Annotated in this window: 107 protein-coding genes, 1 tRNA gene and 2 pseudogenes (1 of these 110 running past the window's edge); 58 read left to right on the top strand and 52 right to left on the bottom strand. The window is 73.1% G+C overall.

Annotated elements, in window-relative coordinates:
* Together WHI96_RS21595 and WHI96_RS21590 are read left to right on the top strand one after the other, a co-directional pair.
* Positions 1-2,738: the 3' portion of a vitamin B12-dependent ribonucleotide reductase gene (locus tag WHI96_RS21595; RefSeq protein ID WP_345651454.1), read on the top strand. 124 nt of this gene lie to the left of the window's left edge; only the last 2,738 of its 2,862 coding nucleotides appear in the window; the start codon falls outside the window, past its left edge; it ends in the stop codon at positions 2,736-2,738.
* A gap of 91 nt (positions 2,739-2,829) precedes the next feature.
* Positions 2,830-3,471 (top strand): hypothetical protein, encoded by a 642-nt coding sequence (locus WHI96_RS21590; protein ID WP_345651451.1) that lies wholly within the window; start codon positions 2,830-2,832, stop codon positions 3,469-3,471.
* Positions 3,472-3,485: 14 nt separating this feature from the next.
* Here WHI96_RS21590 and WHI96_RS21585 read toward each other — a convergent pair whose 3' ends face one another.
* Positions 3,486-4,493: an alpha/beta fold hydrolase gene (locus WHI96_RS21585; protein ID WP_345651448.1), complete on the bottom strand. Its 1,008-nt coding sequence runs from the start codon at positions 4,491-4,493 to the stop codon at positions 3,486-3,488.
* 77 nt (positions 4,494-4,570) lie between these two features.
* Here WHI96_RS21585 and WHI96_RS21580 point away from each other — a divergent pair, with 77 nt between their 5' ends.
* Entirely contained in the window at positions 4,571-5,041 is a 471-nt protein-coding gene (locus tag WHI96_RS21580) for an NUDIX domain-containing protein (protein WP_345651445.1), read from the top strand.
* A gap of 4 nt (positions 5,042-5,045) precedes the next feature.
* Here the strand turns inward: WHI96_RS21580 and WHI96_RS21575 are convergent, their stop codons facing one another.
* From WHI96_RS21575 to WHI96_RS21565, 3 genes are read right to left on the bottom strand one after another with little or no spacing between them, the layout of a single operon-like run.
* Positions 5,046-5,282, bottom strand: a complete 237-nt coding sequence (locus WHI96_RS21575; RefSeq protein ID WP_062396644.1) for a hypothetical protein — start codon at positions 5,280-5,282, stop codon at positions 5,046-5,048.
* A 47-nt stretch (positions 5,283-5,329) separates the two neighbouring features.
* Positions 5,330-6,082 carry a methyltransferase domain-containing protein gene (locus WHI96_RS21570; protein ID WP_345651442.1) on the bottom strand — a complete coding sequence of 251 codons (753 nt, stop codon included), beginning with the start codon at positions 6,080-6,082 and terminating at the stop codon, positions 5,330-5,332.
* Between the two features lie 14 nt (positions 6,083-6,096).
* The gene (locus WHI96_RS21565) at positions 6,097-6,309 is read right to left on the bottom strand and encodes a helix-turn-helix domain-containing protein (RefSeq protein WP_020623051.1); all 213 of its coding nucleotides are present in this window, start codon (positions 6,307-6,309) and stop codon (positions 6,097-6,099) included.
* A gap of 230 nt (positions 6,310-6,539) precedes the next feature.
* On the opposite strand from WHI96_RS21565, the gene WHI96_RS21560 reads away from it, so the two are divergent.
* The 3 genes from WHI96_RS21560 (at position 6,540) to WHI96_RS21550 (ending at position 8,923) form a co-directional block, all read left to right on the top strand.
* Positions 6,540-7,616, top strand: a complete 1,077-nt coding sequence (locus WHI96_RS21560) for an MBL fold metallo-hydrolase (protein ID WP_345651438.1) — start codon at positions 6,540-6,542, stop codon at positions 7,614-7,616.
* A gap of 225 nt (positions 7,617-7,841) precedes the next feature.
* Positions 7,842-8,333, top strand: a complete 492-nt coding sequence (locus WHI96_RS21555; protein ID WP_345651435.1) for a DUF3145 domain-containing protein — start codon at positions 7,842-7,844, stop codon at positions 8,331-8,333.
* Positions 8,334-8,377: 44 nt separating this feature from the next.
* On the top strand, positions 8,378-8,923 hold the full coding sequence (locus tag WHI96_RS21550) for a hypothetical protein (RefSeq protein WP_345651432.1): 546 nt from the start codon (positions 8,378-8,380) through the stop codon (positions 8,921-8,923).
* 42 nt (positions 8,924-8,965) lie between these two features.
* Here WHI96_RS21550 and WHI96_RS21545 read toward each other — a convergent pair whose 3' ends face one another.
* The 5 genes from WHI96_RS21545 to WHI96_RS21525 form a co-directional block, all read right to left on the bottom strand.
* Positions 8,966-10,213, bottom strand: coding sequence for a beta-ketoacyl-[acyl-carrier-protein] synthase family protein (locus WHI96_RS21545; RefSeq protein WP_345651429.1), 1,248 nt, complete (start codon positions 10,211-10,213; stop codon positions 8,966-8,968).
* A gap of 49 nt (positions 10,214-10,262) precedes the next feature.
* Positions 10,263-10,505, bottom strand: coding sequence for an acyl carrier protein (locus WHI96_RS21540; protein WP_020623056.1), 243 nt, complete (start codon positions 10,503-10,505; stop codon positions 10,263-10,265).
* A gap of 54 nt (positions 10,506-10,559) precedes the next feature.
* Positions 10,560-11,540, bottom strand: a complete 981-nt coding sequence (locus WHI96_RS21535; protein ID WP_345651425.1) for a beta-ketoacyl-ACP synthase III — start codon at positions 11,538-11,540, stop codon at positions 10,560-10,562.
* Between the two features lie 5 nt (positions 11,541-11,545).
* Positions 11,546-12,469 carry an ACP S-malonyltransferase gene (locus WHI96_RS21530; protein WP_345651422.1) on the bottom strand — a complete coding sequence of 308 codons (924 nt, stop codon included), beginning with the start codon at positions 12,467-12,469 and terminating at the stop codon, positions 11,546-11,548.
* A gap of 141 nt (positions 12,470-12,610) precedes the next feature.
* Positions 12,611-14,002 (bottom strand): PucR family transcriptional regulator, encoded by a 1,392-nt coding sequence (locus WHI96_RS21525; RefSeq protein ID WP_345651419.1) that lies wholly within the window; start codon positions 14,000-14,002, stop codon positions 12,611-12,613.
* 9 nt (positions 14,003-14,011) lie between these two features.
* On the opposite strand from WHI96_RS21525, the gene WHI96_RS21520 reads away from it, so the two are divergent.
* Entirely contained in the window at positions 14,012-14,758 is a 747-nt protein-coding gene (locus WHI96_RS21520; protein ID WP_345651417.1) for a pirin family protein, read from the top strand.
* A gap of 93 nt (positions 14,759-14,851) precedes the next feature.
* Here WHI96_RS21520 and WHI96_RS21515 read toward each other — a convergent pair whose 3' ends face one another.
* Positions 14,852-15,055 (bottom strand): cold-shock protein, encoded by a 204-nt coding sequence (locus tag WHI96_RS21515; protein WP_073577448.1) that lies wholly within the window; start codon positions 15,053-15,055, stop codon positions 14,852-14,854.
* A gap of 227 nt (positions 15,056-15,282) precedes the next feature.
* The gene (gene aceE, locus WHI96_RS21510) at positions 15,283-18,063 is read right to left on the bottom strand and encodes a pyruvate dehydrogenase (acetyl-transferring), homodimeric type (RefSeq protein WP_345651414.1); all 2,781 of its coding nucleotides are present in this window, start codon (positions 18,061-18,063) and stop codon (positions 15,283-15,285) included.
* 370 nt (positions 18,064-18,433) lie between these two features.
* On the opposite strand from aceE, the gene WHI96_RS21505 reads away from it, so the two are divergent.
* The 6 genes from WHI96_RS21505 (at position 18,434) to WHI96_RS21480 (ending at position 22,497) form a co-directional block, all read left to right on the top strand.
* Entirely contained in the window at positions 18,434-18,865 is a 432-nt protein-coding gene (locus tag WHI96_RS21505) for a DUF3052 domain-containing protein (protein ID WP_020624178.1), read from the top strand.
* Positions 18,862-19,326, top strand: coding sequence for a peroxiredoxin (locus tag WHI96_RS21500; RefSeq protein WP_345651563.1), 465 nt, complete (start codon positions 18,862-18,864; stop codon positions 19,324-19,326). The genes WHI96_RS21505 and WHI96_RS21500 overlap by 4 nt, the downstream gene beginning before the upstream one ends.
* A 13-nt stretch (positions 19,327-19,339) precedes the next feature.
* Positions 19,340-19,411 (top strand) — tRNA-Val (locus tag WHI96_RS21495).
* A gap of 668 nt (positions 19,412-20,079) precedes the next feature.
* Complete coding sequence (locus WHI96_RS21490; protein ID WP_345651411.1) at positions 20,080-21,315, top strand: tyrosine-type recombinase/integrase; 1,236 nt, start codon at positions 20,080-20,082, stop codon at positions 21,313-21,315.
* A 65-nt stretch (positions 21,316-21,380) separates the two neighbouring features.
* Positions 21,381-21,902, top strand: coding sequence for a GntR family transcriptional regulator (locus tag WHI96_RS21485; protein WP_345651408.1), 522 nt, complete (start codon positions 21,381-21,383; stop codon positions 21,900-21,902).
* 22 nt (positions 21,903-21,924) lie between these two features.
* Positions 21,925-22,497, top strand: coding sequence for an NUDIX hydrolase (locus WHI96_RS21480; protein ID WP_345651405.1), 573 nt, complete (start codon positions 21,925-21,927; stop codon positions 22,495-22,497).
* Between the two features lie 75 nt (positions 22,498-22,572).
* On the opposite strand, the gene WHI96_RS21475 is transcribed toward WHI96_RS21480, so the two are convergent.
* Positions 22,573-22,983: a DUF3592 domain-containing protein gene (locus WHI96_RS21475; RefSeq protein WP_345651403.1), complete on the bottom strand. Its 411-nt coding sequence runs from the start codon at positions 22,981-22,983 to the stop codon at positions 22,573-22,575.
* A gap of 98 nt (positions 22,984-23,081) precedes the next feature.
* A complete protein-coding gene (locus WHI96_RS21470) occupies positions 23,082-24,218 on the bottom strand; it encodes an NsdA family TPR-like regulatory protein (RefSeq protein WP_345651400.1) in 1,137 nt (378 codons plus the stop codon).
* Between the two features lie 275 nt (positions 24,219-24,493).
* Here WHI96_RS21470 and WHI96_RS21465 point away from each other — a divergent pair, with 275 nt between their 5' ends.
* The 12 genes and pseudogenes from WHI96_RS21465 to mobF all read left to right on the top strand — a co-directional run bounded on the left by WHI96_RS21465 (position 24,494) and on the right by mobF (position 37,078).
* Positions 24,494-24,700: a helix-turn-helix domain-containing protein gene (locus WHI96_RS21465; RefSeq protein WP_308010375.1), complete on the top strand. Its 207-nt coding sequence runs from the start codon at positions 24,494-24,496 to the stop codon at positions 24,698-24,700.
* Complete coding sequence (locus tag WHI96_RS21460) at positions 24,700-24,933, top strand: hypothetical protein (RefSeq protein WP_208819075.1); 234 nt, start codon at positions 24,700-24,702, stop codon at positions 24,931-24,933. The genes WHI96_RS21465 and WHI96_RS21460 overlap by 1 nt, the downstream gene beginning before the upstream one ends.
* Positions 24,934-25,214: 281 nt before the next feature.
* Entirely contained in the window at positions 25,215-25,517 is a 303-nt protein-coding gene (locus WHI96_RS21455) for a hypothetical protein (protein WP_345651390.1), read from the top strand.
* On the top strand, positions 25,514-25,897 hold the full coding sequence (locus WHI96_RS21450) for a hypothetical protein (protein WP_345651387.1): 384 nt from the start codon (positions 25,514-25,516) through the stop codon (positions 25,895-25,897). The genes WHI96_RS21455 and WHI96_RS21450 overlap by 4 nt, the downstream gene beginning before the upstream one ends.
* 143 nt (positions 25,898-26,040) lie before the next feature.
* A pseudogene (locus WHI96_RS21445) lies at positions 26,041-26,259 on the top strand (WhiB family transcriptional regulator); the annotation flags it as partial.
* 212 nt (positions 26,260-26,471) lie between these two features.
* Entirely contained in the window at positions 26,472-27,011 is a 540-nt protein-coding gene (locus tag WHI96_RS21440; protein WP_345651384.1) for a hypothetical protein, read from the top strand.
* Complete coding sequence (locus WHI96_RS21435) at positions 26,999-28,960, top strand: type IV secretory system conjugative DNA transfer family protein (protein ID WP_345651381.1); 1,962 nt, start codon at positions 26,999-27,001, stop codon at positions 28,958-28,960. The genes WHI96_RS21440 and WHI96_RS21435 overlap by 13 nt, the downstream gene beginning before the upstream one ends.
* The gene (locus WHI96_RS21430) at positions 28,957-29,973 is read left to right on the top strand and encodes a hypothetical protein (RefSeq protein WP_345651379.1); all 1,017 of its coding nucleotides are present in this window, start codon (positions 28,957-28,959) and stop codon (positions 29,971-29,973) included. The genes WHI96_RS21435 and WHI96_RS21430 overlap by 4 nt, the downstream gene beginning before the upstream one ends.
* Complete coding sequence (locus tag WHI96_RS21425) at positions 29,970-30,629, top strand: hypothetical protein (RefSeq protein ID WP_345651376.1); 660 nt, start codon at positions 29,970-29,972, stop codon at positions 30,627-30,629. Before WHI96_RS21430 ends, WHI96_RS21425 begins: the two co-directional genes overlap by 4 nt.
* Positions 30,630-30,673: 44 nt before the next feature.
* Positions 30,674-31,624 carry a hypothetical protein gene (locus tag WHI96_RS21420; RefSeq protein WP_345651373.1) on the top strand — a complete coding sequence of 317 codons (951 nt, stop codon included), beginning with the start codon at positions 30,674-30,676 and terminating at the stop codon, positions 31,622-31,624.
* Positions 31,621-32,490: a GntR family transcriptional regulator gene (locus WHI96_RS21415; RefSeq protein ID WP_345651370.1), complete on the top strand. Its 870-nt coding sequence runs from the start codon at positions 31,621-31,623 to the stop codon at positions 32,488-32,490. Before WHI96_RS21420 ends, WHI96_RS21415 begins: the two co-directional genes overlap by 4 nt.
* A gap of 211 nt (positions 32,491-32,701) precedes the next feature.
* Positions 32,702-37,078, top strand: a complete 4,377-nt coding sequence (gene mobF, locus WHI96_RS21410; RefSeq protein WP_345651367.1) for a MobF family relaxase — start codon at positions 32,702-32,704, stop codon at positions 37,076-37,078.
* Here the strand turns inward: mobF and WHI96_RS21405 are convergent.
* The 7 genes from WHI96_RS21405 to WHI96_RS21375 all read right to left on the bottom strand — a co-directional run bounded on the left by WHI96_RS21405 (position 37,057) and on the right by WHI96_RS21375 (position 47,832).
* Positions 37,057-37,731 (bottom strand): hypothetical protein, encoded by a 675-nt coding sequence (locus tag WHI96_RS21405; protein WP_345651365.1) that lies wholly within the window; start codon positions 37,729-37,731, stop codon positions 37,057-37,059. The genes mobF and WHI96_RS21405 overlap by 22 nt on opposite strands.
* Positions 37,732-37,886: 155 nt before the next feature.
* The gene (locus WHI96_RS21400) at positions 37,887-38,897 is read right to left on the bottom strand and encodes an abortive infection family protein (protein WP_345651362.1); all 1,011 of its coding nucleotides are present in this window, start codon (positions 38,895-38,897) and stop codon (positions 37,887-37,889) included.
* 73 nt (positions 38,898-38,970) lie between these two features.
* The gene (locus WHI96_RS21395; protein ID WP_345651560.1) at positions 38,971-42,138 is read right to left on the bottom strand and encodes a type I restriction endonuclease subunit R; all 3,168 of its coding nucleotides are present in this window, start codon (positions 42,136-42,138) and stop codon (positions 38,971-38,973) included.
* A complete protein-coding gene (locus WHI96_RS21390) occupies positions 42,138-43,142 on the bottom strand; it encodes a 5'-nucleotidase (RefSeq protein WP_345651359.1) in 1,005 nt (334 codons plus the stop codon). Before WHI96_RS21390 ends, WHI96_RS21395 begins: the two co-directional genes overlap by 1 nt.
* A complete protein-coding gene (locus WHI96_RS21385; protein WP_345651356.1) occupies positions 43,132-44,355 on the bottom strand; it encodes a restriction endonuclease subunit S in 1,224 nt (407 codons plus the stop codon). Before WHI96_RS21385 ends, WHI96_RS21390 begins: the two co-directional genes overlap by 11 nt.
* A complete protein-coding gene (locus tag WHI96_RS21380; RefSeq protein ID WP_432422463.1) occupies positions 44,327-45,910 on the bottom strand; it encodes a class I SAM-dependent DNA methyltransferase in 1,584 nt (527 codons plus the stop codon). The genes WHI96_RS21385 and WHI96_RS21380 overlap by 29 nt, the downstream gene beginning before the upstream one ends.
* A gap of 41 nt (positions 45,911-45,951) precedes the next feature.
* Entirely contained in the window at positions 45,952-47,832 is a 1,881-nt protein-coding gene (locus WHI96_RS21375) for a hypothetical protein (protein ID WP_345651350.1), read from the bottom strand.
* 171 nt (positions 47,833-48,003) lie between these two features.
* Here WHI96_RS21375 and WHI96_RS21370 point away from each other — a divergent pair, with 171 nt between their 5' ends.
* The 4 genes from WHI96_RS21370 (at position 48,004) to WHI96_RS21355 (ending at position 52,220) form a co-directional block, all read left to right on the top strand.
* Entirely contained in the window at positions 48,004-49,407 is a 1,404-nt protein-coding gene (locus WHI96_RS21370; protein WP_345651348.1) for a Fis family transcriptional regulator, read from the top strand.
* Positions 49,408-50,513: 1,106 nt separating this feature from the next.
* Positions 50,514-50,810, top strand: a complete 297-nt coding sequence (locus WHI96_RS21365) for a ribbon-helix-helix domain-containing protein (protein WP_345651346.1) — start codon at positions 50,514-50,516, stop codon at positions 50,808-50,810.
* Positions 50,811-50,998: 188 nt separating this feature from the next.
* A complete protein-coding gene (locus tag WHI96_RS21360; protein ID WP_345651345.1) occupies positions 50,999-51,613 on the top strand; it encodes a uracil-DNA glycosylase in 615 nt (204 codons plus the stop codon).
* The gene (locus WHI96_RS21355; RefSeq protein WP_345651343.1) at positions 51,606-52,220 is read left to right on the top strand and encodes a hypothetical protein; all 615 of its coding nucleotides are present in this window, start codon (positions 51,606-51,608) and stop codon (positions 52,218-52,220) included. The genes WHI96_RS21360 and WHI96_RS21355 overlap by 8 nt, the downstream gene beginning before the upstream one ends.
* Positions 52,221-52,617: 397 nt before the next feature.
* Here the strand turns inward: WHI96_RS21355 and WHI96_RS21350 are convergent, their stop codons facing one another.
* Positions 52,618-53,973 carry an NAD-dependent epimerase/dehydratase family protein gene (locus WHI96_RS21350; protein WP_345651341.1) on the bottom strand — a complete coding sequence of 452 codons (1,356 nt, stop codon included), beginning with the start codon at positions 53,971-53,973 and terminating at the stop codon, positions 52,618-52,620.
* Between the two features lie 89 nt (positions 53,974-54,062).
* Here WHI96_RS21350 and WHI96_RS21345 point away from each other — a divergent pair, with 89 nt between their 5' ends.
* Positions 54,063-54,623: a TetR/AcrR family transcriptional regulator gene (locus WHI96_RS21345; RefSeq protein ID WP_345651338.1), complete on the top strand. Its 561-nt coding sequence runs from the start codon at positions 54,063-54,065 to the stop codon at positions 54,621-54,623.
* Here WHI96_RS21345 and WHI96_RS21340 read toward each other — a convergent pair.
* Both WHI96_RS21340 and WHI96_RS21335 read right to left on the bottom strand, forming a co-directional pair.
* On the bottom strand, positions 54,523-55,506 hold the full coding sequence (locus WHI96_RS21340; RefSeq protein ID WP_345651335.1) for an LLM class flavin-dependent oxidoreductase: 984 nt from the start codon (positions 55,504-55,506) through the stop codon (positions 54,523-54,525). The two genes, WHI96_RS21345 and WHI96_RS21340, sit on opposite strands and share 101 nt — an antisense overlap.
* Complete coding sequence (locus WHI96_RS21335; protein ID WP_345651332.1) at positions 55,507-56,103, bottom strand: TetR/AcrR family transcriptional regulator; 597 nt, start codon at positions 56,101-56,103, stop codon at positions 55,507-55,509.
* Between the two features lie 314 nt (positions 56,104-56,417).
* Here WHI96_RS21335 and WHI96_RS21330 point away from each other — a divergent pair, with 314 nt between their 5' ends.
* The 4 genes from WHI96_RS21330 to WHI96_RS21315 all read left to right on the top strand — a co-directional run bounded on the left by WHI96_RS21330 (position 56,418) and on the right by WHI96_RS21315 (position 59,113).
* Positions 56,418-57,104: a DUF1345 domain-containing protein gene (locus WHI96_RS21330; RefSeq protein ID WP_345651330.1), complete on the top strand. Its 687-nt coding sequence runs from the start codon at positions 56,418-56,420 to the stop codon at positions 57,102-57,104.
* A 54-nt stretch (positions 57,105-57,158) separates the two neighbouring features.
* On the top strand, positions 57,159-57,512 hold the full coding sequence (locus tag WHI96_RS21325; RefSeq protein ID WP_345651327.1) for a Rossmann-fold NAD(P)-binding domain-containing protein: 354 nt from the start codon (positions 57,159-57,161) through the stop codon (positions 57,510-57,512).
* On the top strand, positions 57,509-58,438 hold the full coding sequence (locus WHI96_RS21320) for a CPBP family intramembrane glutamic endopeptidase (protein ID WP_345651325.1): 930 nt from the start codon (positions 57,509-57,511) through the stop codon (positions 58,436-58,438). Before WHI96_RS21325 ends, WHI96_RS21320 begins: the two co-directional genes overlap by 4 nt.
* 147 nt (positions 58,439-58,585) lie before the next feature.
* A complete protein-coding gene (locus tag WHI96_RS21315) occupies positions 58,586-59,113 on the top strand; it encodes a Rossmann-fold NAD(P)-binding domain-containing protein (RefSeq protein ID WP_345651323.1) in 528 nt (175 codons plus the stop codon).
* Between the two features lie 233 nt (positions 59,114-59,346).
* On the opposite strand, the gene WHI96_RS21310 is transcribed toward WHI96_RS21315, so the two are convergent.
* The 6 genes and pseudogenes from WHI96_RS21310 to WHI96_RS21285 form a co-directional block, all read right to left on the bottom strand.
* The gene (locus WHI96_RS21310; RefSeq protein WP_345651320.1) at positions 59,347-60,039 is read right to left on the bottom strand and encodes a class I SAM-dependent DNA methyltransferase; all 693 of its coding nucleotides are present in this window, start codon (positions 60,037-60,039) and stop codon (positions 59,347-59,349) included.
* Between the two features lie 383 nt (positions 60,040-60,422).
* Positions 60,423-60,923, bottom strand: coding sequence for a DUF3592 domain-containing protein (locus WHI96_RS21305; RefSeq protein WP_345651314.1), 501 nt, complete (start codon positions 60,921-60,923; stop codon positions 60,423-60,425).
* A gap of 259 nt (positions 60,924-61,182) precedes the next feature.
* Positions 61,183-62,946: a hypothetical protein gene (locus WHI96_RS21300; protein ID WP_345651312.1), complete on the bottom strand. Its 1,764-nt coding sequence runs from the start codon at positions 62,944-62,946 to the stop codon at positions 61,183-61,185.
* A 247-nt stretch (positions 62,947-63,193) separates the two neighbouring features.
* Complete coding sequence (locus tag WHI96_RS21295; protein ID WP_345651309.1) at positions 63,194-64,279, bottom strand: class F sortase; 1,086 nt, start codon at positions 64,277-64,279, stop codon at positions 63,194-63,196.
* A gap of 206 nt (positions 64,280-64,485) precedes the next feature.
* A pseudogene (locus tag WHI96_RS21290) lies at positions 64,486-65,406 on the bottom strand (ferritin-like domain-containing protein); the annotation flags it as partial.
* Between the two features lie 194 nt (positions 65,407-65,600).
* Positions 65,601-66,560 (bottom strand): SDR family NAD(P)-dependent oxidoreductase, encoded by a 960-nt coding sequence (locus WHI96_RS21285; RefSeq protein ID WP_345651306.1) that lies wholly within the window; start codon positions 66,558-66,560, stop codon positions 65,601-65,603.
* Between the two features lie 47 nt (positions 66,561-66,607).
* On the opposite strand from WHI96_RS21285, the gene WHI96_RS21280 reads away from it, so the two are divergent.
* The gene (locus WHI96_RS21280; protein WP_345651303.1) at positions 66,608-67,294 is read left to right on the top strand and encodes a TetR/AcrR family transcriptional regulator; all 687 of its coding nucleotides are present in this window, start codon (positions 66,608-66,610) and stop codon (positions 67,292-67,294) included.
* Here the strand turns inward: WHI96_RS21280 and WHI96_RS21275 are convergent.
* Positions 67,218-67,505 (bottom strand): hypothetical protein, encoded by a 288-nt coding sequence (locus tag WHI96_RS21275; protein WP_345651300.1) that lies wholly within the window; start codon positions 67,503-67,505, stop codon positions 67,218-67,220. The genes WHI96_RS21280 and WHI96_RS21275 overlap by 77 nt on opposite strands.
* Positions 67,506-68,391: 886 nt before the next feature.
* Here WHI96_RS21275 and WHI96_RS21270 point away from each other — a divergent pair.
* Positions 68,392-69,045 carry an MmpS family transport accessory protein gene (locus WHI96_RS21270; protein WP_345651297.1) on the top strand — a complete coding sequence of 218 codons (654 nt, stop codon included), beginning with the start codon at positions 68,392-68,394 and terminating at the stop codon, positions 69,043-69,045.
* 33 nt (positions 69,046-69,078) lie between these two features.
* On the opposite strand, the gene WHI96_RS21265 is transcribed toward WHI96_RS21270, so the two are convergent.
* Entirely contained in the window at positions 69,079-69,570 is a 492-nt protein-coding gene (locus WHI96_RS21265) for an inorganic diphosphatase (protein ID WP_345651294.1), read from the bottom strand.
* 411 nt (positions 69,571-69,981) lie between these two features.
* On the opposite strand from WHI96_RS21265, the gene WHI96_RS21260 reads away from it, so the two are divergent.
* The gene (locus tag WHI96_RS21260; RefSeq protein WP_345651292.1) at positions 69,982-70,578 is read left to right on the top strand and encodes a hypothetical protein; all 597 of its coding nucleotides are present in this window, start codon (positions 69,982-69,984) and stop codon (positions 70,576-70,578) included.
* 67 nt (positions 70,579-70,645) lie between these two features.
* Here WHI96_RS21260 and WHI96_RS21255 read toward each other — a convergent pair whose 3' ends face one another.
* The 3 genes from WHI96_RS21255 to WHI96_RS21245 all read right to left on the bottom strand — a co-directional run bounded on the left by WHI96_RS21255 (position 70,646) and on the right by WHI96_RS21245 (position 74,745).
* Positions 70,646-73,717 (bottom strand): DEAD/DEAH box helicase, encoded by a 3,072-nt coding sequence (locus WHI96_RS21255; protein ID WP_345651289.1) that lies wholly within the window; start codon positions 73,715-73,717, stop codon positions 70,646-70,648.
* An 86-nt stretch (positions 73,718-73,803) separates the two neighbouring features.
* On the bottom strand, positions 73,804-73,986 hold the full coding sequence (locus WHI96_RS21250) for a DUF4177 domain-containing protein (protein ID WP_345651287.1): 183 nt from the start codon (positions 73,984-73,986) through the stop codon (positions 73,804-73,806).
* Positions 73,987-74,019: 33 nt separating this feature from the next.
* Positions 74,020-74,745, bottom strand: a complete 726-nt coding sequence (locus tag WHI96_RS21245; protein ID WP_345651284.1) for a MerR family transcriptional regulator — start codon at positions 74,743-74,745, stop codon at positions 74,020-74,022.
* A gap of 138 nt (positions 74,746-74,883) precedes the next feature.
* Here WHI96_RS21245 and WHI96_RS21240 point away from each other — a divergent pair, with 138 nt between their 5' ends.
* From WHI96_RS21240 to WHI96_RS21205, 8 genes are read left to right on the top strand one after another with little or no spacing between them, the layout of a single operon-like run.
* The gene (locus WHI96_RS21240) at positions 74,884-75,519 is read left to right on the top strand and encodes a DUF3159 domain-containing protein (RefSeq protein WP_345651281.1); all 636 of its coding nucleotides are present in this window, start codon (positions 74,884-74,886) and stop codon (positions 75,517-75,519) included.
* A complete protein-coding gene (locus WHI96_RS21235) occupies positions 75,516-76,796 on the top strand; it encodes an MFS transporter (RefSeq protein ID WP_345651278.1) in 1,281 nt (426 codons plus the stop codon). The genes WHI96_RS21240 and WHI96_RS21235 overlap by 4 nt, the downstream gene beginning before the upstream one ends.
* Positions 76,793-77,392, top strand: coding sequence for a hypothetical protein (locus WHI96_RS21230; RefSeq protein WP_345651276.1), 600 nt, complete (start codon positions 76,793-76,795; stop codon positions 77,390-77,392). Before WHI96_RS21235 ends, WHI96_RS21230 begins: the two co-directional genes overlap by 4 nt.
* Positions 77,389-79,272: a S9 family peptidase gene (locus WHI96_RS21225; RefSeq protein ID WP_345651273.1), complete on the top strand. Its 1,884-nt coding sequence runs from the start codon at positions 77,389-77,391 to the stop codon at positions 79,270-79,272. The genes WHI96_RS21230 and WHI96_RS21225 overlap by 4 nt, the downstream gene beginning before the upstream one ends.
* A gap of 56 nt (positions 79,273-79,328) precedes the next feature.
* A complete protein-coding gene (locus tag WHI96_RS21220; RefSeq protein ID WP_345651558.1) occupies positions 79,329-79,979 on the top strand; it encodes a HemK2/MTQ2 family protein methyltransferase in 651 nt (216 codons plus the stop codon).
* Positions 79,969-80,172, top strand: a complete 204-nt coding sequence (locus tag WHI96_RS21215; protein ID WP_345651271.1) for a CDGSH iron-sulfur domain-containing protein — start codon at positions 79,969-79,971, stop codon at positions 80,170-80,172. The genes WHI96_RS21220 and WHI96_RS21215 overlap by 11 nt, the downstream gene beginning before the upstream one ends.
* Positions 80,169-81,197, top strand: coding sequence for an iron-containing redox enzyme family protein (locus tag WHI96_RS21210; protein WP_345651268.1), 1,029 nt, complete (start codon positions 80,169-80,171; stop codon positions 81,195-81,197). The genes WHI96_RS21215 and WHI96_RS21210 overlap by 4 nt, the downstream gene beginning before the upstream one ends.
* Complete coding sequence (locus WHI96_RS21205) at positions 81,194-82,162, top strand: L-histidine N(alpha)-methyltransferase (RefSeq protein ID WP_345651265.1); 969 nt, start codon at positions 81,194-81,196, stop codon at positions 82,160-82,162. The genes WHI96_RS21210 and WHI96_RS21205 overlap by 4 nt, the downstream gene beginning before the upstream one ends.
* Here WHI96_RS21205 and WHI96_RS21200 read toward each other — a convergent pair.
* Positions 82,159-83,058 (bottom strand): NADP-dependent oxidoreductase, encoded by a 900-nt coding sequence (locus tag WHI96_RS21200; protein WP_345651262.1) that lies wholly within the window; start codon positions 83,056-83,058, stop codon positions 82,159-82,161. The genes WHI96_RS21205 and WHI96_RS21200 overlap by 4 nt on opposite strands.
* A gap of 90 nt (positions 83,059-83,148) precedes the next feature.
* Between WHI96_RS21200 and WHI96_RS21195 the strand changes: the two genes are divergently transcribed.
* Positions 83,149-85,629 (top strand): FUSC family protein, encoded by a 2,481-nt coding sequence (locus WHI96_RS21195; RefSeq protein ID WP_345651259.1) that lies wholly within the window; start codon positions 83,149-83,151, stop codon positions 85,627-85,629.
* 19 nt (positions 85,630-85,648) lie between these two features.
* Here WHI96_RS21195 and WHI96_RS21190 read toward each other — a convergent pair whose 3' ends face one another.
* The 3 genes from WHI96_RS21190 to WHI96_RS21180 form a co-directional block, all read right to left on the bottom strand.
* Positions 85,649-86,758, bottom strand: a complete 1,110-nt coding sequence (locus tag WHI96_RS21190; protein ID WP_345651256.1) for a thermonuclease family protein — start codon at positions 86,756-86,758, stop codon at positions 85,649-85,651.
* 299 nt (positions 86,759-87,057) lie between these two features.
* Positions 87,058-87,792 (bottom strand): helix-turn-helix domain-containing protein, encoded by a 735-nt coding sequence (locus WHI96_RS21185; protein ID WP_345651253.1) that lies wholly within the window; start codon positions 87,790-87,792, stop codon positions 87,058-87,060.
* Positions 87,773-87,973, bottom strand: a complete 201-nt coding sequence (locus WHI96_RS21180; RefSeq protein ID WP_345651250.1) for a hypothetical protein — start codon at positions 87,971-87,973, stop codon at positions 87,773-87,775. The genes WHI96_RS21185 and WHI96_RS21180 overlap by 20 nt, the downstream gene beginning before the upstream one ends.
* 80 nt (positions 87,974-88,053) lie before the next feature.
* Here WHI96_RS21180 and WHI96_RS21175 point away from each other — a divergent pair, with 80 nt between their 5' ends.
* Complete coding sequence (locus WHI96_RS21175) at positions 88,054-88,989, top strand: ketopantoate reductase family protein (protein WP_345651247.1); 936 nt, start codon at positions 88,054-88,056, stop codon at positions 88,987-88,989.
* Positions 88,980-90,314: an aspartate aminotransferase family protein gene (locus tag WHI96_RS21170; RefSeq protein ID WP_345651555.1), complete on the top strand. Its 1,335-nt coding sequence runs from the start codon at positions 88,980-88,982 to the stop codon at positions 90,312-90,314. The genes WHI96_RS21175 and WHI96_RS21170 overlap by 10 nt, the downstream gene beginning before the upstream one ends.
* On the opposite strand, the gene WHI96_RS21165 is transcribed toward WHI96_RS21170, so the two are convergent.
* From WHI96_RS21165 to WHI96_RS21155, 3 genes are read right to left on the bottom strand one after another with little or no spacing between them, the layout of a single operon-like run.
* Positions 90,242-90,691 (bottom strand): SRPBCC family protein, encoded by a 450-nt coding sequence (locus tag WHI96_RS21165; protein ID WP_345651245.1) that lies wholly within the window; start codon positions 90,689-90,691, stop codon positions 90,242-90,244. The genes WHI96_RS21170 and WHI96_RS21165 overlap by 73 nt on opposite strands.
* A gap of 16 nt (positions 90,692-90,707) precedes the next feature.
* Positions 90,708-92,243 carry an acetyl-CoA acetyltransferase gene (locus WHI96_RS21160; protein ID WP_345651242.1) on the bottom strand — a complete coding sequence of 512 codons (1,536 nt, stop codon included), beginning with the start codon at positions 92,241-92,243 and terminating at the stop codon, positions 90,708-90,710.
* The gene (locus WHI96_RS21155) at positions 92,240-93,367 is read right to left on the bottom strand and encodes an NAD(P)H-dependent flavin oxidoreductase (RefSeq protein ID WP_345651239.1); all 1,128 of its coding nucleotides are present in this window, start codon (positions 93,365-93,367) and stop codon (positions 92,240-92,242) included. Before WHI96_RS21155 ends, WHI96_RS21160 begins: the two co-directional genes overlap by 4 nt.
* A 77-nt stretch (positions 93,368-93,444) precedes the next feature.
* Between WHI96_RS21155 and WHI96_RS21150 the strand changes: the two genes are divergently transcribed.
* Positions 93,445-94,059, top strand: a complete 615-nt coding sequence (locus WHI96_RS21150) for a TetR/AcrR family transcriptional regulator (RefSeq protein ID WP_345651236.1) — start codon at positions 93,445-93,447, stop codon at positions 94,057-94,059.
* On the opposite strand, the gene WHI96_RS21145 is transcribed toward WHI96_RS21150, so the two are convergent.
* Positions 94,044-94,736: a DUF899 domain-containing protein gene (locus tag WHI96_RS21145; RefSeq protein ID WP_345651233.1), complete on the bottom strand. Its 693-nt coding sequence runs from the start codon at positions 94,734-94,736 to the stop codon at positions 94,044-94,046. The genes WHI96_RS21150 and WHI96_RS21145 overlap by 16 nt on opposite strands.
* 127 nt (positions 94,737-94,863) lie before the next feature.
* Between WHI96_RS21145 and WHI96_RS21140 the strand changes: the two genes are divergently transcribed.
* Positions 94,864-96,921, top strand: a complete 2,058-nt coding sequence (locus tag WHI96_RS21140) for a glycosyltransferase family 39 protein (RefSeq protein ID WP_345651231.1) — start codon at positions 94,864-94,866, stop codon at positions 96,919-96,921.
* A 23-nt stretch (positions 96,922-96,944) separates the two neighbouring features.
* Here WHI96_RS21140 and WHI96_RS21135 read toward each other — a convergent pair whose 3' ends face one another.
* The 7 genes from WHI96_RS21135 to WHI96_RS21105 all read right to left on the bottom strand — a co-directional run bounded on the left by WHI96_RS21135 (position 96,945) and on the right by WHI96_RS21105 (position 103,027).
* Positions 96,945-98,255 carry an HNH endonuclease gene (locus WHI96_RS21135; protein ID WP_345651228.1) on the bottom strand — a complete coding sequence of 437 codons (1,311 nt, stop codon included), beginning with the start codon at positions 98,253-98,255 and terminating at the stop codon, positions 96,945-96,947.
* A gap of 371 nt (positions 98,256-98,626) precedes the next feature.
* Positions 98,627-99,076: a VOC family protein gene (locus WHI96_RS21130; RefSeq protein ID WP_345651225.1), complete on the bottom strand. Its 450-nt coding sequence runs from the start codon at positions 99,074-99,076 to the stop codon at positions 98,627-98,629.
* A 9-nt stretch (positions 99,077-99,085) separates the two neighbouring features.
* Positions 99,086-100,291, bottom strand: a complete 1,206-nt coding sequence (locus WHI96_RS21125) for a CoA transferase (RefSeq protein WP_345651222.1) — start codon at positions 100,289-100,291, stop codon at positions 99,086-99,088.
* A 35-nt stretch (positions 100,292-100,326) separates the two neighbouring features.
* A complete protein-coding gene (locus WHI96_RS21120) occupies positions 100,327-100,536 on the bottom strand; it encodes a hypothetical protein (protein ID WP_345651220.1) in 210 nt (69 codons plus the stop codon).
* Positions 100,537-100,762: 226 nt separating this feature from the next.
* On the bottom strand, positions 100,763-100,993 hold the full coding sequence (locus WHI96_RS21115) for a hypothetical protein (protein WP_345651217.1): 231 nt from the start codon (positions 100,991-100,993) through the stop codon (positions 100,763-100,765).
* Positions 100,990-102,255 (bottom strand): S8 family serine peptidase, encoded by a 1,266-nt coding sequence (locus WHI96_RS21110; RefSeq protein WP_345651214.1) that lies wholly within the window; start codon positions 102,253-102,255, stop codon positions 100,990-100,992. The genes WHI96_RS21115 and WHI96_RS21110 overlap by 4 nt, the downstream gene beginning before the upstream one ends.
* An 88-nt stretch (positions 102,256-102,343) precedes the next feature.
* Positions 102,344-103,027, bottom strand: coding sequence for an ANTAR domain-containing protein (locus WHI96_RS21105; RefSeq protein ID WP_345651211.1), 684 nt, complete (start codon positions 103,025-103,027; stop codon positions 102,344-102,346).
* A gap of 449 nt (positions 103,028-103,476) precedes the next feature.
* Between WHI96_RS21105 and WHI96_RS21100 the strand changes: the two genes are divergently transcribed.
* The gene (locus tag WHI96_RS21100) at positions 103,477-105,003 is read left to right on the top strand and encodes a long-chain fatty acid--CoA ligase (RefSeq protein ID WP_345651208.1); all 1,527 of its coding nucleotides are present in this window, start codon (positions 103,477-103,479) and stop codon (positions 105,001-105,003) included.
* On the opposite strand, the gene WHI96_RS21095 is transcribed toward WHI96_RS21100, so the two are convergent.
* Entirely contained in the window at positions 104,988-107,150 is a 2,163-nt protein-coding gene (locus WHI96_RS21095) for a WD40 repeat domain-containing protein (protein ID WP_345651206.1), read from the bottom strand. The genes WHI96_RS21100 and WHI96_RS21095 overlap by 16 nt on opposite strands.
* 168 nt (positions 107,151-107,318) lie before the next feature.
* Here WHI96_RS21095 and WHI96_RS21090 point away from each other — a divergent pair, with 168 nt between their 5' ends.
* From WHI96_RS21090 to WHI96_RS21075, 4 genes are all read left to right on the top strand, one after another.
* On the top strand, positions 107,319-107,594 hold the full coding sequence (locus tag WHI96_RS21090) for a hypothetical protein (protein WP_345651203.1): 276 nt from the start codon (positions 107,319-107,321) through the stop codon (positions 107,592-107,594).
* Between the two features lie 66 nt (positions 107,595-107,660).
* Entirely contained in the window at positions 107,661-108,290 is a 630-nt protein-coding gene (locus WHI96_RS21085) for a TetR/AcrR family transcriptional regulator (RefSeq protein WP_345651201.1), read from the top strand.
* 132 nt (positions 108,291-108,422) lie between these two features.
* Entirely contained in the window at positions 108,423-109,067 is a 645-nt protein-coding gene (locus tag WHI96_RS21080; protein WP_345651199.1) for a TetR/AcrR family transcriptional regulator, read from the top strand.
* On the top strand, positions 109,064-110,491 hold the full coding sequence (locus WHI96_RS21075) for a DHA2 family efflux MFS transporter permease subunit (protein WP_345651196.1): 1,428 nt from the start codon (positions 109,064-109,066) through the stop codon (positions 110,489-110,491). The genes WHI96_RS21080 and WHI96_RS21075 overlap by 4 nt, the downstream gene beginning before the upstream one ends.
* Positions 110,492-110,575: 84 nt before the next feature.
* On the opposite strand, the gene glmS is transcribed toward WHI96_RS21075, so the two are convergent.
* Both glmS and WHI96_RS21065 read right to left on the bottom strand, forming a co-directional pair.
* Positions 110,576-112,396 carry a glutamine--fructose-6-phosphate transaminase (isomerizing) gene (gene glmS / locus WHI96_RS21070; RefSeq protein WP_345651194.1) on the bottom strand — a complete coding sequence of 607 codons (1,821 nt, stop codon included), beginning with the start codon at positions 112,394-112,396 and terminating at the stop codon, positions 110,576-110,578.
* Between the two features lie 21 nt (positions 112,397-112,417).
* The gene (locus tag WHI96_RS21065; protein ID WP_349302433.1) at positions 112,418-112,651 is read right to left on the bottom strand and encodes a hypothetical protein; all 234 of its coding nucleotides are present in this window, start codon (positions 112,649-112,651) and stop codon (positions 112,418-112,420) included.
* A 93-nt stretch (positions 112,652-112,744) separates the two neighbouring features.
* On the opposite strand from WHI96_RS21065, the gene WHI96_RS21060 reads away from it, so the two are divergent.
* From WHI96_RS21060 to WHI96_RS21050, 3 genes are all read left to right on the top strand, one after another.
* Positions 112,745-112,987 carry a 2Fe-2S iron-sulfur cluster-binding protein gene (locus tag WHI96_RS21060; RefSeq protein WP_345651190.1) on the top strand — a complete coding sequence of 81 codons (243 nt, stop codon included), beginning with the start codon at positions 112,745-112,747 and terminating at the stop codon, positions 112,985-112,987.
* Positions 112,988-113,026: 39 nt separating this feature from the next.
* Positions 113,027-113,377, top strand: coding sequence for a hypothetical protein (locus tag WHI96_RS21055; protein WP_345651187.1), 351 nt, complete (start codon positions 113,027-113,029; stop codon positions 113,375-113,377).
* 114 nt (positions 113,378-113,491) lie between these two features.
* Positions 113,492-113,998, top strand: coding sequence for a fatty acid desaturase family protein (locus WHI96_RS21050; RefSeq protein ID WP_345651184.1), 507 nt, complete (start codon positions 113,492-113,494; stop codon positions 113,996-113,998).
* The last annotated feature ends 367 nt before the right edge of the window (positions 113,999-114,365 follow it).

The raw sequence follows: 114,365 nt of genomic DNA, 5'->3' as shown, positions 1-114,365 counted from the left end.
CCACCGAAGGGGTCCACCCCTACGAGGAGGTGGAGTGGGAGCGCCGCGACGTCGTCATGACCAACTGGCGCGACGGCACCGTCAACTTCGAGCAGCGCGGCGTCGAGTTCCCGCGCAGCTGGTCGGTCAACGCCACCAACATCGTCACCAGCAAGTACTTCCGCGGCGCGGTGGGCTCGGAGACCCGTGAGTCCAGCCTCAAGCAGCTCGTCGAGCGGGTCGTCGGCACCTACAGGCGGGCCGGCGTCGAGCACGGCTACTTCGCCACCGACGCGGACGCCGAGATCTTCGACCACGAGCTCACCTGGATGCTGATCCACCAGGTGTTCAGCTTCAACTCGCCGGTCTGGTTCAACGTCGGGACGCCGAGCCCGCAGCAGGTCAGCGCCTGCTTCATCCTCTCGGTCGACGACACGATGGAGTCGATCCTGAACTGGTACCGCGAGGAGGGGCTGATCTTCAAGGGCGGCTCCGGTGCCGGCCTGAACCTCTCGCGCATCCGCTCGTCGAAGGAGCTGCTGTCCTCGGGCGGCACCGCCTCGGGCCCGGTCTCGTTCATGCGCGGTGCCGACGCCTCCGCGGGCACCATCAAGTCCGGCGGCGCCACCCGGCGCGCGGCGAAGATGGTCGTCCTCGACGTCGACCACCCCGACATCGAGGAGTTCGTCGAGACCAAGGCGAAGGAGGAGGCCAAGGTCCGCGTCCTGCGCGACGCCGGATTCGACATGGACCTGGGCGGCTCCGACATCACCTCGGTGCAGTACCAGAACGCCAACAACTCCGTCCGCGTCACCGACGAGTTCATGCGCGCCGTCGAGGGGGGCACCGACTTCGGTCTGCGTGCCCGGATGACCGGTGAGGTCATCGAGCGCGTCGACGCCCGCACGCTCTTCCGCGGCATCGCCGAGGCGGCCTGGAACTGCGCCGACCCGGGCATCCAGTACGACGGCACGATCAACGACTGGCACACCACCCCGGAGTCGGGGCGCATCAGCGCGTCGAACCCGTGCTCGGAGTACATGCACCTGGACAACTCCAGCTGCAACCTGGCGTCGCTGAACCTGCTGAAGTTCCTCGACTCCGACGACCGGTTCGACGCCGAGACCTTCGCCAAGGCCGTCGAGCTGATCATCACCGCGATGGACATCTCGATCTGCTTCGCGGACTTCCCGACCGAGCCGATCGCCGACACCACGCGCAGGTTCCGGCAGCTGGGCATCGGCTACGCCAACCTCGGCGCGCTGCTCATGGCGACCGGCCACGCCTACGACTCCGAGGGCGGCCGCGCGCTCGCCGGGTCCATCACCTCGCTGATGACCGGCGCCGCGTACAAGCGCTCCGCCGAGCTCGCCGGCGTCGTCGGCTCGTACGAGGGCTACGCCCGCAACGCCGAGGCCCACCAGCGCGTCGTCCGCAAGCACGCCGCCGAGAACGACCGCATCCGCACCTTCGCCTCCAGCTTCCCGGTGCAGAAGCTCGCCACCGAGGTCTGGAAGCAGTGCCAGGACGTCGGGCAGGTCAACGGCTGGCGCAACGCGCAGGCGTCGGTGCTGGCCCCGACCGGCACGATCGGCCTGATGATGGACTGCGACACGACCGGCATCGAGCCGGACCTGGCGCTGGTCAAGTTCAAGAAGCTGGTCGGCGGCGGTTCCATGCAGATCGTCAACCAGTCGGTGCGCCGCGCCCTGGACAACCTCGGCTACCAGGCCGAGCAGGCCGAGGCGATCGTCGAGTACGTCGCCGAGCACGGCCACGTGGTCGACGCCCCGGGCATGAAGCCCGAGCACTACGAGGTGTTCGACTGCGCCATGGGCGACCGGACGATCGCCCCGATGGGCCACGTCCGCATGATGGCCGCCGCGCAGCCGTTCCTGTCCGGCGCCATCTCCAAGACGGTCAACATGCCGGAGCGGGCGAGCGTCGAGGACGTCGAGCGGATCTACCTGGAGGGATGGCGCCTCGGCCTCAAGGCCCTCGCGATCTACCGCGACAACTGCAAGGTCGGCCAGCCGCTGTCCGCAGGCAAGGGCGGGGACAAGAAGGCCGGCGCGGAGCCGGAGAAGCACGTCGTCGTCGAGCAGCGGCCGGTCCGCAAGCGGCTGCCGAAGAAGCGGCCCAGCGAGACCGTGTCGTTCACCGTCGGCGGCGCCGAGGGCTACCTCACCGCGGGCAGCTACCCCGACGACGGCCTCGGCGAGATCTTCGTCAAGCTCGGCAAGCAGGGCTCGACCCTGGCCGGCGTGATGGACGCCTTCTCGATGTCGATCTCGGTGGGTCTGCAGTACGGCATCCCGCTGGAGTTCTACGTCTCGAAGTTCTCCAACCTGCGCTTCGAGCCGGCCGGGATGACCGACGACCCGGACGTCCGGATCGCGACCTCGGTGCTGGACTACCTGTTCCGCCGCCTGGCGCTGGACCACCTGCCGTACGAGAAGCGCGCCCAGCTGGGCATCTTCTCCTCCGACGAGCGGTCCGCCCAGGTCGAGAACGACTACGGCACCGGCGAGAAGCTCGACATCGAGGAGTTCCGTTCCTCGGTGCCGACGATCGAGGAGCGCAAGGAGACCGGTGTCGAGCCGGCCCCGGTCGAGGTCGGCAGCTCCACCGAGCTGCTCGAGCTGCGTCTGGGCAAGGCCGCCGACGCCCCGCTGTGCATGACCTGCGGGACGAAGATGCGCCCCGCCGGGTCCTGCTACCTCTGCGAGGGCTGCGGCTCCACCAGCGGCTGCAGCTGAGCGACACCGCACCACACCGGGGCGGCTCCGACACCGGAGCCGCCCCGGCGCGCGTCCGGAGCCGCGGACGGACCGCCTGATCGGAGACCACGTGACCGAGGACCGCACCGCGGAGGTCGCGCAGCGCCTCGGCGTCGACCCGCGGGTGCTCGCCGTGCTCGTCGCCGCTCCGTGGCGCGCCGCGGACGGCCACCACACCGGGCCCGTCGCGCAGCCGGTGGGGGAGCGCGGCACCGTCTACGTCGGGGTCCCGTCCCCGGCGGAGCTGCGCGAGCTCGACCTGCCCGCCGACGGGCTGCGGCACTTCGGGCTCACCCCGGCCGACCTGCGTCGCGGCGGCTGGACCGACGCGGACCTGCGCTCGGCGGGGCTCCTCCCGCCCGGCGCGACGGCCGACCCGGTGGCCTGGTTCGTCGCCGGGGAGCCGCCGCAGCTGATGCTCGGGTTCGACCCGGCGGGTCCGGTGCTGCTGGCCCGCCCGGAGCCGCGCCGGGACGGCCACCTCCCGGTGCTGGACCCGGCGGACGCGGTGGAGGTGCCCGTCCTGCCCGGCTGCGACGACCCGGACGGCGACGCCGGGCTCGCCGTCCGCCAGGTGCGCGACGGTCTGCTGCGCCGGGCACGGCGCCGGCTCACCCACTGCGTGATCTGCCTGCGCCCGGTGCACCGGGCCGCGACGACGCACGGCGCCTGCCACGGCTGCGCCGGCACCTGGCTGGGGTTCGTGTTCTGACCCCGGGCCCGAGGTCAGGTCGCCGACACCGGTCCCGGCCGCACCCCGGCGACACCGGTGGGCGGGGGAGCGGGGCAGCGCAGCAGCTGACGCCACTGCTCCGGGCTCCACCGCGCCGGGTCGGTGGACCCCAGGAACTCCTCCAGCACCCCGACGAACCGGGCCGGGTCGCTGTGGTGCGGGAAGTGCCCGGCGTCGTCGAAGACCTCCAGCCTGCTGCCCGGCATCGCGGCGTGCGCGGTGCGGGCGTGCGCCAGCGGTACGACGGCGTCCTGCGCGCCCCACACGAGCATCGTCGGCATCCCGCGGGTCAGGTAGCAGCGGTCGAGCATGGTCACGACCTGCCCGCGCCAGTCGACGACGGCGCGCAACGTCCGGATGAACGCCGTCCGCGACGTCGCGTCGGGCAGCGCGTCGACCAGCCGGAGCAGGTCGGCGGCGTCGCGGCCGAGGTGGGCCCCGACCAGGCGTAGCGCGTCGACGGCCCACCCGAGCTGCCACCGCAGCAGCGGCAGCTGCGAGGCCGCCAGCACCGCGTGCGCGCCGGGCAGGCTCACCGCGCGCAGCAGCGGCGTCACGTCGGGACCCGCCCCACCGGTCCCGACCAGCACGAGACGCTCGGTGCGCTCGGGGTACTGGTAGGCGAACTGCATGGCGACGCCGCCGCCGAGCGAGTGCCCCACCAGCGTCGCGCGGGGCACCCCGAGGACGCCGAGCAGGTCGCGGATCCCGTTCGCGTAGGCGGCGACGGAGTAGTCCGCGCGCGGCTTGTCCGAGTGCCCGTGGCCGAGCAGGTCCGGGGCGATCACCAGGTGCCGCCGGGCCAGCGCGGGGAACACCGCCTCCCACGTCGCCGAGCTGTCCCCGATGCCGTGCACGAGCACGACCGCGGGCCCGGAGCCGGCCACCCGGAACGCGCGACGGTAGCCGTGCACGGTGCGGAACCGCAGCTCCGAGTCCCGCGGCGGTACGACGCCGAGCCGGTCACCGACCGGTGCCGGGCGCGAGGTGGGGGCCGCCATCCGCCCGACGGTAGGACCGTCGCGTTACCCCGGTGTTGCCGTCGGCGAACGGCGGTACGGCACCTAGGGTCGACGGCGTGAGCGAGCGCTACCGGGTCGTCCCGGCGTCCTACGTCCTGCTGCTGCGTGGCACCGGTGAGCGCACCGAGGTGCTGCTCCAGCTGCGCGCCGGGACCGGCTTCATGGACGGCCACTGGGCCGCCGCCGCGGCCGGGCACGTCGAGGCGGGCGAGGACGCGGCCGCCGCCGCGGTGCGCGAGGCCCACGAGGAGCTCGGCGTCACCGTCGACCCCGCCGACCTCGTCCCGCTGACCGCGGTGCACCGCACCCAGCGCAACGGGAACCCGGTCGACGAGCGCGTCGACTTCTTCTTCACCTGCCGCCGCTGGACCGGCGAGCCGCGCCGCGCCGAGGACGGGAAGACCGCGGGCCTGGACTGGTTCGCCCTCACCGACCTGCCCGCCGACACGGTCCCGCACGAACGCGCGGTGCTCGAGGCCCTGCGCGACGGCGGCGTCGCCGCGGTCCGCAGCCACGGCTTCGACTAGCGGACTACTCCGGGTCGACGAGCTGGATCTCGACGGTGACGTCCGGGCTGTCGGTGTCGTCGGGGTCGATCGCCCAGTGCAGCACCCAGTCGACCTCGTAGTCGTCGCGCCGCCGGCCCGGCGGGGCGAAGTTGACCCACTCGCCGGCCCGGGGCAGCGTCTGGAACAGGCGGACGAAGTCGGGCTGCTGCCCGATCCTCACCCGCGCGGTGATCGGTGTCTGCGACGACGGGGAGCCCACGGCCGCGATGCTGCCCGACCGGCGCCCCGCGCGCCACGCCCGCCGGTTCAGGGCCGGACGGCGCCCAGGAACCAGCGGTCCACCGAGAACGGTTCGTCGCCGCAGAACGCGACGCCCGACGCCCACACGTCGACGTCGGCCCGGGTGAGCCCGCACCGGCCCGGCGCGGCGTCGGCGACCATCTCCCGCAGTGCGGCGCCGTAGCCGGTGGAGGCCGGACCGCGCATCGGCATCCGGCGCGTCCACTCCCCTCCGAACCCGGCGCGCTGCAGCAGCGGGCCCAGCTCGTAGGGCAGCCGCGACCGCGGCACCGTGGTGCACCACGCGTCGCGGATGCGGCGGTGCCGGTCCTGCCCGGGCCCGGGCCAGTGCAGCGAGGTCCAGTCCGTGTCCAGGACCAGCAGCCGACCGCCCGGGCGCAGGACCCGGTACAGCTCGGCGACGGCCGCCGGCAGGTCGTCGAGGAACTCGAGCACCTGCAGGCAGGCCACCGCGTCGTACGGCCCGCCGGGCAGCGAGCCCGGACCGGCCAGCGCGCGCTGCGTGACGACGGCCCGGGTGCCGCACCGGCGTCGCGCCAGCGTCACCATCACCGGGTCCGGGTCGACACCCGTGGCGCCCGGACCGACGGCCCGGGCGACCTCGTCGAGCAGATGTCCCGGCCCGGTCCCGACGACCAGGATCTGCTCACCGGCCCGCGGATCCAGCAGCTCCAGGGTCCGCTCCCGTTCGGTGCGGGCCTCGGCGGTGTCGTAGGTGTCCGCGACCCGCCGCGCGCTCGCGGAGTCGATCGGCATCATTCCGGCTCCGTGTCTCACCCGCCGGTGTAGCGCGCCGACTCGATCAACGCCTCCACCGACTCGGGTGGCACGCGGAACGAGCGCCCGAAGCGCACCGCGGGCAGCTCCCCGGAGTGCACCAGCCGGTACACCGTCATCCGGGAGACCCGCATCCGGTCCGCCACCTCGGCCACGGTGAGGAACGGCGCGTCCTGCCCGGACCGTTGCTCCGGGATCCCTGCCGCCATGCTGCGCCCCTCCTTCGCCGACCCGCCCCCAGGCCGACCTCTGATCACCGAACGCAGGGACGGTAGCGCGGATCGGGCCACCCTCCCGGTGCGAACATGTCCCACCCTAGGGTGGACTGTCCGGAAACCGTCGGCTCTCGGTGTCCGCCCGGACACGCGGCGTGATGACGTGACCCCGTGGGGGGTGCCGCGAGCCCGGACGCGCGTGGGCGGCCGTCTATCGTCGGGAGGTGACCGCCGCTCCCACCGTGACCGACGACGACCCGGACGGCGACTGGACCACGCCGGGCGTGTTCCGCAGCGCCCCCGGCGTCTACCGGATCCCGCTGCCGCTGCCCCAGGACGGGCTGCGCGCCGTGAACGTCTACGCACTCGCCGACGACACCGGCTGGACCCTGATCGACTCCGGCTGGGCGATCGACGAGGCCCGCGACCTGCTCGGGAAGGCGATGGCCGCGCTGGGCTCCGGTTTCGGCGACGTCCGCCGGTTCCTGGTCACCCACGCCCACCGCGACCACTACACCCTGGCCGCGGTGCTGCGCCGCGAGTACGGCACCCGGGTGCTGCTCGGCGCGGGGGAGCGGCCCAACCTGGAGGTCATCACCGATCCCGACCGCCCGCGGGACGAGCCCGACCGGACCCGGCTGCTGCGTGCCGGTGCCGCCGGCCTCGTCGACGAGCTCGGCCGGGCCGGACCGTGGCCGCGTCCGCTCCCCGAGGAGTGGGAGGCCCCCGACGAGTGGATCGCCGACCGCGCCACCATCGCCGTCGCCGACCCGGCGGGCACCCGCACCCTGACCGCCGTGGAGACCCCGGGGCACACCCGCGGGCACCTCGTCTTCGCCGACGAGGCCCACGAGCTGCTGTTCGCGGGGGACCACGTACTGCCCCGGATCACCCCGTCGATCGGCCTGCAGCCGTCGCCGGTGGCGAGCCCGCTCGGGCAGTTCCTCGACTCGCTGCGCCTGGTCCGGTCCCGGCCGGACGCGACCCTGCTGCCCGCGCACGGCCCGGTCGGCGGCAGCGCGCACGCCCGCACCGACGAGCTGCTGGCCCACCACGACGTCCGGCTCGCCCAGTGCCGCGACACCGTCGCCGCGGGTCACCCGACCGCCGACGCCGTCGCCCGGGTCCTGCGGTGGACCCGGCGGGAACGTCGGCTGGAGGACATGGACCTGTTCAACCGGACCCTCGCGGTGCTGGAGACCGGGGCGCACCTCGACGTGCTCGCCGACCTCGGTGAGCTGCGCCGGACCGAGGTTCCCGACGCCGCCACCGGGGTCGCCGTCGCCACCTACACCGCCTGACCCGCGCGCCGGGCCGCGACACGCCGGACGCCGATCACACGGTCGTCGTGTCGGGGTGGCTCCCCGGAGCGGAATCGGGCAGAGTGAGGTCACCGGAGTCCACTCACGCCACGGAGGTCACCACACCCACATCCAGCACATCAGTACCGCGGGTCCGAGCACCGGCCGCGCTGCGCCGAGGACGTAGGGGAAGACGATCCTCGTCGACGACAGCGGAGGTTAGCAGTGAGCACACGCGGAGTGGTGTTTGTCCACTCGTCGCCGACTGCGGTCTGTCCGCACGTCGAGTGGGCGCTCTCGGGCGTTCTCGGAACGCGGGTCTCCCTCGAGTGGTCCGCGCAGCCGGTGGCGTCCGGTCAGATGCGGGCCGAGTGCACCTGGAGCGGTCCCGCCGGGAGTGGCGGGGCTCTCGCGGGGGCGCTGAGGGCCTGGTCGATGCTGCGGTTCGAGGTGACCGAGGAACCGAGCGCCGGCGTGGACGGGGAACGGTTCATGCACGTCCCCGGCCTCGGCATGTGGCGCGGACGCACCAGCGCCAACGGTGACGTCGTGCTGCCCGAGGACCAGCTGCGCACGGTCATGGCCGAGCACGGCGGCGCCGGGCTGTCCCGGCGTCTCGACCAGCTGCTGGGCACCGCCTGGGACGACGAGCTGGAGTCCTTCCGCTTCGCCGGCGACGGCGCGGCGGTGACGCTGCTGACCCACCGGGTCGGCTGAGTCGGGCCGGGCCGGGCAGACTGTCGTCCCATGGGGGGCGAGAGGTGAACGGCCGGGCCGCGATCACGGTCGGCGTCCTGCTGGTGGCGCTCGTGGCCGTCGGCGGTGTCGCGTGGACGGTGTCCGGGACGACCCGTTCCGGCGTCGCCCCCGCGTCCGCGCCACAGACGGTGCCCGACAGCGGCGCGGGCAGCAGCGAGGTGACCATCAGCGCGGGCGCGGCCGAGCACCCGGCCGCCCAGCTGGTGATGCAGCAGGTGCAGCTCTACTTCAACGCGGTCAACGGCCGCGACCACGCGACCTGGACCCGCGTGGTGAACCCCGACACCGCCGACCGGCAGCCCCGCGACACGTGGCTGGAGGGGATCGGTTCCACCACCGACGGCACCATCCGCATCGACCGGATCGACTCCGCGAGCGGCGGCGGTGTGCTCGCCCTGGTGCGCTTCATCAGCGTCCAGGACCCGAACGACGGCCCGCCCGGTCTGCACGTCGGCCGGATCTGCTGGCAGGTCGCCTTCCCGATGGCGGGCTCACCGCCCAGGATGGACATCGGCAACCCCGACGGGATCCTGCGCGCCCCCTGCTGAGCGGGCCGTGCGGGTCCCCGGCCGAGGACCCGCACGGAACCGTCAGGCCTTGGTGAACACCAGCGAGGCGTTGTGCCCGCCGAAGCCGAACGAGTTGTTGACGGCGGCGTCCACGGTCATCTTCCGCGGCTCGCCGGCGACGACGTCCAGCTCCACCTTCGGGTCCTTGTCGGTCAGGTTGAGCGTCGCGGGGACGACGTCGTCGCGCACGCTCAGCAGCGCGATGATCCCCTCGACGGCCCCGGCCCCGCCCACGAGGTGCCCGAGCGCCGACTTCGGCGCGGTCAGCACCGGGTGGTCGCCGAACGCCCGCTTCACCGCGGTCGCCTCGCCCACGTCGCCGACCACCGTGGAGGTGGCGTGGCAGTTGACGTGGACGATGTCGGAGGCGGACAGGCCGGCCCCGGCCACCGCCTTCTGCATCGCCCGGATCTGGCCCTCGCCCTCGGGGTCGGGACCGGTGATGTGGTACGCGTCGGACGTCAGACCGACCCCGGCGAGGCGGCCGTGCACGGTGGCGCCGCGGGCCTTCGCGAACTCCTCGCGCTCGAGCACGAGCACGCCCGAACCCTCACCGAGGACGAAGCCGTCCCGCCCGGTGTCGAACGGCCGGGAGGCGCGCTCCGGGTCGTCGTTGCGGGTGGACAGGGTCCGCGACTGCACGAACCCGGCCACGGTGATCGGCACGATGCAGGATTCGGCGCCGCCCGCGAGGACGACGTCGACCTCCCCGTCGCGCAGCAGCTTGTAGGCCCAGGCCAGTGCCTCGGCGCCGGTGGCGCACGCCGAGGCGGGGGAGTGCACCCCGCCCTTGGCCTTGTACTCCAGGCTCACCAGCGCGGCCGGCCCGTTGGGCATGAGCATCGGCACGGTCAGCGGCGAGACCTTGCGCAGCCCGTGCTCCTCGAGCAGGTCGTCCTGCGCGAGCAGCGTCGGCGCGCCGCCGATGCCCGCACCGATGACGACGGCGAGCCGCTCGGCCTCGACCGCGGCCCCGTCCTCGCCGGGGATCGCGCCGAGACCGGCGTGCGCCCACGCCTCCTTGGCCGCGACCATCGCGACCTGCTCGCACCGGTCCATCCGGCGGGCCTGCACGCGCGGCAGGACCTCGGTGGGCTCCACGGCGAGCTGGGCCGAGATGGACACCGGCAGGTCGAACCGCTCGGTCCAGTCGGCCCGGGTGGTTCCCACCCCGGACTTCCCGGCGAGCAGCGCCTCCCAGGTGGAGGCGGCGTCCCCGCCGAGCGGGGTGGTGGCCCCGAAACCGGTGACGACCACTCCGTCGGTCATGACGTCTCCTTCTCCCCGGCGAGCACGGGCAGCCGCCCGCCGGAACGGGTCACTGGTGCTTGGCGATGAAGTCGACGGCGTCGCCGACGGTCTTCAGCTCGGCGAGCTGGTCGTCCGGGATCTTGGCGCCGAACTTGTCCTCGGCCTGCACGGCGATCTCCACCATGGACAGCGAGTCGATGTCGAGGTCGTCCACGAAGGACTTCTCCGGGGTCACCTCGGCGGTGTCGATGCCGGCGACCTCCTCGACGATCTCGGCCAGCCCGGTCAGGATCTCGGCGTTGTCAGCCACGATGGTTCTCCTTGCGCGGTGGTTGGGTGCGGGTGCCAGGTCGCCGGTGCCCCGTCAGGGGCAGACGACGACCTGTCCGGCGTAGGACAGTCCTGCGCCGAAGCCTACGAGGAGCAGCACGTCGCCGGACCGTACCCGGCCGGCCGTGCGCATGTGGTCCAGCGCCATCGGGATGGACGCGGACGAGGTGTTGCCGGAGTACACGATGTCGTCGGCGACGACCATGTCCTCCCGCGCGCCGTGGCGGCGCAGCTTCTTCGCGATCGCCTCGACGATGCGCAGGTTGGCCTGGTGCGGGATGAGCACGTCGATGTCGGCGGGGGTGAGCCCGGCCCGCTCGACGGCGTCCAGCGCGACGGGGGAGATCGCCGTCGTCGCCCACCGGAAGACCGCCTGGCCCTCCTGGTGCAGCTTGTTCGTGGTCTCGTCGAGGATCCGGATGGTCGACGCGTGGTCGCCCGCACTGCCCCAGCTGACCGGGCCGATGCCGACCTCGTCCTCGCCGTCCGCCGGTCCGAGCAGGGCGGCACCCGCGCCGTCGGCGAAGATGATGCAGGTCGAGCGGTCGTCCCAGTCGACCCAGTCCGAGAGCTTCTCGGCGCCGACGACCAGCACGTGCCGGGCCGAACCGGCGCGGATCATGTCCGAGGCGACGGCCGTGGCGTAGCTGAAGCCGGCACACGCCGCGTTGAGGTCGAACGCGGCGATGCCGTTCGCGCCCAGCGCGGTCGCCACCTGGGCGGCGGCGTTGGGGATCGTGTTGGGCATGGTGCACGTCGCGACGATCACCGCGTCGAGCACGGCCGGGTCGGCGCCCGCGTCCTCCAGCGCCGCCCGCCCCGCCGCGACGGCCATGTCCGGCAGCCGGGTGTCGGCGTCGGCGATCCGGCGCTCGGCGATCCCGACGCGGCTGCGGATCCACGCGTCGTCGGTCTCGACCCGTTTCTCCAGGTCGGCGTTGGTGACCACGTGCTCGGGCTGCCAGCTGCCGATGCCCAGGAAACGGGCCCCGGCGACGGTCGGGGTCGCTCGCATGGGGCTCACTTCCCGTGCTCGGAGATCAGGTCGACGGCGGCTTCGAGCTGCTCGGGGGTCTTGAGCGCCAGCGTCGGGGTGCCCTTGACCGCGCGCTTGACCAGCCCGGTCAGCGTCGCTCCCGGCGGCAGCTCGAGGGTCGCGCCGGTCCCGCGGTCGGCGAGGGTCCGCATGCAGGCGTCCCAGCGGACCGGCCGGGTGACCTGCGCGACGAGCCGGCTCAGCGCCTCGGCGCCGGTGTCGACGGTCCCGCCGTCGCCGTTGGAGAGCAGGGTGAGCGTCGGGTCCGACACCGGCACCGACGATGCGTGGCTCTCCAGTGCGGCACGCGCGGGCTCCATGTGCGCGGTGTGGAACGCCCCGGCGACCGGGAGCGCCTTCACCCGCGCCTTCTCCGGCGGCGACGCGACGAGCTCGGTGATCGCCTCCTTCGCCCCGGCGGCGACGATCTGGCCCGCCCCGTTGCGGTTGGCCGGGTCGAGGCCCAGTTCGGCGAGGCGGGCCAGCACGACCTCCTCCTCGCCGCCGAGCACGGCGGCCATCGAGGTCGGCGCGACGGCGCAGGCGGCGGCCATCTCGCGGCCGCGGACCCCGGCGAGGGCGACGGCGGCGTCCTCGGTCAGCACGCCCGCGATCGCGCAGGCGGTGATCTCGCCGATCGAGTGCCCGGCGACGACGGTCCCGGACGGCAGCTCGACCCGCTCGCGCAGGCGACGCGCGGCCAGCAGGCCCAGGGTGACGATCAACGGCTGGGTGACCGCGGTGTCGGTGATCTCCTCGGCGTCCGCGGTGGTGCCGAGACGTGCCAGGTCGAGCCCGACGGCGTCGGACCAGCCGGCCACGGCCTCCGCCGCGGCCGGGTCCTCCAGCCACGGAGCGAGCATGCCGGGGGTCTGGGCCCCCTGGCCGGGTGCGAGCAGGGCGATCACGGGGACATCACACACCTCTCGGGGTCGGCGCCGGGATACCGGTTACGACGAAGTCGGACCACCGAAGTTGTAGGAAACCTACGAAACTCAGGTGTGACCGGGGCCTCGTTACCGATCCGTAGGGGCCGGTGTTTGTAGGGTTCACGACAAGACACCGCCGGTCGCCGCGGCGACACCGACCGCGTCGGCAGCGCCGTGATCATGCTCCCCGGTCGGGTCCAGGGGCGTCAGCGGGGTGTGCGCGGCGACGGCCGGGCCGTCGGACGCGCGGGCGGTGCGGTCCGCGACGAGCGCGGCGCGCAACACGAACGCCTCCCGCGGGTCGGTGGGCGAGCGCCCGACGAGCTCACCGATGCGGCGCAGGCGGTAGCGCACCGTGTTGGGGTGGACGTAGAGCGCGCGGGCGCAGCCCTCCAGGCTGGCCCCGCCCTCCAGGTACGCGGCCAGGGTCCGCAGGAGCTCGCCGCCGGTGTCGTGCAGCGGGGCGAGGACGTCCTCGGCGAGCCGGCGCCGCGCCGCCGGGTCGCCGTGCAGGGCGCGCTCGGGCAGCAGGTCGGCGGCGTCGACCGGGCGCGGGGCGTCGGGGTGGCCGGGGGCCGCGGCCAGTCCGGCCAGCGCCTCGGCGACGGCGGCACCCGCGGTGGCCAGGTCGGTGCTGGGCGGGCCGGAGACGACCGGCCCGGGCCCGAAGTGCACCGCCACCTCGGCGAGCACCCGTGCGGTGACCGCGCTCGTCCCCGGCGCCGGCCCGGGCCCGGCCGGCGCCGGGCGCGCGGAGGCGGTCTCGGCGAGCCGGTCGGCGACCCGGCGCGCGGGGCGCCCGGTCAGGTGCAGCAGGACCACCAGGCGTCGCCCCTGGACGCCGACGAGCACGTCGTGGCCGAGCCGCGCGGCGACCCGGCGCAGCTCCACGATCAGCTGCGGGGACTCGGGGCCGGAGCCGGGGGCGGAGCCGACCAGGCAGTGCACCGGGGCGGCGGGGTCCCAGCCGAGCGCGGCGGCCCGGGACACGAGCGCGCCGTCGGTGTCACCGCGCAGCACGGCGTCGACGACGAGCGCCTCCAGCCGGGCGTCCCAGGCACCGCGGGACTCGGCGGCGCCGGCGTACACGGTGGCGGCGGCGAACGCGATCTCCCGGCCGAAGCGCAGCACGGCCTCGGTGAGCTCGTGGCGCTCGGTGCCGTCGTCGGCGAGCGGGGGCAGGTGCTCCTCGAACACGTCCGCGGCGATGCGCACCAGCTCGACGGTCTGGCGCAGGCTGATCCGCCGGGCCAGGTCGCGCGGCGCGATGCGGAACGCCTCGGCGGTCAGCGGGGTGGTGCGGTCCGGCTCGCGTAGCCAGGACACGAAGTTCGCGACGCCGGTCTGGGTCACCAGGGCCACGCCCGCGCGCTGGTCGGCGGGCAGCCCCGCGAACCAGGGGCAGCGCCGCTCCATCTCGGCCAGGCAGGCCGCGGCCAGCCGGGACGAGGCGAGCTCGAGGCGGCGCAACGTCGCGTCCGCGACCGGGTGGCGGTGCACGTCGGGCAGCATGACACGACGATGGGCGCACCCACAGGACACGTCACGCTGTACCGCGCGGGCTCGCGGGCGCGCACGGAGACCGGCTGGCTCGACTCGCGGCACAGCTTCTCCGCCGGCGCGCACTACGACCCGGCCAACACCCACTTCGGGTTGCTGCTGCTGCACAACGAGGACCGGCTCGTGCCGGGGCGCGGCTACGACGAGCACCCGCACCGCGACACCGAGATCCTCACCTGGGTCCTCGACGGCGAGCTGGAACACCGAGACAGCGCCACCGGGCGGACCGCGCGGGTCGGGCCGGGCGGGGTGCAGTACCTCGGTGCGGGGTCGGGGGTGCGGCACTCCGAGCACGCGACGCCGGCCGGGGGCGTGCGGTTCGTGCAGATGTGGGTGGTGCCCGATGAGCCGGGCGGCGACCCGCGCCACCTGGTGTGTGCGGCGGGCGCGTGGGCGCGCGGGGACACGGTCGTCCTGGCCTCGGGCCTGGGACGGCACCGGGAGGAGACCCTGCTGCCGCTGCGTCAGCGCGCGGCGGCCCTGTCGGTCGCACGGCTCGCGCCGGGGTCGGCGACGGTGCTGCCGACCGCCCCGTTCGTGCACGCGTTCGTGGCACGCGGGGTCGCGACGCTGGAGGACCTGACCGGTGACGAGCTCGGTACGGGCGACGCGGCCAGGCTCGTCGACGACGGCGGCCGGCGGGTGACCGCCGGACCGGAGGGGGCCGAGATCCTGGTGTGGGAGATGCACGCGGCGCTGGGGTGGTGACACCCGGACACCGCGGAACCCGGCCGGGGCGCGCGGGGCCTCGGCCGTGACGGGCTGCTGCCGGTCACCGCGACGGACGGGTGACCGGACGGCTCAGAGCGGCGTGACCCCGCTGGCCTGCGGCCCCTTCTGCCCCTGCTCGATGTCGAACGACACGCGCTGCCCCTCGTCGAGGCTCTTGTAGCCGTTCGTCTGGATCGCCGAGTAGTGCACGAACACGTCCGCACCACCACCGTCGGGGGCGAGGAAGCCGTAGCCCTTCTCGCTGTTGAACCACTTGACGGTGCCTTCTGCCATTCCTGCTCCCTGGAGATCATCGGCCCGGAGCACCTCGCCCCGGGACCGCGGGCCAGCGACGCACACGGTCGACGCCCTGGTCAGGACGGCGAGTCGCGAGGACGAGTGATCACCGCCACCGCCGTCGCGCGGAGCCTATCGTGATCTGCGCCGCCCTGGGAGGGGCGAAAAATCGGCGACGGCCCGCCTCCCCGTACGGGGCGGCGGGCCGTCGTGTGCGGGTGGGGTCAGGCGGCCCCGCCGTCGCCGATCTGCGGGCCGGCGGCCCGCGGGTCGTCGATCTTGTAGCCGGCCGCGGCCTCGGCCGCGGTCTCGGTCTTCACCAGGCCCTGCTTCGCCAGCACCGACAGCGCGCCGACGACGATCGACTCGGCGTCGACCGCGAAGTGGCGGCGCACGGCCGGACGGGTGTCGGACAGGCCGAACCCGTCGGTGCCCAGCGACAGGAACGGCGCCGGGGACCACTGGCGGATCTGGTCGGGGACCGCACGCATCCAGTCCGAGACCGCCACGACCGGGGCCTCGCCGTGCTCGCCGTCGCCCAGCTTCTGGGTCACGTACGGCACGACCGGCTCGTCACCGGGCTTGAGCAGGTTGGCGTGCTCGGCCTCGACGCCGTCGCGGCGCAGCTCGCCCCAGGACGTCACCGACCAGACCTCGGCGCGGACGTCCCAGTCGTCGGCCAGCATCGTCTGCGCGGTCAGCGCCCACGGCAGCGAGACGCCGGAGGCGAGCAGCCGCACCACGGGGCCGTTGCCCTCGGGCGCCGCGGCGAAGCGGTGCATCCCGCGCAGGATGCCCTCGCGGTCCACGTCCTCCGGCTCGGCCGGCTGGCGGTAGGGCTCGTTGTAGACCGTCAGGTAGTAGATGACGTTCTCGGGCTTCTCGCCGACCATCCGGCGCAGCCCGTCCTGCACGATGTGCGCGACCTCGAAGGAGAACGCCGGGTCGTAGGCGACGACGGCCGGGTTGGTCGCCGCGAGCAGCAGCGAGTGACCGTCGTTGTGCTGGAGACCCTCACCGGTCAGCGTGGTGCGACCGGCGGTGGCCCCGACGAGGAAGCCGCGGGCCATCTGGTCCGAGGCGGCCCAGATCGAGTCGCCGGTCCGCTGGAACCCGAACATCGAGTAGAAGATGTAGATCGGGATCATCGGCTCGTCGTGCGTGGCGTAGGACGTGCCCGCCGCGGTGAACGACCCGACCGATCCGGCCTCGTTGATGCCCTCGTGCAGGATCTGGCCCTGCTCGGACTCCTTGTAGGCGAGCATCAGGTCGGCGTCGACCGAGGTGTAGTTCTGGCCGTTCGGGTTGTAGATCTTCTGGCTCGGGAACATCGAGTCCATACCGAAGGTACGAGCCTCGTCCGGGATGATCGGCACGAAGCGCGCGCCGATCTCCTTGTCCTTGATGAGCTCGCGCAGCAGCCGGACGAACGCCATCGTCGTGGCGACCTCCTGCTTGCCGGAGCCCTTCTTGACGAAGTCGTAGACCTTGTCGCCGGGGAGCACCAGCGGCTTGCCGGCGGTCCGGCGCGACGGCAGCGGCCCGCCCAGCTGGCGACGGCGCTCCCGCAGGTACTGGATCGCCTCGTCCTTCTCCCCGGGGTGGTAGTACGGCGGCAGGTACGGGTCGGCCTCGAGCTGGGAGTCCGAGATCGGGATGCGCTGCTCGTCGCGGAACTGCTTGAGGTCGTCGAGGGTGAGCTTCTTCATCTGGTGGGTGGCGTTGCGGCCCGCGAAGTGCGTGCCCAGGCCGTAGCCCTTGATGGTCTTGGCCAGGATGACGGTCGGCTGGCCGTGGTGCGCGGTCGCCGCGGCGTAGGCCGCGTGCACCTTGCGGTAGTCGTGCCCGCCGCGCTTGAGCTTCCAGATCTCGGCGTCGCTCATCGGCTCGACGAGGGACTTGGTCCGCGGGTCGCGGCCGAAGAAGTGGTCGCGGACGTAGGCGCCGTCGTTGGCCTTGTAGGTCTGGAAGTCGCCGTCGGGCGTGGTGTTCATCAGGTTGATCAGGGCGCCGTCGCGGTCGCCGTGCAGCAGCGAGTCCCACTCGCGGCCCCAGATGACCTTGATGACGTTCCAGCCGGCGCCCCGGAAGAACGCCTCCAGCTCCTGGATGATCTTCCCGTTGCCGCGGACCGGGCCGTCGAGGCGCTGCAGGTTGCAGTTGACGACGAAGTTCAGGTTGTCCAGGCCCTCGTTGGCCGCGACGTGGATCAGGCCGCGCGACTCGGGCTCGTCCATCTCGCCGTCGCCGAGGAAGGCCCACACCTGCTGCTGGGAGGTGTCCTTGAACCCGCGGTCGCCCAGGTAGCGGTTGAACCGCGCCTGCATGATCGCGTTCATCGGGCCGATGCCCATCGAGACCGTGGGGAACTCCCAGAAGTCCGGCATCAGGCGCGGGTGCGGGTAGGACGGCAGGCCGCCGCCCGGACCGGCGTGGCTGAGCTCCTGGCGGAAGCCGTCGAGGCGGTCCTCGGACAGGCGGCCCTCGAGGAAGGCGCGGGCGTAGATGCCGGGGGAGGCGTGGCCCTGGATGTAGATCTGGTCGCCGCCGCCGGGGTGCTCTTTGCCGCGGAAGAAGTGGTTGAAGCCGACCTCGTACAGGGTCGCCGACGACGCGTAGGACGAGATGTGCCCGCCGACGCCGATGCCGGGCCGCTGCGCACGGTGCACGGTCATCGCGGCGTTCCAGCGCAGCCAGCGGCGGTAGGTGCGCTCGACCTCCTCGTCGCCGGGGAACCACGGCTCGCGGTCGGTCGGGATGGTGTTCACGTAGTCCGTCGCGGTCAGCGACGGGACGCCCACGTGCTTCTCACGGGCGCGCTGCAGCATCGTCAGCATGAGGTAGCGGGCGCGCTGCTGCCCGGCGTTGTCCAGGACCGCGTCCAGGGAGTCCAGCCACTCGGCCGTCTCCTCGGGGTCGATGTCCGGCAGGTGGGCGGCCAGCCCGTCCCGGATGACGTTGACGCGGCGCTTGTCGTCGCCGGGCGTGCTGCTCTGCGCGGTCAAGGGTTCTCCCTGCCTGATTCCGTCGGTGGCCGGGATCGCCCGGCCCTGTCTTTCCGCCGCCGGCTGTGGGGCGACGTCGCCGGCCGGACTCGACGGTCGTGGCCGTGGCTCGGTCCATCGTGCCTGTTCCGGCGTGGTCCCGAAACTCGTCGTTCACGAAGTCGGGCTCCGGCCGCGAGGATAGGTACTACTCGTACGTAACTGAACGGAGGGCGGGGTGACCTGCGTGTCACCGGGCCGCGAACCCCGAGCCGGTTGCATCCGGTCGGGCCCCCGTGATCGGATGCCCCATCCGATTTCGCGCGAAGGGTGGCGCCGGCACGCGGAACCGAAGACGATGGACTGCGTGAGCAGCGTGAAAGGGGAACGAGTGGTGACCGCGGCAGATGCCGGTGCGTCCGACATCGCGGCAAAGCTCGGCATCGAGCCGGGCATGATCGTCCAGGAACTCGGGTACGACACCGATATCGACGACCAGGTCAGAGAGGCCGTCGAGGACACGACCGGTGAGGAACTCCTCGACGAGGACGCCCAGGAGGTCATCGACGTCGTCCTCCTGTGGTTCCGCGACGGGGACGGCGACCTGATCGACACCCTGGTCGACGCCCGAACGCCCCTCTCGGACGAGGGCTTCGTGTGGGTCCTGACACCCAAGACCGGCCGTGACGGCCACATCCAGCCCTCCGAGATCGCCGAGGCGGCCCCGACCGCCGGGCTGTCGCAGACGTCCAACGCGACGCTCGGGGACGACTGGGTGGGGTCGAAGCTCGTGCCGCCGAAGCAGGGGAAGGGCAAGCGCTGAGCCCAGTCGTCGAGGGCACGGCCGCCCCGGACTTCGAGCTCCCCGACCAGAACCGACAGCCGGTCTCGCTGGCCTCGGTGCTCGGGTCGGGGCGCTCGGCTCTGCTGGTCTTCTACCCGTTCGCGTTCTCCGGGATCTGCGGCGGGGAACTGGTGGCCGTCCAGGCGTCGCTCCCGGAGTTCCAGAACGACGCCACCCAGGTGCTGGCGATCTCCTGCGACCCGACCTTCGCGCTCGGGGCCTGGGCCTCGTCCGCGGGGTTCGGGTTCCCGCTGCTGTCGGACTTCTGGCCGCACGGGGCCGTGGCGTCGGCCTACGGGGTGTTCGACACCGCGAAGGGGATGGCGCTGCGGGGGACGTTCCTGGTCCGCCCCGACGGCACCGTGTCGTTCGCCGAGGTGAACGGGCCGGGGGAGCCACGGGACCAGGACGGGTGGCGTCGGGCCCTCGGGGCCGTGTGAAGATGTCCGTCCCGGGCGCGTAGCTCAGCGGGAGAGCACTCGGTTTACACCCGAGCGGTCGCAGGTTCGAACCCTGCCGCGCCCACGCATCTGACCAGGGGTTCCATCCCCGGCAAGATCACTCACCAGGCCGCGTGACACGTTTCGTGACACGAAGGTCTCGTATCCTCGGCCCATGACACGGGCGAAGGCCGGTCGCCGGAGGCAGCGCGGGACGATCGACAGCCTCCCGAGCGGTGCCCTGCGTGTCCGCGTGTACGGCGGCCAGGACCCGGTCTCGGGGAAGCGGAACACCCTCGTCGAGGTGATCGAGCCCGGCCGCGGCAGGAGGCCCGCGCTGAGGCCGCGCGGACGCGGCTCCTCAACGCCGTCGACGAGCAGCGCAGCCCGCGGACGAGCGCGACGCTGGACCAGCTGCTCGACCGGTACCTGGAGACCCTCGACGTCGGCGCGACCACGCACCGCGCCTACACCCGGTACCTGGAGCTGCACGTCCGCCCGTTCCTCGGTCGGACGAAGGCCGGCGCCGTCGGCGCGGAGGCCCTCGACTCGCTCTACGCCGAGCTGCGTCGCTGCCGGGACCACTGCTCGGGATCGGCGAAGCGCGTCGACCACCGGACACCGCGCGAGCACGAGTGCGACGACCGGTGCCGTCCGCACCGCTGTCGCCCGCTCGCGCCGGCCACCATCCGGCACATCCACTTCGTGCTCAACGGCGCGTACTCGCGGGGTGTGCGGTGGCGGTGGGTGTCGGTGAACCCGGTCGAGTTCGTCTCGCCTCCCGCGAAGCCGCCGCCGGACCCGCAGCCGCCGTCCGCGGCGGAGGCGGCGCGGCTGCTGAACGAAGCGTGGCGGGACCTGGACTGGGGCGCCCTGGTCTGGCTGTTCATGACCACCGGCGCCCGCCGTGGCGAGCTGTGCGCGCTGCGCTGGTCGAACGTCGACCTGGAATCCGGGACGTTGACGATCCGTCGGGCGATCGCCCAGGACGGGCGGGCGTTGCAGGAGAAGGACACCAAGACCCACCAGCAACGGCGCCTCGCGCTGGACGCCGAGACGGTCGAGGTGCTGCGCGACCACCGGGAGCGGTGCGAGGAGCGGGCCCGGGCGCTCGGGGTCGAGCTGAGGCCGGAGGCGTTCGTGTTCTCGCTGGCCCCGGATGGCTTGGCGAGTCTGGTGCCGGGGTCGGTGACGCAGCGGTACTCGCGGATGGCGGCGCGGCTCGGGCTGGACACGCACCTGCACAACCTGCGGCACTACTCGGCGACCGAGCTGATCGCGGCGGGGGTGGACGTGCGGACGGTCGCGGGGCGGCTGGGACATTCCGGGGGTGGGGTGACGACGCTGCGGGTGTACGCGGCGTGGGTGACGGAGGCGGACCAGCGGGCGGCGACCGGGCTCGGGTCGCGGATGCCGGAGCGGCCGGCGGGGTCGGAGATGGAGCGGGTGCGGCGGGATCCGCGGTCGGCTCGGGAGCGGCTGGCGGTCGAGCTGTTGGAGCGGATCGAGTCCGGGGTCGTGCCGGTAGGTGGACATCTGCCGGGGGTCAAGGTGCTGGCTGCCGAGCAGGGGCTCGCGCCGAGCACGGTGCACCGGGCGTTCGAGCTGTTGCGGGAGTGGGGTGTGCTCGTCGGGGCGGCGGGGGAGCGGCCAACGGTATTCGCGCCGTCGGCCGTCGTGGATCGCCCGGTCGAGACGGCCTCGATGGAGCCCGTGGAGCGGGAGCCTGCACGTCCGGCGTCCGCGGCCGAGCAGGCCGCGAGCTACTTCACCGTCGTCGTCCGGGGGCCGGGCGGGCGTCGGTACCCGGCCCGGGTCGTGACGGGCAGTCTCACCGACCCAGAGACCTTCCGGGCCCATCTGCTCGGTATCGCGCGGATGGAGGACCCGGAGATCGCGGGTGACGGAGACGCGTGGATCGGGGACTACGAGATCGAGGTCGTTCCCCTCGCGTCCCCGAACCAGGCTCCGATGGTCTTCCGCTGGTAGACCATCTCGCCTGAACCTCTGATCGGGAACAGTAGCCCGGGGCCCGGGTCAAGTCCGCTGGCGCGGTGTCCTCCACGGCTCTGGGGCCCGCGGCCGATACCCTCGGCGGAACTGTCGCCGAGCTGTGGAGAGTCGTTGCCGTGGCCCCTCGTGGGACCTCCCACCGCATCGCGGAGGATCTCCGCCATCGCATTCGCGACGGCGCCTTGGTGCCCGGCTCGCTCCTGCCCTCCGAGGCGCAGCTCTGCGAGCAGTACGACGTAGCTCGCGGGACAGCGCGCGCCGCCCTCGCGGTTCTCGTGGATGAAGGCGTGGTCGAGGTCGTCCCGGGCGTCGGCCGCCGGGTCGCCGGAGGCGACGGAGCGGACCGGACCACGGCCTACGGCCGCATCGCCGCAGACCTCACCGAGCAGATCCGCGCCGGAACGCTGGCGCCTGACGCGCCGCTGCCGAGCGAGGCGACGGTGATGGAGCAGTACGGCGTCTCCCGGAACACAGCGCGGCGGGCGTTCAAGGTGCTCGCGGACTCCGGGGTCGTCGTCGTGCGGCACGGAGTCGGTGCCTTCGTGCGATCGGCTGAGTCCTGATTCGGAGCGCTACGGTCGCTCTATGACGAGCCCGGAGGGCGTCTCGCCGGACATCTGGCATGTGCACGGCGAGCGCGTGATCTACGACAACGAGTGGGTCACCGTCGGCCTGGCCGACATCTCCCAGCCGTCGGGCGAGCGTTTTGAGCACCACACGGTCACGCTCCCCGCGGCCGCCATGACCGTGGTCTTGGACGATGACGGCCGCAACGTCCTGCTGTCCTGGCGCCACCGCTTCGTGCCGAACCTGTGGAACTGGGAACTCCCCGGTGGTCTGCTCGACGACGGCGAGTCGCCTGCCGAGACCGCGGCCCGGGAAGTCGAGGAGGAGACCGGTTACCGGCCCCGGACGGTTGAGCACCTGGTGACCTTCGAGCCGATGGCCGGGACCGTCCGCAGTGCGCATCACGTGTTCCTCGCGCGCGGTGCCGAGCGGGTCGCCGATCCGACCGAGCTCAACGAGGGCACGTTCCGGTGGGTGCCTCTTGCCGACGTCCCGAACCTGATCGCGACCGGGAAGGTCGGGAACTCCGGAGCCTTGGTCGGGCTGCTGCATGTCTTGGCGCTGTCCGGCCCGGCGGCATCGTCCCGGTAACGACCGCTTGTTCGCCGCGACCTCACGCGGAGATCCTGCGAACGATGAACGTCGATGTGTGGGTCGGCGTCGGGCTCATCCGAGAAGTTGCACGATGGCGACGACAACGCCCACAACGATCGCGACGACTCCGATCGCGATCGGGGCCAACAGGGTTGTCGCTGGATTCGTGCTGCGGGTTTGGACCATGCGGGTGCGGCTAGGGTTCTTCGGGTCGTAGGTGAGCCGGACCTCGTCACCGACGATCGGGAGCCTGTCCTCGGGTAAGACGTCGAAGTGGGTGAGGCAGTCACGACCGTCGAAGGTGGTGAACCGAACCTGCATCTCGGATGGCTCCGAGGGTGTTCGGAGCAGGTCAGCCCGCGTGACCATCCCGGCCACTCTCACACCGGACCGTTCGAGCCGCGCGACTTTCCGCCATGTCAGTGCTGGAAAAAGAGCGAACAGTGCTCCGCCGAGAATCAACACGAGTGCGGAGACGTTCATGGATGAAAGTTCCTGCACGACACTGACCCTTCTGCTGTAGTCGGCCGCGTTCTGCGACCTTCAACCCCATGAGTGACCGAAACTCCCGCGGGACGGAATCATGCACCGACGACGCGCGTACCGAGTAGCTCGCGGATCCGGCGGCGCTGTCGTTCGGATCCGGTCCGGCCGGCCAGGCGACCGGCGCGTTCCGCCTGAGCTCGTGACTCGGCGACCTCCCCGCGCGCCCGCAGCGCCAGCGCGAGGTCGACGCGCAGGCTGACCTCCGCGCGGCCGTACTGGCCGTCCGGCATCGCGGCCAGGGCGGTGCTCAGGTCGTCGATCGCGGACGTCTCGCCGAGGCGGGCGAGGCAGTGTCCGCGCCACCGGGCGAGGTGCCCGGCGTCGAGCATCAGGTAGGGCAGGGCGTGCTCCGGCTGCGTCGGAAGGGCCGCCGCCGCGGCATCGAGCGCCCGGAGGGCGGCGTCCCGGTCGCCGAGGGCGGCGAGCGCTTCGCCCTGGGCTGCGTGCAGCCAGGCCAGTAGCTCGCGCGGGACCGGGCCGCTGGCGATGGCGTGGGCCGAGGCGATCAGGTCGAGGGCGTCCGCGGCCCGTCCGGCGTCGAGCAGGATGAACGCCTGCTGCGCCCGCGCGTACCCGAGTCCGGCCGGCTGCCCGCTCTCGCGTGCCGCTGCGGTGGCGACCTCGTGCAGCCGCCACGCCTCCGGAAGTCGGCCCATGTCGAGGGCCTGCCATCCGGCGAGCGCCGCGGCCTGGCCGAGTTCGTCGGCGGCTTGCTCGCGCGCCGTCCCTGGCAGGGCGTTGCGGACGAGGCTCTCCACGGTCTCGACGTGCGCGACGGCCTGGCCGTGCACCGTCACCCCGCCGAGCCGGCGGTCCAAGAGCCGGATGGTCTGCGTCTGTGATCGCAGGAGGTCGACCAGGCCGGGGTCGAGGCGGGTGAACTCCGGAAGCTCCAGCGGCTCGGTGACCGGCGCCGCGGCGGTCTGCTCCGGGGACGGTGGCTCGGCGAGGCCCAGCTCGACGTCGGAGCACCGGTACACCTCGCACAGCAGCTCGCGGTAGAAGTCGCCCACGACGCCGCCCTGGTTCTCCCAGACGGCGATGCGACGCGCGAGGCTCTCGTCCTTCGGGAGCTGCTCGCCCCGCCTGGCAGCCGCGGCCCGCAGCTCGTGCAGCAGCCGAGCCTTCTTCCAGCCGCGCTCCTCGCGGACCCGCGCGAGCCGGTTGCCCATCGACGCCCCCTCGTCCCGAGATCAACGGTGACCCGCTGAGCTGGGGAAATCAACCCTGACGCGGATGGTCGCATCACCTCACGTCACCCCACGTCATCTCCCGACAACACCGTTCACGACTGCAATCTCAGATCACGGAAGGCCACGGCGATTGACTCCGATCGCCACTCGTGCCTTACTTGTTCAGTACATGTGCCTAACATGTACAGATTGGGGTCGTGATGGGTGATCTCCGAGGGACGGAGACGGTGCCGGTGGCGCCGAGGTTCTACAGCGTGGCGAAGGTCGCGGAGCTGCTCGGGATGTCGCCGATGACGGTGTACCGGGCGATCGCGGCGGGCGAGTTCCCGGCGGTCCGGATCCGCGGACGGCTGATCGTCCCGGCGAAGGCGATCGAGGCGATCGCGGATCTCGCGATCGCCGAGCAGACCGTTGTCGACGCCTCTGGATGGGTGCCGGTGCAGCACGGGAGCGCGGGCTGATGGGCAGCGTCGGGGTGCTGATCCTGTTCATGGTGCTCGGCGCGGTGATCTGCGCGAAGGCACGGGTCGCGATGGGTGCGGTCGTCTTCTCCCTGATCGCGTTGGTGCTGTTCATCGCCACACCGGTCGGGGCCGGGCTGCCGGACGCGATCTCGACGTTCGTCTCGGCGTTCGACCAGGCCGCCACGCCCGCTCTGAACGGTGCTGGTGCGTCGAGTGGGAGCGGGCAGTGAGCCCGGCCGCCGGTTCCGGCGGGGGAGACCTCGCCCTCACGGCCGGGCAGGCCGAGACCCGGGAGGACCCGCCTGCGGCGGGGCGGAGGGCCGTCCGGCCCGAGTGTGGCCCGGCCTCCCTCCCCATCAAGGGCACTGCGCGTCGCTACGCGACCGGACTCCGTCCGGCCCTTGACGGCGAGCCTCCGAGGCCGTGCGCGCTGCGCGCAAGGCGGCGGGGCGAGCGCCCGCCACCGGTGGGCCGGACCGACCGACCCTCCTCACCCCTTCCGGAGGCCAGCATGACCGCGATCTTCCTGCCCGGCCCGCCCGTCGTGGACCTGGACGACGACCCCGTCGACCTGGTCGACGTGACCGAGCTGGTGTGCCCGGGCTGCACCGGCCCGGTGACCGACGCCCCGCCCTCGGGGTGGCCCGCCCGCGCCGGCCGCTGCCCGGACTTCTCCCACCCGGACGGGTCGGTGCTGTGCCCGGACTCGCTGGGGCGGGTCCCGGAGCCGGTCGAGGCGGCGTCGCTGCGCTATGGGCTCACCGACGCCGGGGCCGCCGCGGCCGTGGACGAGGCGTGCGGGTGGTCGGCGTGAGCGCCCGTCCGTCGCCGGAGTGGACGGTCCCGGAGCGGGCCGCCGCGCCGGAGGACCTGGATCCGCGTCTGCTGCGTCCGACCGGGCGGACGGACCGGTTGCAGGTGGTGGTCGAGCACTACGTGCCGGGTGCGGGTCGGTGCCCGGGGTGCGGGTGGCCGGTGGGGTGCCGCCTGGAGTGCCCGTCGCGTCAGGTCGCGGTGTGCCTGCTCGACGGTCGGCCGCTGCCGGTCCGGCTGGCGCATCTGGCCGACGTCGTGCCCGGCGCCCGCACCGGGCGCGACAGCGCGGCGGATCGGGACGAGCAGCGGCGGGTCGAGGGCGGGTTGCCGGGGCTGTTCGAGGCCCCAGTCCGGGCTCCGGAGCGGGGGCAGCCGTGAACCACCAGCAGCAGCAGACACGCGAGATGGGACGGCCCGGCGACGGGTTCTTGGCGGAAGCACACCGCCGGGCCGCTCTCACCAACCACATGGAGGTAGGAGAGATGTTCACCGTAGACCCGGACCCCGTACGGGGCGAGGAGCTGGACTGGCGGGCCCGCGCGGCGTGCCGCGTCGTCGACCCGGAGCTGTTCTTCCCGACCGCCGTCAACGGCGCCGCCCTGGCCGCGGCGGAGCGGCGGGCCCTCGCGGTGTGCCGGGAGTGTCCGGTCGTGGCCGACTGCCGGAGCTGGGCGGTTGTCGAGCAGCCGCACGGCATCGCCGGTGGGCTGACCGAGGACGAGCGCCGCCGCGCCCGCCGGGCGATGCCCCGCCGGGCCGGTCGCGCCGAGGTCCCGGCCGTGGTGCCCGGACCGTCGCTGCGCACCGACCGGGCCCCGGTCATCGCCGCGGGCCGCACGGCGCTCACCGCCGGAGCTGACCGTGGGGACATCGCCCGCGTCCTGGGCGTGACCCGCCGGACGGTGGACCGCTGGGCCGCCGCCCTCGCGGTCCCCGCCGGGGGTGGTCGGTGATGAGTGAGATGTTCAGGGTGTCCGAGTCCGGGCAGGCTGCCGGTCGGATCCGGGAGCTGGTCCGCCGGATCGCGGTCGAGGTGTTCGGCACGACCGAGACCGAGGTCCCGATCCCCGGGTTCACGGTGTTCACCGACCGGAAGCTGGATGACCCGCTGGCCGGGGTCCGGGCCGCGCTGCTGATGCGCAGCGTCGCCGAAGGCCAGCTCTACGACTACGCCCGCTCCGCCCGCGCGGCCGGGAAGTCGTGGGACGAGATCGGCGCGGTCCTCGGGCTGCCGACCGGCGGGGTGCCGGTCGGTGAGGCGGCGTTCGACTGGCTCGTGTGCGGCCGGGTCCCCGACCCGGAGCGGGAGGGGATCCGGTCGTTCCGGACGCCGTCGGCGTTCTGGCGCTGCTCGACCTGCGGTGAGCAGGTCACCGACGACGGGCCGTTCGAGTCTCACCCGACCGACAACGAGACCGGTCATGCCGACTCCTGTGCCCGTCACCGGGCCGATCTCGCGGCGTGGGCCGAGCTGACGGGATGGGACGAGTGATGGGCGTCCTGTTCAGCTCCACCAGCCTCGTCCTCGCCGTGTTCGCCGGGGGAGCTCTGTTCGCGTGGTCGCGCGGTGCCCGGGGTCTGGCCGCCGGGCTCGCCGCGGTCGCGCTGCTCCCGGCGGCGACGATCGTCACGGTCCTCTCGTGGCCCGCCCTGGTCGCGGTGGCCGGACTGACCGTGGTGATCGTGTGGCACCGCTGGACCCGCTCGTCGGCGACGGTGTCGCGGTGGGCGTCCCGGTCTCGCCGCAAGGTTGGGGTCGCGTCCAGCCTGGACATCGTCCGGCACGCCGGGACGCTCGCGGTCCGGCGACGCACCGGCACTGTCCGCCCCTCGCTGGCCGGGCTGCCCCAGCTCCAGCGGTGGCGGCTCGCCACGACCGAGGCGGCGGTCGAGCTGTGCCGTACCGGCGCGTTGCGGGTGTGGGCGCTGGTCGAGGACGTCGTGATCGTCGTCGGCGGCCCCCGCACCGGGAAGACCGGCTGGCTGGCCGGGCGCGTCCTCGACGCCCCCGGCGCGGCCCTGGTGACCTCGACCCGCACCGACCTTCTGGACCTGTGCGCGCCGATCCGGCGCCAGTCCCGGGGTGAGGTGTTCGTGTTCAACCCCGCCGGGCTCGGCGACCGGACCTCGACGATCACGTTCGACCCGCTGACCGGCTGCACGGATCCGGTGACGGCGACGGAGCGGGCGACCGACATGTTGGCCGCGGTCGCGTCGGGTTCGGGTGGGGATCGGGAGTTCTGGGACGGTCAGGCCCGCCGCGTCCTGGCCGCGCTGCTGCACGCCGCCGCGCTCGGCGACCGTCGGATGGCCGACGTGCTCGGGTGGGTTGCCGATCCCGACGCTGCCGGCCGCGAGGTCCCGGCCCTGCTGCGCCGCTCGGGGGTGACCGCGTTCGAGCAGGACGCCATGCAGTTCATCACCACCAACGAACGCACCCGCTCCTCGATCACCTCCTCGGTGATGCCCGCGCTCGGGTGGCTCACGCACCCGGCCGCGGCCGCGGCGGCCGAGCCGGGCGCAGGGTTTGACGTCGCCCGCCTGCTGGACGGGCGGGCGACGGTGTTCCTGCTCGGCGCCGAGGAGGCCCAGACCGCGCCGCTGGTGTGTGCGCTGACCGGGCACATCGCCCGGGAGGCCCGTCGTCTCGCTGCCGGGCAACCGGCGGGGCGGCTGGACCCGCCGCTCGGGCTGTTCCTCGACGAGGCCGCGCTCATCTCCCCGGTCCCGCTGGAGTCGTGGACAGCGGACATGGGTGGTCGTGGGGTGACGATCGTGTGCGCGTTCCAGTCCCGCGCCCAGCTCCTCGCCCGGTGGGGTGAGCACAAGGCCGCGACGATCCTGAACAACACCGCCGCGGTGATGATCTTCGGTGGCACGAGGGATAAGGCGGACCTGGAGTTCTGGTCCACCCTCGCCGGGGAGCGCGACGAGAAGGTCGCCACCACCGACGAGCACGGCCGCGTCGCCTCCCGGTCGGTGCGCAAGGTGCCGGTGCTCGCTCCGGCCCAGATCGCGAACCTGCCTGCCGGGCGAGTCGTGGTCATCCGGCGCGGGATCGCCCCGGTGATCGGCCGGGCTCGCATGGCTTGGAAGCGGCCCGACGTCCGCCGCCGCGCTCGCCTGATGGCCCGGATCGAGGCCGAGTCCCGCCGCCACCGCCGCAACGAGACGGTCCGGGTGTGGGCCGATGCCCAGCTCGAACGCGCTCTGGTGGTGCTCGCCGCGCGCTGGCCGGAGCGGTTCGGGGAGGCGTTGAAGCGGGTGCGGTCGTCGAACCGAATGTTCGCCGAGCTGCGCGCCATCCGCCGCGGCGACGACGTCGACCAAGCCGCCGAGGCGACCGCGCTGCACGAACCGTCTCCCGGCGACGGCACCGGCGAGACGGCGGGCCCGGCCGGGCCAGCCGACAGCTCGGGTGACGGGCGGTGGCAGCGATGAACGACCGCTACGAGCTGTGGACCCCGGCCCAGGCCGTCGACCGCCTCGTCGCCGAGCTGCCCGGCGGGCGGGCCGACGCCGAGCAGATCGTCGCCTCCTACCTGCGCGACGCCACCGGCGTGCACGGCCGGCCGTCGTCGGGGTGGCGGCTCGACGAGTTCGATCTCGACGACGCCCGCGCCCGCTTCGGCTGGGTCGACTTCGCGGGCGGGGAGACGGTCGCCGCCGCCCGGGCCCGCGCGGACGCGGCCGCCATCGCCGCGTTGCGCCAGGCGCGGGGCACGTCGGCGATCACCGAGCGGGCCCGCCTGGAAGGGCTGCACTCCGATGCGGAGATGTGGGGCTACCGCGCTCACCAGGTCGGCCTCGACGAGCTGACCAACACCACCGCCTGTGACCCGCAATCCCGGCTCGTGACGGTCGCCCGGGAAGGGCGGGAGCGGTCGCACCGCGAGGCCACCGCCTCGCACGACGCCCGGGCCCTGGCCGCCGAAGCCGCGGCCGCCGCAGCAGGAGCCGCGGCCCGCTGTGGACACCCCGCCCGCGAGCACGAGCGGCCAGACCACGACCAGCACGAGGACGAGGAGGGGGACCCGATGACCACCCCGAACGACGATCAGCGCGACCACACCCCGGACCGGCCGCTCTCTCTCGGACACGGCGGACGGCGGGCCCGGTTGTTCAGCGACGACGACCCGGCGATGCGGGCGCTGCGCGAGGAGATGGAGACCGCCGCAGTCCGGGACGCGGTCGAGGATGAGCGTGGCGACCGCGAGCGGATTCTCGACGAGGGGCCCGGGTCGTTCGTGGGCGGGCTGTGGTTCGCCCCGGATGAGTCGGCCGCGGGCGGAGTCCGTGCACTGACCGAGGCCGAGGTGCGCCGGTTCTCCGACCTGGTGCGCACCTCGCAGGCCGAGGCGGTCGCCGAGCAGATCGACGCTGCTCAGGGCGGCGCCCCGGGCTCGGCCACGTCGACCGATGCCGACTCCGACGGGGTGGGGTGGGAGCGGTGACCGCGCCCTCGCACCCGGCCCACCCCGACCCGTCGTCGTCCGACGGTGGGGCGCTGGCCCGGCTCGCCGGGCAGGTCGACACGCTGCGCCGCCAGGTCGCCGAGCTGGAGCCGATCCCGGACCAGGTCGGGGAGCTGGGCCGGCTCGTCGGGCAGCTCTCCGAGGCCCTGGCCGCGGTGACCGCACGCCGGCGGATCCCGGCCGCGCCGTCGTGGCTGATGGCCCCGGGCGACACCGCCGAGACGCGGCGGCTGCTCGACGAGCTGTGCGCCTGGGCCCAAGCGGTGTTCCTGCGCTACCCCGACGCGGCGAAGGTGCTGCCCGAGTGCTGGCTGTTCCACCCCGACGTCGTCGAGGAGCTGCTCTGGCTCATGCACGCCTGGCTCGCCGCCTACCAGGGCCCGGCGGCGTCGGTCGGCGCGGCGGGGGACTGGCACGACCGCCAGCGCCCCGGGGTGGTCAACCGGCTCCGCAAGGAGGCGGGGTCGTGTTCGGTCGAGCGCCACCAGACCCGCCCCGGCTGGAGCGCCCCCGCGGGTGCGCCGGTGGCGGTGCCGGGCGCCGGGCATGTCGAGCTGATCGCGCGGTGGTGGGCCAGTGGCCGCGACACCGCCGCACCCGAGCCCACCGCTGTTGATGGTGGGGGTGGGCGGTGAGCGGTCCGGGGTACTGGGCGCGGCTACGCGCAGCACACGCCGCGATGCGGGAGGTCGCCCGCGCCCACGAGGAGACCTGCCGCGAAAACGACCGCATGCGGCAGGAGGTGGGTGATCCGCGGGGTGACCGGGAGGCGTTGGCCGCTGCGGCCCGCGACATCGAGGTGGGCCACGCCCGTTCCCGTGAGCTGTATGGCCTGGTCGTCGAAGCGACGCAGGGAATCCGGGAGGCGATGTGGGGCCGGCGGGTCGACAGCGCCGCGCTGGTGGAACGCGCCGGCCTGATCCGGGCCGACCCGTTCGATGACATCGCGGTCCCCGACTGGTTCGAGTACTCCCAGCGGACCGACGCCCCGCCCGCCGAGCGAGCGGTGCTCGACGAGCGCCCTGCCGCAGTCGCCGACGACACCAGCACGGCGGTGGACGGCGACACGGCTGTGGAGGGCACGGTCACTGACGAGGCCCGGCCGTCGGCGGTGGCGGGCCGTGACGCCCACGGCTGGGTGCTGGCCGACTGGCCCGAGCACCAGGATGCGCACCGGATCCGCGACCCCGATCTCGACGCCCTGGCCCAGACCCTGGACGAGATCACCGCGGGCGAGCGGGAGCGCTGGGAAGCCGAGTTCGACGAGGCCGACGATCTCGATTTCATCGTCACCGACGTCCATGACGACCACTACCGCGACCGTGAGAGCGACTACCCCGTCGACGACGACGGCGACGGCGAGCACGACCAGGACAGCGCCGAGGACACCCCGGGCGACGACCCGGACGAGCCCCCGCCACCGGCCGCAGACAGCGACGCGGGTGTCGACGTCGACATCGATGTCGACGATGTCGGTGGGGAGGTGCCTGACCCGTTAGAGCAGGCCCGGCGTGCGTTGGCCGAGGTCCGGCTGGACCTGATCGAGGAAGCCGAGCAGGACGACGACTGCGGTGGGTGTGGGCCGTGGCGTGACAGCGCGACCGAGGACGGGGAGGACGACCAGCGATGAGCACCCAGACCCCCACTCGTCCGCGGCTCGTGGTGTGGCTGCCCGGTCTGGCCGTCGCGATCGGTGCGGCGGTGGCGACCGCGCACGGCCTGTTCGAGGTCGCCGTCGCCGCGCGGGTCCCGGTCGCGGTGGCGTGGATCTACCCGCTGATCACCGACGGCCTCGCGCTGGTCGCCTACACCGCGACCGCCCGCCTACGAGGTGGCGCGGCCCGCTACGCCTGGTCGGTGGTGATCGTCGCCGCCGGGCTCTCAGGGCTGGCGCAGGCGATGTTCCTCGCCGGGCCAGCCCCGGCACCCGGAGCCCCGCCGGTTGAGGCGGATGCGGTGTTGCGGTTCGGCGTTGGGGCCTGGCCCGCGATCGCCGCCGCCGTCGTCGCGCACCTGCTCTACCTCCTCGCCGACACCCAGCCCACGGACGCCCCGACCGTTGAGCCGGCCCGCGAGCAGCCCGAGCCCGGTGAGGTGCCCGGCGAGCGTGTCCAGGCGACGATCACCGTCCCGCCGTCTGGTGGGACATCGGTGGAACGCCCGGACACGCTGGGTCGCGGCCCGGATGTCCCGCCCGCATTGGACGGGCCGGTGATCCCGGGCCCGCCGCGGCCGGTGTCCCACCCCGGACCCCGCCCGGCGGTTCGCCCCGAGCCCGGGACCGGTGCGAGCGCGCAGGACCGCGCCCGCACCGCCGCCCAGACCCACCGGCAGCGCCACGGCGCCCTCCCCACGGTCCGCGAGCTGCAGGAGATGGCCGACGTCGGCCGCGGCACCGCCGCCCGAGCGCTCCAGCAACTCCGCGACACCCCGCAGCAGGCCCCGAACGCCCTGCACCTCGTCCCCGACGAGCCCCAGAACAGGACCCACCAGTGAGCACCAGCAGCCAGAGCACCACCGCGACCGAGCACACCATCAGAGCCGAGAGCGAGTACCCCGAACAGAGCAACAAGACCCCAAGATCAAAGCCATCACACCCTTGCATCACGATCCGCGGGGCCGGGCCGGCCTCCGGCCTCCCGGCAACCCCCACCCCCGCCGCGCAGCACTGCGCGGACCGCCCCGTGGCCGTCGCGAGGTGGTCGCGGTGCTGAGGATCGTCAACGGCTACAGCCCGGAGTACCTGTTGAAGGAGGTCGCCACCGGGCGGGAGAACTACTACACCGGGGCGGTCGCCGAGGGCGAGCCGCCGGGGCGCTGGTGGGGCGCCGGGGCGGAGAAGCTCGGCCTGCACGGCCTGGTCGAGGCCCAGGACATGCGCGCGGTCTACGAACGGTTCCTCGACCCCCGGGACACCGCGTTCGGTGACCCGTCCCAGTGGGACACCGCTGGAACGCTGGGACACACCGGACGCAAGTACCAGTCCGAGGACCAGATCTACGCCGCCGCGCTGGAACACGAGCCGGACGCCTCACCGGAACGCCGCGCCCAGCTCCGGACCGAGGCCGGACAGAAGGCCCGGCACAACGTCGCGTTCTACGACGCCACGTTCTCGGTCCAGAAGTCGGTGACGCTGCTGCACACCGCGTTCGAGGCCCGCGAGGTCGCCGCCCGCCAGGCCGGCGACGAGGACACCGCCGCGGCGTGGGGCGAGTTCCGCCAGGCCGTCGAGGACGCGATCTGGGCCGGGAACAACGCCGCCCTGGAGCTGCTGCAGGACAAGGCCGGCTACACCCGGGTCGGGCACCACGGCGGCGCCGCCGGCCGCTACGCCGACGCCCACGCCTTCACCGTCGCGTCGTTCTTCCAGCACGACTCCCGCGACCGGGACCCGCAGCTGCACATCCACAACACGATCCTCAACCGCGTCGAGGGCCCGGACGGGATCTGGCGCACCGTCGACGGCCGGAGCCTGCACCGCTGGCGCCCGGCCGCCGCCGCGGTCGCCGAGCGCAGGACCGAGGAGCGGATCACGGCGTCGCTCGGACTCGTGATGGCGACCCGCCCGGACGGCAAGGCCCGCGAGGTCGTCGGCGTCTCCGAGCAGGCGATGAGCCTGATCTCGACGCGGCGGCACAAGGTGACCGCGAAGACCGCCGAGCTGGTCGAGGCGTTCGAGCAGCGCTACGGCCACGCCCCGAACGGCTACCAGCTCGAACGCCTCGCCCAGCAGGCCACCCTCGCCACCCGCGCCCGCAAGTCCCACCACGGCGAGACCCGCGGCGACCTGCTGGACCGGGTCGCGGCCCGGATGGACGCCGAGATCGCCGGTGGCCTGGCCGGGATCGCCGACGCCGCCCTGGCCGCCCGCCCCGGCGAGGTCGCGCCGATGCAGTGGTCCCCGGCCGAGGTCGTCTCCGTCGCGCTCGCCGAGGTCCAGAACTCCCGGACCGTGTGGACCCGCCCGGACCTCATCCGCGCGCTGAACAGCGCTCTGCCCGACCACCTCGGGATCAGCGACGGCGGCCAGATCGCGAAGCTGCTCGACATCCTCGCCGACGAGGCCATGACCACCGACCTGACCAGAGTGCAGACCAAGCGCCCCGCGGCCGACGTCCTCCCTGATGAGTACAAGCTCGCCAACGGCGACTCCGCGTTCGAAGCCCCCGGCGCCACTCTCTACGCGACGACCGGGCACGTGCACACCGAGCGGGTCCTCGCCGGGGCCGCAGGCCGTCACGACGGCGAGCGCCTGCCCGACGCCGTGATCGACCGGTTCCTGACCGGCCTGGCCGCCGAGGGCACCCGGCTCGGTGCCGCGCAGGAGGCCGCCGTCCGTGGCGTGCTCGGTTCCGGGGCGCGGGTCGAGACCCTGGTCGGCCCGCCGGGGACGGGGAAGTCGTTCACCGTCGGGATGATGGCCCGGGCCTGGACCGACCCCGACCTGACCGGCGGTGGCCCGGCGCGGCGGGTGTTCGGGCTGGCGACTGCGCAGGCGGCGACGTCGGTGCTGGCCGAGCAGGGTCTGACCGCGCGCAACATCGCCGCGTGGCTCGCCACGCAGGACCGGCTCACCGCCGGCCGCCTGCGTGACGACGCGGATCTGGGGTTCCGGCTGCACGCCGGGGACATCGTGGTGGTGGACGAGTCGGCGATGACCGACACCCCCGCCCTGGCCGCCATCCATCAGCATGTGGACGCGGCGGGGGCGAAGCTGTTACTGGTCGGGGACCCGCGCCAGCTCGCCGCGATCGGCGCCGGCGGCGGCATGGATCTGATCTCGCGGGCGGGCGGGGCGCGCTACGAGCTCAACGAGGCCCGCCGCTTCACCCACGCATGGGAACGCGAGGCATCGCTACGGCTGCGCGAGGGCGACACCACGGTGCTCGACGAGTACCACCGCCACGGCCGTCTGATCGACTGCGGCCCGCGGGATGCGGCCGAGGCGTCGGCGGCGCGGGCGTGGCTGGCCGACACCCTGGCCGGGAAGGCGTCGCTGCTGCTGGTCGACACCAACGACCAGGCCGACCGGCTCTCCTCCGAGTTGCGCGCGCAGCTGGTCGACCTCGGCCTGGTCACCGAGTCCGGGGTGCGGCTGGGCCGCACCGGCGCTTACGCCGGGGTCGGTGACGTCGTGGAGGCCCGTGCGATCGGCCACGACCTTGCCGGGTTCGAGGGCAACATCCGCGCCCCGCACACCCGGGAACGCTTCCGCGTCGTCGGGGTCCGCGATGACGGCGGCCTGGACGTCACCACCGACCTCAGCCGCGACGGCGACGAGGCGGGGGAGCGGATGGTGCTCTCGCCCCGGTTCGTCGCCGACGACCTCGCCCTGGGCTACGCAGGGACCCGCTACTGCGGGCAGGGCGCCACCGTGCAGACCAGCCATTCGGTCGTCACCGACCGCACCGACCACGCCGCCGCCCTGGTCGGCCTGACCCGCGGCACCGACGCCAACACCGCCTACGTCGCGACCGTGACCGAGCTGCCTGACGCCGCGGACGGCAGCGACCGCCACCAGCTGCACCGTTCTCCGAAGGCCGTCCTGACGACCGCACTGGAGCTGGCCGAGCCCGACCGCTCAGCGCTGACCATCGCCGCGGACTCCGCGCAGAGGGCCGAGTCGATCCCCGTCGCGGCCGAGCTGTTCGCCGATGCTGCGCATCAGGCGTCGGTGCGCCGCACGAGTGCGTGGCTGGACCGGCTGACCGATACGGGTGTGCTGACGGCCGAGCAGCGTGACCAGCTCGCCGCCGAGGATGCCTCTACCTCGCTGACCCGCGTGCTGCGTCGGGCCGAGGTCTCCGGCACCGACCCCTACGCCACGCTGCACGCCACAATCACCGGCCAGCCACTCACCGGCGCCCGCAATCTCACCAACGTCATCCACGCCCGTCTACGCGACCGGCAGCGGTTCGAACCCGACGTCGGCACCTGGGCCGATCGGGTCCCGCACCTCGACGACCCGCAGATGACCCGCTACCTCGACCGGCTCGCCGAGCACCTCGACCAGTGCACCGCCGAGCTCGGCGCCGCGGCCGCGGCCGGGCCGCCGAGCTGGGCGACCGAGCTGCTCGGTGAGGTGCCCGACCGGGGCGCGGCCGAGGCCCGCACGGAGTGGGAGCGAAATGCCGGCGCCGTCGCTGCCTGCCGCGCTCTGACCGGCCGCGAGGACACCGACGCGACCGAGGCCGGCCCCGCCGAAGCCCTCGACGTGCTCGGCGACGCACCGAAGCCCGGGATGGTGGAGCACCACGCGGCCTACTGCGCCGGGTGGGAGGCGCTGGGCCGGCCCCGCGCGGACCGGGAGGAGTTCGAGCTGTCCGACGGCGCGCTGAGGATGCGCGTGCGCGCCTACGAGCGTCAGCAGGCGTGGGCGCCCCGTTACGTCGCCAACGAACTCGCCGGGACCCGCCAGGCTGCCGAGCACCACCGCGGCGCCGCCACCCTGCACCGCGCCAAAGCCGACGCAGCCACGGACCCGGCCCGCGCCGCCGAGCTGCACCAGGCCGCCGACGGAGCTGCCGCCCTGGCCGCCGAGCTGGACCGGCGCGCCGGCGAGCTGGAGGAGGTTGAGGCCGCCCGCGGGCGTTGGCTGCTGCGGACCGCCGTCGATCGGGACAAGCACGACCGGGCGGTGATCGCGCTCGCGCACCGCAACAGCGACCGCGACGCTCCCGATGAGCGGGTCACCGCCGACGAGTGGCTTACCGCCCACGACGAGGCCATGCGCGCTGAGGACGAGCACCGCCCGATCACCGAGCACGACCTCGACGACACCGTCGATGAGTCCCATACGCTCGACGACGGCCCGGTCCTGGAGACCGCGGTCCCCGACCTGCGCGAGACCGCCGCGACCCAGCCGCGGGAACGGCACGAGGACGACGTCCGTGTGCCGACCACCGCCGAGTCCGAGGACGCCGTCACCCGCGCCCGTCGGGCCCTTGACGAGATCCAGGCCCAGGAGGTCTACGAGGCCGGCCTCGACACCTCCGAGGCCCGCGACGTCGACCACGCCCGCGACGACCCATACGCCGACGAGGTCGGGGACGGCGAGGACGACTACGCCGACCGCTGGGGCTGACCCGGATCGGTCACGATCGCCTCGACGACAGCCCGCCACAGCGGCCACCGCTGCGGCGGCTCGTCGTCGGGGCGCACCGGCCACGCCATGTGATAGCCGTCGTCCTCGATGTCGAGGTACGCCTCGGCGATCTCCACAGCCGACCACGCCCGCGGGGACCGCCACAGCTCCAAGGCCGCGGCCACCGGCGCCGGTAGCCGGCCGCCCGGGATCCGCTGCGTCGGACCCCACGACGCCGTGACGACCGGACAGCCGTCCGCGCGGGTCCCGGTCTGCACGAGCTCGGCCGGGTTCCACCGCACGACGTGTTCACCGACCCGCGGCACATCGACTACTACGAGCCCCGTCGGTAGCGGCTCGCCGGGGCGCTGCAAGGCGATCTGTAGGTCGGCCTGCTCCCAGGCCAACATCAGCCGCGAGGCGTTCACGAACGACGCGACGAGGCCGAGGGTCTCGACGGCGGTGTGCGCGTCGCTACCCGGGTAGAACGCCCGCGCGCGGACGTAGCCCGCGTACGGCTGGCGCCCCAGGTCGTCGCAGAACATATGCATGGTCGGGGGCGGGACGAACCCGCCCTCGGCCAGCATCGCGTCGGTCGTCGCGACGGCGATGTTCTCCAGCTCGTCCACCAGCTGCTGCTCAGTCAGCTCCATGTCAGCAGAGTCTGCGACAGACCCCCGACAGTTCTCGGGAGATTGAACAACCCCTCCCGGGGAGCATTCACGAACCTTTCCGATCGACTGCAGCTTGGGAATGGCGTCCGCGAGCGGTGCGACGACCGATTTGACGGCGGGAGCCCCGCTCTGACTCAGAAGGGGCAGTCGAACCGCTCACGAAGCCGGTGCCATCCATTCTGCGCGGACGGCGGTATCTGGGAGGCTCTTGACATCGCTTCCTTGATCTCTGCGCGAACCTCGTCGCTTTCCATAGAATCTGCGAGGGGTGCTTTCCAGGATTTCTCGGCGACCTCGTCGAGTGCATCTCCGGGATCGGGCAGCGATGCTGCGATGAGCGCGATCTGCTTGATCGCCCACGCAGTTGTGTGAAACTGTCCCTCTGGATTGAGTAGGAGCCCATTGACCAGACCTACGCGGTAGGACGTGGGCCAGGCGGCGAGATCGTGGGTTTCCGCACAACGTTCGACGCCCTCTTCCTGGACCAGGAACGTGCCTGTCATCGCACGCCGCGCGACGGCCAAGCCGAGTAAGGACTGGTCTGGCGGAGGCAATGCGCCTAGGCGAACAGCGTGCAGCCGCTCTGTCAGCGCTCCCCGGTAGAAGACGGCGCCCCCCAAGTCGCGGATCAAAGCTTCGGGACGACCGAGGATCACGTGCCGCAGGCGGCGTAGAGCCCACCGAGTCCAGAGCATGGCTGAGTCCACGCTCACGAGGGCCAGTTCCTCGGCAACGGATGGCGCGACCGAGCGACCGTGCCCGGTGCCATAGCGGTTTCGCAGGGGTGCGAGTCCCGCACAGATCTTGAGCGCACCCTGTGCGATATCGCGGATGCTTGCGTCTGTCGCCAGGCCCTTGCCTGGTTGCCTGTCAAGCACTGCCTGCGCCCTATTCAGGAGCTTGGGCATATCCTCTTTGCCCGGCGCTGTCTCGCCGCGGGACTCCAAGACGACTTTCGCAGTTGCCTCAACAAGCTCCTTCGCGCAGCCGATGATCAGTGGCAAGTCCTCCTCACGTAATGCTCGATTGAGCCGTTGCAAGGGATCGTCGATCGCTTGCCATGCTGTGTCCTCGAGGCCGTCGGGTCGGTCGAGTCGGAAGGTCTCAACTACGCCAGCCGAGGTGAAATAACGTAGCAGAGACATGAACGGCCGGACCTCCGAACTCTCTTGAGTAGACAGGTATTGTTCAGTCGGCGACAAGTTCGCTCCGGCCGCCTCACGTCGCGAATCGCGGTGCCATCGCTTCCATCTGCTCGATCACGAGCCGAATGGCGTCGGGCTGCTTGTCCGGCGGATACTTGTACTTGACGAGCAGCCGCTTAATCGAGGACCGGAGCTTCGCGCGCACGTCGTCGCGGACCATCCAGTCTGTCTTGATGTCTCGGCGCATTACCGCGACCAACTCGCGCGCGATCTTCGCCAGGACGTCCTCCCCCTGCAACGCGACAGCTGACCCGTTTGTGCTCACCGCGTCGTAGAAGGCCAGTTCATTTTCGGACAGCGGCGGGGTGAAGTCCTGCCCGCGGTTGCTTTCTGCGGCGACCTCTTTTGCCATTTCGATCAGCTCCGCGATGACCTCGGCGGAAGTGAGCTGCTGGTTCGTATACCTGTTCATCAGCTCCTTGATCCGCTCAGAGAAGGCGCGCTGCCGCACAAGGTTATTGCGGGAGACGGCAGCGGACTCTTCGGTGAGCAGGTCTCGCAACGCCTCGATGGCGAGATGCGGGTTGTCCGCCTCCTGCGCCCGGACTGTGAACTCGGGACCGAGATCTGACAGAGATGGCTTCGGTATGCCGGCCGCCTCGTAGATGTCAACGATCTCGCCGGTTGCAGTCGAGGAGGCGACGAGCCCGGCGAGGAGTCGCTGGATCTCCTCGGGAACCGGCTGTCCGGAGGCCTGCCGTTCCTGGGCGTCGAACTTCGCCATCCAGACGCGGACCTCTTCGTAGAACCTCGCCGTCGGGCGCAGGTCCGCGAGAGTTTCGCTGCCGGCCGCCAACGCCCAGGCCCGGGCAAGTTGGTTCGCCAGCTTCCGGAAGCGTTGCCCGAGCGTCTCTTCCCCATCGGTCGGCTGGTTGCGGGGTGTGGCAGGGGAGCGCAGGTAGTTGGTGAGCCCGACCGCCGCCTTGATCCAGCTCTTGGGGTCTCCGTGGAGCTGCTGTCGCCACAGGTAGCCCGAGCAGATCGCGTCGAGCGTCTCGATGAGCGTCCGCGCGAGCGCGGCCGCCTCGTCGACGTCGCGGCCGACCGGGCGCTGTGTCTGGTCGGTCGCGGTGTACTCGGCCAGCGCCGCGTTGAGGTTGTCCGCGAGCGGGGCGTAGGCCACCAGCAGCCCGTCCGGCTTGCCGCGGAAGGTGCGGTTGACGCGCGCGAGGGTCTGCATGAGCAGCGCGCCCTTGAGCGGCCGGTCCAGGTAGAGGGTGTGCAGGGGTGGAGCGTCGAAGCCGGTGAGCATCATGTCCTTGACGATGACCATCTGCAGCTCGTCGTTGGGGTCCTTGAGCCGGGACTGGATCACCTTGGTTTGCGCGTCGCGGCGCACGTGCTTGGCGACCAGGCCGGTGTCGGCCGCGGAGCCGGAGTACACGACCTTGATCGCGCCCGCGTCAGCCGAGTCGGCGTGCCACTCCGGCCGCAGCTTGACGATCTCCTCGTACAGATGAGCGCAGATCTCCCGGGTGCCGCCGACGATGAGCGCCTTGCCGGGCACCGTGATGAACGGCCGCATCGCCGCGGTGCGCTGCTCCCAGTGCGCCACGATGTCAGCGGCCAGCGCCGCGAGTCGCGCCGGTGCCCCGTACACGGCGTTGATCACTGCGACGGACTTCTCGATCCGGGACCGCTCGACGTCGTCCAGGCCGAGAGTCGCCTCGTCCGCGGCCGCGTCGAGCTGGTCCTCGGTCAACTCGCCGGCGAACTGGACGGCGATCAGCCGCGGCTCGAAGTACACCGGCACGGTCGCCCCGTCGGCTACGGCCCGGGTGAGGTCGTAGGTGTCGATGACGGACCCGAACACCTCCTGGGTGTTGCGGTCGGCGAAGGAGATCGGGGTGCCGGTGAAGGCCAGGAACGCCGCGTTCGGCAGCGCATCGCGGATGTGCCGGGCGTAGCCGTCCAGATCGTCGTAGTGACTTCGGTGGGCCTCGTCGACGATGACGATGATGTTGCGACGGTCGGAGAGCTGCGGGTGATCGCGGCCAGCCTGCCGCTCGGCGTCGGTGAGGGAGAACTTCTGCAGCGTGGTGAAGTAGATGCCGCCGGTGGCGCGGTTGGTCAGCTCGTCTCGGAGCTGCCCGCGGGTGGTCACCTTGACCGGAGTCTCGGCGAGCAGCCGTGAGCGGGCGAAGGTCTCGAAGAGCTGGCTGTCCAGCTCGGTGCGGTCGGTCACCACGACGAGTGTCGGGTTCTTCAGCTTCGGCTGGGTGCTGACCAGATGGCCGTAGAGCTCCATCTCCATGGACTTGCCCGAGCCCTGGGTGTGCCAGACGACGCCGGCCTTGCCGTTGCTCTCCGCCGCCTCGACGGTGGATCCGACAGCCTTGGTGACCGCGAAGTACTGGTGCGGTTTGGCGATCCGCTTCGCGTAGCCGTCCGCACCCTCGTCGAAGGCGACGAAGTTGCGCTGCAACTGCAGGAAGCGTTCCTGGTTGAACAGCCCGTCGATCAGGCACTCCAGCTCGACGTCCACGCTGAGGTCGGCGGCGTCGCTGCCAAGTCGGACCGGCTCGCCGTCGTCGTCGACGTTCCACGGCGAGTAGTGATTGAGCGGGGTGAACGGAGTGCCGTACCGCGCGGTGATGCCGTCGCTGATTGCGGTGAGCACGCAGAACCGGAACGCCATACCGAACTCGCGCAGGTACGTCCGGAGCTGCGCGTGCGCCGACGCGATGTCAGCCTGCTCGGACCCGGCCTTCTTCAGCTCGAAGATCGCCACCGGCAGACCGTTGCAGTACGCGACGATGTCGAAGCGCCGTTCGACCTCGGCCGAGCGGATGGTCACCTGGTTGACGGCCAGGTACTCGTTGTCCTCGACCCGGTGCCCGATCAGCGAGATCGTCGGGTTCTGCTCTATGCCATCGGTGTCGACGTAGGAGATTCCGCGGTAGCCGTGCACGAGGATCTCGTGCAGCCGGGCGTTCTCCGCGATCGCGTCCTGTGACTTCGGGGCCACGATCTCCGCCAGCGCCTGCTCCAGGTACTCGGCCGGAACCAGCGGATTCAGCCGCCGCATCGCCGCCAGCAGTCGCCCACGCAGCACGATGTCGGCCCAGGAGTCCCGGCCCCCCTCCGCCCCCGGCGCGACCGCCGCGCCGGCCACCGGTTCCCACCCGTGCTCGGCAAGCCGGTCGAGCGCGATCGTCTCCCACTCTGCCTCGCTGACCATCACACGTCCTCCTGCTCGGACGCGACTGTCTCGCCAGTCGCGACATGCCTCGCTTCGCCACTCTCATTGCGTTCCGCCAATTCGTTGGCGATTCCGTAGGGAACGTGTACGCCAGCGATGAACTCAGTCGTTCCGTCGAGGTGGGCGGTCTGATCGTCGAAGAAGATGTGTGGCTTCATGACTTTCAGAATGCGAGCTTTTTCGATGCCGCCAAGAGAGAAGGCGTCGTTGACGTTGACGCCCCAATCTCGAAGCGAGTGTACCGCTCGTTCATGTGCTGGCGCGTTCCGTGCGGTCACCAGTGCGATCCGCAGTCGCTGAACGTAGGTTGGATCGCTGGCGCGCCGATTTTCCTCGATCTGCTGGACCCGGTTCAGGTCCGCGAGAAGGTGCTTGAGGGGCCCAGGGGTGAGCGGGTCATCTTTATGGGTCGACTCGTGCTCGAAGTAGTTGAGAATGTTTCCGCTCGATCGGAAGACTCGCTCGGCTTCGTCGCTCGCCAGGACGCCATCGAAGTCGAAGGCGATTACGAGGCTTTGATCGGTGTCATCGTATTTCGCCGCAGAGGGTAGAACGTGACCGGCCGGGAAGCCTGCCCGGATCGCCGCCTCGACGTCTGGGCGATTCCCTGACAAGAACAACGACATGCTGAGTGCCTCGATGTACGCATACGGCGCTCGGCCCTGCGTGAAGACGGATCGTGTTATCGGCAGGTCGTGGTGTTCGATCGAGCGCATGACACGCAGGCCAGTGTTCGGATCGTTGCGAGAAAGGACGATCACCTCGACAAGGGGGTCCTCAGGTCGCAGGTCATTCAGCTGAAGTAGCCGCGTGATGAACGGAAACGCGACACCCGGCTGCAGTATGTCACCTAGGTGCTTATCCTGATATTCGCGATACGCGATCTCGCCGTGGGCCTGGAAGAACTCATCCGACTCCGCAAGGTTGAACAATGCACTTGAGGAAACTCCCACGACTAGGCGCTCGTCCAGGTCATACGGCATGTCGGCCCACCGTTATTTTGTTCGGAATTGCTCGAACGCGGAGTCGCCCCGACATCATAAGTGGCAGGAGTTCGTCTCGTGTTGAAGCGAGGCGTTCATTCTCCTGGACGAGGCTTGCCGTCAGAGCGTGTAGTGGGCCGACGGCTTCATTAAAGCTCCGAACCGTGTCGTCGTCCGGTAGGCGAACCGGTAACGACTTGAATCGGCCACGGGGAAGCTCAAGGAACGTCGCGCCGTTGGCGTAGGCCAGGAAGTCGGCGACCCGCGAACGCATCTCGTGGAACAGCCACCACTGAAAGGCTGAGATCTTGGCATTTACCACGATGAAGCCTTGATTCACTGCGGTTGGCCCCTGCGCCATCGCGAATGCCCCAATGGTTGCGCGCGACGTCATCAAAATGGAGCCTTCTGGATAAAGGGCCGACGAACAAGCCGACAGGCCCGCTTCGGTGATTGTGCGGGCGGTTTTGCTCAAGTAAGGAGCAGGGAGCGCTGTAACGTCGGTCGGAGTCGCCCAGAGGATGTCGCCCCCCCAATACTCTTCGACCGATGTCTTAGGCGTTCCGCCGCCTCCAACCTCAGCGACATCGTCAAAGTTCTGGTCAGCAGGCTCCAGGCTGCTAGCAGATCGGCTGAAGATCGAGCAGGCAAGCTCGTCAGCTAGCCTGATCTGGCGGTCGTTGGCCGCGATCTTCTCGTCGAGGGCCCCCAGCACCTCCGCGATCGCCTCCTGCTCTTGCAGGTCTGGGAGCATCAGCACCAGCGACTGCGCCGACCTGACGTTGAAGTGTTGTTGGACTGCGCCAACCAAGTGGGCAGCGATGTGCGTATCGGTGACCCAGTTTAAGTAGTAGCTCAGCCATCGGGAGTTAAGATTCGGTCCTGGGCGCGTGATCACAAGGTCCGAGCAGTTCGCTTCGGGTAACTCGGCCGGCACAACAGCGGATTGGCCGGGCTTGCCCGTCCGAACTGTGACAACGTCCCCTGGCTGTAATGCAGATTTTGCCAGCCGGCGATGGAACTCGGGCCGTATGAACTTCACGTCAGTCATGTCAATGCGGTGCGGGCGGACATTGAGCGACCGCAGGAAGGGGACACCGGTATCCCGGTATTCGGACGCCATCGGCCCCACAAACCCGACGGTGACATCAGCGGCCACTTCGCCGAGCCGTACTTTGCGCCATTCATCCACCGAGTCGCTCCAACTGCTCACGCACGACCTTCTCCAGCCGCGCCGACTCATCGAAGGCGGTGAGCAGTTCCTTGCTGAGTCGTTCGATCTTGGCTTCTAGCGGCTCGCCATCGTCCGCGACCTCGGCGGATCCGACGTACCGACCGGGCGTCAGCGCGTAGTCCGCGGCCTTGATCTCGTCCAGCGTGGCCGACCTGCAGAACCCCGGCACGTCCTCGTACCTCACACCCTTTGCCGCAGCCGACGGGGAGCCGCGCCAGGCATGGTAGGTGTCGCCGATTCGGACGATCTCCTCGTCGGTGAGCGCGCGCTCGGCGCGGTCCACCATGTAGCCGAGCTCGCGGGCGTCGATGAATAGCACCTGGCCGGAGCGGTCGGTCGAACCCTGCTTGCCGGCGCCCTTGCCCTTCGCGAGGAACCACAGGCAGACCGGGATGCCGGTACTGCGGAACAATTGGGTCGGTAGCGCGACCATGCAGGCGACCAGGTCGGCCCTGACGATCTCGGCGCGGATGTGGCCCTCTCCGTTGGAGTTCGACGACATCGAGCCGTTGGCCATCACGACGCCGGCCTTCCCCCCCGGTGCGAGCTTGGACAGGATGTGCTGGAGCCAGGCGTAGTTGGCGTTGTTGGCGGGCGGGACGCCGAATCGCCAGCGCGGGTCTTCGACGTTGCGGGTCCAGTGCTTGATGTTGAACGGCGGGTTTGCCAGGACGTAGTCCATCTTGACGTCACCGTGGATGTCGCGGGCGAACGTGTCGCCCCAGCGCGGGCCGAGGCCGGCGTTGTCGATGCCGTGGATGGCGAGGTTCATCTTCGCCATCCGCCAGGTCTCCTCGATGGACTCCTGGCCGAACACGGAGATGTCCTTCGGGTCGCCGTCGTGCTCGTAGATGAATCGCTCGGTCTGCACGAACATGCCGCCCGAGCCGCAGCACGGGTCGTAGACGCGGCCCTTGCTGGGTTCCAGCACCTCGACGAGCACCTTCACCACCGACGGGGGTGTGAAGAACTCTCCGCCCCGGCGGCCCTCGGCGCGGGCGAAGTTTCCGAGGAAGTACTCGTAGACCTCGCCCATCAGGTCGCGGGCGCGGTGCTCGCCCTGGCGGCTGAACCGGGCGCTGTTGAACAGGTCGATCAGCTCGCCGAGGCGGCGCTGGTCGATGTTGTCCTTGTTGTAGAGCCGCGGCAGCGTGCCACGCAGGCTCTCGTTCGCGCGCATGATCGCGTCCGTCGCCTCGTCGACCAGCGAGCCGATGGTGCGGGCCGGCTGCGTGCCGGCAGCCGGCTTTCCCTTGGCGTTCTCGGCCAGGTAGCCCCAGCGGGCTTCCGGGGGTACGACGAACACGCCGTAGCCCTGGTACTCCTCGGGGTCGTCGATCAGGTCTGCGATCTGGTCCGCGTCGTACCCCTCGGCGGTCAGGTCGGTGCGGATCGCCTCCCGGCGCTCGTCGTAGGCGTCGGAGACGTACTTGAGGAAGACCAGGCCGAGGATCACGTCCTTGTACTGGTTCGCCGACAGGGAGCCGCGCAGCTTGTCGGCCGCCTTCCACAGCGTGTCCTTGAGCTCCTTCATGGAGGACGGAGCGAGCGGCTCCGCCTTCTTCCGTGGTGGCATCAGCCGGCTCCCAGGGTGGTGATGGTCGGGTCGATCGTGACCGCGCCTGCGGCCACGCCGTGGATGAGATTCGTGACGAGGTCCTGAAGTGCCTGCTCGTGGCGGCCGAGGTCGGCATTCCGAGCCGCGGCCGCCGCGAGCGCCGCGTCGAGCGCAACGGCCTCGCCGGGCGGTAGGTCGGGGACGCTCCACGTCGGCCACTCACTGCGCTCAGGGGCGATCTCATTGATGATCGCCGCGAGGGTGTGCGGCCCGACCGGACTGCCGGGTCGGAGCCTGAGGATCCGGCTGGGTGCTGCGACGAGCGCCCCGCCCTCCGAGTCGACGCGAGCCGCCGGGCGCGGCCGCTCGAGGAAGACCACGTCACCCGGCTCGGTCCGCGTCGCCCTCGGATACACCCGCGCCACGTCGAACGGGTCGAGCCGCAAGGCGTCCACGCTGCCGTCGGCGGAGAGCACCCGGACGCTGCCGCCGGGAACGTCCAGACTTCGGTCAACGCGGTTTCCGCGCCGGACGACGAGCCGGCCTGCCTCGCGGAGCTCGCCCAGGGAGCGTCGGCGCAACACGATCTGACCTGGCGCGGCCGCCACCGTGACGTCGTAGCCGGGGACCGGCGCGCTGGTGATCAGGGTGGCGGCGTAGATGCGGTCGAGGTAGGTGGAGGCCCCGGTCCTCGCCAAGCGCACCGCCCGCACGCCGCGCGGCACCACCGGCGCGGCGGCGAGCACGGTGGCGAGCTCGGCTCGGCGCGCATACCGGTAGGAGCGGTGCTCGGTGCCCTGGAGTGCGGCCAGGACGTCCGAGGCGAGGTCGTCGGGGACAATCTCCTCCGCATCGAGGTCGGCCAGCCACACGGTGCCCGCTTCACCTGCGCCCCGCAGTACCCACAACGCGAGGCTCTGCCGGTGCGCGGCCTTCCAGAGGCCGCGCGGAAGCCGGGCCGCCAGGACCAGGTTGCCCGGACGGAGCGTGGCCGACCGCGACTGTTGAAGATCCCCGACCAGCGGGTCGCAGAGCAGCGCAGCAGTGCCGAGGACCACGCCGACGTCGGTCGGACGCAATTCGAGGACGAGGTCGTCTGCGGTCTGCAGCGCTACCGCGTCCGGCATGCCGACCACGGACAGCACGCGCACGAGGGCGAGCGCTCCGTCGAGTACCTCGATCCCGTCGATCACGGCGCGACGACGCATGGCACGAGTCGCGGGATCGTCGGCGATGACGATCCCGGCGAAGCCTTCGGCGAGCCGCTGAGTCAGCCGGTGATCCGCCGGCGGCACGAGGGCGACGGCGTCGCTCGTCAGGTACAGGCGTACCGCAGTCGTGATGGAGCAGAGCAGGTCGACCAGCTCGTCGCTCAGCTCGCGCTCAGCAGCGTCCCGGCGAAGGCGACTGCGCTCCACCCGAGCGAGCGCGTCGGGTACGCCGTACGACGCCTCGACGAGGTCATCGACGTAGCGCAGCAGGTGGGCATCGCCGGCCACTGCCCGTACCTCGCGGAGCAGGAGTCGGTCGTGCGGGTCGGCATGCTCGGCCAGCTCATTTAGTTCCGCTTCGGTGCGCTCCATCAGCTCGGCACCGGTGAGGGCGTGCAGACAGAGGAACGTGACGGCGTCCTCGAGATCGACCCCGTCGGGCACCGCTACCGCGGGCGCGTCCAGCCGGGTATCGACGTTGTTGCCTCGCCCGGTCGTCTCCAGGTACGCAACGATCTCGTCGCGGTCGAAGTGCTCGGTCCGCCCGGTCATACGGACCGGCTTCGGGAACGGGACGACCTTGCCGTCAATCTGCGGGCGGCGCCGCCACATCGAGACGACGGGCCGGCTGACACGCGCCAGATCGGCGATGTCCTGCAGGGTCAGGGTGCCCAGCTGTGCCACCATGGCCCCTCCTCCCGCTCGCCGACGTCCTGACTCTAGAGCTGGGTTGGCATCTAGCCGAGCACGACGCTGATAAGGGGGCTTATCAGCTTCTGCACTCGACTTTCGATCTCGCGATCCGGAACCTCGGCTGCGCCCGGTCCACCCGACCGGCGACAAGGAAGCGAGGCACACATGACCGCACACTTCGACGCATCCGGCCCGGCCGTGGTGGTCGCCCACCTTGATGTGCGTGATCCGGCCGTCGTCGCGGAGGCGCGGCGCTGGTCGACCGGCCACCGGGCCACGGCCGTGTCCGCGGACGAGATGGCCGGCGCGGACCTCACCGCGTTCGTCACCCAGGCCGTGGTTGTCGGCTCGCACGCCATCGCGACCGCCGGTGGTGCCCAGGAGGCCTACAACCTCGAGGCGCTCGTCACCGAAGTCGGCGAGCGCACAGCCGAGGCGTCCCGGCAGGCCACTCAGGCCACCGACGAGGCGATCCGGAAGGCGACCGTGACCATCGAGGCGTCGACCGCCGCCGCGCGCACGGCCATCAACGAGCTCGGCGCGGAAGCGCGCCGGTCATTCTCCGAGGATGTCGAAGCCGCGGGGAAGGCGCTGAGCGCCGAGGTCAACCGCCTGTTGGGCGGCGAGCACCCGGAGCTACTGACCCGGCTCACGCCGGTCATCGAGCGGTTCGGTCGTGACATCGAGGGCCGCTCGTCGCAGCAGACCGGCGAGCTGATCGCGAAGGCGGCCCGGCAGTTCGACCCGGCCGACCCGACCTCGCCGATGGCACAGCAGACCCGCATGCTGGCCGAGCAGCACAAGGCGCTGGCCGAGGCGCTGGCCAAGGACGGTGCGGACCTCGCCCGAAAGATCGACGAGCTGGCCGAGACGGTCAAGCTGGCGCAGGCCGCCTCCGGTGCCCGGGCCGCCGCCGTGCAGCTCAGCACGCTCAAGGGCAAGCCGTTCGAGGACGCCATGCACGAGGTCCTCGCGGAGCTGGCCGCTGGCTTCGGCGACGAGTACATCAACACTTCAGCGACGGCTGGCCGGTCACCGCGCAGCAAGAAGGGCGACGGCGTGCTGGCGCTGAACGGGGGCGACGTTCGGGTCGTCGTTGAGATGTCCGACTCGCACCGCGGTGCGGGGTGGGGCGCCTATCTCGACGAGACCGAGCGCAACCGCGACGCGCGGGCCTCGCTCGGCATCGTGCGCTCGGCCTCGCAGCTCGGCGACCATGCCGTCCTCAGTCTCGGTCCGCGCCGCCTGCTGATGGCCTTCGATCCGGAGACCGACTCGGTCGACCTGTTGCGGACCGTGCTCCAGTTGCTGCGCCTCGCCGCGCTCACCACGGCGCACGACGAGCGGACGGGCGAGGTCCACATCGCCGAGGAGAAGATCACCGCGGCAATCGACGTGCTGGACAGGATCGACAAGGTCACCAAGTCGGTCGGGCTCATCCGCCAGCACGCGGCCACGATTGGCGACGAGTCCGAGTCTCTGCGCACCGAGCTGTCGCGGCTGCTTACCCAGGCACGCGCCGCCCTGGGCGCAACGAGCGATGCGGAAGTCGGCGATGAAGCCGCATGACCAATGCGCGGCGGTTCTCGCCCTCGCCCTCCCGAGTCCCGACGTCGGACTGACGGTTCCTCCTGCCGCCATTGCGGTAACGCCCCACGCGGCGCAGCGTTACCGCGAACGTGTTGAAGGAGTGTCGCGCACACTCGCTGTGCGCAGGATCCAACACTTGCTCGCGACGGCCCAATGGCGGAGCCGACCGAGGCCATGGACCCAGGTCGTTCTGCACCCGCACGTGCTCTACGGCTACAGCGTGGACCGGCCCGACGTCTGCCTGCTCGTGCGGCGACAGGTGCTCGTGACGGTGCTGTCGCGTCGATTCCTGGAACAGTCGGCATCTCGCGGTGCAATGAGCCGCCGGGCGGCATGAAGGTCGCTCTGGGGCTGCCGGTGCATCCGATGACATTCCCGTCCGTCCGAAGTATCTCTCGGTACACCGGAGTCTGCGTTCAAGGTCGCGGCCCGGTAGGGCTGCTGGAGCCGACGGCCTCGACGCGAACTTGTCTCAGCCAGCCTCACCGCCGCGGGCGAGAACGTGACACGTGTCGTGACGCGAAACGGCGGCTACAACCGGTTCCGGTGACAGCAGGTGGAGTCTCTTGCGAACGATCGTTGCAGCTAGAGGACTCGTGCGACGTCCCGCACGCGCTTTACACCCGAGCGGTCGCAGGTTCGAACCCTGCCGCGCCCACGCATCTTGACCTCCGAAGACGTCGGTGGAGAGATCCGTAACCAGGCCTGGATGATCCTCGATTCGGTGTCACACAGCCTCGTGCCGCGGGTTCTGCGCCTCTGGTTGACACGACGAGCCTTCGGTTGACTGGGACATCAAGCGTAGTCGGATGTCGCTCCCAGCAGCCTGATTATGTCTGACACAATACGGCAGGTGCGGGTGAGGTTCACGAGACCAGCTCGCCGGTATCGGATCGGCACGGTGCACGCGATGTATGTGATCGAGACGGTCGACCCGGTGGCTGTATCGGCAACGGAGACGGCGGATGCTCGGCTCGTGTGGATCGGGCCCGACGATCGCGGGATCGAGTGAAGATCGTCGCGCTCGATCTGCCGGATGAGTGGCTGGTCATCCATGTCATGCCGACGGCGTTGAGGAGGAACCGATGAAGGATGGCCATGAGGTGGCGCCGGACGTCGATCTCGACGCTGAGGATGTGCGCGACCGGCAAGGCAGGCGCGTCACCGACGAGTATGCGGAACCCGCTGCGGAGGAGGCGCTCCGGCTGGTGCGTCCGGGGCGGCCGGCGCTCGGTGAGGTCGGCATGCATTCGCCGCGGGTGTCGTTCCGGGTGCCCGAGCAAGTGCGGAGGCAGGCTGAGCAGCGCGCCGCGGCGGAGGGCCGGTCGGTGTCGGAGATCGCCCGTGACGCGTTGGAGCGGTACCTGCGCAACGCGGGCTGATCACCGCCTCGCTCCCGTCGGCCGGACGTGGCACACGTTGTCACGTGAACTGCAGCGGTCTCGCTCGTGCGACGACGGTGTGGTCAGTGACGCCGGCGAGGTCAAGACCTCTCGTGTGCGGGTGTCGTCGAGGAACGTGTCGCCTGATTGCCTCGAGGATGAGAGATGCTGTCGCTATGCCGAGGCGGATGTCTGATCCTACGTTCAGGGCAGAGCAGGAAGCTGGCCGTTATGCCGCGCACGTCAGACCGGTCAACGAACTCGTCGACTCACTGCGCGACGAGCACCGCGGCTGGATGCCGCATGTGGCTCCGCTGCACGGCGGGATAGGTGCAGGGGTACTGAGTGTGTTGCGGGACCCCGGGCCGGCGACCCAGGATGGGTCCGGATCGGGCTTTCTCTGCATCGAGAACGACGATCCGACCGCCGAGCGGCAGCTGGAGATGTTCGACGAGGTCGGAGTCACGCCGGGCGACATCACACCGTGGAACGCCTACCCCTGGTACATCAACGCCGCCCCGAAGGCGGCGCAGCTCGACGCCGGTGTCGAACCCCTGGTCGCGTTGCTCGACCTGATGACGAACCTGCGGGCGGTGTTCCTGCAGGGCAACGACGCCCGCAACGGCTGGTCCCGGCTGGTAAAGCGCTACCCCGATCGGGCTCGCAAGGTCGAGACGGTCATTGCGACGTTCCACCCCGGGCGCCAAGCCCTGTTCCACCCCGATCCCGACGTGCGCCGGTCCCGTGTCGAGCACCGGGCGGCCGCCTACCGCGAACTGGCAGGAGCGCTCGACCGTGGATGATCTCACCGAGGACCAGCGGCGCGTCGCCGCCGGCTGCGTGGACCGGCTGTTCGAGGCCGACGAGGCGTACGAAGCGGCGGTGTCGGAGCACTACGACGAGGTGGTGCACGAGGTCATCGAGCGGGTCGGCACCAGCGGCAGCGTCGGTAAGCTCGATATCGCGGCTCTGACGGCGTGGAAACGAGTCCGCGCCGACACCAAGTGGGTGGCCGGCTTGATGAACACATCTGACGCAGACGTCCGACGCCGGACGTCTGGAGTCGTCGAGATCGTCAACGACCGCGTGCTCGCCGCACCCGAGGCCGCGGGGCGGGCCCGTAGTGCGCTGTCCCCGCTGTCCGGCTTCGGGACCGGTGATGCGCTGGCTTCGGCGGTCTGTTTCGCGGCTGCCCCCGGCCGGATGGCGGTCTACGACAAGCGGTCACATGCTGCCGTCCTCTCGCTGGGGTTCGAGCTCGACAACCGGCGCGGTCGCTACCGGCGGTACATGACGATCGTCGAGGCGTGCCGCTCAGCGCTGCACGAACGCGGCCACAAGTGGGAAGCCCGACAAGTCGACACCGCGCTGTACTACCTCGGGGGACCGGACGGCGGCACCGAGGATTGAGCAATCGAGGAGGTGAGCGCCGCTGCGAGAGGAGTTGGCAATCGTCTGGCGTGACACCACCTGTGACACGAAATCCCGTCGTCCGGTGTGCTCCGTACTTCTGTTGATGCTCTCTGCGTCACCGTCGGTCGCCGGCGTGGCGCGATCGACGAACTGCTCGGAGCACCCGACACCGATGACCCGCTCCACGCCGAGCCCTCCGGCCGGGTTCGCGCCTCGGGTCCGCTCGGAGTCGACCACGATCCCGCGGTCGGGCCGCACGTGAGGGAACGAACTGTGTCCGCGAGTACGAGGACATGAAGGCCCACCAGCAGCGCGGCCGAGCTGGACCCGGAGACGACGGCAGGTCTCGTCGATCACCGAAGGCCGGTTCGGACGCCACCGCGTTCGGCCGAGCTCAGGACCGGCACGGGGATCGGTACTGCTCGTCGGTCACTCTCTCGCCGAACTCGACTGTGGACTCGTGCAGGACGATGCAGGTCATCTCCTGGTCGGGTGCGGCTCCTTCCCAGTGCCACTGACCGGGCGGGAACCAGGCCAGGTCCCCGGCGCGGAGCTCGATGATGTCCTCGCCCTCGCCTTGGGCTCGTCCTGCGCCGCCGGTGACGACGATCGTCTGTCCGGCAGGGTTCACCTTCCACGGTGTACGGGCGGCCGGGGGGAACATGACCCTCGCCCCACTGAGCCGGCTGGGGTCGTCGCGCCGGAAGTAGCCGCTGATCGTGACGTTGCCGGTGAAGGTCTGCTCGGGAGCGGGGGTCGTCGGTTCGGAGTCGCTGCGGTGAACCTGCATTCCGGTCTCCTGATCGTGAGGACGGTCGTCGACGGGTGGCTCCGGCACCGTCACCCGGGGGAGGTAGGGCCCGGAGCGCAGATCGGTGAGGAGGTCGGGGCCGGTGGGGTACCAGTCGTAGTGCTTCCGGGTGGCCGCGCCGGAGGCCGGGATGTCGGCACCCGGGAGCAGCGCCAGTGAGCCGCCCAGGTGCGCGAAGTGTTCGGCGGTGTTCTCGGCGTCGATCGAGGTGGTCGGTAGGCCGAGCCCGTCGCCGATGGCTCGCGCGATGTCGCGGAACGCGACTTCCTCGTCGGCGACGGCGTGGGCACGGCTCCCGGCAGGGGCGTTCTCGAGCACGAGGCGCAACAGCCGGGCAACGTCGTGTCGGTGGACGCCCGGCCACCGGTTGTGACCGTCCCCGACGAAGGCCGAGAAGCCATTGGTGCGTGCCACCTCGATCAGCATGGGGAGGAACCCGTGTCGGTCGCCGTCGCCGTGCACCAGGGTCGGCAGGCGGACGACCGCGACCCGCACGCCGCGCCGTGCCCACGCCAGGACCGCGTTCTCGTCGCGCCCGCGTGAGGTGGGCGACGAGGTGTCGCCGACGTCGTGCTCGGTGATCACCCGGCCGTGGTCGATCATCGAGGTCGCCGAGGCGAAGACCAGGGGTCGACCGGTGCCCTCGAGGGCGGCGCCGAGCACGGCCAGGGCCCGGCGGTCAGTCTCGAGCGCGTCGGTGAAGTCGACGCCCCCGCGGGCGATTGCCAGGTGGAGCACACCGTCCGCGGTCGCAGCGCCTCGTCGTAACGACTCGGCGTCGTCGAGCGTGCCGCGTAGTGGCGTCGCGCCGGTCGCGACGAGCGCTGCTGCGGCGGCGTCGGAGCGGGCCAGCCCGACGACGTCGTGACCGGCGGCGAGCAGTTCTGGGACGGCGGCGGACCCGACGAATCCTGTGGCTCCGGTGACGAACACGCGCATCAGATTCTCCTCTCGACAGGCTGAGGTTGTTGCATAGACTGAAGCTACCACGTTATTGCAGTGGCTGAAACTACGACGGAGGTGATCGTGTGCCGCGCAGCGGACACGAGGCGCGCGAACGGCTCGAAGTCGCAGCTCTGGAGCTCTACCGGCAGCGCGGTTTCGACCGGACCACCACGGCGCAGATCGCGGAGCGCGCCGGCGTCACCGAACGCACGTTCTTCCACCACTTCCCCGACAAGCGTGAAGTGCTCTTCGGGCGCGAGGAGCGCCTCCGCGGCCTCCTGGTCGCGGCCGTCCACGACGCACCTGGCGAGTCCGCCCCGCTCGACGTCCTGCTCGGCGCGTTCCGTTCGATCGACGGCTTCATGGAGGAAGGCTGGTCCTACGCGCAGCTCCGCAACGGGGTCATCGCGGCCGCACCCGCCCTGCGCGAACGCGAAGCGGCCAAGCTCTCGATGCTGGCCGACGCTCTCGCCTCGGCCCTGGTCGAGCGCGGCACCCCGACCCGGCGGGCGACGCTCGCCGCCCACGCCGCCGTCGCGGCCTTCACCGTCGCGGCCCTCGCCTGGTACCGCGATCCGTCTCTGTCACTGGGAGTGCAGCTGGTTCAGGCTTTCGACGACCTTCGTGGTGCCTGCGCCCCCTAGCCTGCTGTGTCGCCGGGCGACGGACGCGGTCGCGCTGCGCGGTCGGCAGAACGTCGGCGATGAAGCGGGGTACGCCGTGCTCGTCGTTCATCCAGGTCAGTGCGACCCCGTCGACACCGGCCGCAGACAGCTCAGCCACCTGCGCGGCGATCCGGTCGGCCGTGCCGACCAGCGGGTAGCCGGCCATCGTCGTGGCCAGCGCCCGGGCGAGGTGCCGGTGCTGTTCGTCGGGCATCTTCGTTCCGCCCGTCGTCCAGTCGATCGCGTTGCGTACGGCGACCTCATCCGCGTCGACGTTCGACCAGCGCGCGAGTAGCGCCTGCGCCTCGCGATCGGTGTCGGCGCACACCACGGACGCAGCCATCCACACCGACTGCTCCCGCCCGAACCCGGCGGCGACCCTGCGGATCTCGTCGACCTTCGCGCGGGCGCCCGCGGCGTCGAACGCCGAGACGAACGACAGATCGGCGTAGCGCGCGGCGAGCCGGTGTCCACGAGCGGAGAAAGCCGCGTTCATGATCGGCGGGTGGGGGAGCTGGACCGGTCCGGGTTGGCTGTACCCGTTCTCGACGCTCAGCCAGGTGCCGCGGTGATCGATGTCGTCGTCGCCGTCCCGGAGGCGGAGCAGCACGTCGAGCCACTCCTCGGAGTAGGCGTAGCGCGCGTCGTGGTCGAGCGCCCGCACTCCGAACATCGCCGGTTCCTTCGCGAACCAGCCTGCGACGACGTTGAGCCCGACCCGGCCGTGCGAGATCGCGTCGATGGTGGCGATCTGCTCGGCGGCCATCACCGGGGACACCGTCAGGCAGTGGGAGGTGGCGAACAGGGTGATGCGACTGTCGCTCGCGGCACGGTGAACGGGTAGGTCATTCGACGCCTCCACTCATCGTCCCAGCGCGGCGGTGGCGTAGGCCACGAGCCAGTCCCGGCGCTGCTCGAGCGGCCAGTCGGGGTGGTCGAGAAGCATGTTCTCCCAGGCTCCCCACCCGAAGAAGAACCACAGGACGTCGGCGACGGCGGCTGCGTCCGCCGCCGGGTCGAGTTCGGCGACACGCTCGGCGAAGCGTCGCACGATCGGGCGGAACCAGCCGGTGGCCCGGTCGAGCGCGCCACCGGCGAGCTCGTCGTGCGGCGCGGCGCTGAAGAAGATGTGCAACGTCCGGTGGTAGGTGGGAACCGAGGCGCACGTCTCTCCCAGGACGGACACGATCTCGGCCGTGCTCGTGCACCGGGCCAGGATCTCCTCGACCTCGACCTCCTGCGCACCGGCGTGGAACTCGTCCACCAGCGCGGTGAGCACCCCGGCCTTACCCCCGGCGACGGAGTACACGGTGGCCGGTGAGACGTCAGCGTGCTCGGCGATCTGCTCGACCGTCGTGCGCATCAGCCCGTGGCGCTCGAACAGCACGGCAGCGGCTTCGACGATCTCGCGCCGGGTTCGCTCTGCGCGGCGCCGGCGGCGCTCCTCGGTGGTGGACATACCCCGATCCTAGAATCTGGAGCTTGACTCTGACTACTGGGGTAGTGCTCTAATTGCTGGAGCGATAGTCCGTTTCGTGTCCGGTCTTCGCCCGCTCGATGAGGAAGTTGCCGTCGTGTCTGTTCGCGCACGCTGTCGTGCTCCGGTCGCGTCCGTCGCCCTGAATTGCTTGTCCGCCGGCTACCTGATCAGTACGGAGGCAACGGCCCATGCCTGCTGCGCCCTCTGAATTCACTGAGCGGGACACGGCCCCGTCGGTGGAGCACGCCGGTCCGGGCTCGGCGGACGACAGGACGCGAGCCCGCCCTCCACGCTTGGTCTCCGACGGCGCCCGCTACATCCTCGCGACCGCCGTCACCGCGGTCCTGGCGGCGGCTTACGGGGCCGTCGTCACGGCCCTGGACTCCGGCGGCCTCCGGTCGCTGCGGTTCATCGTCTCGGTCTACTTCGGTGCCTGGAGTGCCTACTCGCTGCTCTACGCCGGCCTCACCTGGGCCGTCCTGCACCGCGCGGACGGGAACCAGCTGACGCGATGGCTGACCGAGGACCGGACGGGCCGCCGACGTCGACGTCGCACGGAGTGGCTCGCGGGGAGCGGAGGGCCTAACGGGGCCGTGTCCTTCTGCGCCGCGGCGATCGGTGCGGTGGCAGCCGCATCGATCCTGCCGCAACTGCGCGGCGACCCGCTCGTCATCGTGCTGGCGGTCCTGGTCGTGGCGTCGTCCTGGCTGCTGATCCTCGTCGTCTACACGGTGCACTACGCCCGCGAGAACACCCATCGCGGCGGACTGGAGTTCCGCGGCGCGGACGACGGTCCGCCGCGGCTGGTCGACTACCTCTACCTCTCGGTCCAGGTCGGCACCGCTTACAACGGCGCCGACGTGGTCGCGACCAGCCGTGCCATGCGCCGCACCGTCACCGGGCACGCCGTCGTCGCCTTCGTCTACAACACCGTCCTCATCGCCCTGCTCGTCTCCCTGCTGGTCACCGTCACCAGCTGAGCCGACGGCCTCGCCGACACCGAGAGGCACCACTCCCATGTGCACTCCTGACCCGTGCCCGCGCCCATCGGCCCGTTCGTCGACACGGCGATCGCCGCGGGTGTCCGACGCGTCGTGATGACCTCCGGACCAGGCCTGGAGCATTTCGCCGGACACTTCGGCGACACGACGGCGGTCGCCGAGCAGAAGGTCGCCGCGACCGGGCGCGGCACGATCCTGCGGGCGTCACCCTTCGCGCAGGGGTTCACCGAGGACGCGCTCGCCACCGGGGTCCGGGCGCGCCGGATCGCGCTGCCCGGCGCAGGACGGCGTGTCCGACGACGTCCCGCCCGCTCGTTCCGCGGCGGGGCCGTCGAGCAAGCCCCGCTCCGCACCAGAACACACCGCCACGAAGGAGATCCGCAATGAAGATCTTGAAGACGCCCGGCGACGTCACGGGCAGGACGACACAGCCCACCTACGTCGACGAGGCCGGACGGGGTGAGTACAGGTGGTGGCGCTACCTGCTCGGCCTCGTGGTCATCCTCGTCTTGTATCTCGTCGTCGGAACCGCCGCCAGCCTGGCGCTCGTCTACGCGTTCACCGGTGGGCTCGTCGTCTCCGCGCTGAGCCCGCCGGCCGGCTTCGTGGTCACCATGGCCGGCTTCCCGTTCTTCGTCGCCGGCATCGTCCTGACCGTCACCCGCATCCACCGCCGCCCCCTCCGGACGCTGGTCACGGCCCGGGAGAGGATCGACTGGCGCCGCGTCGGCCATGGCTTCGTCGTGTGGTTCGTGCTGTGGTGCCTGGCCCAGGGGGGACAGTTCGCGTTGTCGCCCGGCACGTTCTCGATGGGCGACGATCTGGCGGCACTGGCGCTGTTCGTGCCGCTCGCCCTCGTCCTGACCGCGATCCAGACCACCACCGAGGAGCTGTTCTTCCGCGGATACGTCGTCCAGGCCGCCAGTCGGGTGTGGGGGAACCGGGTGTTCGTCGCCCTCGTCTCGGCGGTGGCCTTCACGTCGGTCCACCTGGGAAACCCGGAGGCGGGTACGGGTGGCTGGTTGACCGTGTTCTTCGGCTACTTCCTGTGCACCGGAGTGGTGTGGGTCGTGGTATCGCTGATCGACGGCACCACCGAGCTCGCCATCGGCGCCCACTTCGCCAACAACATCGCGACCATCCTGCTCGTGGGCACGGCGGGAACCGCGGTCAGCACGCCCGCCCTGTTCACCGTCGCCGAGTTCGACCCGATCATGAGCGCGCTGTCGTCGCTGGTCATCGCGACGCTCTTCCTGGTGATCTGCGTGCGGTTCCTCAAGCGTGACACGACCCACGAGGTGGAAACACGATGACCGGCGTGCTGGTGACCACGGCGACCGGACAGATCGGTACGGCTCTGGTCCCGATGCTCGCCGAGCGGGGAGCCGCGGTCCGGGCGATGAGCCGCAGGCAGCCTGCTCCCGGAGCCGTCGACGCCCGGGCCCAGGTCGTCGTCGCCGGTGCGCTTCCTGCGCTGGCACGCCCGGGTCGAACGACACCTCGAGACGCTCCCGTTCGAGGTCGTCGTACTCCGCCCGAACCTGTTCCTGCAGGGGTCACCGTCCATCGCACCCGCGATCAGAGAGCACGGGTCGCTCGGTGCCCCCATCGGCGACGCCCGCGTCAGCATGGTTGACACCCGCGACATCGCGGCGGTCGCCGCAGCCGTGCTCCTCGACGACGGCCACGCCGGCGCGGTCTACACGCTCACCGGACCTGCCGCGATCACCCACACCCGGGCAGCCCAGGCCATCGCCGCCGCCACGGGCAGCCCCGTCGAGTTCCGCGATCTGTCCGAGTCGGAGTTCGCTGCCGTCCTGGACGGTGTCCTGCCCGCCTGGCAGGTCGCCGGACTGCTCGAGGACTACGCCCACTACCGCCGCGGCGAGGCCGCGGTTCTCGACCCCGCGATCCCCGAGCTTCTCGGCCGTCCGGCCCTGGACCTCATCGCCTTCGCCGGCGACCACCGCCACGCCTTCGGCGGTTGATCCCCGGCTGCGCGGCCGGCTGGGCACGACCTGGGAGATCATGGTCGGCAGGCGCTCGACGCAAGCAGCCGTACACGACCGCTGTTGAGGCTGCCGCGCCCCCTACCGGGGAGATGCCTGCCCACGAATGCGGTGCGAATCCACTGCAGCTCGTGCTCGGACCGCGACCAGGGCGCGGCCCCGATGCGGGCCAGGCACCATCAGTAGGGGAGTGTCAGCTTCATCTCCGTTGATCAGAGCGAGCCCCGGCCGGACTGCGCGGGCTCGGACGAGTTGGCGCTGTGCCGGGCGAGCAGGTAGCCGGCATGCGGCTTGCCCGGAGCCGGAGCGGAAATGCGCATGCGTCCGAGTTCGGAGAAGTCGTGTGCTCTCAGGAGTTCACTGAGCGCGTCGAGGCTCCAGAGGTACGCCGGTGACGCCTTGTGGTCGTAGGGGATCCAGCCCTCGGCGCCGGCATCGTCGGTGATCTGTACACCGACGAGCAGCGGCCCGCCCGGCTCGATCACCCGAGCGAACTCGTCCAGAACGTCCGGAACCATGTGCGGCGGTGTGTGGATCAAGGAGAAGCCGGCCAGGACGCCGGCGACCGACCGGTCCGATGCGTGCAGGTCGAGCATGGACCCGACTTCGAAGCTCAGGTCGGAGCGACGACGGCGGGCGATCGCGATCATCGCCGGCGACAGGTCGACGCCGTGGGTCTCGATCCCGGCCCGGTCCAGATGATCGGTCCACTGACCGGGTCCGCACCCGGCATCGACAACGGGCTTCGTCGGTCCACCGGCCCGGACCAGACCGGCGAAGGCGTCCACCATCGCGGCACACAGCGTATCGGTGACGATGTCGCCGCGGCGCACCATGTCGTCGTACAGCTCCGCGACCTCGTCGTAGTCCTGACGGGTCCGTTCCAGAGCCTCCGGCTGTGCCATGCGCCCGACACTAGGGAGCGCGCAGGCCTCGACAGCCTCCCCCGCGGTGACGGAGCCGGGACGGTAGCCGAGCGGTGCACCCGTGTCGCCGGCGCCACCGCTCCGTGCCGGACCTGTGGAACCGGGAACTCCCCGGCGGTCTGCTCGACGACGGGGACTCGCCCGCCGAGACCGCGGCCCGGGGTCGAGGAGGAGACCGGACACGGGCCCCGTACCTGATCGCGACCGGAGAGGTCGGGAGTTCCGGCGCCTCGGTCGGGCTGCTGCACGTCCAGGCGCCGGCCGGTCCGACGGCGTCGTCCCGGTGACGACCGATTCCTCGCAGCAACCTCACAGGAAGGTCCTCCGGACGATGGGAACCGAAGTGCGGCCCGACGTCTGCCTCATCCGAGAAGTTGCACGACGGCGACGACGACGCCCGCAACGATCGCGACGGCTCCGATGGCGATCGGAGTCAACAGGGTCGCCGCTGGATTCGCGCTGCGGGCGTGGACCAGGCGGGTGCGGCGAGGGTCCTTCGGGTCGTAGACGAGCCGGACCTCGTCACCGACGATCGGAAGCCTGTCCTCGGGAAGCACGTCGAAGTGGGTGAGGCGGTCACGACCGTCGAGAGTGGTGAACCGAACCTGCATCTCGGACGGCTCCGACGGTGTCCGGAGGGGATCAGCCCACGTGACCACCCCGGTCACCCTCACGCCAGTCCGTTCGAGCCGCGCGACTTTCCGCCAGGTCAGTGCCGGGAACAGTGCGAACAGTGCTCCGCCGAGAATCAAGACGAATGCCGAGACGTTCATCGATGAAACTGCCTGCACGCCACCGATTCCCTCCGCTGTAGTCGGCCGGCCTCCGCGATGCTCGACCCCATGATCGACCGAGACCGCCACGGTACGGAATCATGCACCGACGTCGAACGGCTCCGGCGGCGGTGGCTCGACGAGTCCAGCTCGACCGCGGAGCAGCGGTCCACCTCGGACAGCGGCTCGCTGTCGCCGTCGACCGAACTCCCTGGACGATGCCGCTGGACCTACGACGGGTGCCGACGCCGTCGACCCACCGTCATGCGCAGAGCACGCTGATCCCCCAGGTCGTACACGATCTGGGAAGCTGCCCACCCACTGGCACGGGCCGAGGTCCGCGCCGAGATCAGCCGGTCCTGACGTACCAGGCCTGGCGGACGCCCCTCGTGCGCAACGGTCCGGTCGTACCGCCGATCTGGACTGCCCACCGATCGGTCGTCCTGGCGATGTCGCCCTTCGGTGATCCCCAGACGACCGTGGAGTCGTCCGGCGAGCAGCTGTACGCCCCGTACAGGGTCTCGTCGTCGGCTCGGCCGGGCCACGAGCCTCCGTTGCGCAGTTCGCAGCGGGTGCCGTCATCGAGCTCCAGGCTCAACGGTGACACGGGGACCCCCGACGGCCGGGGAGAGGACAGGTTCGAGGCGGGGTGGCGGTACAGCACCGTGTCGAATGCGCTGCGCAGGCAGAGGGCGGTGGTTCCGCCCGGCTCCGCCCAGCAGGCGTCGGCCGCTGCGGCCGCGGGGCCGCAGGTCTGTACGCCGGGGTCGCGTCCGGCGGGGGAGGTGTACCCACAGTCGATCGCGGCGCCCTCGTCGCGAACCGTCCAGCCGTCGGCGGGTCTGCCGGAACCGTCCACCGGGGCCAGGTCGGTGATCACGGTGGGCCGCCCCGAGGACCGGACGACGATCCGGAACGGCCCGGCGACCGTGTCGACGATCGCGGCGACGCCCGCGACGATCAGGCCGATCCCGCTGCCCAGGATCGCCGTGATGACGGCGACGACCGGACTGTCCATTCCCATCCGAGCCATGAACGGGCCGATGCAGTCCAGCGTCGCCCGGACGACTCGGGCGGCCGCCGCCGGATCGAGCCCACGGCTTCCGGTCGCCTCGGCGACGGAGGACAGGCAGTCCACCGCTTCCGGCAGCTCCAGCATCCTCTGGAGCATCGTGACCCCGAAGACCGACGCGACGACGTCCACCGCGAACAGGGTCTGCGACACGAGCAGGGTGCCGGGGTCCGCTGTCAGCCGGACGGTCCCCGGAGCCGAGCCGAGGGGGAAGGCATAGGACGCCGTACCACCGGTGGGGAGGACGCCGGGCGCGCCGGACCGGCCCGCCCAGGTGAGCTCGGCGAGGCGGATCGCCACGGAGTCGGCCACGCCGGTCGGCCGCTGGGGCTGCAGCACTGCGTCCGGGGCCGCGCGCATGTCCCACGGCTCGGGAGAGTTGTTGGTGAGGTCGACGTAGTAGTGGCGGTCGTCGGCGCGCAGGCATGCCCACGCGGACCCGCCGGCGGGACCGTCGATCGTCAGGCGGCCGCCGTCTCCGAGCTCGACGTCTCGACCGGCGCAGTCCGGGCGGGCGGTCGAGCCGTTCAGCTCGCCGACCGCCTGCTCCATCATCCGCCTGGCTGTCGTCAGCTTCTCCCAGAACGAGGAGAAGTGGGTGACGTCCACCGACACTGTTCGTGCTACCGGGTCCCAGCGCGCGGGCAGCAGCTCCGGAGGGGAGCCGTCGGACGGCTGGGTCAGCACGAACGGTGCCCGGTCGTCGGGCTGCGTCACTTCGGCAGGTGTGCGTACGGAGTACGTCTCGGTCGACGGGAAGGTGATCGACACCGGCCGAGCGGGCTGCAACCCGCCGTCGAGATCGAGAGTGATGCCCGCGCCGACCGGACCGGGTACCGCTCCGGCCCCGACCGATGGCGCAGCGTCGGCGATCCGTGCGTTCAGCCGGGTGCCCTCCGGAGCCACTCCGGGAGGCGCGGTGATCCGGATTCCACCGATCTCCAGCGTCAGCCCGTCGGTGCCGACCACGCCGTCCTCGTCGGCAGCGAGCCGGGGCAGCACGACGATCGCCACCCCGGCGAACAGGACGAGTCCTACCACAGTGGCGAGTACCGCCCGGACCTTCGACCGTCCACGTGACATGCACGAGAAGTCAGCGAAATCGCTCGCGGCGTTAGCCGCGCCCCGGGCCGGCGTGATGAGATCGGTGCGATCAACGTGCCGGTGACGGCGTGGAGAGAACCCCCGTCGAACGAGGTGGTCGAGGCCGACCTGCGGGTGTGTCGGGTGCGAGGTGTTCGCAGGTGGAGGCCACGCGAGACGACCCGTCCGACGGGTCGGGCACGGCTCACCGACAACCCGGCCCCCACATCCCGACCCCCGCGTCGCGGGCCGTGCGCTCGCGTTCGAGGAACCCCGACCGGTAGCGGCCCTCCCCGGCGGGGGCCCAGCCCGCGAGGATGGCGGCGTCGGTGTAGGACTGCTGGGTGTCGAGCACGAGGTAGGGGGCCCATTCCGGCGCGTCGGGGGAGACCGGCAGGGTCGGGTCGGGCACGAGCGTGACGGTGCGGTCGGTGAGCGTCAGCCGGGCGAAGGCGGTTCCCGCATCCCGGGCGCAGGCCGGGGTGGCGCCGAGCCCGATCACCCGGACGGCGAGCCGGCGGCGCTGCACCTCGACGACCGCGGTCGCCGGGCCGTCCACCTCGACCACCCGTCCGTAGAGGGTCGGCGGGCCGGTGGTGCCCGCCGGCCCCGCGGACTCCCCGGCGGCCCGGGCGTCCGGTGGCGCGACGGCGGGTGCCGGAGGGATCAGGCGGGCGAACACGACGGTGTTGTCCCGGTAGCTCCGGGCGTCGGCGTCGAAGGGACCGCCGCAGGTGATCAGCCGCAGCCCGGCGTGGTCGGTCGCGCCGTAGACCTCCTCGGTGGGGAAGGCGTCCTTCGGGTACTCGCGCACGGCCTCGACGGCGAACCGCGCGCGGACGCCGTCGGCGCGGTCCACCTCGACGACGTCTCCCGGGCGGAGCCGGTCGAGCCGGTGGAACACGGCCGGACCGCGGAAGGAGTCGATGTGTCCCAGCAGGACCGCGGGCCCGATCCGGCCGGGGGTGGGGGCGCCGGTGTACCACCCGGCACGGTCGAAGTCGGTGGGCACCTGGACGGTCCGGTCGGGGTTGAGACCGAGCGGGTCGAGGCCCGTGGTCACGTCGATCGACGGGATGGTCAGCGACACCGGTTCCGAGGCGGGCAGCGACGCCGGGACGGGGCCGGTCGCGGCTGTTCCGCCGCGCCCGCCGTCGACCCCGTCCGGGACGGGGGCCGGCGGCCCCTCCACCACGGTGACCGGCCGTGCCGAGTCGTCGGCGGAGAGGCCGACACCCAGCCCGAGGCCCAGCGTGACGAGCCCGGCGACGGCCAGGACGGCGGTGGGCACCCACCTGCCGCGTGGCTGCCCACCGCCCTGTCCGGATCCGAACCTCATCCCTCGGTCTTGCGGGACCGGGCGGCCATCGCCGCCGCGACGCCGGCCCCACCCAGGAGCAGACCCCCCGCCCCGGCGACGAGCCCGCCGGCGTCCAGGCCACCGGCGGCACCGCCAACGCCCGTCTCGGCACCGCCCGACGGGGCGACCGCGCCGCTGCCGCTGGTGTTGAGCGCGCCGTTGACGCCGTTCGGGAAGAACCCGCCCGACGTCGCGGCGGTCGGGGTCAGGTAGACGATGTTGAGCACCTGGCCCGGGGTGCGGCTGAACACCAGGCTCGTGGAGTCGGCCGGGACGATGTTGGCCTTCCCGTCGACGGTGACGCCCTGGTCGAGGTCGTCCGCGCCGTCCAGGGAGTCACGGGCGTCGGAGATCTTGTCGGCGGAGTCGGCCAGTCCCTTGGCCAGGATGGACGTCCGGATGTTCGCGGCGTGGTAGGCCTCCACGGCCAGGATCCCCGCGGCGGCCGACAGGAACGTCTTGTTCGTGATCAGCGGCGCCGCTCCCTTGTAGGCGGTCACCCCGACGTCCTCGAAGATGAACGCGCCGAGCAGGAAGTTCTCGTCGCTCGCGAACGGGTCGAACGTCTCGCCGCCGGAGATCAGGCCGGCCGCGGTCGCGGCGGCGGTGAAGCTGGCCCGCAGGTCGATCTCGGGACGGGACACCGCGGCGTCGCCCAGCGCGGTGCGCAGGAACCGGACGTGGTTCCTCTCGTCGTCGGAGATCTCGGCGGCGTACTGGCGGACCGCGTCGTCCTGGAACGGCACCTTCGTGCCGCCGGTCACCGGACCGGGACGACCGGCCCCGCCGATCAGGTCGTCGGGGAGGCCCTCCCCGGTCAGGGCCCGCTGGTAGAAATCGGCCTCGAGGTACTCCAGGTTGAGCGCGAAGTTCAGCACCGTGGCGTCGCTGATCTCGCCGGACTCCTCCTCCTGGGCCGACGCGGTGCCCGCCCCCAGCACGCTCGCCCCGGCCACTCCCAGCCCGGTCAGCCCGGCGGCGCGCAGGAAGCGCCGCCGATCCACCCGTGTCTCCGCGCTCCTGGTGATGGCCGCGGTGATGAACTTCCGGTCGAACATGTGGGGTCTCCCTCGCCTGCGCGTCCACGGCATGTCGAGCCGACGAGGGGCCGTGGTCGCTACCCGGCAGCGACGGCCCTGTCCTCGGCCGCGCCACCCGCGAGGTCCGGAGGTGACTGCATCGTTCGGTGATGCGTCCTCGTTTCGGTCGCAGACCTCGAGAGGTTCACGTTCGCCGAACGATGTGATGCAGATCACTGACGTGATGCTCCGGGGGATGGCGTGGCGTACGTCCGATCGGCGGATGTCCGCTGTTCGGCGCCTCCTGTGGAGGGGGCAGGGTGTCCGGGGGTGGGCCAGGTGAAGCGGCTGTCGCCGGCGTAGTCCTCGCACCGGGCCCGGAGCGCGGTCGTGACCTGGCCGGGCGCATCGGCCCCGACGAGAAGCCGGAACGGTCCCTCGGCTGCGACGACGTGTCGACGCAGTGCCTCGACCGCGACGTCCACGGGCGCTCCGAGCGGCCCCTCCGTGCGCCACGGGACCTCGGCCGTCCCGAACAGCTCGCGACGCAGGTCGTCGTAGACGGCGGAGGGGCGCGCGAAGTGCATTCCCGGGCCCGCCCAGTCCGTGTCGAACCCGCCGAGCTGGGCCACGGTGACGCGGACGCCGAAGCGTGACACCTCGCCGGCGAGTGCCTGCGAGAAGCCCTCCAGTCCCCACTTGCCCGCGTTGTAGAGACCCAGGGTCGGCATCGCGCCGACCGCGCCGGTCGTCGAGATCTGGACGATGTGCCCCGCTCCGCGGGCGCGGAGATGGGGGAGCACCGCCTGGGCCACCCACAGCGGTCCCAGCAGGTTCGTGTCGACGATGTCGCGCGCCTCGGCCTCGCCGACCTCCTCGGCCGCCCCGACGAGGCCGTATCCGGCGTTGTTGACGACGACGTCGAGACGTCCGAACCGCGCGACCCCGGCGTCGACCGCGGCCCGGACCGCCTCGCGGTCGCGGACGTCCGCCGTCGCCGTGTGCAGCGCCGACGGGAACTCCGCACGCAGGTCGGCGAGCGCGTCGGCCCGTCGCACGGTGGCCACCACCTGCTCGCCGGCCGCGAGCGCGGCCCGCGTCAGCGCCCGGCCGAGCCCACGGCCGGCGCCCGTCACGAGCCAGACAGGTCGTTCGGTCACGGGGCTCTCCTCGTCGTCGTGGTGCACGTTCATGGAGCTGACGATACGGAACGTTCCGTTTCGATGGCTATCCTGATCGCGTGGACGACGACAGCCGTGACCGCCCGTCGGTACCGACCAGCCGCTCCGAACGGGCGCGCACGGCCGCGCTCGAGGCGGCACTCGCGCTGGCGGCGGAGCTGCCGTACCCGCAGGTGACGATGGAGGCGATCGCGGCGCGTGCCGGGGTCGGCAAGGCCACGCTCTACCGACGCTGGCCGCGCCGGGGCTCCCTGCTGGTCGACGCCGTGGCCCACCGCAACGCGCACGCGGCCGTCGGTGACGGGGGGATCCCGGACACCGGCGACCTGGCGGCCGACCTCACCGCGGTGCTGCGCTCGGTCGTCGACGAGCTCGCGGTGCCCGCATGGGACGCGCTGCTGCGGGCGCTGTGCGTCGAGGCGCTCGTCGACGCCGCGGTCGGTGCGCAGGTGCTGGAACAGGTCTTCGCCCCGCAGATCGCCGTGTTCGCCCACCGGTTCGCGACGGCGAGGACCGCCGGGCACATCGACGCTTCCGTGGGTGACGTCGAGGTGTTCGAGCTGTTCGTCGCGCCGGTCTTCCACCGGTGGCAGCTGCGGACGGGGGCGCTCGACCACGCCTACGCCGACGCCGTCGTCCGGCGCGCGTGCCACGCTCTCGCGCCCGCGGCTACGACGAGAAGCGGGGGTGCAGGGTCGGGGCGCTCCGGTCGTACTCCGCGAGCCACTCCCGGCCCGCGGGGGTGAGCCGCACCTGCCGTAGACCGCCGTCCGGACCACCGGCCGGTTCGATGTGGCCCAGCTCCCGGACGGTCGCGGCGAACTGCAGCGCGATCGACTCCTGCACCTCGGAGACCTCGCCCGTCCCGAAGACGACGGCGGCCGGGGCGGCGTCGTCGCCGCCCGCCTCCACCCGGCGCAGGAACTCGGCGAGCCGGGAGTCGGACTTGGCGCTCATGGGGCGACGGTAACCGCCCGGACCGGCGTCGCGGGGATCATCGAGGCCGCTCACCAGCCGGACGACGGGGCACGCGCGAACCCGGCAACGCCCGCTCGCGCGGCCGCCCCCCCGGGAGCGACAGTCCCGGCGGGTCCGAACGGGTCCGTCGGCAGGGCCGAACGGGGACCATCCCACGTGACGGCGACCGCGTTCCGTAACCGCCACGCGTCCGACTCGTTGAATCGGCACGGCTACCAAGGGGGGCGTCGTGTCAGGACCGAGATGGGACCCGGACTCGGGTCGGTGGGTGCTCGGGGACGAGTCGTCCCCGGTGGCCCGACGCGGGCGGCGCCGATCCGTCGAGGTGATGGACCGGTCGGACGGCGCCGTCCAGCCCTTCGCCCGGGACCTCTCGCCCGAGGACCTCGTCGCCGGGATCGTCTTCCCGTCCGCCCGGGAGCCCGAGGCCCGGCCGGCTGCGGCTCGCGGTCGTCGGTCGGACCCCGTGGGCGATGCGTCGCCGCGCTCCAAATCGATCACGGAGCGTGACAGCGACGGTCGGCCGGGGGCGGGTCGGATCGACCGCGGTCCGCGGCCCGGTCGTCGGCGCGCACCGGAGGGTCCCGGAACGGGCACCTCCTCGCCCGACCTGCGCCCCGGGGGCGGGCACGCGACCGGGACCGCCCCGGACGACCCGGGGCCGGGGGTCGGGCCGCCGACCGTGGCGGTCCCGCCCGGACACGACCACACCGGTCGTCCCCGCCGTGGCGGACGTCGTCGCGCCGACGACGGTGACCCTCCCGCCTCCGGGGCAGGTCCGTGGGGCGGACCGGGATCCGGCCCGCGCGACAGCCGGACGTGGCTCGACGGCGGGCCCCCGCAGTCCCTCTGGGACGACCGCGGCGTGCCCCCGGTCGAGGCGCGTCCGACGGACCCGCACGACCTCGGCTACGACCCGCGCGAGCTTGACCTCGACCCCGGTCCGGACGTCGGCGGGCCCCAGCACGTCCCGGCGCCCGACCACGACGACCCCGAGGGTCCCGCCGACGACCCGCCGCGCCGTGGACGGCGACGCGCCGTGCCGGAGGACACCCGTCGTCGCCGGTGGCCGTGGGTCGTCGGCGTCGCCGCGGCCGCCGCGGTCGCGGTGCCGATCGGACTCGCCGTGTTCGGCGGCACCGAGGACGAGACCCCGGCAGCGTGGCGGGAGGGCACGGTCGCGTTCGGGGCCTCGACCGGTGGCGGCCGGCCCGGCGCCGTCCCGGCCACCGACGCCGCCACGGCGCCCGCGGCGGCCCAGATCACCTACGAGGTGACCGGGACCGGCTCGGGGGTGACGATCACCTTCGGCCGGGGCACCTCGGTCGCCCAGGTCTCCGGGGCGGCGCTGCCCTGGGAGCGCACCTCCCCGGCGGCCGGGGAGCCCACCGACTACTCGGTCACCGCCGCCGGTGGGTCCGGTGAGCTCGCCTGCCGGATCCTCGTCGACGGCGCCGTGATCTCCGAGGAGTCGGCCGACGGCGACTACTCCGCGGTGTCCTGCACCGGACGCCGCTGACGTCGCCGCCGTCGGGGGTGGGCCGGGAGACCGTCAGTGCGGCGTCTCCCGGAACCGCTTCCGCGACGCCTCCAGCTCCGCCTCGGCCGCCGCCCGGTTCGCCCAGTCGGCGCCCTCGACGCTCTTGCCCGGCTCCAGGTCCTTGTAGATCTCGAAGAAGTGCTGGATCTCCTGGCGGTGGAACTCGGGCACGTGGTGGATGTCGCGCAGGTTCTCCAGCCGGGGGTCGTGGGCCGGGACGCAGAGCAGCTTGTCGTCGCCGCCCGCCTCGTCGGTCATCCGGAACATCCCGATGGTGCGCACGAGCACGAGGACGCCGGGGAACAGCGGCTCGCCCGTGGTGACGAGCAGGGCGTCGAGCGGGTCGCCGTCCTCCCCGAGGGTGTCCTCGATGAAGCCGTAGTCACCCGGATACTGAGTGGCGGTGAACAGCGTCCGGTCGAGCCGGATGCGCCCGGTCTCGTGGTCCACCTCGTACTTGTTGCGGCTGCCCTTCGGCACCTCGACCAGCATGTCGAACTCCACGGGCTCCTCCGATGCGTTGGGCGTCAGGTGAAGGAGATACACGCTCGCCCGGCGGGGCGCACCCCTGCGGAGGGACGGGGACCCGGTCGGGCGGTCAGTATCGGAACGGATCCGTCCCTCGCCCCTCGCGAGGCGAACGTCGCCTCGGATCGCTGCAGCTCGACCCGGGAGCGCTCAGGACCCTGGACGGTCACCGACCCCGCGGACCACCCGGCCCAGCCGGAGAAGTCCAGGATCGCGGCCCCGGTGAGCGGGTCAGCGGTCCGAGCGCCCGCAACCCCGCCGAGCAGGTCGGCAGGACGCGCCTCCTCCCTGCGGTGGAGACGTGAATCGTCCTCCGGACCGATTCGCCGGACCGCGACGACGGGCAGGCTCGGTCCCGTCCCCGAGCCACCTGCGAAAGGTCCCACGATGACGACCGAGAGCCCGGCCATGGTCCGGCTGCGCGACGCCGTCGGCCGCACCGTCGCGGCCGGCACCGCCCGCGCCACCCTGCTGATGGACATGTCCGGGACCCGCGCCGTGGGCGAGGCGCTCCCGCGGCGACGGCGCCCCCTCCCGGCCCTGGCGCGGGCCGTCCTGCGCCGGGTGCCGCGGCAGGTCGTCACCAGCGGTGTCCTCGACCTCACCCGGCGCCGCGCCATGGTGGGCCACGACCACATCGCGTTCGTGCAGATCGAGGACCGGGTCTGGAGCGGGCGGCCCGGCCGCAGGCTCGACCGGCTGGGTCTCACCGATCCCGGCCGGATCGTCACCCCGCTGGCGGCGTTCGACCGGCTCGCCGACGTCACCGACGCCCACGACCACGGTGTCGTCGCCGACCGCGGCGAGCGGTGGCGACGGCTGACCGTCACCACCGGCGACGGCGAACCGGGCGAGGTGTGGCTCGACGGCGCCCACGTGCGCCGGATCCGGCTGCCGGAGCAGCGCCAGGACTCGACGACGGTGACCCTCGACGCGTTCGGCACCGACGTCGACGACCGCGACTGGACCCGGCTGCCCGGCTGAGGGCGCGGGTCGGCCGGCGGCCGCGGCCATCCGCTCGTCGTCCTGGTGGCGAGGTCAGGGTGTGTACTCAGGACGCCACGACGCTCGCCGCCCGGAACGTCTCGCCCGGCATGGCGCGGCGCAGCTTCCAGGTGATCGCGATCGGCTTGCTGCCCTGGTGGGAGACGTAGCGGCAGGCACCGAGGCACAGGAACGGCGCGCCCGGGCCGATGTCGTCGCCGGGGGAGTCCCGGACGAACAGCACCACGTGGCTGCCCTGCTCGGCGTGGGTCAGGTAGCGCCGGCCCATCCCCGTCTCCGGGGAGGCCGCGTTCTGCGACTCCCAGTGGAACAGGTCGGGCTGCAGCGCGAAGTCCCGGTACATCGTGGTGGGGGAGAAGTCCCGCTCGGTCTTGTGCAGGTTGACCAGCAGCGCGTCGACCCGGGGGACGTCGGCCCAGACGACGCCGGTCGCATGCCCGGATGCCTTGCGTGCGAAGGAGGCCCAGTCCAGCGCGGCCAGGATCTCCTCGCGCCGGTAGTGCGCGTGGCTCTGCAGCGGCACGTTCTGCAGCCCCTCGCCCAGCGAGCGCGGCAGGTGCCGGGCCTGGTCGAGCGTGTACGCGGTCAGCTCGCGGATCTCGGCGCAGACCGCGGGGTGGCGGCGCAGGTGGTCGACCCCGGCCTGGTAGCCGTCGAACCCGCCGCGGTCGGGCCAGAGCTGGAAGAATAGCATCCGGGCCAGCCGCTGCTCGCGCTCGGTCAGCTCGGCGTAGCCCGGACCGGCCGGGTCGGCGACGCGGGCGTAGACGGCGGCCCGTTCGGGGTCGTCGACGTGGGTCAGCACGGCGAGCCGCCGGAGCAGTGCGGTCTCGTCCGGTCCGGCGGCCGGGACGGCCAGGCCCGCGTCGCGGCGGAGCGCCGTCCAGGAGCCCTTGCCGCGGTAGACGTCGGCCGGCTCGCCGCCGGACTCGCGCAGGTAGCGGGCCAGGGCCGACTCGCCGTGCGAACGGACGTCGGCGACGAGGTCCTTGCGGGACAACCGGAGCCGGCTGCGCACGTTGTCCAGCACGATGTCGCGGGCGACCGGGTCCAGCACCATCGCCGAGCCGGACGGCAGGAACGGGAAGCCCTCCTCGACGTCGCGGACGACCCCGGCCCGGCTGCTGCCGGTCAGAGCCCGGAAGCGCAGGTCGAAGCGGAACTCGCGGCGGTGCTGGCCGATGAGGTCCAGAACGGTGAGCACCGCCTTGTCCGGCGCCCGGCGCAGCCCGCGGCCGAGCTGCTGGAGGAACACCGTCGCGCTCCGGGTGGGGCGCAGCAGCAGGACGGTGTCGACCTGCGGCACGTCGAGGCCCTCGTTGAACACGTCGACGGCGAACAGGCAGTTCACCCGACGGTCCCGCAGCCGCCGCAGGGCGTCGTCACGGTCGTCGCGGGCCGTCTGCCCGGTGACCGCCTCACTGGGGATGCCGGCCTCGGTGAACACCCGCGCCATGTACTCGGCGTGCGCGACCGAGACGCAGAACCCGAGCGCCCGCATCGCGGTCACGTCGGTGACCTTGGCGCGGGTCTCGCGGATGACCTTGGCGGCGCGGGCGTCGTTGCCGGTGTAGAGGCGGTCGAGCGCACCGGTGTCGTAGCTGCCGCGCTTCCACTCGATCCCGGTGAGGTCGATGTCGTCGGCGACCCCGAAGTAGTGGAAGGGCACCAGCAGGTCCGCCGACAACGCGTCCCACAGGCGCAGCTCGGCGGCGGTACGTCCCTCGAAGAACAGGTCACGGACGTCGACGCCGTCGGAGCGTTCGGGGGTCGCGGTCAGACCGAGGAACTCGGCGGGCCGCAGGTGGTCGAGCAGCGCGCGGTAGGTGGGCGAGGCCGCGTGGTGGAACTCGTCGATCACGACGACGTCGAAGTGGTCGGGTGGGATGTTCTCCACCCCGTAGGACGCCAGTGACTGCGCGCTCGCGAACACGTGGTTCCAGCGCTGCGGGCGGTCCCCGCCGACGTGGGTCTCGCCGAAGGCGCCGTCGGCGAGCACGTTGCGGTAGGTGCGCCGGGACTGGTCGAGGATCTCCTTGCGGTGCGCGACGAACAGCAGCCGCGGGTGGGCGTGGCGCAGCCGCGCGTAGTCGAGCGCCGCGACGACGGTCTTGCCGGTCCCCGTCGCGGCGATGACGAGGTTGCGGTGCCGGTCGTGCACCTCGCGCTCGGTCGCGAGGGCTTCGAGGATCTGCTCCTGGTGCGGGAACGGGCGGACCTCCAGCCCCGACAGGGGGGTGGTGTCGTCCTCACGACGGCCCAGGGCGTCGGCGAGACGCTGGGAGTCGGCGGGCAGGTCCGGGTCGTAGGGGACGAAGTCGGGCGCGGCCCAGTAGGAGTCGAACGTCGAGGTGAACTTGCGGATCAGCTCCGGCGTGGCCACCGAGGACAGCCGGACGTTCCACTCCAGACCGTCGACGAGCGCGGACCGCGACAGGTTCGAGCTCCCGACGAACGCGGTGTCGAAACCGGAGTCGCGGCGGAACAGCCACGCCTTCGCGTGCAGCCGGGTGGTCGCGCTCGCGTAGCTGACCCTCATCTCGGCACCGTGCCGCCGGACGAGCTCGTCGACCGCCCGCTGCTCGGTGGCACCCATGTAGGTGGTGGTGATGACCCGGAACGGAACGCCGCGCTCGTGCAGCACGTCGAGCTCGGTCTCCAGCAGCCGGATGCCGTGCCAGCGGATGAACGCGCACAGCAGGTCGACCCGGTCGGCGCTGGACAGCTCGGACTGCAGCGCGGTGTGCAGCCTGGGCTCGCCGGCGGCATTGGTGAACAGCGCCGCGTCCGACAGCGGGGTCAGGGGGCGCCGGACCTCGTGCACCCCGGGGGCGATCTCCCGGGTGAGCGCGATGAGCTGCTGCAGGTCGGCGGAGACCTGTTCCTCGCGCTCCACCTGGGCGAGCAGCCGGTTGACCAGCGCGACCCGCTGCTCCGGGTCCCGGCCGGCGAGCGCCTGCTCGACGACCCCGGCCACGTGCCGGGACAGCACCCGCGGCTGGGTCGCCTCCTCGACCTCGTCCCAGCGCGGGGTCAGGTCGCCGACGGCGGCGAGGGCGGTGTCGAGCCGGGCGGTGCGCAGGCGTTCGTGCGCCCCGGCGCGCAGGGGTTCGCTCACGCCGTCAGCTTGCCGGGTGACCCCGGCGGACACGCGGCCGTCGCGCATCGTCGCCGGCCGGCCGGCGTGTCACCCGGCGGTGGTGATCACCCCCGCGCCCGCTTCATGATCACGACGATCTCGAGTGCCTGCCCGTTGCCCGACGAGGGCACCAGGGTCCCGACCGCCTCCCACCCCTGCGTCCCGAGCTCGTTCAGCTCCTGCTCCATCACGGCGTAGTCGAAGCCCTTCCAGCCGAGCTTGTACTTCAGCAGCTTGTGGTCGAACATCTCTCTCCCTCTCGATCACGCGGTGGACAGCGGTCAGTGCTCGGTCCGCAGCAGCGCCGCGACCCGGACGAGGACGTCGACCTGGGCCGGGTTGTACAGCTCGTGCATCGCCGCGTTCGTCGTCTCGGCGAGCACCCGGGCGCCGCGCGGGGCGTCGTCGTCCGGGCCGCGCAGCTCCGGGTGGGCGTCGGTCACCCGTCGCACGTGCGGCAGCATCCGCTCGGCGAGGTCGCGGCGGACGTCCTCCCCGGCGTCGGCGTGCAGCGCGTCGAACTCGCCGTCGGTGGGGTCGGCCGGCATGTCACGCAGCAGCGCGCCGTACGCGGCGAGCTTGCGCGGCCCCATCACCCGGGTCATGAGCAGCACCAGCGAGCGGTCCGCGTCGGTCAGCGACGACGCCTGCGCGGGTGCCAGCTCGACCGGCAGGTCCGCCGGTGCGCGCCGCTCCAGGATCGCGGCGAGCTCGACGCGCGCCCGCTGCAGCCGGTCGACGGTGGCGGCCAGCTCGGCGTCGAGCGTGCGCAGCGCCTGCTCGGGGTGGTCGCGGTCGTCGAGGGTGTCGGCGATCTGCGGCAGCGAGAACCCGAGATCGGCCAGGCGCTTGATGCGCAGCAGGCGGACCAGGTGCTCGACGCCGTACTGCTTGTAGCCGTTCGCCCGTCGTGCGGGCTCGGTCAGGAGCCCCACCTCGTGGTAGTGCCGCACCGCCCGCAGGCTGGTGCCGGCCAGCTCGGCGATCTCCCGGGTGCTCCACGTCATGGGGCGAGCCCACACCGTGCCGTCGCGGCACGGTCAAGCCGACAGTGACCTGAACCACACGACGGGCCCTCGGGCTTGAGTGTGCCGTGGCGGCACGGCCTTCCCTCGTTGCAGCACATCACGACGAGGGAGGACGGCATGACCATGACCGAGCCGCAGCACGACAGGACCCGCGACCGCGCCACCCCGAGCCTGCTCGACCAGATGGGCGGGACCGCGGGGTTCGTCTACTCGACGATCCCGGTGATCGTGTTCGTGACGGCGAACGCCTTCCTGTCCCTGCCGCTGACCATCGGCATCGCCGTCGCGACCGGTCTGGCCCTGTTCGGGTACCGGCTGCTGAAGCGGGAGAGGTTCAGCTCGGCGGTCGGCAGCCTGCTCGGCGTCGCGCTGGCGGCCGGGATCGTCGCCTGGACCGGGTCGGCGCGCGACTTCTTCGTGATCGGCATCTGGGCCTCGCTGGCCGGGTTCGTCGTCACGGCCGGGTCGCTGCTGGCCCGCAGGCCGATCACCGGCGTGATCTGGAACGCCGTCCACGGGGGCACGCACCCCTGGCGCTCGACGCCCGCGGTCCTGCGCGCCCACGACCTCGCCACCGGTGCCGCGGCGCTGGTGCTCGGCGCGCGGTTCGGGATCCAGCAGTGGCTCTACGTCGCCGAGGCCACCGGCGGGCTGGGCATCGCCCGGGTCGCCATGGGCACCCCGCTGACCGTGCTGGCCGCGCTGGTGGTCGTCTGGGCGTTCCGGCGCAGCACCAAGGCCCTGGTCCGGTGAGCACGCTGCGACGCAGCCCGGCGCTGTGGCTCGCCGCCTACGGGCTGACCCTGCTCGGCGGCGGGATCATGGCGGCGGTCCTGCCGCTGCTGGTCCTGCAGCGCACCGGGGACGTGCTGGCCGCGGGCGTGCTGGCGACGGTGACGACCACGGCGTCCGCGCTGACCGGGCTGGTCTCGGGGCTGGTCGTCGACCGGGTCGACCGCAGGCTGGTCACCGTCGTCGCCGGGGTCCTGGGGGCCGCGGTCGTCGCGGCGCTGCCGGTCGTCGACGCGCTGTGGGGGCTCGGCATGACCGCCTTCCTGGTGCTCGGCGTGCTGGGCGCGGTCGTGCGGGTGCCCGCGATGACCGCGCAGGAGGTCCTGCTGCCGGCACTGGTCCGGCTCGACCCGCGGCCGGGCCGGCTGGACCGGCTGATCGCGCTGCGGGAGAACCTGGCCAACGTGCTGCTGCTGGCCGGTCCGGCGATCGGCGGCCTGCTGGTCGCCCTGGCCGGCCCGGCGTCGACGGTGCTGGTGGTGACGGCGGCGACGAGCCTGCTCGCGGCGCTGACCGCGGCGCTGCTGGACCCGCGGGCCGGGCGGGTCGAGGTGGTTCTGCGCAGCGCTCCGGGGGGTGCGGTGCGCAGGGCCGTGCGGGATCTCGCGGCGTCGTGGGTGTTCCTCGCCGGGCAGCGGCTGGTGCTCGGGGCGACGCTGGTGTCGGCGGTGCTGGTCGCGGTCATCGCGGCCCTGCAGACGACGCTGATGCCCGCCTACTTCACGGCGCTGGACCTGCCCGCGCTCGCCGGGCTGACGCTGAGCGCGCTCGCCGCGGGCGGGCTGGCCGGCTCCGTGCTGTACGCGGCGCTGGTGAACCGGGTGCGGCGCCGGACCTGGTTCGTGTTCGGGATGCTCGGCTTCGGCACCGGGTTCGCGCTGGTCGGGAGCCTGGCCTCGCCGTGGGTGGTGCTCGGCGCCGCCGCGCTCGTGGGGTTCACCAACGCCCCGGTCGGCGCGGTGCTCGGGGTCCTCACCATCGAGGCCACCCCGGACGCCCTGCGCGGCCGCGTCCTCGGAGCGCAGAACACCCTGCTGCTCGCCGCGCCCGCGCTGACCGCGGCGCCGGTCGCGGCGCTGGCCTCCGCGGTCGGCCTCGGCGCCGCCGGGATCGCGCTCGCCGCGGTCGCGGTCGGCACCGCGCTCGTCGCGCTGGTGGCGCCCGCGTTCCGTGACCTCGGCGAACCGGGTGCGGCCGACGTCGACGTCCCGGTGCCGACCGCGGTGGGGGTCCGGTGAGCCGGCGGCTGCGGCCGCTGCGCCGCCACCAGATCCTGACCCGCTCGCTCTACGCGGCGCATCTCCCCGAGCCCGGTGGGCCGGGTGCGATGTGGACCGTCGAGGTCGACCAGGCAGAGGACTGGGACGCGCGCCTGTACCGCGACGGCGAGCAGGTCGCGCGGGCGGAGATGCCGGCGTCGCTGCCGGTGCCGGGCGGCCGGATCGAGGTCGACGCCGGCCTCTACGGCATCACCCGGATGCACCTGGTCACCGACGACGGCGGGGAGCGGCGGCTGCCCCCGGTGCCCGGCACGCTCGAGTACCGCCGCGCGCGGCTCGCCCGCCGCTCACCCGCGGTGAGCCGCACGATCGCCGCGGTCGCCGTGGTCGTGCTGCTCGTCAACCTCGTCCTGGCCGTCCCGGTGGGGCTGGAGATGCTCACCGGCATCGACGCCGTCGCCGCACGGTTCGGGACCTTCACCTCACCGTTCACCCTGCCCGGCTGGCTCAACACGGGCCTCCTGGTCGCCGGCGTCCTCGCCGCGGCCGAGCGCGCCCTCACCTGGCGCCGCCACCGCGTCGTCGACGCCGAGACGATCTGGACCGCGCTGTGACCCGCACCCCGACCCCGGAGACCACCATGGCCCTGCCCGACCGGATCCCCGCCCGCGACCTGCTGCGGATGCCCGACCGCACCGCCGCCACGATCTCCCCGGACGGCACCCGCATCGCCTTCCTCGCCCCCTGGAAGGGGCGCCTGAACGTGTGGGTGACCGACGTGGACGGCGGTGACGAGCGCTGCGTCACCGCCGACGAGACCCGCACCGTGCTGCGCTACCTCTGGACCGACGACCCCCGCCACCTGCTCTACCTGCAGGACACCGGCGGCGACGAGAACTGGCACGTGTTCCGCGTCGACCTGACCGCGCCGGACGCCCCCGCGGTGGACCTCACCCCGTTCGAGGGCGCGACCACGTTCGGGATCGAGCAGCGGCCGGACCGGCCCGGGACGCTGCTGCTGCAGAGCAACGCCCGCAACCCCGTCGAGTTCGACCTGTGCGAGCTCGACGTCGCCACCGGGGGGATGACGGTGCTCGCGCAGAGCCCCGGCGGGGGAGCGGGCTGGACCCTCGTCGGCGACGAGCTGCTGCGCGAGACCCTCACCGAGGACGGCGTCGCACAGGTGTGGCGCGGCGACGACCTCGTCGCCACCTTCGACGGCGCCGCCCACCCGCTCGGCGTGTACCCCTACGAGCCCACCCCGGACGGCACCGGCATCTGGGTCGGCACCCACGGCGACGGCGATCGGCTGCACCTCGGCCGGCTCGACACCACCACCGGCGAGGTCACCGAGGTCGACCGGCACCCCGAGCACGACATCGACGTCCGCGCGCAGATCTTCCCCAGCCTGCCGTCGCCGCTGATCCGGCACCGCGGCACCGGGGAGCTGCTCGGCGTCCGCTACCTCGGGGCCCGCCAGGAGATCCGCGCGGTCGACCCGGGCTTCGCCGAGGTCCTCGCCGCGCTGCGCGGCCTGTGCGACGGTGACCTGTCCGGGGTCTCCGGCGACGTCGACGGGCGCCGCTGGGTCGCGACGTTCGCCCACGACCGCGACCCGCAGACCTGGTTCCACGACCGCGCCACGGGGGAGTCGCGGCTGCTGTTCCGCCCGCGCGCCGACCTCGACCCGGCCGCGATGGCGCCGATGGAGGCGGTCACGGTCACCGCCCGCGACGGCCGGGACATGCTCGCCTACCTGACGCTCCCGGTCGGCGTCGCACCCGAGGGCCTGCCGCTGGTGCTCATGCCGCACGGCGGGCCGTGGTCGCGGGACTGGTGGGGCTTCGACGCGAGCGTGCAGCTGTGGGCCAACCGCGGCTACGCCGTGCTGCAGCCGCAGTTCCGCGGCTCCTACGGGTTCGGCCGCGCCCACATGGAGGCCGCGGTCGGGGAGTTCGCCGGCGCCATGCACGACGACCTGGTCGACGCCGTCGACTGGGCCGTCGCCCGCGGGTACGCCGACCCGGACCGGGTCGCGATGTTCGGCGGGTCCTACGGCGGCTACGCCACCCTGGTCGGGGTCGCGTTCACCCCGGACCGCTTCGCCGCGGCGGTGGAGTACGTCGGCATCTCGAACCTGGCGGACTTCCTGCGCACCGTCCCGGAGTTCACCCGCCCCGGCCTGGTCAACAACTGGTACCGCTACGTCGGCGACCCCGCCGACCCGGCGCAGGAGGCGGACATGCTGGCCCGCTCGCCGATCACCCGGGTCGACGACATCCGCACCCCGCTGATGGTGGTGCAGGGCGCCAACGACGTCCGCGTGGTGCGCGCCGAGTCCGACAACCTCGTCGCCGCGCTGCGCGGACGCGGGGTGGACGTGGAGTACCTGGTGTTCGACGACGAGGGCCACGCCATCGTCAACCAGGAGAACCTGGTGACGATGTTCGAGACGGCCGACCGGTTCCTGGCCACCCACCTGCGCGGGCGCTGATCCACCGGCGCAGGAGTGGGGTGCCGGATCCCGGGTAGACCTCCGCCGTGACCCCGATGCTGCTGACCCCGCCCGGGGTCTACCGGCCGCAGTCGGACTCGGAGATGCTGGCGCGTGCCGTCGCCGTCTCCGGTCGGGCCCGTGGCGCCGTGCTCGATCTCGGGACCGGCACCGGAACCGTGGCCCTCGCCGCGGCCCGGTGCGGCGCCGGTGCCGTCACCGCGGTCGACCTGTCGCGCCGTGCCGTGGCCGCGGCCCGGCTCAACGGGCGGCTGCACCGCGCACCGCTCACCGTGCACCGCGGCGACCTGTTCGGCCCCGTCCGCGGCCGCCGGTTCGCCCTGGTCACGGCCAACCCGCCGTACGTGCCGTCGCGCACCGACCGGCCGGCCCGGTACCGCCGGGCCCGCAGCTGGGACGGCGGCCTCGACGGCCGGGTGGTGATCGACCGGATCTGCGACGGCGTCGCCGACCACCTGGAGCCGGGCGGTGTCCTGCTGATGGTGCACAGCGCCGTGTCCGGGGTGGAGGCCTCGCTGGAACGGCTCGCCGCGGCCGGGCTCGCCGCCCGGGTCGCCGACCGGACCCGGATCCCGCTCGGCCCGGTCATGCGCGCCCGCGCCGCCCTGCACGAGGCCCGCGACCTGGTGCAGCCCGGCGCCGTCGACGAGCAGCTCGTCGTGATCGAGGCGCTCCGTGCCGTCTGAGCCGACCCGCGTGACGCTGACCGACGACGGCCCGGTGCTCGTCCGCGGACCCGTCGAGATCGAGCTGCCCGACGGCACCCGGGTCCGCTCGCAGCGGCCGGTGACCGCCCTGTGCACCTGCCGGCGCACCCGTCGTCCGCCGTTCTGCGACACCAGCCACCGCACCCGGGTCCGAGAGGAGCGCGGCGCGTGACCGTCCTGCCGCACACCACACCCGGTACCGGGATCGCGCCGCTGCCCGCGGCCCGCGGCCCGCTGTCGGCCGCCGTGCTCGCACTGCTGCGCGGCGACCCGGCCGGGCTGCCCGGCCCGGAGGACGCCGACCCGTGGGGCGAGGACCTGCACCTGGCCCTGCACTGCTGCTACGAGCTGCACTACCGCGGCTTCGCCGGGGTCGGCGACGAGCACGAGTGGGACGTGCGGCTGCTCGGGCTGCGCGTCGGGATGGAGGAACGGTTCCTGGCCGCGCTGCGCGCCGCCGTACCCGCCTCCGACGACGTCGCCGGCGCCGTCGACGCGCTGCTCGTCGAACCGGTCGGGCCGGGTGCCGAGACCGGCGTGACCCACCACCTGCTGCGCCGCGGCGAACTGTGGCAGCTGCGCGAGTACGTCGTGCACCGCTCGATCTACCACCTGAAGGAGGGCGACCCGCAGGCCTGGGTGATCCCGCGGCTGCCCCCGGCCGCCAAGGCGGGCCTGGTCACGGTCGAGCACGACGAGTACGGCGCGGGCGACGCCGCCGTCATGCACGCCGTGCTGTTCGCCGACATGATGCGCGACCTCGGCCTGTCCGACGCCTACGGCGCGCACGTCGACGCCGTCGGCGCCGAGACCCTCGCCGAGGTCAACTTCATGTCGCTGTGCGGGCTGCGGCGCAGCCTGCGCGGCGCACTGGTCGGGCAGTTCGCGCTGGTGGAGCTGACGTCGTCGCCGGGGTCGGAACGGCTGGTCCGGGCGATGCGCCGGCTCGGCTGCGGCCCGGCCGCGGTCCGGTTCTACGACGAGCACGTGGAAGCCGACGCCGTCCACGAGCAGGTCGTGCGCCGCGACGTCCTGGCGCCGCTGCTGCAGACCGAGCCCGCGCTCGCCGCCGACGTCGTGTTCGGCATCCGGGCCGCGGGGCTGCTCGGCGACCGGCTCGCCGACCGCGTGCTGGCGCACTGGTCGGCGGGGGAGCCCAGCCTGCGCCGCCCGCTCGGGAGGGGGTCCGCGCGGTGACCGCCTCGCCGGTCGAGCTGGAACAGGGGTCCTTCTGGGACGACGTCGACGTGCTGCGTGCCCACCTCGCCGAGCCGCTGCCGCGGATCCCGCCCTGGTTCGGCTACGACGCGCTCGGCTCGGCGCTGTTCGAGCAGATCACCGACCTCCCGAGCTACTACCTGACCCGCTGCGAGCGGGGTCTGCTGGAACGGGACGGCGCCGACGTCGCCGCCCGGCTGGGCTGCCCGCGCGTCGCCGAGCTCGGGTCCGGGAGCGCGAAGAAGACGCGGCTGCTGCTGGAGCACTGCGCCCGCGCCCGGCCGACCACCTACCTCCCGATCGACGTCAGCCACGAGATGCTGGTGCACAGCGCCGGGCGGATGGCCGACCTCCCGGACCTGACGGTCACCGGGCTCTGGGGGCGCTACGAGGCGGGCCTCGACCGGCTCCGCGGGGAGGGCGGGCCGCCGTTGGCGGTGCTGTTCCTCGGCGCGAACATCGGCAACACCACCGCCGACGAGCGCACCGCCCTGCTCGCCCGGATCGGCGCCACGCTGCGCCCCGGCGACGCGCTGCTGCTGTCCGCGGACCTCGTCAAACCCGCTGCGGTGTTCGAGACCTGCTACAACGACCCGCCCGGGTACGACGCCTTCGCCCGGTTCCGGCTCAACCACCTCGACCACCTCGCGCGCCGCTTCGGCGGGGTGGTCGACCTCGACGGTCTGCACGCCGTCGCCCACTACGACGCCGCCGCCGGGGTCGTCGACGGGCGGCTGTGGGCACGCCGTGACCAGACCGTCGCGCTGCCCGGGCTGGACCGGGTGCTGGACCTCGGCCGCGGGGACAGCGTCAACGTCGGGTTCTCGGCGAAGTTCGAGCACGACCGGCTGCTCGCCGACATCGCCGTGCACGGGCTGCGGGCCGAGGCCGAGTGGGTCGACGACGGGCACCGCTACGGGCTGTTCCTGTTCCGGAGGGCCTAGAGGAGCAGCACGACCTTGCCGGTCACGTGGCCGCCCTCGACCAGCGCCAGCGCCGCACCGGCGTCGTCGAACGGGCGGGTCTCGCGCACCAGGGGGTCCAGCTCCCCGTCGGCGACGAGCCGGGCGAGCGTGTCGAGCACCGCGGTGCTGCGGTCGCGGGTGACGTCGCGCCCGCCCAGCTGCGCGACCAGCGGCTTGTCCGCGATCGAGTACAGCGTCGCGGGCGGGACGAGCCCGGCCACCGCGCGCAGCGCGTCGCCGCCGACCAGGTCCAGGGCGCCGTCGACGCCGCCGGGCGCGGCCGCGCGGATCCGGTCGGCGACGCCGTCGCCGTAGGCCACCGGCACCGCACCGAACCCGGCGAGCAGGGCGTGCTTGCCGGGGCTCGCCGTGCCGACGACGGCCAGCCCGCGGCGGCGGGCCAGCTGCACCAGGGGCAGGCCGACCCCGCCGCCCGCCCCGTTGACCAGCAGCGTCGCCCCGGCGGGCAGGTCGAGGTTCGTGAGGGTGTCCCAGGCGGTGCCCGCGGCGACCGGCAGCGCCGCCGCCTGCTCGGGGGAGACCCCCGGCGGGCGGTGCGCGGCGAACCCGGCGGTGACCCGCGCCCGCGGCGCCCAGCCGCCCTGCATGTCCGGGCAGCCGCCGAACACCTCGTCGCCGGGGGCGAACCCGGTGACGCCGTCGCCGACCTCCAGCACGGTCCCGGCGACCTCGCGACCGAGCACCGCGGGCCCGGCGACGCCGTAGTCGCCGTCGCGCATCCGCCGGTCGCCCGGGTTGACCCCGGCCGCCCGGACCCGCACGAGCAGCTCACCCGGCCCGGGCCGGGGCTCCCCGACCTCGACGGACGCCTGCTGCTCCGGGCCACCCGCCGCCACGAACCCGTACCCGCGCACCCGCCACCTCCGTGATCGGTCCCGGGCGCCCACGCTACGTCCGGCGGGCCCGGGATGCGCGAAGATCACGATCCGGTATATCGTTAGCATGTGCAACGAACTGTGCCGACGGCGTCCGACCGCCTCCTCCGGGCCCGCGACCGGTTCGTCGCCTCCGACCCCGGTCTCGTCCGGCTCGTCTCGGCGGTCCGTGCCGTGCTGGCGATCGCCACCACGCTGGGCGTGGAGTACCTCGTCGCGACGACGACGGGCACCCCGCCGCTGGTGCCGATGATGCTCGGGGCGGTGGTGGCGATGCTGGCCTCGTTCGGGATCTTCGACGCCACCCGCGCCGGGCGGGCGGTCACGCTGTGCTTCCTGGCCCTGTCGATGCTCGCCGGGATGGGGGTGGCACTGCTCGTCGACCGGAACCGGCTCGCGTCGCTGACCGCGTTCGTCGTGGTGGTGTTCGTCGCGGTCTGGGTGCGGCGCTTCGGGCTGCGGTTCTTCGTCTGCGGCATGGGCGGGTTCATGGGCTACTTCTTCGCCCTGTTCCTGACCCTGCGCCCGGAGATGCTGCCCGGGGTGGTGTTCGTCGTCGCGGTCGCCATCGTCTGGGTGATGCTGCTGACGCTGGTGCTGCTCCCGACCCGCAACGACCGGGTGCTCCGCCGGATGCTGCGCTCGTTCGAGGCGCGGCTCGCCGGTCTCGCCGGGACCGTGCCGGCCCTCGACGGGCACGCCCCCGGCACCGCCGAGCGGGAGCGCGCCGAGGCCCGGCTGGCGAGCCTGCTGGTCCGGGTGAACGAGGCCGCGCTGGTCATCGACGGGCAGCTGGGGACCCCGGCCGCCGTCGCCGACGACGCCGCCGCCCGGATCGTCCGCCGGGCGGTGTTCGACGCCGAGCTGGCCGTGACCGCGCTGACCCGGGTCGGCCCCGGCGCCCTGGACTGCGACGACGCCCGCGCGGTCCTCATCGCGCTGCACGGCGGCCGCTGGGACGCGGTGCGCGAGCGGGCCGGACGGGTCGCCGACCGGGTGGCGGCCCCGGGGCCGCGCCGGCTCGCCGTCGACGCCACGGTGCTCGCCGACGCCCGCGCCGACTGGACCGCCGCCCTCGCCACGGTGCGGGAGGGCGACTCCGGCACGGTGCCGGAGGACACCGCCGCCCCGACCGTCGGGGAGGCGTCCGCGTTCGCCCCCGCCGTCCAGCTGTTCGGGGGCAACCTGCCCGGCTCGGCGGGCACGGTGACCCGGCTGCACCGCCCGCCGGACCCCGGCCGTCCCGCCTCGCGGCTGTCGTTGACCACCCGCCAGGCCGTGCAGGTCGCGGTGGCCACCGCGGTCGCGATCGCGGTGGGCGACGCGCTGTCCGAGCAGCGCTACTACTGGGCGGTGCTGGCCGCGTTCATCGCCTTCACCGGCACCGCGACCGTCGCCGAGACGGTGCGCAAGGCCGCGCACCGCATCGTCGGCACCATGATCGGTCTGGTCGGCGCGATCGTGCTGGTGCCGGTGCTGGGACCCGACGTCGCCGGGGTGCTGCCGGTGATCCTGCTCAGCATCTTCGGCGCGCTCTACCTGTTCCGGCTCTCCTACGCGCTGATGATCTTCTTCATCACGTTGATGCTCGGCGAGCTCTACGCGCTGCTCGGCACCTTCACGGTGGACCTGATGGTGCTGCGCCTGGAGGAGACCGTGGTCGGCGGTCTGATCGGCTGCGCGGTGTCGGTGCTCGTGCTGCCCACCCGCACCCGGTCCGCCGCCGAGGAGGCCCGCCGCGGGCTGCTCGACGCGCTGGCCGAGCTGCTGGGGACGGTCGACCGTGCGCTGCGCCGGCCCGGCCCGTGCGAGGACCTGCGTGCCGGGGCGCGCGCACTCGACGCCGCGCTGCACCAGACGCTGCTGCTGGGGCGTCCGCTGACCCGGACCTGGGTGGGCTCCACCCACCGCGACGTCGTGCACGGGCTGACCGCCTGCACCGCCGTCGCCGAGCACGCGCGGCGTCTGGCCCGCTCCGCCGAGGGGGTGTCCGGGACCCCGGCGCTGACCGCGGGCTGCGCCCGCCTCGCGCAGCTCACGGCGGACGCCGTCGCCGGGCGGCCGGTGCCCGCGGGCAGCTGCGCGGCCGTGCTCGACCTGCTGATCGGCCCGGCGGGCGGGACCGGGCGCGGCGCCGCGCTCGCCCGCGAGGCCGGGCTGCTGGCCGCCGAGCTCCCGGCGCTGCTGGAGACCGGCGACGACGGGCCCGTCCCGGCCACGGTCGGGCGGGTCCGCGGACCCGACGGCACACCCGCCGCGGCGACGGTCACCGTCGTCGACGGGGCGGGCCGCCAGCTGGACCGCGTCACCACCGCCGACGACGGCGGGTTCGCCGTCCGTGTGCCGGCCGGGACGCACCTGCTCGTCGCCGCACCGGCCGTCGCCGGGCCCGCGCCCTCCGGCGAGCACGTGCACCTGGCGCCGGGGACGGTGCTGCCGGACGTGGTGCTGGCCGCGCCGCCCTCGCGTCCGGTGCCGGTCGCGGCGCACGGCCCGGCGCGCGGTCCGGCGCGGGTCGTCGGGCGGCGGGGCTGCCTGACCCACGGCTGAGCCCGCCGCCCGGCCGGGTTCAGCCCTGCGACTCGCAGCCGATCCCGTCCTTGTTCGCGTCCAGGCGGTGCCGGTCGGTCCCCACGACCCGGAACGGCCCGCCGGACAGGTCCCCGCAGTCGAGGTCGGTCGCCGAGACCGGCACACAGGGGGTGTAGTCCGGGTCGCAGCCCCCGCCCGCCGGAGCGGCCGCCGGGGCGACCGGGGCCGGGGCGGGCGCGGCGGCGAGACGACGCTGCTCGGCGGCGGCGTCGCGGGCCGCCTGCTCGGCGGCGGCCTCCGCGCGGGCCGCCTCCTCCCGGGCGACGCGGTCGCGCTCGGCCTGCTCGGCGGCCAGGCGCTGCCTCTCCCGCGCCGTCGACGCCTGCTCGGCGAAGCGGACCTGCAGCGTCCGGGCGTCGTCGGAGGCGGTGTCGAGGATCCCGGTCAGGCGGGCCCGGTCGAGGTCGGACAGCACCGCCCAGGCCACACCCGCCCGGTGTGCCCGGAAGTCGGCGTCCAGCCCCGCCAGCACGGTCAGCGCGTCGACGGCCTCCTGGGCCGCGGCGTCGAGCTGCGCCGGGTCCGGCGACGGCGACGACGCCCGCTGCGTCAGCCCCGCGACGGTGCCGCGGGCCCGCTCCACCTGCGCGGGGACGGTGCAGGACACCGTGGTCGCGTACAGCCCGCGGCCCGCCGCGCGGGCCTCCTCCTGGGCCGCGGTGACCTCGTCGAGGTAGCGGTCGTTGCCGCCGACCACCATCGCGGTGCCGAGTCCCTCCCGGGCGAGCTCGGCGTTGACCAGCCGGCCCCCGGTGTCGTGCACCCCGGCCAGGGTGCGGCCCCAGCCGTCGACGCGCTCGTCGTCGTAGGACAGGTCGACGGTGCTGCCGACCGGGATGAGCGCGGCGAGCCGGGCGGCCGCCTCCGGACCGAGGCACTGGACGGCGGAGTCGGGGTCGACGGTCTCGGGGGTGTCGATGTTGAGCAGCCGGACCGTGGTGCTGCGGCCGTCCAGGGTCGCCTCGAACGTGTCGCCGTCGACGATGCGGGTCACGACGGCCTCATCCGACCCGCTGCCCGCCACGAGCCCCACACCCGCGACGGTCGCGGTGACCGCGACCACCGCGGCCATCATCTTCCCGACCACGATCCACCCCTGTCCCCGTGCGCGCCCGCGCGCATCGGACCGATCCGCCGTTGCACACGGCGCATCGCGGAACGGAGGGAGGGGCGTTATCGGTCGGCCTGTCGATACCCACTACTGATGACCACCGGTCGTGAGCCCGGAGACGACCGTGTCGGCGTAGGACCGCCCGATCTCCGCGGCCTCGACCGGTGTGGTCGACGGATCGGACCAGCGGTTCGACCACGCCACCATCCCGACGTCCCGTAGGCGACCACCCAGGGCTCCCCGGTGCGGCGGAACGAGCCGTCGGCTGAGCCGGGTCAGCCGTCCCCGCGTTCCGCGGCGAGGGCCTTCCCGGCGCGCGCGAGCACGTCGAGCTGGGCGCGGTTGTACAACTCCCGCATCGCCCGGCCCAGGGTCTGCTCCGCCCGCTGCTCACCGACGGGTGCGTCGGTGTTCGGCGCGACCAGGCCGGGATGGGTCTCGTAGAGCGCGCGCATGTACGGCACCATCCGATCGGCGAGCTCCTGGCGGGTGGCCTCGTCGGCGTCGGCCGGGAGCGTGTCGAACCGGTCCTGGGTCGGGTCCGGGGGGGCGTCTGCCAGCATGTCCGCGACGGCCTGCAGCCGCTCCGAGCCCAGCACCCGCGGCAGGACGAGGGTGAGCGACCGGTCGGCGTCGGACATCGGCTGGTCCGCGGCCGCGGCGAACTCGGTGGGCAGGTCGGTCGGCGCGGCACCGTCCAGGATCAGCGCGAGCTCGGCGCGGGCCTGCTGCAGCCGGTCGATGGTGGCGGCCAGCTCGGCGTCGAGCGCGCGGGCGGCCTCCTCCGGGTGGGCGTCGGCGTCGTTCATCTCGGAGATCTGAGCCAGCGAGAACCCGAGGTCGACGAGCCGCTTGATCCGCAGCAGCCGCACCAGGTGCGCCACCCCGTACTGTTTGTAGCCGTTCGCGCGCCGCTCGGGCTCGGCCAGCAGCCCGATCTCGTGGTAGTGCCGCACCGCCCGCAGGCTGGTCCCCGCCAGCTCGGCGACCTCACGGGTGCTCCAGGTCACGACGTCCCCCTCGTCCGGTTCCTGCTCCGTCCTCCACCCTGCCGTATCCGCCGGGCCGGCGTCCCGAGCGGGCGTCGGCGTAGTGGTCGAAGAACAGCGCCGCGGTCGGCTCGCCGCGCCCGGACACCCCGAACGTCGCGAACGGCCGCTTGACGTGGTCGAGCACCGTGTACTCGCTCATCCCGCACTCGCGGGCGATCCGGCGGTTCGACGCGCCCCGGGCGGCCCCCGGGATGCCAGACTGCGCCCGGGGAGGTCGGCATGGCGGTGGTGGTGATCGTCGGCTGCGGCGCGATGGGCTCGGTGTACGCCGGGCTGATCGCCGACGCCGGGCACGAGGTGCACGCCGTCTGCCGGCGCGCCGGGCACACCGCGGCGGTGCGGGACCACGGCCTGCGGGTGACCGGGCACAGCGGCGACCGCACGGTCGTACTCGCCTCGGCGGTCCTCGACTCCGCCGACGTCGCGCTCCACCGGCCTGCGGACCTGGTGGTCGTCGCGACCAAGGCCTACGACGTCGCCGTCGCCGCGCGGTCGTGCGCGCATCTGGTCGGACCGGGGACGGTCGTGCAGACCATCCAGAACGGGCTCGGTTCCCCGGAGGTCGCGGCCGCCGAGCTCGATCCGGGGCGGATCGCGGTCGGCGTCGTCGGCGGGTTCGGGGCGTCGCTGCCCGAGCCGGGCGTCGCGCACCACAACGGCATGGAGATGGTCCGCTTCGGACCCTACGACGGACTGCCCGCGGCGCAGCTGGAGGCCTCGGCGGAGATCTGGCGCTCGTCGGGCTTCCCGGTCGCGCTCTACACCGACCTGGGCCGGATGGTGTGGGAGAAGCTGGTCATGAACGCGGCGTTCTCCGGCTCGACCTGCCTGACCGGGCTCACCATCGGCGGGGTGCTCGACGACCCGGACGCCTGGGCGCTCGCCCGCGCCTGCGCGGCCGAGGCCGTCGCGGTGGCGGCGGCGTCCGGGGTGACCCTGCAGGTCGGCGACCCGATCGAGCACGTCCGTCGCCTCGGCGGCGCCATCCCGCACGCCCGCCCGTCGATGCTGCTCGACGCGCTGGCCCGGCACCGCTGCGAGGTCGACGCGATCAACGGGGCGGTGGCCCGCGAGGGCGCCCGGCTCGGCGTGCCGACCCCGGTCAACGACACCGTCGCCCGGGCGATCCGGGCCCGCGAGAGGACCTGGCTGTGACCGAGCACCTGATCCGCTACTCCGGCCGCGGCGGCTTCACCCCCGGGGTGGTCGCCCGGGCCCAGGGGAGCACCGTCACCACCGAGGAGGGCCGGGAGCTGCTCGACTTCACCTCCGGGCAGATGAGCGCGATCCTCGGGCACTCGCACCCGGAGATCGTCGCGACGGTCCGGGAGCAGGTCGGGCGGCTCGACCATCTCTACAGCGGGATGCTGTCGCGGCCGGTGCTGGAGCTGTGCGAGCGGCTGTGCGCCTCGGTCGGCGGCGGGCTGGACCGGGCGATGCTGCTGACCACCGGCGCGGAGTCCAACGAGGCCGCGATCCGGATGGCCAAGCTCGTCACCGGTCGGCACGAGATCGTCTCCTTCGCCCGGTCCTGGCACGGCATGACCCAGGCCGCGGCGAACGCGACCTACGTCGCCGGCCGCGCCGGGTACGGGCCCGCCGCCCCCGGCAACTTCGCGCTGCCGGTGCCCGACCGCTACCGCCCCGACCTCGTCGACGACGCCGGGGAGCTCGACTGGCGCCGTCAGCTCGACCTGGGGTTCGCCCTGGTCGACGCCCAGTCCGTCGGCAGCCTCGCCGCCTGCATCGTCGAGCCGGTCCTGTCCTCCGGCGGGGTGGTCGACCTGCCGCCGGGCTACCTGGCGGCGCTGCGCGACAAGTGCCACGAGCGCGGCATGCTGCTGATCCTCGACGAGGCGCAGACCGGTCTGTGCCGCACCGGCGACTGGTACGCCCACCAGCGCGACGGCGTGGTCCCCGACATCCTCACGCTGTCGAAGACGCTCGGGGCGGGGCTGCCGCTCGCCGCCGTCCTCACCACGGCCGCGATCGAGCAGGTCGCGCACGAGCGCGGCTTCCTGTTCTTCACCACCCACGTCAACGACCCGCTCCCGGCGGCGGTCGGGCTCACCGTGCTCGAGGTGCTCGCCCGCGACCGGCTCGACCTGCGCGCCCGCGAGCTGGGCACGCTGCTGCAGGACGGTCTGCGGGAACTGGCCCGCACGACCGGGACGATCGGCGACGTCCGCGGCCGCGGTCTGCTGGTCGGGCTGGAGCTGGCGGGCTCCGACACCGACGCGCTCGGGGCGGCGGTCACCGCGCGGTGCGCCGAGCTGGGGCTGCACATGAACATCGTGCAGCTGCCGGGCATGGGCGGGACGTTCCGGATCGCGCCGCCGCTGACCGCGACCGAGGCCGAGATCCGCCGCGGCGTGGACATCCTCGGGACGGCCCTGGGGGAGGTGGCTCAGCCCTCGACGGCGGCGGCGAGCCGGTCCAGCGTCGCGGCGAGCCCGTCGGCGTCGACGACGGGCAGGTAGGGCAGCAGCCGCTCGAGGGTGACCTCGGACCAGTCGTAGACGTGGGTGACCCGGGTGCCGTCGCCCTCGGGTGCGAGGTGGTGGGCCCAGCGCTGCCCGCCCCGGTCGCCGCCGTGGGTGGCGGGCGCCCACTCGATCTCGCGGTCCTCGACGAAGGCGACGACGTGGTTGTCGACCAGGTAGTCGCCCATGTCGCGGCCGTGCATCTCCATCACGAACACGTCCCCGGCGCCGGTCAGCCTGCCCCCGGTGCGCGACCGGAGCACCGTGCCCGAGGCGTCGATCTCCGGGTGCCGGGCGGGGGTGGCGAGCAGGTCGAACACCGCCGACGGCGACGCGGCGACGTGGCGGCTCGCGCTCAGCGACTTCTCGGTCATGGGGCCCGGGTACCCGTCAGCGCGGCGTGACGATCGTCAGGTCCCCGTCGGGCCGGACCCGGACCGCCGCCCCGGCCGGGTCGCCGGCGAGCAGTTCCGGCAGCTCGTCGTCGCGGCCGCAGCCGACGAACCGCGCACCGCCGTCGTCGAGCCGGCCGACGACGACCGCGTGCCGGCCGCCGTCGCGGTCGTGGCGCACCGTCCAGGTCTCGACGGTCGCCGCGCCGTCGGCGGTGGTCGTCGTCGGGACGGCGGGGACGGCGTCGAGCCGGGCCTGGAGCGCGGCGCTGTCGTCGTCGCGCCAGGGGGTGGGGCGGGTGGAGTAGACCCCGGCGGAGTACTTGGACAGGAAGCCGCCGTTCGCGCCGACCAGGCCGTACGTGCCCGGGTCGGCCCGCACGTGTCGCACGATCCCGGCGACCGCGTGCATCGAGTAGTCGTTCCCCGGCCCGCCGAAGAACGGCAGCCCACCGGTGACGGTGAGCCCGCGTGGGTCGTCGGCGGCCAACCCGAGGGGGTCGGCGACCGAGGACACCGCGATCGGGAAGCAGGAGTACAGGTCGATCGCGGCGAGGTCGTCCACGCCGGTCCCGGCGCGGTCCAGGGCGTGCCGGACGGCGGCCTCGGCGGCCGGATAGGCGCCCAGGTCGGGGCGGTCGAGCACGGCGCGCTCGGCGAGGTCGGCGTGGCCGTGCAGGAACACCCACCGCTGCGGGTCGATGCCCAGGTCGTGGGCGGTGCCGACGGAGGTCAGCACGACGGCGGCGCCCTGGTTGACCTGGTCGCGCGAGACGAGGAACCGCGGGTACGGGTCGGTGATCATCCGGTTGCGGTCGTCGCTGGTGACGAGCTCGTCGGGCTTTCGGACCTGCGGCGCGGCGGCGTGCGGGTGCCCGGCGGCGACCCGGGTGAACGGCGCGAACAGCGCGCCCATGCCGCGTGCGTAGGCGTCGCGGCCGAGCCCGAGCCGGGAGCGGCGGGCGTTCTCGCACAGCGCGTAGTACGCGGCCGGGGAGTGCACGCCGTGCGCTTCCGCGACCGGGCTGCGCAGCGCCGGGCCGTGCCCCCGGTCCTCCAGGGTGCCGCCGACGGTCTCGGTGAAGTCCGGCCGCTCGTCCCCGGGCCGGCCGAGCATGTCGCGCACGGTGGAGATCGCCTCGGCCCCGACGAGCAGCACCGCCCCGGCCTCCCCGCGGGCGATCGCGCCGGCGAACTCGGTGACCAGCCGCTGCGGGGACTGCCCGCCGACGACGTCGAGCACCGCCCGCCGCGGGTCGGCGCCGACGCGGCGGGCGACCGCACGCGGGTAGTTGTCCGCCCGGCCCAGCGGCGCGACCGCCCCGGGCACCGACATCTCGAACTGCCGCACCCCGGCGACGACGGTCAGCGCCGCCGCGACCGCGGCCGGGTCGGCGCCGGTGTCGGCGAGCGCCGCGGTGGCCGCGGCGGCACCGAGCCCGACCGGTGACAGGGCGGCGTAGCCGGGCTCGCCGATCCGCTCGGAGGCCTCCCCGACCCCGACGACGACGGGTGTCCGCGGGTCGAGGCTCATCGGACCAGCCCCGCGAGCGCGGCGATGCGCCGCTCGCAGGCGCGCGCCATCTCCCGGGTGATCTCGCCCGCGCCGCGCAGCTCGGTGAACGAGCCGACGACCTGCCCGACGAAGAACGACTGCAGCTCGCTCGCGCCGGGGTTCCCGGCGTCGGCGGCGGCGTCGATGCTCGACCAGGCCTGCAGGGTCAGCAGCGGCTGCAGCGGCATCGGCAGCGGCGCCGGCGCGCCGGGTGCCGACCACGCGTCGTGGTAGGCGCTGCGCAGCTGCCGGGCGGGTTTGCCGGTCCGGGCGGGGGAGCGGACGGTGTCGCCGCTGCCCGCGGCGAGGAACTTGCGCTTCACCGACTCCGGCGCCACGTCCTCCACACTGGACAGCCACACCGAGCCGCACCACACCCCGGCCGCGCCGAGCGCGAGCGCGGCGGCCATCTGGTCGCCGGAGGCGATGCCGCCCGCGGCCAGCACCGGACGGTCCCCGGCGACACCGACGATCTCCGGGGTGAGCACGGTCGTCGCGATGGTGCCGGTGTGCCCGCCGGCCTCGGTGCCCTGCGCGACGAGCACGTCGACCCCGGCCGCGAGCTGCCGTTCGGCGTGCCGGCGGGTCCCGACCAGCGCGGCGACGGCCATCCCGGCGTCGTGCGCGCGCTCCACGAGGTGCGGCGGCGCGGTGCCGAGCGCGTTCGCGACGAGCGCGGGCCGGTGGGCGAACACCGCGTCGAGCTGGGCCTCGGCGCCGCGCCGGCTCATCCCGGCCGCGATCGCGTCGCGCCCGGGGTCGACCGGCAGCCGCGGGACGCCGTAGCGGTCGAGCAGGTCGTCGACGAAGGCCAGGTGCTCGGCCGGGAGCTGCGCACGCAGCGCGGCGACGACGTCCTCCCGGTCGGCGCCGGTGTCGGCGGTCTTCTCCGGGACGACCAGGTCGACGCCGTAGGGCCGCCCGTCGAGCTGCTCCTCGATCCAGTGCAGCTGCGCGTCGAGCTCGTCGGCGGTGTAGGAGACCGCAGCCAGCACCCCGAACCCGCCGGCGCGGCTCACCTCGGTCACCACCGCGGGGGACCGGTTGAACCCGACGATCGGGTGCTCGACGCCCAGCAGATCGGTCAGCGCTGTCCTGATCACACCGCGCACACTATTACGGACGGGCATCGTCCATAAGTGGGTCGGTGGTCACAGCACCGTCTGGCAGGATCGCCGCCGTGCCCCCGCCGTCGCGCCGCAGCGGGCGTCCGCGGGACCCGGACGTCGACCGTCGCGCGCTCGCCGCCGCCCGCGAGGTCTACGGCGAGCGCGGCTGGTCCGGGCTGTCGCTGGAGGAGGTGGCCCGCCGGTCGTCGATCGGGAAGGGGTCGCTGTACCTGCGCTGGCCGACCCGGGCGGCGCTGCTCGTGGCCGCGGTGCGCGACCGCGCGCGGTTCGTCGCCGACATCGACACCGGCTCGCTGCGCGAGGACCTGGTGACCTTCGCCGAGCTGTGGACGGCGTTCGCCACGAGCGACGACGGCCGGCTGGTCGAGCGGCTGCTCGTCGACTCCCACCGGGTGCCGGAGATCGCGGGCGCGCTCGCCGACGACGCCTACCCCGAGCACGTCCGCGGCGCCCGGACGATGGTGCGCCGCGGCATCGAGCGCGGCGAGCTCCCGGCCGGGACGTCGGTGGCGCTGGTCGCGGACCTGGTCGCGGGGGCGGTGCGCAACCACGTCGCGACCATCCCCGCGCACCTCGCCGCCCGCGACGACGCCCGCGGCTACGCGGCCGCGGTCGTCGACACCGTCCTGGCCGGGGTACGGGCGCGGGCTCAGCCCTCGCCGTAGGCGGCGGCGATCTCCTGCGGTCCCGCCCACCGGCTGTAGGTGGGGCCCTGCGGCCAGCCGTCGGGGGAGTCCTGCCAGACCTCCTGGCGGCCGTAGGGCAGCACGTCGACCAGGGGGAACAGGTAGGAGAGCTGCTCGGTGCCGCGGCCGTCGGTGTGCCAGGTGCGGAAGACGCGGTCGCCGTCGCGCAGGAACACGTTGACCGCGAAGCCGCCCCCGGGCGGGGCGCCGACGTCGGTGCCGAAGCTGCTGTCGGCCGTCGAGTACCAGGTCATGGTGTTGCCGACGCGACGCCGGTAGGCCAGCGCCTCGTCGATCGGGCCCTGGGTGACGACCACGAAGCGGGCGTCGAACTTCTCCAGGCCGGCGAGCCGGGTGAACTGCGACGTGAACCCGGTGCACCCGCCGCACTGCCAGTCGGCGCCGTCGTGCCACATGTGGCTGTAGACGATCAGCTGCGGGTGGCCGTCGAAGATCTCGGCGAGGCGGACGGGGCCGTCCTCGCCGCGCAGGACGTAGTCGGGCATCTCGACCATCGGCAGCCGCCGACGGGCGGCGGCGATGGCGTCGAGCTCGCGGGTGGCGGCCTTCTCCCGGACGCGCAGCGCGGCGAGCTCGCGCTCCCAGGTGGCGGTGTCGACGACGGGAGGCAGGGCGGCGGTGGTCGGCTCGGTCATGGGAGGTGTGACCGGCGTCGCGTCCGGAACTCATCGTTCACAGACCGCGCACAGGGAGCCGACAGCATCGCGACAGCGCCGGGACCGACGGTGGTGCCGGTAGGCCCCGACCTCGAGGAGATCGTCCGTGAGCACCGCGACCCCGGTCCGGCCGGGACGGCACCGCGCCGCCCCGCCACAGTCCGCCCCGCCCCCCGACGCGCGCACCGGGACGGTCCCGGCGGGTGCTCCGCGCTGGGCGCGGCCCGGGCTGGTGGTGCTGCTCGCCGCGACCGCGCTGCTGTACCTCTGGGACCTGTCGTCGTCGGGCTGGGCGAACGACTTCTACGCCGCCGCGGTGCAGGCCGGGACGCAGTCTCCGACGGCGTGGCTGTTCGGGTCGCTGGACTCCGGGAACGCGATCACCGTCGACAAGCCGCCCGCGGCGCTGTGGGTGATGGTGGCCTCGGCGCGGCTGTTCGGGTTCTCCTCGTGGAGCCTGCTCGTGCCGCAGGCCCTGATGGGTGTGGGCGCGGTGGCCCTGCTGCACGCGACGGTGCGGCGGTGGGCCGGGCCCGCCGCGGGTCTGCTCGCGGGCGCGGCGCTGGCGCTGACCCCGGCGGCGGTGCTGATGTTCCGGTTCGACAACCCGGACGCGCTCCTGACGCTGCTGCTGGTCGTCGCGGCCTGGGCGACCTCGCGCGCCGTCGACGCCGCCTCGGTGCGGGCGTCCACGTGGTGGCTGGTCGCAGCCGGGTCGGCGGTCGGGTTCGCCTTCCTCACGAAGATGGGGCAGGCGCTGCTGGTCGTCCCGGCGCTCGGGCTGGTGTACCTGGTCGCCGGCTCACCGCGGCTGCGGACCCGGATCCTGCAGCTGGGTGCCGCGGTGGCGGCGATGATCGTCTCCGCCGGGTGGTTCGTCGCGCTGGTGGAGCTGTGGCCCGCCTCCGACCGGCCCTACATCGGCGGGTCGACGACGAACTCGCTGCTCGAGCTCGCGCTGGGCTACAACGGCCTCGGCCGGCTGCTCGGCGGCACCGGCAACGGCGGAGGCGGCGGCGCGGGTGGCGGCAACACCGGTTTCGGTGGCTCGGCCGGTCCGCTGCGGCTGTTCACCGGTGAGCTGGCCTACGAGATCTCCTGGCTGCTGCCGGCCGCGCTGATCCTGCTCGTGGCCGGGCTGTGGGTCACCCGGCGGGCGCCGCGGACCGACCGGACCCGCGCGGCGCTGCTGCTGTGGGGTGGCTGGACGTTGGTCACGGCGGCGGTGTTCTCGATGATGAGCGGCACGATGCACCCGTACTACACGGTGGCGCTGGCCCCGGGGATCGCCGGAGTGGTGGCCGTCGGCGGGGCGGCGCTGTGGCGGGAGCGGGGTGCCCGGTGGGCGCGGATCGTCGCCGCGACGACGGTGCTCGTCACCGGTGGCTGGGCGGTCGCGCTGCTGGTGGTGAGCGCGGAGTCCTTCTCCTGGCTGTGCCGGCCGGTCGGGGTGGTCACGGTGGTCGCGGCGGGACTGATGCTCGCGCCCGGCAGGGGACGCGCGGTGGTGCGGTCCGGTCTGGTCGCGGTGCTGGTGGCGGGGATGCTCGGGACCGGGGTGTACGCGGTGGCGACGGCGTCGACCGGGCACACCGGCAGCATTCCCTCGGTCGGCACGGTGTCGAGCTCGTTCGGCACCGCCGCCGGTTCGTCCGGCGGTCCCGGCTCGGGCCCGGCCGGCCCGGGATCGGCCGGTCCGGGTGGACCGGGTGGTGGTGCCCCGGGTGCGGCCGACGGCACGGGTGGGTTCGGTGGTGCCGGGGGAACGGCCCCGGGGCAGGGCGGTGGTGGGCCCGGCTCCGGCGGCGCGACCTCGGTGGAGCTGACCTCACTGCTCGCCGCGACCCGGTCCCCGTCCGGGACGACCTGGGCGGCCGCGGTCGCCACCTCCCAGACCGCCGCGTCGCTGGAGCTGGCGAGTGGGACCGCTGTCATGTCGACCGGTGGGTGGGCCGGCAGCGACTCCGCGGTCACCCTCGCCGAGTTCCGGTCCGACGTGGAGCAGGGCCGGATCGCCTACTACGTGGCGGGCGGCCAGGGCGGCGGCCCCGGTGGGCAGAGCGACTCGACGAGCAGCCGGATCGCGACCTGGGTCGCCGAGCACTACACGGCGACGACCGTCGGTGGTCAGACCGTCTACGACCTGTCCGCCCCGACCTCCTGACGGGTCGGCCGTCGGCGTCGACGTCAGCTCGGTGCGCGCGGTGGTGGTGCGGGCGGCGGTGGAGGAGGTGCCGGGCCGCAGTACCTGTGTCCGGTCGGTGTCACGGTGACCACGATGCCGTCGGGTGCGCGGAAGACCCGCCATCCGGGTTGTTCGCGGACGTGGTTGTGGAACTCGCACACCCCACGCCCGTTCACCAGCTCCGTCCGCCCGCCGTCGGCATCCCGCCGGATGTGGTCGACGTGGCGGACGGGAGCGTCGCAGTAGGGCTCGGTGCACCGGTTCTGCGCCCGGGCCTTCACGAGAGTGGCGAGCAGGCCGGTGAAGGTACGTCTGCGGGAGTCGCCGCCGATGACGATGCCCTGGTCGGTGAGCAGTCTGCGCAGGGACTTGGTGCCCTCGCTGGTGGCGAGCAGGTCGGCCGGGACCGGTCCGAAGCCGGGGATCTCGGCGGGCAGCGGGGAGGTGGGGTCGAGCAGCGCCTGGATCGGGACGGTGACCTGGACTTCGAGGTTCACCGCGGTCGCGGTGGCCTGGCCGGTGACTCGCTCCACGAGAGTGTCCGCAAGGACCTGACCGCGGGTGCGGGTCAGCGGCTGCGGGTCGACCTGTACCTCGATGAAGGCTCTCCGTAGTGCGGCCAGGCAGGCGGCGCCCTGCTCGACCGGGACGTAGGCGGTGAGGTAGCTCATCGCGTCCGGTGCGGGTCGCAGGGTGACCCGGCGTTCGGCCTTGGCGGCGTGGACGCGGGCGCGGAAGCGGTCGGGGGCGATCTCGGCGACCAGGCGCCGGGTCATCGCACGCAGCCGCCCGATCCCGTACCGGGTCAGATCCCGGACGGTGGCGAGGCGGCCGTCGACCTGCGCCCGCTGGGTGGTGTTCAGGTCGCGGCACTCGATGGCGATCGCCGTGACCTTGGCGGCGCTGAGCTGCCCGGCCTCATGGAGACGTCGGACGTCGTCGAGCCCGGCGTGCAGGTCGCGGGCGTTCGCCACCCGGGTACGGGCCTCGGCGGTGGAGACCCGGCAGGCCAGCTGGATCTGGGCGACCACGCTGCGGTGGAGCTTGTCGAAGTCGGCCCGGTCGTCGACGCGGTGGCTGTCGACATGCGCCTGGGCGAAGGCACGGATCCGCGTTGACTGCAATGCGGAGAGCGACGCTTGGAGGGTCTCGATCTCCTGGATCTGGTCGACCAGCTCGGCCTCGGACGACGCGGAAGGGTCGGCGGCGAGGGCTTGTTCGACGAGGAACCGGAGCAGGGTGAGGTCACCGCACGGGAACCCACCTACGTGCACGCCGGTGGCGTGGGCGGGTGGCTCCTGGGTGGCGGTCACACCATCGATGGTACTCGAACATAAGTTCGACGCGCTAGTTCTAGTTCGCGATCGCAAATCCATGGCCTGCGGCGATGTGCGCCGTTCGCGACGGTACCTCGTGGTGCGGTGGCCGCCCGCCGACGGAGACGATCAGGGGTCGACCACCATGGTCCTCGGTCATGGGGCCGGTCAGCCCGTGCGTCGTCGGTCTCCGGGCCGGGCCGAGGGCCGAGACGGCAGAGTCCGGCCGACCGGTGGCGACTGTGCCGGGACGACGCGGCTCCGGGGACGACGCGACTCCCAGGACGACTCGGCTACCCGGACGAGTGACCCGGACCCTCACAAGCCCGACGACCCCACCCGACCTGCCCCGCACGAGCCCCGGGCCCTCAGCCCCACTTCTCCCGCACCGAGGTGAACACCTTCTGCCCGTGCGAGAACTCCACGACGTTCCCGTCCGGATCGGTCAGCGCGCAGATGTACCCCACCGGCCCCGGCATCTGCCGCGGCTCCCAGTGCAGGCACCCCGCGTCCCGGGCACGGTCGGCGGCGACGTCGACGTCGTCGCGGGTCGGCACCTCGATCCCCAGGTGGGCGAAGGGACGCAGCAGCCCCAGCTCGCCACCCTGCTCGGCGTCGAACGACACCAGGACGAGCACCATCGGGGTCTCCACCTGACCGGCGTTGGACAGCCAGGCGCTCCGCCCGGCGCCGTCGGAGAAGCGCTCGACGACGGTGAGGGGGGTCATCGTCGTGTAGAAGTCGATGGCGGCGTCGAGGTCGCCGGTGGGCAGCGCGACATGGGTCCACCGCGCCTCGGTCAGCTGTGCGTCGGTCACGGGGATTCTCTACCCGACGACGCCGCGGTCGTGCAGCCCGGCGATGGTGCGCTCGTCGAGACCGAGGACGTCGGCGAGCACCGCGTCGGTCTCCCGGCCCAGCTCGGGGGCGGCGCCGGGGTCACCGTGGTCGGCGTCCCACCGGATCGGCGAGCGCGCGGTGATGCCGGTGGCGCCGCCGGGCAGCGCCAGGTCGGCGAGCAGCGGGTGCCCTCCGGCGCGGTGCTCGGCGACGACGTGGGTCATGCCCTGGTAGCGGCCCCACAACACCCGCGCGGTGTTCAGCTCGGACTCGACGGTCGCCGAGTCGCGCGCGGCGAACCACGGCCGCAGCACCGCCGCGATCGTCTCGCGCAGCCGGTAGCGCTCGGTCTCCGAGGCCAGGTCGGCGTCGAGGGCGGGCTCCAGCGCGGCGAACACCTCGCCGGTCCCGGTGACCGACACCAGCGCGTTCCACTGCGCCGGGGTCAGCGCGACGACCATCACCCGGTTCCCGTCGGAGCAGGCGAAGTCGACGCCGAAGCTGCCGTAGACGTGGTTGCCGTGCCGCGGCCGCTCGTGGCCGCGCTCGTCGGCCTCGGAGAGCCACCCCAGGTTCGCGACGCCGGCCAGCGCCACGTCGGACAGCGCGATCTCCGAGTACACCCCGGCGCCGGTGCGGGAGCGCTGGTACACCCCGGCGAGCACGGCCGTCGCGACCGACAGGCCGGTGACCAGGTCCCACGCGGGCAGCACGTGGTTGACCGGGGCCGCGCCCTCCTCGCTGCCGGTGATCTGCGGGATCCCGACCTCGGCGTTGACGGTGTAGTCGACGGCGGGGCGGCCGTCCGGGTAGCCCTGCACGCGCACGTGCACCAGGTCCGGGCGCCGCACGACGAGCGCGTCGTTGGCCATCCAGCGGCGGCCCACGACGTTGTCGACGAGCACACCGCGGTCCGGGCCCGGCGCCGTCGCCAGTCCCAGGACGAGCTCGCGGCCCTCGTCGGAGCGCAGGTCGATGCTGATCGACCGCTTGCCCTTGTTCAGCGAGGCCCAGTAGTAGGAGTCACCGGTGCCGCCCCCGGCGGCGGGCCAGCGGCCGTGGTCGGGGCCGCCGCCGAGCGGGTCGATGCGGATGACCGAGGCCCCGAGCTGCGCGAGCGTCATGCCGCCGGTGGGGCCGGCGACGAAACTCGCGCACTCGACGACGTGCAGACCGGACAGCGGGCGCGACATGGCGACCATCCTGCCCGGCGGTGCGGCCGGACGGGTCAGAGGTGTTCGATCAGCCGCTGACGGGCCAGGCGCTCGACCATCTCGGGGAGCGCGGCGGCGGAGACGACGTCGAGGTCGCGGTGGGAGCCGCGCACGACGTGGTCGACGAGGTCCTGGGAGAAGCGGCCGGCGAACTCGGCGGTGAGCCGGTCGACGGCGCCCCGGACGGTGGGGTCGGTGACGGGTGGGTGGACGGAGGCCTGCACAGGAGTGGTCGTTTCGGTCGAGGTGGTGTCCGGTTACGCGGCGGAGTGCCGCGCCGCGCGGGGTCGCGCGGTGCCGGTACGGGGGTGGCACCGGCCGTGGCCGGGGCGCCGGGTGGGCGCCTCCCGGGGACGGTCCGGGCGGTTCGTCGAGCATCGCGGCCGGCGTGTCACCGGGCGCGATCGACTGACCCCACCGTATCGGACATGCGGGTGGCGCGTCGACCGATTACGCGGACCCCGGCTGATCGCGGTCGAGGTGGACCTCGCGGTCCGGCTCGACCGCGGCGACCCCGGCGACCGCCCGCAGGGCGTCCGGGTCGTCGCACGTCCCGACGACCACCCCGACTCCCGTGAGGACCTTCTCCACCTGCAGCCCGGCGGCCGCGCAGGCCCGCGCGACGTCGTCGGCGACGTGCCCGTCGGCCACCGACACCAGCAGCCTCCCGGTCGTGCTCATCGGCCCGGGGCCCGGACGAGGCCCGCGCCGACGTCGCCCGAGGTCAGCGGCAGCCGCTGGGCGGCCTGGGTGAGCTGGGTCCACAGGTCGCGCCCGCGGGCCCCGGTGCGCTGCGACCACAGCGCCGCGATCCCGGAGACGTGCGGGGTGGCCATCGAGGTACCCGAGATCGTGTTGGTGCGCTGGGGCATCGGCCACGACGAGTAGACGTCCACACCGGGCCCGGCGATGTCGACCTGCCCGCCCTCGACCGCGGAGCTGGCCGCGGAGAAGTCGGCGATGGCCAGCGCGGCGTCCACCGCGGCGACCGCCATGATCGACGGGCTGTTCGCCGGGACGCCGACGAAACCGACGTTCCCGGTCGAGCGCTCGGCGTTGTTGCCGGCTGCGGCGACGATCAGGGTGCCCGCGTCCAGCGCGCGCCGCCCGGCGTTCTCGTAGGCGGCGGAGACCTCGTTCAGGTCCGCGCCCAGCGACATCGACACGACCTGCGCGCCGGAGGAGATCGCCCACTCGATGCCCTCGAGGATGCCGGCGTCGGTGCCGGAGCCGTCGTCACCGAGCACCTTGCCGACCAGGATCCGCGCCTCGTGGGCGATGCCGTAGCGGCGTCCCGAGCCGGGGGCGAGCGGCCCGCAGGAGGTGCCGATGCAGTGCGTGCCGTGCCCCTGCACGTCGGCGACCTCCTGGCCGTCGACGAACGAGCGCGACTCGATCTGCCGCCCGGCGAAGTCGGGGTGGCCGAGGTCGAGGCCGGTGTCGAGGACGGCGACGGTGATCCCGGCGCCGGTCTCGGCGGCGACGTCCGCTCCGGTGGCCTGCAGACCCCAGGTGACCTGGTCGTCGTCGGCGAACCGGGCGGCGACGGGCGCGTCGGCGGTCTCCGCCGCGGCGGCGCGCTCGGCCAGGAAGCCCGCCGCGTCGGCGAACCCGCGCAGGTAGTCGGCGCTCAGCCCGGGCCCGGACAGGGCGCGCAGCACCCGTTCGGGCTCCACCGAGAGCACCCGGCGGTCGGCCCGGACGGTGCGCAGCCGGGCCGGGTCCAGTTCGGCGACGGCGACGCCGAGCCGGGCGAACAGCGTCGGGTGGACCCCCGGGGTGTCGTCGCGGCTGCTGGTCACCTCGGACAGTCCGGTCAGCTCCGCCACCGCCGAGCGTGCCGTGTCGTGGTCGGCCAGCAGGTCGTCGCTGAGCACCAGCAGGTACCGGCCGGTCAGCGTGCCTGCGGCCCGGCCCGGGAGGGCCGCGTGCGGGTCCACCATGTCGCCTCCGTCGATCGACTCGTGACCACCCATCGTGCCGCAGTGATCGCGCTCCGGCACGGTCGGCGGGCGAACGGGTGGTGTCGGTTCAGGGCCGCTGCCCGACCGTGTCCGCCAGCAGCGCCTCGGCGACCACGTGCAGCTTCCGGTTCGTCTCGTGCGAGAGCCGGCGCAGCAGGGTGAACGCCTCGTCGGCGGAGCAGCCGCGCTGGGCCATGAGGGCCCCCTTCGCCTGCTCGATGCTGACGTGCCGGGCGAAGCGGGCCCGCAGGTGCGTGTTCTCCGTGTCCAGGGCGCGGGCCAGCGCGGCGGCGGCGAGGTCGCTGCCGTCGGGGCCGGGGCTGATCAGCCCGGTGACGTCCTCGATGTGGTGCAGCACCCCGATGACCCGCCCGTCCGGGGACACCAGCGGGGAGTTCACCGTGACCCACACCCGTTCGACGAAGCCGGGAGCACCGGCCGCCGCGGGCACGTCGTGGCGCTGCACGGGCAGGTGGTCGCGCAGCCCGAGGCGCAGCACCCGCGACAGCGACGCCGTCAGCGCGGCGACGCCGCCGGTGCCGGGCAGCTCGGGGTTGTCCGGCAGCGCCTCGAGCAGCGGCCTGCCGACCAGCTCGGCGGGCGTGCGCAGGGTCGCGGTGCAGAATGCCGCGTTCGCCCCCACGGCCGTGAGCTCCCCGTCGAGGACCACGTACGGGGAGCGGGTGGCACGGAACGCGGGATCGTCGCAGCAGGCGCGCAGGATCTGCGCGTCCGAGGACCCGGAAAGCATCTCGACCTCCGCCGCGCCGGAACGCGACGGTTCGGCGGGCGCCGCGGCGAGCGGCACCGGAGGCCTGGCCCGGCGCGTCCGGCAGATGATGTCTGCGGAAACGGTTCCCGGGGCGGACCCCGGGATGCCGGGCCGGTTGCTTGACCCTGCGTGCTCGCGTCCGGAACCTGACGGTTCGCGGACGTCGGGAAGAACGTTAGGACAGCGTGTCACGCCTGCTGACAGCGGGTGTCCGATTACTCCGGACGCTGCGTTCGCGACCCCCGGATGCCGTGACCGGATAGTCCAATCCATATCTGAAGTTACGGTAGGGTCGCGTCGACCCACCGGAACGCCCCCAGGAGCAACGATGCTCGGTCTGATGCAGGACCGTCCCCTGACGCTGCCGCACGTGTTCCACCGTGCCGAGCAGTACTTCGGACACAAGGAGATCGTCACCGCCACCCCCGGTGGGGACGGTCCGCACCATCACGGTCGCCGAGTGGGCCGTGCGCACCCGCCGGCTGGCCACCGTGCTCGACACCCTCGGCGTCTCCGCCGACGGCCGGGTCGGGACGTTCTGCTGGAACACCGACCGGCACCTGGAGCTGTACCTGGCCGTGCCGTGCACCGGCCGGGTCCTGCACACGCTCAACCTGCGACTGTTCCCCGACCAGCTCGTCTACGTGGCCGACCACGCCGAGGACGAGGTCGTGTTCGTCGAGCGCTCCCTGCTCGGCCTGTTCTGGCCGCACGTGGACCGGATGACCACGGTGCGCCACGTCGTCGTCATCGACGACGGCGCGCCGACGGAGATCCCCGACGACCCGCGCATCCGGCTCTACGAGGAGCTCCTGGCCGCGGCCGAGCCGTTCGCGGGCCGGTTCGTCGTCGAGGACGAGAACACCGCCGCCGCCATGTGCTACACCTCCGGCACCACCGGCAACCCCAAGGGCGTCGTCTACTCGCACCGCTCGACGCTGCTGCACTCGCTCGCGACCCTGTTCGCCGACGGCGTCGGGCTCTGCGAGCGCGACGTGGTCCTGCCGGTCGTCCCGATGTTCCACGCCAACGCCTGGGGACTGCCCTACGGCTGCCTGCTCGCCGGCACCTCGCTGGTGCTGCCCGGGCCCGGCATGACCCCGGACGCGGTCCTGACACTGATCCAGGACCACCGGGTCACCGTCGCCGCGGGCGTCCCGACGATCTGGATGGGCCTGCTGCCCGAGCTCGGCGGGTACGACTGCTCGTCGCTGCGGGTCCTGCTCTGCGGCGGCTCGGCGGTGCCGAGGTCGATGTCGGAGGGGTTCCGCGCCGCGATCGGCCTGCCGGTCCTGCAGGGCTGGGGGATGACCGAGACCTCGCCGGTGGCGACCCTGGGCGTGCTGCGCTCCCAGCACGACGACCTGTCCGACGACGAGAAGGCCACCGTGCGCGCCCTGCAGGGCCCCCCGGTCCCGCTCGTCGACCTGCGCATCGCCGACCCCGAGACCGGAGCCGAGCAGCCCTGGGACGGAACCACCAGCGGTGAGGTGCAGGTGGCGGGCCCGTGGATCGCCTCGGAGTACCACCGCGGCGAGGGCGGCGGCACGCAGTTCACCTCCGACGGCTGGCTGCGCACCGGCGACGTCGCCGTCGTCGACGGCTCGGGCTACGTCAAGCTCGTCGACCGCACCAAGGACCTGGTCAAGTCCGGTGGTGAGTGGATCAGCTCCGTGGAGCTGGAGAACGAGATCATGGCTCACCCGAAGGTCGCCGAGGCCGCGGTCATCGCGATCCCGCACGAGCGCTGGGTGGAGCGTCCGATGGCGTGCGTCGTGGTGAAGGACGGTGAGACCCTCACCGCCGACGAGGTCATCGCGTTCCTCACCGATCGGGTCGCCACGTGGTGGCTCCCCGACGCCGTCGAGTTCATCGACGAGGTGCCCAGGACGAGCGTCGGCAAGTTCTCCAAGAAGACCCTGCGCGAGCAGTTCGAGGGCTACTCGCTGAGCTGAGCGGCCGCCTCGCGGTCCGTGGTCCCGGTGCGCGGCGCCGGGACCACGGCTGCGCCGCCCTGCTCGGGGATGACACCGTCCGGGACGTCCGCGGCGGCCCCGGCGAGCAGGTCGAGGCAGTGCACCTCGCCGCACCCGTCGCCGACGACCACCGTCCCGCCCCCCACCGCGACCGCGGTCAGCGGCGCGTCCAGCGGCACCCGGCCGAGCGCGGTCGCCGAGGTCAGGTCCCACAGCACCGCGGTGCCGTCCGAGCCCGCGGTCACCGCGCGGCACCGGCCGGCACCGGCGGCCGCGGTCAGGTGCGCCGCGTCGGCGCGCACCGTGGTCACCGTGTCCGATCCGGCCCGCCAGACGTGCACCCGGCCGTCGGCGTCGCAGACCACGCCGTGACAGCCGTCGTCGTCGACGGCGACGGCGGTGACCAGCCCGGCCGGCAGCGCCACCGTGACCGCCTCCGCCGAGGCGGGCCGCCAGCAGGCCAGCAGGCCGTCCGCGGCGAGCAGCACCGTCGCCCCGCCGGGGGTCGGCGCGGCCACCCGCGGTGCCGACGGCAGCCGGGTGGTGCGGAGGGCCCGCCCGCTGCGCGCGTCGCGCACGGCGACCGCGCCGTCCGGCTCTCCGGTGACCACCAGCGCGCCCCGCCCGGCCAGCACACGGCCGGGCAGCGACACCGCACCGGCCCGCACCCCGGTCGTCGCGTAGCGCTCCTCGACGGTCGCGGTCCCGGTGACGGCGAACAGCCGCGTCCCCGACGGGTCGAACCACAGCGGGCCCGCACCGGCCGGGACGCCCCAGCGCCGCGCGCCGGTGGCCGGGTCGTGGGCGAGCAGCCCGTCGGAGCGGCGACCGGCCGAAACGACCAGGCCCGTGCCCGCGGCGACCGCACCGACCGCGGGGGAGACCCCGGCGTGCCCGCCGGCACCCGGCCGGGCCCGTGCCGGGTCCCAGACCAGGACGCGGCCGTGGTCGTCCCCGGACGCGACGACGGTGCCCTCGGCGTCGGCGGTGACCGCCCGCACCGCGGCGCCGTGCCCGGCGAGCTCGGCGACCGGGCCGGGGCCGGTGGTCGGGACGAGCTGCACGGTCCCGTCCGCCCGCCCGACGACGACCCGGCCCTCACCGGCGCACGCGGCCGCGGTGACCGCGACGCCGTCGCCGGGGACGTCGAGCCGCACCGCGTCCTGCGGCACCCCGTCGACCAGCGCGAACACGTGCAGCGCGCCGTCGGCGGTGGCTGCGAGAAGCTGCCCCGCCGTCGGCACCACCACGGCGACCACGGCCGGTCCGCCCTCCAGCAGCCCCAGCGGGGTGCCGGTGGCCGGGTCCCAGGACCGCAGCGTGCCGTCCACCCCGCCGGACACGACGGTGCCCTGGCCGGTCGCGGTCAGCGCGGTCACCGGGCCGGCGTGGCCGCGGGCGACCGAGACGGCCGCGCCGCTGGTCACGTCCCACACCCGCACCGCGCCGTCGGCGCCGCCCGCGACCACCCGGGTCGGGGCGGTCCCGGTCACCGCGAGCGCGGTCACCGGGCCGGGCCGCCCGGCCAGGGTCGTGACCTCGGCGCCGCGGGCCGGGCCGTCGGTGGCCAGCACCCGCACCACGGGGTCGTCACCGGTGAGGGCGAGCAGGCCGCCGTCGGGGGACAGGGCGACCGCCCGGGCGTGGACCGCGGAGGCCGGGGGCCGCGGACCGCCGGGACCGGCGAGCGGGTCCGGGACCGCGTGTCCGGTCCCGGCGTCCCAGGCACCGCTCTCTCCGGAGGCGTCGAGCGACAGCAGCAGGCCGTCCGGCCCGGCGAGCAGCGCGACGACCGCGTCGCCGTGGCCCTCCAGGACCCGGCTCAGCGCGGCCGACGGCGGCCGGGTGCGCCAGCGGGTGGTCAGGGCGGGGACGCCCTGGGCGGTGAGCCGGGCCCGGGCGGCCCCGGCCAGCGCGGCCTCCCCGGCCAGGACGGCCCCGGCGAGCAGGTGCTGGGCGACCGGCCCGGTGCCGGAGCGGCGCAGGTGGTGCGCCTCGAGGTCCAGGACGCGGCGCAGCGCCTCGGGTGTCACCCCGTCCGGCGTGAGGCCCGGGTGCTCCCCGTACGGCGGTTCGCCGGCGGCGATGCGCCGTTCCAGCCCGTCCCAGAACGTCTCGACGGCCATGCGTGTGAGCCCTCCCCGGGGTCGCGTTCGGTTACCTGTCGTGGCCCCGCGCCCCATCGTTAACGTGGGAGGGCGTGTCGCCACCCGAACCGGCGGCGACCGGCGGCGAGCCCTCGGTGACCGGCGCGCGGCTCCTGCGTGTCGGGGACAGGGGCTACCGTACGTCCCATGCCCGCCACCACTCGTGCCGTCCTCTCGCTCGCCGAGATCGCGGTGTTCGCGCCGCTGGTCATCGCGCGTCGCACCGCCCGGATGCTCACCTCGGGCTTCCCGCCCCCGGCGCGCGAGGTCCGGGAGTTCCACCGGATGTGGGCGGAGAAGGTCGACGGGTTCTCCCGGGCCGCGGTCGTCCTGGTCACCTCGAAGCCGGGACCGGAGACGGTGGTCCGGGCCCTGGAACCGCTCCGCACCCGGGTGCGGGCCAACGCCCGCCGTCTGGGCTGACCGCCCGGCGAGGCTCGGGGGTGCGGTGTGACGGAGGGGACGGCGGTCCGGCGCGGACGGCGGCCGATGAGCGACCGTCGCCGCAGCCTGCAGCGCCTGGAGATCTCCCGGGCAGCGATCCGGCTGTTCCGTGAGCACGGCGTCTCCGCGACCGGCGGGGAGCAGATCGCCGAGGCGGTCGGGCTGTCGGCGCGCACGTTCTGGCGCTGGTTCCGCACCAAGGAGAGCTGCGTCGAGCCGGTGCTGAGCCTGGCCACCGACGCGTTCACCGCGAGCCTGGCCCGGTGGCCCGCGGGTGTCGCGCTGACCGAGCACCTCGCCCGGGACTATGCCGAGCACCCCGACGCGGGCCCGGACGACGGCGACCTCGTCCTCGCGGTGATCCGGATGAGCCGCTCCGAGCCCGCGCTGCGCGCGATCTGGCTGGTCGTGCAGGAACGGGCCGAGCCGGTCCTGGCCGGGATCCTCGCCGGCCGGTTCGGCCGCGACCCCGACGACGTCGCCGTGCGGGTGCAGGCCGCGGCGCTCAACGGGGCGCTGCGGGTCGCGACCGAGGACATCGCCGCCGCCACCGCCGACGGTCGTCGCCCACCGCCCGCGCAGCTGCGCGAGCGGCTGTCGGCGGCGGTCGACGCCGCGACCCACGGCGTCGACGGCGAGCGGGCGACCGGTCAGGGGCCGACCCGCAGTACGTAGCCCCCGCCGTCGCCGGGGACCCCGGACGGGATCCTCCGTGTTCCGCAACGTGACACATACTGTCAAAAAGGCACTCTGAGACGTGCGTCTCGTGGACGGTCCCGACGGCTCTCGTTACTGTCAGACAGTGACATGAAGACACTCGACGACACCAGACGCGGGCGGGCGCCGATGAGCGACCGGCGGCGCGAGCTGCAGCGCCTCGAGATCTCCCGTGCGGCCGTGGCACTGTTCCGGGAGCACGGCGTGCACGCCACCAGCGGCGAACGGATCGCCGAGGAGGTCGGGCTGTCCGGCCGGACGCTGTGGCGCTGGTTCCGCACCAAGGAGAGCTGCGTGGAACCGGTCCTCGCGCGCAGCATCGACGCCGTCGTCGCGACGCTGCGGCGCTGGCCGGCGGGGGTGGGCCTCGACGAGCACCTGCTCGCCGGGTACCGCCCGCCCCAGGACCCGGTCGACGCCGCCGACGCCGACGCCGCCATGGCCGTCATCGCGCTGTCGCGCACCGAGCCCGGTCTGCGGGCGGTGTGGCTGGCGGTGCACGAGCGGGCCGAGCCGGTGCTCGCCGAGGTGATCGCGGCCCGCGCCGGCCGCGAGCCCGGCGACCTGGACGTCCGGGTGCACGCCGCCGCCGTCGCCGCCGCCCTGCGGATCAGCGGCGAGGACCTCGCCGTCGAGCTCGCCGCGGGCGTCCGGTGCGCCGACCCCGTCGACCGACTCGGCCGCGCCCTGCGCGCGGCCACCACGACCCTTCCCCGGGCAGGAGAACCCGCGTGACCACCACCCCGTCCCGTACCGAACCGGTGTCGGCGAACCGGACCGGACCGCTGATCGCCGTCCTCGTCGGCGCCGCGTTCGTGATGATCCTCAACGAGACCGTGCTGAGCGTCGCGCTGCGCGACCTGAGCGTCGACCTCGGCGTCCCCGCCACCACCACCCAGTGGCTGACCAGCGGCTTCCTGCTGACGATGGCCGTGGTCATCCCCACCACCGGCTACCTGCTCGACCGCTTCACCCCGCGTCAGGTCTTCCTCACCTCGCTCGGGCTGTTCACCGCCGGGACCGCGATCGCCGGGTTCGCGCCCGGCTTCGCGGTGCTGCTCGTCGGTCGCATCGTGCAGGCCGGCGGCACGGCGATGATGATCCCGCTGCTGATGACCACGATCCTGCGTCTGGTGCCCGCCGAGCGGCGCGGCGCGACGATGGGCACGATCACGATCGTCATCGCCGTCGCGCCCGCGATCGGCCCGACGATCGGCGGCGCGATCCTGTCCGGTCTGGGCTGGCGCTGGATGTTCTGGCTGGTCCTGCCGCTGGCCGTGCTCGCCATGGCGGCCGGCGCCCGGTGGCTGCGCATCGACGGCGGCGGCCGCCCGGTCCCGCTCGACGTGGTGTCGGTGCTGCTGTCCGCCGTCGGGTTCGGCGGCCTGGTCTACGGGCTGTCCTCGCTGGGTGGCCACGGCGGCGGGGGGCTCCCGCCGTGGGCGCCGGTCGCCGTCGGGCTGGTCGCGCTGGCGGTGTTCGTGCTGCGCCAGCTGCGGCTGATGCGCGAGGACCGCGCGCTGCTGGACCTGCGCCCGTTCCGGCGGCGCCAGTTCGTCGTGGCGCTGGTGCTCACCGCGCTGGTGCTGCTGTCGCTGATCGGCGTCGCCGCCGTGCTGCTGCCGCTCTACCTGCAGACCGTGCTCGGTACGAGCACGCTGGTCTCCGGGCTCGTGGTGCTGCCCGGCGGGCTGCTGCTCGGACTGCTCGGCCGCCCGATCGGCGCACTGTTCGACCGCGTCGGCGCCCGACCGCTGGTGATCCCCGGTGCGGTGCTGATGGCGACCGGCCTGCTGCTGTTCTCCACCCTCGGCCCGGGCACCCCGCTCGGCGTGGTCGTGGGCTTCCACCTGGTCCTGATGGGCGGGCTCGCGCTGATGATGACGCCGCTGATGACCGAGGCGCTGGGCTCGCTGCCGGACGAGCTGTACTCGCACGGCAGCGCGATCCTGTCCACGCTGCAGCAGGTCGCGGGCGCGCTGGGGACGGCGCTGTTCGTCACCGTCGCCGCGCTGGGCTCGGCGAGCGCCGCCGGGGCCTCCCCGGACGCGGACGGGCTGCACGCCGCGTTCGCCGTCGCCGGCGGGGTCGGCGTGCTGGCCGTCCTGCTGTCGCTGCTGGTCCGGCGCCGCACCGTGGCGGAGGCCCCGGTCAGCTGACCTCCACCGGGTCACCCACGGCGATCGTGCCGGAGGTCAGCACCCGGCCGACCGCGCCGCCGCGGTCGTGCAGCGCGCGGACCCTCACTCCACCGTCACCGACTTCGCGAGGTTCCGCGGCCGGTCCACGTCGCGTCCGAGCGCGACGGCGGTGTGCCGGGCCAGCAGCTGCAGGGGGATCCCGAGCAGGATCGGTGCCAGCTCCGGCTCGGTGCGCGGCACCCGCAGCACGGCGTCGGCGAGCCCGGCGGGCAGCTCGGCGTCGGTCACCGCGATCACCGGCCCGCCCCGGGCCCGGATCTGCTCGATGGTGCCGACGTTCTTCCCGAGCAGCTCGTCGTCGGGGACCACGACGACGCTCGGCATATCCGGGGTGACCAGCGCCAGCGGCCCGTGCTTGAGCTCGGAGGCGGGGTAGGCCTCGGCGTGGCAGTAGGAGATCTCCTTGAGCTTCTGCGCGCCCTCCCGCGCGACCGGGCTGCAGCGGGTGCGCCCGACGAAGAACATCGACGACGCGTGCGCCCACCGCTGCGCGACCGCGGCGACCGTGCCGTGGGCGGCGTCGTCGGCCAGGACGGCCTCCACGTGGCGGGGCAGCGCCGCCAGCCCGTCGAGCAGCCGCCGCCCGTCGGCCACCGACAGGTCCCGCACCCGGCCCAGCAGCACCGCGAGCATCGCGAACGACACGCCCATGGTCGTGACGGCCTTGGTCGAGGCGACCGACACCTCCGGCCCGGAGTGCAGGAACACCCCGGTCCCGCACTCGCGGGAGATCGCCGACCCGATCACGTTCACCGCGCCGATCACCCGGCCGCCCTTGCGGCGCAGCTCCTGCACCGCGGCGAGGGTGTCGGCGGTCTCGCCGGACTGGCTGACCGCTACGTAGAGGCAGTCCGGGTCGACGACCGGGTTGCGGTGGCGGAACTCGCCGGCCGGTTCGGCCGCCGCCGGGATCCGGGCCAGCTGCTCGACCAGCCCGGCGCCGATCTCCCCGGCGTAGTAGGCCGACCCGCAGCCCAGGAACAGCACCCGGCGCACCCCGCGCAGCTCGCGGGGGTCCATCTCCAGCCCGCCGAGCCGGGCGGTGGCGAACCGGGTGTCGAGCCGCCCGGCCAGCGCGCGACGGATCGCGTCGGGCTGCTCGGCGATCTCCTTCGCCAGGAAGTCGGGGTGCCCGCCGAGCGCGTAGTCCTCGGAGCCGGTGTCGACGGTGGTCGGACCGATCCGGGTGGAGCCCTCGATGCCGTCGGCGCGCACGGTGACGATCTCGCCGTCGTCGAGGAACACGACCTTCTGGGTGTGCCGCACGACCGCGGCCAGGTCGGAGGCGACGACCATCTCGCCGTCGCCGATGCCGAGCACGATCGGGCTGCCGTTGCGCGCGACGACGATCTCGTCGGGGGTGCGGGCGTCGAGCACCGCGAGGCCGTAGGTGCCCTCGACGCCGGCGAGCGCCGTGCGCACCGCGTCGGCGAGGGTCGCGGCCCCGCCGTCGAGCGCCTCGGCGACCAGGTGCGCGAGCGCCTCGGAGTCGGTGTCGCTGCGCAGCACGACCCCGCGCGCGGTGAGCGCGCCGCGCAGCGCGTCGGCGTTCTCGACGATGCCGTTGTGCACGATCGCGACCCGCCCGGACGCGTCGGTGTGCGGGTGCGCGTTGGCCTCGTTCGGCTCGCCGTGGGTGGCCCACCGGGTGTGCGCGACGCCCGACCGGCCGGGGGGAGGGGCGTCACCCAGCAGCGTGCGCAGGTCCTCCACCCGCCCGGCGGTCCGCCGCACCGTCACCTTCCGGCGGTGCGCCACGGCCAGGCCCGCCGAGTCGTAGCCCCGGTACTCCAGCCGGGACAGCCCGTCGAGCAGCACGCCCGCCGCCTCCCGCGGCCCCACGTAACCCACGATCCCGCACATGCACGTTCCTCCCTCGTCCGCTCAGCCGTAGACGATCCGGCGCAGCCGCCGCTGGGAGACGTCACCGGGGGCGACCACCCGCGCGGCGAGCTCGGCCGCGATCCGCGGCCAGATCTCGTCGTTGCGCCGGTCGCGGGCCTGCAGCTCGCGGTGCCGGCGGCGGACGAACTCCTCGGTGGTCTCGCCGAAGTAGGCGACGACGTCGGCGACCACGCGGGCCGCCACCGGCTCGGCGAGCCCGGTGGTGGCGGCCACGTGCCGCACGAGATCCGGATCCACACCGCCGATCCTGACCGGCTGCGGGACGAAGGGCCAGTTTCCTGCCCGGAATCGGGCAGAGGTCAGGTCGTGGAGGCCGTCCTCGTCGACATCGACGGCGCCACCACCCTGCTCGACGCCGGGGAGCAGGCCGGGCTCGACCTGCCCTACGGCTGCCCGATGGGCATCTGCCGCATCTGCACCGTCGGCCTGCGGTCGGGCTCGGTGCGCTACCTGCGCGACGGCACCGAACGCCGCGGCGACCCCGACACCCCCGCCGAGAGGACCCAGACCTGCATCACCGCCGCCGGTGACTGCGTCCTGGAGATCTGACACCGAGACCCGACACCGCGCACACCCGGGAGGAACGTCGTGGCCATCGCCGACGTCGAGGAGTTCGCCCACCTCACCGACGCCGACGTGGAGGCGATCGGGCGCGAGCTCGACGCGATCCGCGCCGACGTCGAGGAGCGTCGCGGCCAGTACGACGCCGACCACATCCGCACGATGATCACCTGGCAGCGGCGGCTGAACGTCGCCGCGCCGGTCGCGCTGTTCGGCAGCCGGATCCCGCCGCTCCGGCTCGCCGGCACCGCCATGCTCTCGGTCGCCAGGATCCTCGAGAACACGGAGATCGGGCAGCACGTCACGTACGGCCGGTGGGACTGGCCGAACGACCCGGAGATCCGCTCGTCGACCTGCACCACACGTGTACGAACGTGATCGGCAAGGACAAGGACGTCGGCTACGAGATCCTCCGGGTCCGCGCCGACCAGCCCTGGCACCCCGCCTACCTGGGCAGCCGTTCTGGAACGTGCTGCTGGTGCAGACCTCGACGTGGACGGCCTGCTGGAGATGCAGCTGGAGGACCCCGAGGAGTTCCGCCGCACGCTGCTCGACGTCGGCCGCAGGCACGCGCGGCAGATGCGCCCGGACCTACGCGATCATCTTCTGCGGACACTCCCCGACGGTGCCGAGGTCCTCACCGAGGAGGACCTGGAGGGGGAGACGCGCGGCGCGTGGTATCTGCGCCGGCTGCTCGGCTCGGCCAACGTCACCGGCAACCGCCTGATGCACGTCATGTCCGGCAGCCTCGGCTACCGGATCGAGCACCACCTGTTCCCGGACCTGCCGTCCGACCGGTACCCGGAGATCGCGGTGAAGCTCCGGGCCCTCTGCGTGAAGTACGACCTGCCCTACACGACGGGACCGTTCCCGCGGCAGTTCTGGCACGCCACCCGCTCGATCTGGCGGCTGTCGCTGCCGGCCCGCGGGATCCGGGAGTCCGAGCACCGCCGCGAGCGCCGCGGTCTGCTCCGCCGCCCCGCCGCGCAGGCGGCGTGACCACGCGGGGGACCGGGAGCACTGTGGACGACGGGGCGCGGCCGGTGCCGATCACGGCTTCCGTGCCCTCTGAGCTGCGACGACGCCGAAAACCGACCCCCCTGTGAACGGCGTCCGACGGGCCGTGTAACTTTCTTCCTGTCAGCGAGTGAGCCGGACAGAACGGGCCCTGAGAGGCTCGGTCAACAGGCCCCGCGGACGGTGACCCCCGGTGGTTCACCGAGTTTCTCGGTGTGGTTATCTTGGTGGGTCAAGGCGATCCGTCTTCAGGATCCCGCTCTTTTTGGAGAGTCTGGGTGATTGCGGTGCGGGTGTCTTTTGAGAACTCAACAGTGTGTCGAGCTATATTTATTCGGTTTGGCGTTTT

Source organism: Pseudonocardia tropica (assembly GCF_040105315.1).
Classification (GTDB): Bacteria; Actinomycetota; Actinomycetes; order Mycobacteriales; family Pseudonocardiaceae; genus Pseudonocardia; species Pseudonocardia alni.
Note: the sequence above shows the minus strand (reverse complement) of the source record. Positions and strands in the feature narration are given on the sequence as shown.

Excerpts from the sequence above, each read along its gene's own strand:
- WHI96_RS21350 (WP_345651341.1), bottom strand. The coding sequence starts at position 53,973 with ATGCGCGTGTTCGTCACCGGAGCCACAGGATTCGTCGGGTCCGCCGCC.
- WHI96_RS21395 (WP_345651560.1), bottom strand. The coding sequence starts at position 42,138 with ATGGTCAGCGAGGCAGAGTGGGAGACGATCGCGCTCGACCGGCTTGCC.
- WHI96_RS21125 (WP_345651222.1), bottom strand. The coding sequence starts at position 100,291 with ATGTCGCGCCCGCTGTCCGGTCTGCACGTCGTCGAGTGCGCGAGTTTC.
- WHI96_RS21390 (WP_345651359.1), bottom strand. The coding sequence starts at position 43,142 with ATGCCGTATGACCTGGACGAGCGCCTAGTCGTGGGAGTTTCCTCAAGT.
- WHI96_RS21250 (WP_345651287.1), bottom strand. The coding sequence starts at position 73,986 with ATGTTCGACCACAAGCTGCTGAAGTACAAGCTCGGCTGGAAGGGCTTC.
- WHI96_RS21480 (WP_345651405.1), top strand. The coding sequence starts at position 21,925 with ATGACGAGCCCGGAGGGCGTCTCGCCGGACATCTGGCATGTGCACGGC.
- WHI96_RS21095 (WP_345651206.1), bottom strand. The coding sequence starts at position 107,150 with ATGGCCGTCGAGACGTTCTGGGACGGGCTGGAACGGCGCATCGCCGCC.
- WHI96_RS21260 (WP_345651292.1), top strand. The coding sequence starts at position 69,982 with ATGACGACCGAGAGCCCGGCCATGGTCCGGCTGCGCGACGCCGTCGGC.
- WHI96_RS21420 (WP_345651373.1), top strand. The coding sequence starts at position 30,674 with ATGCGGGAGGTCGCCCGCGCCCACGAGGAGACCTGCCGCGAAAACGAC.
- WHI96_RS21435 (WP_345651381.1), top strand. The coding sequence starts at position 26,999 with ATGGGACGAGTGATGGGCGTCCTGTTCAGCTCCACCAGCCTCGTCCTC.
- WHI96_RS21245 (WP_345651284.1), bottom strand. The coding sequence starts at position 74,745 with ATGACGTGGAGCACCCGGGAGATCGCCGAGCTGGCCGGCACCAGCCTG.
- WHI96_RS21335 (WP_345651332.1), bottom strand. The coding sequence starts at position 56,103 with ATGTCCACCACCGAGGAGCGCCGCCGGCGCCGCGCAGAGCGAACCCGG.
- WHI96_RS21360 (WP_345651345.1), top strand. The coding sequence starts at position 50,999 with ATGTCTGATCCTACGTTCAGGGCAGAGCAGGAAGCTGGCCGTTATGCC.
- WHI96_RS21285 (WP_345651306.1), bottom strand. The coding sequence starts at position 66,560 with ATGAACGTGCACCACGACGACGAGGAGAGCCCCGTGACCGAACGACCT.
- WHI96_RS21080 (WP_345651199.1), top strand. The coding sequence starts at position 108,423 with ATGAAGACACTCGACGACACCAGACGCGGGCGGGCGCCGATGAGCGAC.
- WHI96_RS21405 (WP_345651365.1), bottom strand. The coding sequence starts at position 37,731 with ATGGAGCTGACTGAGCAGCAGCTGGTGGACGAGCTGGAGAACATCGCC.
- WHI96_RS21455 (WP_345651390.1), top strand. The coding sequence starts at position 25,215 with ATGACCGCGATCTTCCTGCCCGGCCCGCCCGTCGTGGACCTGGACGAC.
- WHI96_RS21535 (WP_345651425.1), bottom strand. The coding sequence starts at position 11,540 with ATGCGAGCGACCCCGACCGTCGCCGGGGCCCGTTTCCTGGGCATCGGC.
- WHI96_RS21430 (WP_345651379.1), top strand. The coding sequence starts at position 28,957 with ATGAACGACCGCTACGAGCTGTGGACCCCGGCCCAGGCCGTCGACCGC.
- WHI96_RS21565 (WP_020623051.1), bottom strand. The coding sequence starts at position 6,309 with ATGGCGGCAGGGATCCCGGAGCAACGGTCCGGGCAGGACGCGCCGTTC.
- WHI96_RS21175 (WP_345651247.1), top strand. The coding sequence starts at position 88,054 with ATGGCGGTGGTGGTGATCGTCGGCTGCGGCGCGATGGGCTCGGTGTAC.
- WHI96_RS21160 (WP_345651242.1), bottom strand. The coding sequence starts at position 92,243 with ATGAGCCTCGACCCGCGGACACCCGTCGTCGTCGGGGTCGGGGAGGCC.
- WHI96_RS21180 (WP_345651250.1), bottom strand. The coding sequence starts at position 87,973 with ATGAGCGAGTACACGGTGCTCGACCACGTCAAGCGGCCGTTCGCGACG.
- WHI96_RS21415 (WP_345651370.1), top strand. The coding sequence starts at position 31,621 with ATGAGCACCCAGACCCCCACTCGTCCGCGGCTCGTGGTGTGGCTGCCC.
- WHI96_RS21240 (WP_345651281.1), top strand. The coding sequence starts at position 74,884 with ATGACCATGACCGAGCCGCAGCACGACAGGACCCGCGACCGCGCCACC.
- WHI96_RS21320 (WP_345651325.1), top strand. The coding sequence starts at position 57,509 with ATGAAGATCTTGAAGACGCCCGGCGACGTCACGGGCAGGACGACACAG.
- WHI96_RS21380 (WP_432422463.1), bottom strand. The coding sequence starts at position 45,910 with ATGAAGGAGCTCAAGGACACGCTGTGGAAGGCGGCCGACAAGCTGCGC.
- WHI96_RS21145 (WP_345651233.1), bottom strand. The coding sequence starts at position 94,736 with ATGACCGAGCCGACCACCGCCGCCCTGCCTCCCGTCGTCGACACCGCC.
- WHI96_RS21570 (WP_345651442.1), bottom strand. The coding sequence starts at position 6,082 with ATGATGCCGATCGACTCCGCGAGCGCGCGGCGGGTCGCGGACACCTAC.
- glmS (WP_345651194.1), bottom strand. The coding sequence starts at position 112,396 with ATGTGCGGGATCGTGGGTTACGTGGGGCCGCGGGAGGCGGCGGGCGTG.
- WHI96_RS21460 (WP_208819075.1), top strand. The coding sequence starts at position 24,700 with ATGGGCAGCGTCGGGGTGCTGATCCTGTTCATGGTGCTCGGCGCGGTG.
- WHI96_RS21520 (WP_345651417.1), top strand. The coding sequence starts at position 14,012 with ATGGGCGCACCCACAGGACACGTCACGCTGTACCGCGCGGGCTCGCGG.
- WHI96_RS21585 (WP_345651448.1), bottom strand. The coding sequence starts at position 4,493 with ATGGCGGCCCCCACCTCGCGCCCGGCACCGGTCGGTGACCGGCTCGGC.
- WHI96_RS21545 (WP_345651429.1), bottom strand. The coding sequence starts at position 10,213 with ATGACCGACGGAGTGGTCGTCACCGGTTTCGGGGCCACCACCCCGCTC.
- WHI96_RS21115 (WP_345651217.1), bottom strand. The coding sequence starts at position 100,993 with ATGAGCACGACCGGGAGGCTGCTGGTGTCGGTGGCCGACGGGCACGTC.
- WHI96_RS21110 (WP_345651214.1), bottom strand. The coding sequence starts at position 102,255 with ATGGTGGACCCGCACGCGGCCCTCCCGGGCCGGGCCGCAGGCACGCTG.
- WHI96_RS21375 (WP_345651350.1), bottom strand. The coding sequence starts at position 47,832 with ATGGTGGCACAGCTGGGCACCCTGACCCTGCAGGACATCGCCGATCTG.
- WHI96_RS21165 (WP_345651245.1), bottom strand. The coding sequence starts at position 90,691 with ATGACCGAGAAGTCGCTGAGCGCGAGCCGCCACGTCGCCGCGTCGCCG.
- WHI96_RS21085 (WP_345651201.1), top strand. The coding sequence starts at position 107,661 with ATGAGCGACCGTCGCCGCAGCCTGCAGCGCCTGGAGATCTCCCGGGCA.
- WHI96_RS21220 (WP_345651558.1), top strand. The coding sequence starts at position 79,329 with ATGCTGCTGACCCCGCCCGGGGTCTACCGGCCGCAGTCGGACTCGGAG.
- WHI96_RS21470 (WP_345651400.1), bottom strand. The coding sequence starts at position 24,218 with ATGGGCAACCGGCTCGCGCGGGTCCGCGAGGAGCGCGGCTGGAAGAAG.
- WHI96_RS21475 (WP_345651403.1), bottom strand. The coding sequence starts at position 22,983 with ATGAACGTCTCCGCACTCGTGTTGATTCTCGGCGGAGCACTGTTCGCT.
- WHI96_RS21525 (WP_345651419.1), bottom strand. The coding sequence starts at position 14,002 with ATGCTGCCCGACGTGCACCGCCACCCGGTCGCGGACGCGACGTTGCGC.
- WHI96_RS21275 (WP_345651300.1), bottom strand. The coding sequence starts at position 67,505 with ATGAGCGCCAAGTCCGACTCCCGGCTCGCCGAGTTCCTGCGCCGGGTG.
- WHI96_RS21365 (WP_345651346.1), top strand. The coding sequence starts at position 50,514 with ATGAAGGATGGCCATGAGGTGGCGCCGGACGTCGATCTCGACGCTGAG.
- WHI96_RS21370 (WP_345651348.1), top strand. The coding sequence starts at position 48,004 with ATGACCGCACACTTCGACGCATCCGGCCCGGCCGTGGTGGTCGCCCAC.
- WHI96_RS21310 (WP_345651320.1), bottom strand. The coding sequence starts at position 60,039 with ATGGCACAGCCGGAGGCTCTGGAACGGACCCGTCAGGACTACGACGAG.
- WHI96_RS21400 (WP_345651362.1), bottom strand. The coding sequence starts at position 38,897 with ATGTCTCTGCTACGTTATTTCACCTCGGCTGGCGTAGTTGAGACCTTC.
- WHI96_RS21105 (WP_345651211.1), bottom strand. The coding sequence starts at position 103,027 with ATGCTTTCCGGGTCCTCGGACGCGCAGATCCTGCGCGCCTGCTGCGAC.
- WHI96_RS21440 (WP_345651384.1), top strand. The coding sequence starts at position 26,472 with ATGAGTGAGATGTTCAGGGTGTCCGAGTCCGGGCAGGCTGCCGGTCGG.
- WHI96_RS21090 (WP_345651203.1), top strand. The coding sequence starts at position 107,319 with ATGCCCGCCACCACTCGTGCCGTCCTCTCGCTCGCCGAGATCGCGGTG.
- WHI96_RS21515 (WP_073577448.1), bottom strand. The coding sequence starts at position 15,055 with ATGGCAGAAGGCACCGTCAAGTGGTTCAACAGCGAGAAGGGCTACGGC.